The organism is Furfurilactobacillus milii, from assembly GCF_009864005.1.
In the GTDB taxonomy this organism is placed as follows: domain Bacteria; phylum Bacillota; class Bacilli; order Lactobacillales; family Lactobacillaceae; genus Furfurilactobacillus; species Furfurilactobacillus rossiae_B.
Genome location: NZ_WEZQ01000026.1, coordinates 1 through 115,343 on the forward strand (window position 1 = coordinate 1; position 115,343 = coordinate 115,343).

109 protein-coding genes and 1 riboswitch (1 of these 110 running past the window's edge) are annotated in these 115,343 nt (G+C 44.5%); of the genes, 66 read left to right on the forward strand and 43 right to left on the reverse strand.

The annotated features are described in order from the left end of the window. Window positions 1–506 precede the first annotated feature (506 nt). From GB993_RS11725 to GB993_RS11785, 13 genes are all read left to right on the forward strand, one after another. Window positions 507–932, forward strand: coding sequence for an Hsp20/alpha crystallin family protein (locus GB993_RS11725; RefSeq protein ID WP_161004422.1), 426 nt, complete (start codon window positions 507–509; stop codon window positions 930–932). 197 nt (window positions 933–1,129) lie between these two features. Beyond that, complete coding sequence (locus GB993_RS11730) at window positions 1,130–2,002, forward strand: aminoglycoside 6-adenylyltransferase (protein ID WP_161004423.1); 873 nt, start codon at window positions 1,130–1,132, stop codon at window positions 2,000–2,002. A 9-nt stretch (window positions 2,003–2,011) separates the two neighbouring features. After that, window positions 2,012–3,148: a low temperature requirement protein A gene (locus tag GB993_RS11735; protein WP_161004424.1), complete on the forward strand. Its 1,137-nt coding sequence runs from the start codon at window positions 2,012–2,014 to the stop codon at window positions 3,146–3,148. A gap of 227 nt (window positions 3,149–3,375) precedes the next feature. Continuing rightward, window positions 3,376–4,161, forward strand: a complete 786-nt coding sequence (recX, locus tag GB993_RS11740; RefSeq protein WP_162854136.1) for a recombination regulator RecX — start codon at window positions 3,376–3,378, stop codon at window positions 4,159–4,161. A gap of 150 nt (window positions 4,162–4,311) precedes the next feature. Continuing rightward, window positions 4,312–4,989, forward strand: a complete 678-nt coding sequence (locus tag GB993_RS11745; protein WP_161004426.1) for a DUF975 family protein — start codon at window positions 4,312–4,314, stop codon at window positions 4,987–4,989. A gap of 119 nt (window positions 4,990–5,108) precedes the next feature. Beyond that, window positions 5,109–5,816 carry a DUF975 family protein gene (locus GB993_RS11750; RefSeq protein ID WP_161004427.1) on the forward strand — a complete coding sequence of 236 codons (708 nt, stop codon included), beginning with the start codon at window positions 5,109–5,111 and terminating at the stop codon, window positions 5,814–5,816. Between the two features lie 101 nt (window positions 5,817–5,917). After that, window positions 5,918–6,442 (forward strand): DUF1836 domain-containing protein, encoded by a 525-nt coding sequence (locus tag GB993_RS11755; RefSeq protein WP_017261580.1) that lies wholly within the window; start codon window positions 5,918–5,920, stop codon window positions 6,440–6,442. Between the two features lie 111 nt (window positions 6,443–6,553). Further along, window positions 6,554–7,390 carry a DNA/RNA non-specific endonuclease gene (locus GB993_RS11760; RefSeq protein ID WP_161004428.1) on the forward strand — a complete coding sequence of 279 codons (837 nt, stop codon included), beginning with the start codon at window positions 6,554–6,556 and terminating at the stop codon, window positions 7,388–7,390. Between the two features lie 389 nt (window positions 7,391–7,779). Then, on the forward strand, window positions 7,780–10,416 hold the full coding sequence (gene adhE, locus GB993_RS11765; protein ID WP_161004429.1) for a bifunctional acetaldehyde-CoA/alcohol dehydrogenase: 2,637 nt from the start codon (window positions 7,780–7,782) through the stop codon (window positions 10,414–10,416). A 539-nt stretch (window positions 10,417–10,955) separates the two neighbouring features. Beyond that, on the forward strand, window positions 10,956–11,627 hold the full coding sequence (locus GB993_RS11770; RefSeq protein WP_161004430.1) for a CPBP family intramembrane glutamic endopeptidase: 672 nt from the start codon (window positions 10,956–10,958) through the stop codon (window positions 11,625–11,627). Window positions 11,628–11,675: 48 nt separating this feature from the next. Next, window positions 11,676–12,353 carry a coenzyme F420-0:L-glutamate ligase gene (locus GB993_RS11775; RefSeq protein WP_347877360.1) on the forward strand — a complete coding sequence of 226 codons (678 nt, stop codon included), beginning with the start codon at window positions 11,676–11,678 and terminating at the stop codon, window positions 12,351–12,353. A 129-nt stretch (window positions 12,354–12,482) separates the two neighbouring features. Beyond that, complete coding sequence (locus tag GB993_RS11780) at window positions 12,483–13,070, forward strand: hypothetical protein (RefSeq protein ID WP_161004432.1); 588 nt, start codon at window positions 12,483–12,485, stop codon at window positions 13,068–13,070. Window positions 13,071–13,482: 412 nt separating this feature from the next. Then, the gene (locus GB993_RS11785) at window positions 13,483–14,166 is read left to right on the forward strand and encodes a CPBP family intramembrane glutamic endopeptidase (RefSeq protein ID WP_161004433.1); all 684 of its coding nucleotides are present in this window, start codon (window positions 13,483–13,485) and stop codon (window positions 14,164–14,166) included. Here GB993_RS11785 and GB993_RS11790 read toward each other — a convergent pair. Both GB993_RS11790 and GB993_RS11795 read right to left on the reverse strand, forming a co-directional pair. Further along, window positions 14,158–14,976 carry a sugar phosphate isomerase/epimerase family protein gene (locus GB993_RS11790; RefSeq protein ID WP_161004434.1) on the reverse strand — a complete coding sequence of 273 codons (819 nt, stop codon included), beginning with the start codon at window positions 14,974–14,976 and terminating at the stop codon, window positions 14,158–14,160. The genes GB993_RS11785 and GB993_RS11790 overlap by 9 nt on opposite strands. 126 nt (window positions 14,977–15,102) lie before the next feature. Then, entirely contained in the window at window positions 15,103–15,903 is an 801-nt protein-coding gene (locus tag GB993_RS11795; RefSeq protein WP_161004435.1) for a Cof-type HAD-IIB family hydrolase, read from the reverse strand. A gap of 289 nt (window positions 15,904–16,192) precedes the next feature. On the opposite strand from GB993_RS11795, the gene GB993_RS11800 reads away from it, so the two are divergent. From GB993_RS11800 to GB993_RS11820, 5 genes are all read left to right on the forward strand, one after another. Beyond that, entirely contained in the window at window positions 16,193–17,080 is an 888-nt protein-coding gene (locus GB993_RS11800; RefSeq protein WP_161004436.1) for a polyphosphate kinase 2 family protein, read from the forward strand. A gap of 21 nt (window positions 17,081–17,101) precedes the next feature. Next, a complete protein-coding gene (locus GB993_RS11805; protein WP_017261568.1) occupies window positions 17,102–18,628 on the forward strand; it encodes a Ppx/GppA phosphatase family protein in 1,527 nt (508 codons plus the stop codon). 102 nt (window positions 18,629–18,730) lie between these two features. After that, on the forward strand, window positions 18,731–20,905 hold the full coding sequence (locus GB993_RS11810; protein ID WP_161004437.1) for an RNA degradosome polyphosphate kinase: 2,175 nt from the start codon (window positions 18,731–18,733) through the stop codon (window positions 20,903–20,905). Window positions 20,906–20,944: 39 nt separating this feature from the next. Next, complete coding sequence (locus tag GB993_RS11815; RefSeq protein WP_347877361.1) at window positions 20,945–21,964, forward strand: Ppx/GppA phosphatase family protein; 1,020 nt, start codon at window positions 20,945–20,947, stop codon at window positions 21,962–21,964. Then, window positions 21,961–22,350, forward strand: coding sequence for a VOC family protein (locus tag GB993_RS11820; protein WP_161004439.1), 390 nt, complete (start codon window positions 21,961–21,963; stop codon window positions 22,348–22,350). Before GB993_RS11815 ends, GB993_RS11820 begins: the two co-directional genes overlap by 4 nt. A gap of 122 nt (window positions 22,351–22,472) precedes the next feature. Here the strand turns inward: GB993_RS11820 and GB993_RS11825 are convergent, their stop codons facing one another. Continuing rightward, window positions 22,473–23,165, reverse strand: a complete 693-nt coding sequence (locus GB993_RS11825; RefSeq protein WP_161004440.1) for a DUF4811 domain-containing protein — start codon at window positions 23,163–23,165, stop codon at window positions 22,473–22,475. After that, a complete protein-coding gene (locus GB993_RS11830) occupies window positions 23,165–24,634 on the reverse strand; it encodes a DHA2 family efflux MFS transporter permease subunit (RefSeq protein ID WP_161004441.1) in 1,470 nt (489 codons plus the stop codon). Before GB993_RS11830 ends, GB993_RS11825 begins: the two co-directional genes overlap by 1 nt. Before the next feature lie 237 nt (window positions 24,635–24,871). On the opposite strand from GB993_RS11830, the gene GB993_RS11835 reads away from it, so the two are divergent. Next, complete coding sequence (locus GB993_RS11835; RefSeq protein WP_161004442.1) at window positions 24,872–25,579, forward strand: hypothetical protein; 708 nt, start codon at window positions 24,872–24,874, stop codon at window positions 25,577–25,579. A 60-nt stretch (window positions 25,580–25,639) separates the two neighbouring features. Further along, a complete protein-coding gene (locus GB993_RS11840; protein WP_186337686.1) occupies window positions 25,640–26,575 on the forward strand; it encodes an alpha/beta hydrolase in 936 nt (311 codons plus the stop codon). 448 nt (window positions 26,576–27,023) lie between these two features. Here GB993_RS11840 and GB993_RS11845 read toward each other — a convergent pair whose 3' ends face one another. Next, the gene (locus GB993_RS11845; RefSeq protein ID WP_161004444.1) at window positions 27,024–28,646 is read right to left on the reverse strand and encodes an ABC transporter permease; all 1,623 of its coding nucleotides are present in this window, start codon (window positions 28,644–28,646) and stop codon (window positions 27,024–27,026) included. Next, entirely contained in the window at window positions 28,639–29,577 is a 939-nt protein-coding gene (locus GB993_RS11850) for an ABC transporter ATP-binding protein (RefSeq protein WP_161004445.1), read from the reverse strand. The genes GB993_RS11845 and GB993_RS11850 overlap by 8 nt, the downstream gene beginning before the upstream one ends. A 727-nt stretch (window positions 29,578–30,304) precedes the next feature. Between GB993_RS11850 and GB993_RS11855 the strand changes: the two genes are divergently transcribed. Together GB993_RS11855 and GB993_RS11860 are read left to right on the forward strand one after the other, a co-directional pair. Beyond that, entirely contained in the window at window positions 30,305–31,051 is a 747-nt protein-coding gene (locus GB993_RS11855) for a LytR/AlgR family response regulator transcription factor (RefSeq protein ID WP_161004446.1), read from the forward strand. Between the two features lie 8 nt (window positions 31,052–31,059). Then, on the forward strand, window positions 31,060–31,731 hold the full coding sequence (locus tag GB993_RS11860; protein ID WP_161004447.1) for an HD domain-containing protein: 672 nt from the start codon (window positions 31,060–31,062) through the stop codon (window positions 31,729–31,731). 92 nt (window positions 31,732–31,823) lie between these two features. Here GB993_RS11860 and GB993_RS11865 read toward each other — a convergent pair whose 3' ends face one another. Beyond that, complete coding sequence (locus GB993_RS11865; protein ID WP_161004448.1) at window positions 31,824–32,618, reverse strand: hypothetical protein; 795 nt, start codon at window positions 32,616–32,618, stop codon at window positions 31,824–31,826. Window positions 32,619–32,628: 10 nt separating this feature from the next. Continuing rightward, entirely contained in the window at window positions 32,629–33,126 is a 498-nt protein-coding gene (locus GB993_RS11870) for an aminoacyl-tRNA deacylase (protein ID WP_161004449.1), read from the reverse strand. A 120-nt stretch (window positions 33,127–33,246) separates the two neighbouring features. On the opposite strand from GB993_RS11870, the gene GB993_RS11875 reads away from it, so the two are divergent. The 5 genes from GB993_RS11875 (at window position 33,247) to GB993_RS11895 (ending at window position 39,062) form a co-directional block, all read left to right on the forward strand. Then, a complete protein-coding gene (locus tag GB993_RS11875; protein ID WP_017261554.1) occupies window positions 33,247–33,975 on the forward strand; it encodes a GntR family transcriptional regulator in 729 nt (242 codons plus the stop codon). A gap of 323 nt (window positions 33,976–34,298) precedes the next feature. Then, the gene (locus GB993_RS11880) at window positions 34,299–36,683 is read left to right on the forward strand and encodes a phosphoketolase family protein (RefSeq protein ID WP_161004450.1); all 2,385 of its coding nucleotides are present in this window, start codon (window positions 34,299–34,301) and stop codon (window positions 36,681–36,683) included. Between the two features lie 466 nt (window positions 36,684–37,149). After that, on the forward strand, window positions 37,150–37,596 hold the full coding sequence (locus tag GB993_RS11885; RefSeq protein WP_161004451.1) for an 8-oxo-dGTP diphosphatase: 447 nt from the start codon (window positions 37,150–37,152) through the stop codon (window positions 37,594–37,596). After that, the gene (locus GB993_RS11890; protein WP_161004452.1) at window positions 37,593–38,072 is read left to right on the forward strand and encodes an NUDIX hydrolase; all 480 of its coding nucleotides are present in this window, start codon (window positions 37,593–37,595) and stop codon (window positions 38,070–38,072) included. The genes GB993_RS11885 and GB993_RS11890 overlap by 4 nt, the downstream gene beginning before the upstream one ends. Window positions 38,073–38,177: 105 nt before the next feature. Next, on the forward strand, window positions 38,178–39,062 hold the full coding sequence (locus GB993_RS11895) for a DegV family protein (protein WP_161004453.1): 885 nt from the start codon (window positions 38,178–38,180) through the stop codon (window positions 39,060–39,062). A gap of 231 nt (window positions 39,063–39,293) precedes the next feature. Here GB993_RS11895 and GB993_RS11900 read toward each other — a convergent pair whose 3' ends face one another. The 3 genes from GB993_RS11900 to GB993_RS11910 form a co-directional block, all read right to left on the reverse strand. Next, complete coding sequence (locus GB993_RS11900; protein ID WP_161004454.1) at window positions 39,294–40,295, reverse strand: glycosyltransferase family 2 protein; 1,002 nt, start codon at window positions 40,293–40,295, stop codon at window positions 39,294–39,296. A 14-nt stretch (window positions 40,296–40,309) separates the two neighbouring features. Beyond that, window positions 40,310–42,640, reverse strand: a complete 2,331-nt coding sequence (locus tag GB993_RS11905; RefSeq protein ID WP_161004455.1) for a glycosyltransferase family 39 protein — start codon at window positions 42,638–42,640, stop codon at window positions 40,310–40,312. A gap of 734 nt (window positions 42,641–43,374) precedes the next feature. Then, the gene (locus GB993_RS11910; RefSeq protein WP_161004456.1) at window positions 43,375–43,827 is read right to left on the reverse strand and encodes a universal stress protein; all 453 of its coding nucleotides are present in this window, start codon (window positions 43,825–43,827) and stop codon (window positions 43,375–43,377) included. 345 nt (window positions 43,828–44,172) lie between these two features. Between GB993_RS11910 and lplA the strand changes: the two genes are divergently transcribed. From lplA to GB993_RS11930, 4 genes are all read left to right on the forward strand, one after another. After that, entirely contained in the window at window positions 44,173–45,183 is a 1,011-nt protein-coding gene (gene lplA / locus GB993_RS11915; RefSeq protein WP_161002173.1) for a lipoate--protein ligase, read from the forward strand. Window positions 45,184–45,199: 16 nt separating this feature from the next. Next, the gene (locus GB993_RS11920) at window positions 45,200–45,634 is read left to right on the forward strand and encodes a hypothetical protein (RefSeq protein ID WP_017261544.1); all 435 of its coding nucleotides are present in this window, start codon (window positions 45,200–45,202) and stop codon (window positions 45,632–45,634) included. Window positions 45,635–45,636: 2 nt separating this feature from the next. Then, window positions 45,637–46,116 carry a hypothetical protein gene (locus GB993_RS11925; protein ID WP_161004457.1) on the forward strand — a complete coding sequence of 160 codons (480 nt, stop codon included), beginning with the start codon at window positions 45,637–45,639 and terminating at the stop codon, window positions 46,114–46,116. A 95-nt stretch (window positions 46,117–46,211) separates the two neighbouring features. Further along, the gene (locus tag GB993_RS11930; protein WP_161004458.1) at window positions 46,212–46,859 is read left to right on the forward strand and encodes a DNA alkylation repair protein; all 648 of its coding nucleotides are present in this window, start codon (window positions 46,212–46,214) and stop codon (window positions 46,857–46,859) included. Here the strand turns inward: GB993_RS11930 and GB993_RS11935 are convergent. From GB993_RS11935 to GB993_RS11945, 3 genes are all read right to left on the reverse strand, one after another. After that, window positions 46,852–47,553 (reverse strand): VTT domain-containing protein, encoded by a 702-nt coding sequence (locus GB993_RS11935; protein WP_161004459.1) that lies wholly within the window; start codon window positions 47,551–47,553, stop codon window positions 46,852–46,854. The genes GB993_RS11930 and GB993_RS11935 overlap by 8 nt on opposite strands. A 453-nt stretch (window positions 47,554–48,006) precedes the next feature. Then, window positions 48,007–48,114: a putative holin-like toxin gene (locus tag GB993_RS11940; RefSeq protein WP_161002178.1), complete on the reverse strand. Its 108-nt coding sequence runs from the start codon at window positions 48,112–48,114 to the stop codon at window positions 48,007–48,009. Window positions 48,115–48,541: 427 nt separating this feature from the next. Beyond that, complete coding sequence (locus tag GB993_RS11945) at window positions 48,542–48,649, reverse strand: putative holin-like toxin (protein ID WP_161004461.1); 108 nt, start codon at window positions 48,647–48,649, stop codon at window positions 48,542–48,544. A 967-nt stretch (window positions 48,650–49,616) separates the two neighbouring features. Between GB993_RS11945 and gloA2 the strand changes: the two genes are divergently transcribed. Beyond that, window positions 49,617–49,997, forward strand: coding sequence for an SMU1112c/YaeR family gloxylase I-like metalloprotein (gene gloA2, locus GB993_RS11950; RefSeq protein ID WP_017261540.1), 381 nt, complete (start codon window positions 49,617–49,619; stop codon window positions 49,995–49,997). On the opposite strand, the gene GB993_RS11955 is transcribed toward gloA2, so the two are convergent. Further along, complete coding sequence (locus GB993_RS11955) at window positions 49,954–50,433, reverse strand: GNAT family N-acetyltransferase (RefSeq protein WP_161004462.1); 480 nt, start codon at window positions 50,431–50,433, stop codon at window positions 49,954–49,956. The two genes, gloA2 and GB993_RS11955, sit on opposite strands and share 44 nt — an antisense overlap. Window positions 50,434–50,506: 73 nt before the next feature. On the opposite strand from GB993_RS11955, the gene GB993_RS11960 reads away from it, so the two are divergent. Then, entirely contained in the window at window positions 50,507–50,914 is a 408-nt protein-coding gene (locus GB993_RS11960; RefSeq protein WP_161004463.1) for a MarR family winged helix-turn-helix transcriptional regulator, read from the forward strand. Window positions 50,915–51,031: 117 nt separating this feature from the next. On the opposite strand, the gene GB993_RS11965 is transcribed toward GB993_RS11960, so the two are convergent. The 5 genes from GB993_RS11965 to GB993_RS11985 all read right to left on the reverse strand — a co-directional run bounded on the left by GB993_RS11965 (window position 51,032) and on the right by GB993_RS11985 (window position 55,812). Further along, complete coding sequence (locus tag GB993_RS11965; protein ID WP_161004464.1) at window positions 51,032–51,205, reverse strand: hypothetical protein; 174 nt, start codon at window positions 51,203–51,205, stop codon at window positions 51,032–51,034. 19 nt (window positions 51,206–51,224) lie between these two features. Next, window positions 51,225–52,118, reverse strand: a complete 894-nt coding sequence (locus GB993_RS11970) for an SAM-dependent methyltransferase (RefSeq protein ID WP_161004465.1) — start codon at window positions 52,116–52,118, stop codon at window positions 51,225–51,227. A 14-nt stretch (window positions 52,119–52,132) separates the two neighbouring features. Beyond that, the gene (locus tag GB993_RS11975; protein WP_017261531.1) at window positions 52,133–52,555 is read right to left on the reverse strand and encodes a helix-turn-helix domain-containing protein; all 423 of its coding nucleotides are present in this window, start codon (window positions 52,553–52,555) and stop codon (window positions 52,133–52,135) included. Between the two features lie 4 nt (window positions 52,556–52,559). After that, window positions 52,560–53,495 carry an alpha/beta fold hydrolase gene (locus GB993_RS11980; protein ID WP_161004466.1) on the reverse strand — a complete coding sequence of 312 codons (936 nt, stop codon included), beginning with the start codon at window positions 53,493–53,495 and terminating at the stop codon, window positions 52,560–52,562. Window positions 53,496–54,000: 505 nt separating this feature from the next. Beyond that, window positions 54,001–55,812, reverse strand: coding sequence for a M3 family oligoendopeptidase (locus GB993_RS11985; RefSeq protein WP_161004467.1), 1,812 nt, complete (start codon window positions 55,810–55,812; stop codon window positions 54,001–54,003). Window positions 55,813–55,931: 119 nt separating this feature from the next. Here GB993_RS11985 and GB993_RS11990 point away from each other — a divergent pair, with 119 nt between their 5' ends. Both GB993_RS11990 and GB993_RS11995 read left to right on the forward strand, forming a co-directional pair. After that, entirely contained in the window at window positions 55,932–56,912 is a 981-nt protein-coding gene (locus GB993_RS11990; protein WP_238331663.1) for an alpha/beta hydrolase, read from the forward strand. A 182-nt stretch (window positions 56,913–57,094) separates the two neighbouring features. Further along, the gene (locus tag GB993_RS11995) at window positions 57,095–59,308 is read left to right on the forward strand and encodes a glycoside hydrolase domain-containing protein (protein ID WP_161004468.1); all 2,214 of its coding nucleotides are present in this window, start codon (window positions 57,095–57,097) and stop codon (window positions 59,306–59,308) included. Between the two features lie 637 nt (window positions 59,309–59,945). On the opposite strand, the gene GB993_RS12000 is transcribed toward GB993_RS11995, so the two are convergent. The 8 genes from GB993_RS12000 to GB993_RS12035 form a co-directional block, all read right to left on the reverse strand. Next, complete coding sequence (locus GB993_RS12000) at window positions 59,946–61,043, reverse strand: Fic family protein (protein WP_161004469.1); 1,098 nt, start codon at window positions 61,041–61,043, stop codon at window positions 59,946–59,948. 98 nt (window positions 61,044–61,141) lie between these two features. Further along, a complete protein-coding gene (locus GB993_RS12005; RefSeq protein ID WP_161004470.1) occupies window positions 61,142–61,798 on the reverse strand; it encodes an energy-coupling factor transporter transmembrane component T family protein in 657 nt (218 codons plus the stop codon). Then, the gene (locus tag GB993_RS12010) at window positions 61,795–63,216 is read right to left on the reverse strand and encodes an ATP-binding cassette domain-containing protein (protein ID WP_161004471.1); all 1,422 of its coding nucleotides are present in this window, start codon (window positions 63,214–63,216) and stop codon (window positions 61,795–61,797) included. The genes GB993_RS12005 and GB993_RS12010 overlap by 4 nt, the downstream gene beginning before the upstream one ends. Before the next feature lie 38 nt (window positions 63,217–63,254). After that, a complete protein-coding gene (locus GB993_RS12015) occupies window positions 63,255–63,839 on the reverse strand; it encodes an ECF transporter S component (protein WP_161001819.1) in 585 nt (194 codons plus the stop codon). A 134-nt stretch (window positions 63,840–63,973) separates the two neighbouring features. Next, window positions 63,974–64,063: riboswitch (TPP riboswitch) on the reverse strand. Between the two features lie 120 nt (window positions 64,064–64,183). Then, the gene (locus tag GB993_RS12020) at window positions 64,184–64,792 is read right to left on the reverse strand and encodes an ECF transporter S component (protein ID WP_161004472.1); all 609 of its coding nucleotides are present in this window, start codon (window positions 64,790–64,792) and stop codon (window positions 64,184–64,186) included. Window positions 64,793–64,842: 50 nt separating this feature from the next. Then, complete coding sequence (locus GB993_RS12025; protein WP_017261522.1) at window positions 64,843–65,160, reverse strand: magnetosome magnetite crystal formation protein family; 318 nt, start codon at window positions 65,158–65,160, stop codon at window positions 64,843–64,845. 606 nt (window positions 65,161–65,766) lie between these two features. Next, window positions 65,767–66,738, reverse strand: a complete 972-nt coding sequence (locus GB993_RS12030; protein ID WP_161001821.1) for a nucleoside hydrolase — start codon at window positions 66,736–66,738, stop codon at window positions 65,767–65,769. Window positions 66,739–66,894: 156 nt separating this feature from the next. Then, window positions 66,895–67,794 (reverse strand): LysR family transcriptional regulator, encoded by a 900-nt coding sequence (locus tag GB993_RS12035; RefSeq protein WP_161004473.1) that lies wholly within the window; start codon window positions 67,792–67,794, stop codon window positions 66,895–66,897. Window positions 67,795–67,962: 168 nt separating this feature from the next. On the opposite strand from GB993_RS12035, the gene GB993_RS12040 reads away from it, so the two are divergent. From GB993_RS12040 to GB993_RS12050, 3 genes are all read left to right on the forward strand, one after another. Then, window positions 67,963–68,844, forward strand: coding sequence for an alpha/beta fold hydrolase (locus GB993_RS12040; protein WP_161004474.1), 882 nt, complete (start codon window positions 67,963–67,965; stop codon window positions 68,842–68,844). Window positions 68,845–68,956: 112 nt separating this feature from the next. Further along, window positions 68,957–69,529: a hypothetical protein gene (locus tag GB993_RS12045; RefSeq protein ID WP_161004475.1), complete on the forward strand. Its 573-nt coding sequence runs from the start codon at window positions 68,957–68,959 to the stop codon at window positions 69,527–69,529. 5 nt (window positions 69,530–69,534) lie between these two features. Beyond that, window positions 69,535–70,137, forward strand: coding sequence for a cadmium resistance transporter (locus GB993_RS12050; protein ID WP_161004476.1), 603 nt, complete (start codon window positions 69,535–69,537; stop codon window positions 70,135–70,137). 67 nt (window positions 70,138–70,204) lie between these two features. Here GB993_RS12050 and GB993_RS12055 read toward each other — a convergent pair whose 3' ends face one another. Next, a complete protein-coding gene (locus GB993_RS12055) occupies window positions 70,205–70,855 on the reverse strand; it encodes a metal-dependent transcriptional regulator (RefSeq protein WP_026017100.1) in 651 nt (216 codons plus the stop codon). A 474-nt stretch (window positions 70,856–71,329) separates the two neighbouring features. On the opposite strand from GB993_RS12055, the gene GB993_RS12060 reads away from it, so the two are divergent. Continuing rightward, window positions 71,330–73,168, forward strand: coding sequence for a heavy metal translocating P-type ATPase (locus GB993_RS12060; RefSeq protein WP_161004477.1), 1,839 nt, complete (start codon window positions 71,330–71,332; stop codon window positions 73,166–73,168). Between the two features lie 19 nt (window positions 73,169–73,187). Next, a complete protein-coding gene (locus GB993_RS12065; RefSeq protein ID WP_161004478.1) occupies window positions 73,188–73,526 on the forward strand; it encodes an iron chaperone in 339 nt (112 codons plus the stop codon). A gap of 643 nt (window positions 73,527–74,169) precedes the next feature. Here the strand turns inward: GB993_RS12065 and GB993_RS12070 are convergent. Continuing rightward, window positions 74,170–75,372, reverse strand: a complete 1,203-nt coding sequence (locus GB993_RS12070) for an aminotransferase-like domain-containing protein (RefSeq protein ID WP_161004479.1) — start codon at window positions 75,370–75,372, stop codon at window positions 74,170–74,172. Between the two features lie 213 nt (window positions 75,373–75,585). On the opposite strand from GB993_RS12070, the gene GB993_RS12075 reads away from it, so the two are divergent. The 4 genes from GB993_RS12075 (at window position 75,586) to GB993_RS12090 (ending at window position 81,192) form a co-directional block, all read left to right on the forward strand. Continuing rightward, on the forward strand, window positions 75,586–76,032 hold the full coding sequence (locus GB993_RS12075; protein WP_161004480.1) for a CopY/TcrY family copper transport repressor: 447 nt from the start codon (window positions 75,586–75,588) through the stop codon (window positions 76,030–76,032). A 168-nt stretch (window positions 76,033–76,200) separates the two neighbouring features. Beyond that, the gene (locus GB993_RS12080) at window positions 76,201–78,228 is read left to right on the forward strand and encodes a heavy metal translocating P-type ATPase (protein WP_161004525.1); all 2,028 of its coding nucleotides are present in this window, start codon (window positions 76,201–76,203) and stop codon (window positions 78,226–78,228) included. 153 nt (window positions 78,229–78,381) lie between these two features. Next, the gene (locus GB993_RS12085; RefSeq protein WP_284142847.1) at window positions 78,382–80,115 is read left to right on the forward strand and encodes an IS1182 family transposase; all 1,734 of its coding nucleotides are present in this window, start codon (window positions 78,382–78,384) and stop codon (window positions 80,113–80,115) included. Window positions 80,116–80,508: 393 nt separating this feature from the next. Then, window positions 80,509–81,192, forward strand: a complete 684-nt coding sequence (locus GB993_RS12090; RefSeq protein ID WP_161004481.1) for a hypothetical protein — start codon at window positions 80,509–80,511, stop codon at window positions 81,190–81,192. A 512-nt stretch (window positions 81,193–81,704) separates the two neighbouring features. Here GB993_RS12090 and GB993_RS12095 read toward each other — a convergent pair. Continuing rightward, window positions 81,705–82,361 carry a DUF805 domain-containing protein gene (locus GB993_RS12095; RefSeq protein ID WP_161004482.1) on the reverse strand — a complete coding sequence of 219 codons (657 nt, stop codon included), beginning with the start codon at window positions 82,359–82,361 and terminating at the stop codon, window positions 81,705–81,707. Window positions 82,362–82,489: 128 nt separating this feature from the next. Here GB993_RS12095 and GB993_RS12100 point away from each other — a divergent pair, with 128 nt between their 5' ends. From GB993_RS12100 to GB993_RS12125, 7 genes are all read left to right on the forward strand, one after another. Then, window positions 82,490–83,005, forward strand: coding sequence for a GNAT family N-acetyltransferase (locus GB993_RS12100; protein WP_161004483.1), 516 nt, complete (start codon window positions 82,490–82,492; stop codon window positions 83,003–83,005). Window positions 83,006–83,129: 124 nt separating this feature from the next. Beyond that, window positions 83,130–83,273, forward strand: coding sequence for a hypothetical protein (locus GB993_RS12935; protein ID WP_162854132.1), 144 nt, complete (start codon window positions 83,130–83,132; stop codon window positions 83,271–83,273). A gap of 509 nt (window positions 83,274–83,782) precedes the next feature. Continuing rightward, the gene (locus tag GB993_RS12105; RefSeq protein ID WP_161004484.1) at window positions 83,783–85,246 is read left to right on the forward strand and encodes an amidase; all 1,464 of its coding nucleotides are present in this window, start codon (window positions 83,783–83,785) and stop codon (window positions 85,244–85,246) included. Between the two features lie 12 nt (window positions 85,247–85,258). Next, entirely contained in the window at window positions 85,259–86,254 is a 996-nt protein-coding gene (locus GB993_RS12110) for an NAD(P)/FAD-dependent oxidoreductase (RefSeq protein WP_161004485.1), read from the forward strand. Window positions 86,255–86,394: 140 nt separating this feature from the next. Beyond that, entirely contained in the window at window positions 86,395–86,988 is a 594-nt protein-coding gene (gene lepB, locus GB993_RS12115) for a signal peptidase I (RefSeq protein ID WP_017261504.1), read from the forward strand. 242 nt (window positions 86,989–87,230) lie between these two features. Further along, window positions 87,231–87,692 (forward strand): MarR family winged helix-turn-helix transcriptional regulator, encoded by a 462-nt coding sequence (locus tag GB993_RS12120; RefSeq protein ID WP_161004486.1) that lies wholly within the window; start codon window positions 87,231–87,233, stop codon window positions 87,690–87,692. A 577-nt stretch (window positions 87,693–88,269) separates the two neighbouring features. After that, window positions 88,270–89,547 carry a CPBP family intramembrane glutamic endopeptidase gene (locus tag GB993_RS12125; protein ID WP_161004487.1) on the forward strand — a complete coding sequence of 426 codons (1,278 nt, stop codon included), beginning with the start codon at window positions 88,270–88,272 and terminating at the stop codon, window positions 89,545–89,547. 575 nt (window positions 89,548–90,122) lie between these two features. Here the strand turns inward: GB993_RS12125 and GB993_RS12130 are convergent. Then, window positions 90,123–92,210, reverse strand: coding sequence for an LTA synthase family protein (locus GB993_RS12130; RefSeq protein WP_161004488.1), 2,088 nt, complete (start codon window positions 92,208–92,210; stop codon window positions 90,123–90,125). Window positions 92,211–92,429: 219 nt separating this feature from the next. On the opposite strand from GB993_RS12130, the gene GB993_RS12135 reads away from it, so the two are divergent. From GB993_RS12135 to GB993_RS12155, 5 genes are all read left to right on the forward strand, one after another. Then, complete coding sequence (locus GB993_RS12135) at window positions 92,430–93,089, forward strand: histidine phosphatase family protein (RefSeq protein WP_161004489.1); 660 nt, start codon at window positions 92,430–92,432, stop codon at window positions 93,087–93,089. Between the two features lie 260 nt (window positions 93,090–93,349). Then, window positions 93,350–93,838 (forward strand): GNAT family N-acetyltransferase, encoded by a 489-nt coding sequence (locus tag GB993_RS12140; RefSeq protein WP_017261499.1) that lies wholly within the window; start codon window positions 93,350–93,352, stop codon window positions 93,836–93,838. A gap of 54 nt (window positions 93,839–93,892) precedes the next feature. Next, complete coding sequence (locus GB993_RS12145) at window positions 93,893–94,354, forward strand: MerR family transcriptional regulator (protein WP_161004490.1); 462 nt, start codon at window positions 93,893–93,895, stop codon at window positions 94,352–94,354. A gap of 3 nt (window positions 94,355–94,357) precedes the next feature. Continuing rightward, on the forward strand, window positions 94,358–94,987 hold the full coding sequence (locus GB993_RS12150; RefSeq protein ID WP_431188887.1) for a TMEM175 family protein: 630 nt from the start codon (window positions 94,358–94,360) through the stop codon (window positions 94,985–94,987). A 1-nt stretch (window position 94,988) separates the two neighbouring features. Continuing rightward, entirely contained in the window at window positions 94,989–95,966 is a 978-nt protein-coding gene (locus GB993_RS12155) for a linear amide C-N hydrolase (protein WP_161004491.1), read from the forward strand. A gap of 128 nt (window positions 95,967–96,094) precedes the next feature. On the opposite strand, the gene GB993_RS12160 is transcribed toward GB993_RS12155, so the two are convergent. The 4 genes from GB993_RS12160 to GB993_RS12175 form a co-directional block, all read right to left on the reverse strand. Continuing rightward, window positions 96,095–97,015, reverse strand: a complete 921-nt coding sequence (locus GB993_RS12160; RefSeq protein WP_161004492.1) for a magnesium transporter CorA family protein — start codon at window positions 97,013–97,015, stop codon at window positions 96,095–96,097. Window positions 97,016–97,057: 42 nt separating this feature from the next. Further along, on the reverse strand, window positions 97,058–98,104 hold the full coding sequence (locus GB993_RS12165; protein ID WP_161004493.1) for a YdcF family protein: 1,047 nt from the start codon (window positions 98,102–98,104) through the stop codon (window positions 97,058–97,060). Window positions 98,105–98,113: 9 nt separating this feature from the next. Beyond that, entirely contained in the window at window positions 98,114–99,322 is a 1,209-nt protein-coding gene (locus GB993_RS12170) for a VanZ family protein (protein WP_161004494.1), read from the reverse strand. Between the two features lie 148 nt (window positions 99,323–99,470). Beyond that, complete coding sequence (locus tag GB993_RS12175) at window positions 99,471–100,019, reverse strand: DUF805 domain-containing protein (RefSeq protein WP_161004495.1); 549 nt, start codon at window positions 100,017–100,019, stop codon at window positions 99,471–99,473. Between the two features lie 211 nt (window positions 100,020–100,230). On the opposite strand from GB993_RS12175, the gene GB993_RS12180 reads away from it, so the two are divergent. Genes GB993_RS12180 through GB993_RS12195 form a run of 4 tightly spaced genes read left to right on the forward strand, consistent with a single transcriptional unit; the run spans window position 100,231 to window position 102,889 of the window. Beyond that, the gene (locus tag GB993_RS12180; RefSeq protein WP_161004527.1) at window positions 100,231–101,121 is read left to right on the forward strand and encodes an ATP-binding cassette domain-containing protein; all 891 of its coding nucleotides are present in this window, start codon (window positions 100,231–100,233) and stop codon (window positions 101,119–101,121) included. Beyond that, the gene (locus GB993_RS12185; protein ID WP_161004496.1) at window positions 101,121–101,996 is read left to right on the forward strand and encodes an ABC transporter permease; all 876 of its coding nucleotides are present in this window, start codon (window positions 101,121–101,123) and stop codon (window positions 101,994–101,996) included. Before GB993_RS12180 ends, GB993_RS12185 begins: the two co-directional genes overlap by 1 nt. Before the next feature lie 27 nt (window positions 101,997–102,023). After that, complete coding sequence (locus GB993_RS12190) at window positions 102,024–102,488, forward strand: LytTR family DNA-binding domain-containing protein (protein ID WP_161004497.1); 465 nt, start codon at window positions 102,024–102,026, stop codon at window positions 102,486–102,488. 8 nt (window positions 102,489–102,496) lie between these two features. Further along, a complete protein-coding gene (locus GB993_RS12195; protein WP_161004498.1) occupies window positions 102,497–102,889 on the forward strand; it encodes a DUF3021 domain-containing protein in 393 nt (130 codons plus the stop codon). A 171-nt stretch (window positions 102,890–103,060) separates the two neighbouring features. On the opposite strand, the gene GB993_RS12200 is transcribed toward GB993_RS12195, so the two are convergent. From GB993_RS12200 to spxB, 3 genes are all read right to left on the reverse strand, one after another. Further along, a complete protein-coding gene (locus tag GB993_RS12200; RefSeq protein ID WP_017261458.1) occupies window positions 103,061–103,537 on the reverse strand; it encodes a MarR family winged helix-turn-helix transcriptional regulator in 477 nt (158 codons plus the stop codon). A gap of 29 nt (window positions 103,538–103,566) precedes the next feature. Next, entirely contained in the window at window positions 103,567–104,127 is a 561-nt protein-coding gene (locus tag GB993_RS12205) for a GNAT family N-acetyltransferase (RefSeq protein ID WP_161004499.1), read from the reverse strand. Window positions 104,128–104,346: 219 nt separating this feature from the next. Then, window positions 104,347–106,095, reverse strand: a complete 1,749-nt coding sequence (gene spxB, locus GB993_RS12210; RefSeq protein WP_161004500.1) for a pyruvate oxidase — start codon at window positions 106,093–106,095, stop codon at window positions 104,347–104,349. Window positions 106,096–106,821: 726 nt separating this feature from the next. On the opposite strand from spxB, the gene GB993_RS12215 reads away from it, so the two are divergent. The 5 genes from GB993_RS12215 to GB993_RS12235 all read left to right on the forward strand — a co-directional run bounded on the left by GB993_RS12215 (window position 106,822) and on the right by GB993_RS12235 (window position 111,863). After that, entirely contained in the window at window positions 106,822–107,733 is a 912-nt protein-coding gene (locus GB993_RS12215; RefSeq protein ID WP_162854134.1) for an RluA family pseudouridine synthase, read from the forward strand. Between the two features lie 39 nt (window positions 107,734–107,772). Next, entirely contained in the window at window positions 107,773–108,570 is a 798-nt protein-coding gene (locus GB993_RS12220; RefSeq protein WP_161001567.1) for a TerC family protein, read from the forward strand. 155 nt (window positions 108,571–108,725) lie between these two features. Then, complete coding sequence (locus GB993_RS12225) at window positions 108,726–109,835, forward strand: lactate oxidase (protein WP_161004501.1); 1,110 nt, start codon at window positions 108,726–108,728, stop codon at window positions 109,833–109,835. A 91-nt stretch (window positions 109,836–109,926) separates the two neighbouring features. After that, window positions 109,927–110,250 carry a thioredoxin gene (gene trxA / locus GB993_RS12230; protein WP_161004502.1) on the forward strand — a complete coding sequence of 108 codons (324 nt, stop codon included), beginning with the start codon at window positions 109,927–109,929 and terminating at the stop codon, window positions 110,248–110,250. A gap of 764 nt (window positions 110,251–111,014) precedes the next feature. Further along, on the forward strand, window positions 111,015–111,863 hold the full coding sequence (locus tag GB993_RS12235; RefSeq protein ID WP_161004503.1) for an alpha/beta hydrolase: 849 nt from the start codon (window positions 111,015–111,017) through the stop codon (window positions 111,861–111,863). 3 nt (window positions 111,864–111,866) lie between these two features. On the opposite strand, the gene GB993_RS12240 is transcribed toward GB993_RS12235, so the two are convergent. After that, on the reverse strand, window positions 111,867–112,232 hold the full coding sequence (locus GB993_RS12240; RefSeq protein WP_161004504.1) for a winged helix-turn-helix transcriptional regulator: 366 nt from the start codon (window positions 112,230–112,232) through the stop codon (window positions 111,867–111,869). 113 nt (window positions 112,233–112,345) lie between these two features. Between GB993_RS12240 and GB993_RS12245 the strand changes: the two genes are divergently transcribed. After that, window positions 112,346–113,074, forward strand: coding sequence for an SDR family oxidoreductase (locus GB993_RS12245; protein ID WP_161001572.1), 729 nt, complete (start codon window positions 112,346–112,348; stop codon window positions 113,072–113,074). Window positions 113,075–113,226: 152 nt separating this feature from the next. Here the strand turns inward: GB993_RS12245 and GB993_RS12250 are convergent, their stop codons facing one another. The 3 genes from GB993_RS12250 to GB993_RS12260 all read right to left on the reverse strand — a co-directional run. Beyond that, entirely contained in the window at window positions 113,227–113,664 is a 438-nt protein-coding gene (locus tag GB993_RS12250) for an ArsC/Spx/MgsR family protein (protein ID WP_161004505.1), read from the reverse strand. Between the two features lie 299 nt (window positions 113,665–113,963). Further along, complete coding sequence (locus GB993_RS12255; RefSeq protein ID WP_161004506.1) at window positions 113,964–114,386, reverse strand: MerR family transcriptional regulator; 423 nt, start codon at window positions 114,384–114,386, stop codon at window positions 113,964–113,966. A gap of 324 nt (window positions 114,387–114,710) precedes the next feature. Further along, window positions 114,711–115,343: the 3' portion of an MFS transporter gene (locus tag GB993_RS12260; protein ID WP_161004507.1), read on the reverse strand. 684 nt of this gene lie beyond the right edge of the window; only the last 633 of its 1,317 coding nucleotides appear in the window; the start codon falls outside the window, past its right edge; it ends in the stop codon at window positions 114,711–114,713.

The following is a 115,343-nucleotide window of genomic DNA, read 5'->3' on the forward strand; positions in this document are numbered from 1 at the left end:
CTGGAGCTGTATATTTAGTTCTGGGCATACAAAAAATCCCTCCGTAACTGTCAGATGAATTATATTATTTCATCTGACAACCACAGAGGGATTATCGCAATAAAAAGTTCGCGGTCTTTTATTGTTTCAAAATTTGTTAGCAAGACACAACAGTACAGTGAAAACCGCTGTGTAGCCGAGTGGAGCAGACTGGAAACAGAGTCCCATGTCGACACTACTTAATGGGCGTACTTTGGCCATTTAGTAGTGTGGAACGAGTTCTGAGACGGGCTGAGGCTCAGAATCGAGGTTGAAGACTCCGGTTCTCAGGAGGCTGAAACGGTTCCTCATGGGACGGCGTTTTCGGTCTGCGAGACGCGACCGCATCAAAAGAACTGGCCTGTACGCAGACGACAATAATTTGAAATAATAAGTCAAACCACTTGAAAGTTTGACCAATACTGACTATTATAATCTGTGTAGATGGGAGTAACCATTTAAGACTATTGAAAAGGAAGGCTTTTGATATGCGTTACGATTTAAGAAATGATGATTTTAACGACCCTCAGGACGACTTTTTCTTTGGTTTCCCACGCAACATGTTTGACATGACACGCCACGGTGGCTCAATGCGCGCCGATGTGGTTGAACATGACAAGGATTTCGAAGTGAGTGCCGAGTTGCCTGGCTTTAAAAAAGATGGCATTAAGTTGCAGTACAACAATGATACATTGACCATTCAAGCTGAACATGAAAACAACCGTGAGGACAAAGATGATGATGGGCGTGTTCTTCGCCATGAACGTAGTTACAGTAATGTAAATCGTTCATTCTATTTGCCAAACGTTGATCGTGATAACATTGAAGCGCATTACGATGGCGGTGTATTGACCATCAAGTTGCCTAAGACGGATGCCAGTGAAGAACGTAATCACGATATTGAAATTAACTAGTTTAAACAAACTTTCTAGGTAATGATTTATCAGATGGTTTTACCAGCACATTTCCTGCTGATAAAACCATCTTTTTTCGTTTCAAACGTACTTTTTTGCGTATGTTTAACTAAGGCTAATCAAAGACCTGCGTCAAAACCTGCGCTATAATTGCTCATAAGAGTAACCGTGAGTTTGGGGTTGTTAGGAGGAACATCATGACACAGCGTAGTGCACAAGAAATGATGACATTAATTCAGTCCGTTGCCGAGAAGGACGACAATATTCGGGCGATTGGCATGGAGGGTTCACGTAACAATCCGGTGGCCCACCAGGATCAGTTTGCAGATTTTGATATTACTTATTTTGTAAAGGACCCGACACCGTTTCGGCAAAATGATGACTGGTTAAATGTGTTTGGCGAGCGATTGATGATGCAAAAGCCAACGGGTGCACTGTTTAGTGGCACAATGCAACCATGGTATCCATATTTAATGCAGTTTACGGATGGAAATCGGCTGGATCTTAAGATCGCCTGCGTGGGTGATATGGATGCCTATTTAGCGGCGGAACACTTAAACACAGTGATTTTTGACAAGGATCATCCGGTTCAGGCGCAACCTGAGACTTCTGACTGGGATTTTCACATTACTCAGCCGACGGAAGAGGACTATCAAAATTGTGTAAATGAGTTTTTCTGGGTCAGTTTGTACGTCATGAAGGGACTCAAACGTGGTGAACTATTGTATGCCAACCAATATATGGAAACGCCAGTCCGTGCAGAACTCTTAAAGATGTTGGAGTGGTCAGTGGGCGTTAACACTAACTTTCAGATCAGTGTTGGTAAGAATGACAGTCGGCTGAAGGATAAATTACCGACAGAGGACTACGATAAGCTGATTGAAACGTATCGTTTGGATAGCACGGCGGCAACGTGGCAATCGTTGCAAACTGCCAGCCAACTGTTTATCGAAACGGCGCGGATTGTTGCAGATCAACTTGGCTTCGATTTTCCTGATTATCCCGCTCATGTTATAGCTTACGAAGAGAAAGTTATGGGCGAATCATCTGCTGTTCAGCCGCAAAAGTAGGTGTAGCTCATGAGAGAATTGCGTCAACATTCAGAAGTAAGTAACATCGAGCTGTTTTACGATTTGATTTTTGCCTATGCGATTAGTCGCATCACGACAGTTCTACATTTAGTGCACCATGACACCATTCCTGCATTGTATTTGGTCGAATTTGCTGTCATGGTGTTTATGTTTTGGACGGTGTGGACATATCAAACGGTGTTGGTTAACCGTTTTTTTCAAGAGAACATTCAACACAGCATCTTCATGTTGTTTGACATGTTTATCGTGATTGTGTTGTCACAGTCACTGACACCGAATTTTGCGTCCACACAGATTGCCTTTCCCGGGGCAACCTCGCTGCTACTGTTTAGCATTGCCGTTCAGTACTTATTACGCAGTCGTCATTTAACGGATCCACGACAACTGAAAGTGGCTTATGGGCTGGCGCGTATTTTAATTATTACCAGTGTCATCGGTGCCATTACGATCATTCCGTGGGCGCCATACAGTGTTCGTGAGGTTGTTTATATTTTGTCGATGATTTATGCCAACATTGCGCCAATTTTTATGAAAGACAGATTGACCGCCTTTCCAGCGATGTTTGAACATTTGACGGAACGGTATTCGTTGTTTACGTTGTTACTGTTTGGTGAAGCGATTATCGCGGTTACCGAAGTTGTGGATGTTCACCATTTTGACTGGTTGTCGATTCCGTTTTTTCTCATTATTGTGGCGCTCTTTTGGGTCTACTTTACGATTTATCAACAAGGTATTGACCGGCACAAACGGACGGCGGGCATCGCACTCATTAACATCCATTACTTTGTATTTGTCGGTTTAGACTTAGTCGCTGCGATTGTGACGTTATACTTAAAGCATGAGCTAATCGGCTGGCAATTTGCACTACTAATGACGATTGGACTGTGGTTTTTCTTAGGTGGTTCTGCGATGATGTTAGCCACTTATGGTTCTCATCGTGCAAACGAACATTGGCGTTTGTTGTTTGGCAACGCAACGTGCGTGGCTATGATTGCTGGCGCGGTTATTTGGGTTTGTCGTGATTGGCAAGATATCGTCATGGTTCTCATCGCTTTATTCTTACTGAGTATTGCGTGGTGGTGGAATCGGGAAGTGTCACGGTTAAGTACCAACACCGCGGATTGAATAATAGAAAAAATTGATCAAATTTGGTAAACAAGGAGGCCACAATGAGCGATCACGAAAATAAACCAATTTTAATTGGCGATGTGGGTGTACCAAAATCAAAACGTTCCAAACCACATACGAGTTCAACTAACGGCGCTGACATTGCGGCCGATCTCTTGGCTAAACACAAGAAAGCGCCGACTGTGCATAGTTCGCGAACCAGTCGGACTAAAAACGAAGTGACGATGATTGAAGCGCAGAAACGCGCCGGTCGTTACAACGTTTATTTAGATGGTAAGTATGCTTTTCCTATCAGTGAGTCAGTCATGATCAAATACCGAATTTTTAAGGGAATGGTCATCGATAAAGACTTACAAACGGAAATTATCGCGGCAGATGATGTCGCTAAAGCTTATAATCGAGCGCTAGACTATTTATCCGGTCAGTTGCGCTCTGAAAAAGAAGTTACGGACAAGCTTAAAACACTGGAGATTGATGATGACGTCATTGAATCCACATTGGAGCGGTTACGAGAGTTTAATCTTCTGGATGATCAAGCATACGCAAGTGCTTATGTTCGCACAATGCGCAATACATCGGACAAGGGGCCAATCGTTATTCGTCAACATTTGCGTCAAAAAGGGATCGGTGAGAATCTAATTGATAACGCATTGGTTGAATTTAAGGACGATGAATTGGTCGAAAATGGCGTGGCGGTGGCAGAAAAGCTAGCAAAACATTACGCTCGAAAGCCGTTTTCGACGCAAAAGCAAAAGGTTATTCAAGGACTGATGACTAAAGGTTTTCAACGCGAAACCATTGATCAAGTCATGAATCAAATTGAACTCACACGTGACGAAGATACAGAAACGGACTTATTGACGCATGAAGCTCAGAAAGTTTGGCGGCGCAATCGTCGCTATGATGATCGGGAACGATTGAATCGGACTAAACGAACTTTATATGGTAAGGGCTATCAGTTTGACGATATTAATCGGGTGTTGGATACGCTGATTGAGGGCAACGATTAATCGAGAAGTTAATTGATTGGTATAGGTGAAAAAATAAAAGCAAAACGTTGTTATTACACAAGACGTTTTGCTTTTATTTTGGATTGGTTCAGAATATATTATAGAAAAATAATGTATTGCTAAGTTGATTATCAGAACGGGGGAATCATCATGCTTACCAATTCTGAATTGAAGAAAAATGCACGTCAGACGTTGCGCGGTAACTGGCAACGTGCAATTAAACTGACGATTGTGCCAGTGATTTTGGGATTGATCTCATGGGGTTATCTTTATGGTAACTTTAAATGGCCAAGCAATAGTTTCTTTGTTGATCAGCCCAGTTTGTCATTTACCATTGTTTCGGTAGCGTTGTCGATTGGGGTCATGTATACACTATTAGATTGGGTCAGAGATAAGGATGTCATCAACCAGTCACTACCAGATCACGTATTTGGATTATCCATAAATACAATGTTAGCGTTATTAGTACAGGCTCTGTTTATGAGTTTTGTTATCTTGATCGGCAGTCTCTTAATCGTCCCTGGCGTTATCTTTTGGCTCATGTTTTCGCAGTCAGTTTATATTTATAAGGATCAACACGAAGCAGATTCGAACATGAACGTCTGGTCAGGAGTAATCAACAGCGTGTCTCTAAGTGAGTCGATGATGATTGGTCATAAATGGGAGCTATTCAAACTGAAGTTGAGTTTTCTTGGATGGCTTTTGTTGAGTATTGCTACTTTTGGAATTGGTTTCATTTGGTTAGCGCCGTATTATCAATTGACGGTGACGGGCTACTATGTTGCACTAGCCGCTGAAAATCGTGAACAGATTGCACAACATGCCTAAACTCATAAAGATAATAATAGCGACAAACAATTTGTGTTTAAGCAACTTTTCAAGTACCTTTATTTCAGGGACTTTGTTGGCGTCATGTCAACAGCGCCATTTGAAAGGGGTACTTTTTAATGAAAACAAGAGCTGAGTTAAAGCAAGATGCAAAGGATTTGTTGCGTGGACACTGGGGACGGGCAATTCTGCTGGTAATTATTCCACTGCTTTTGTCATGGTTCAGCGGCTCGTATCAGACGACGCATCAGGCCAATTTTTACGCTGATATGACACATATGAATGTTCATATGTCATTTTGGCCATTTATTTTGAGTGTGCTGGCGTGGGGCATTAATCTTGGTGTCACCTACACGTTCCTAGACTGGATTCGTAATCCCAAACGGACGGTAAATCCCGGGACTGATGCCTTTCGGGTTATCGGTTCAGCAGCTATCTTTGGCTTGCTTGCGATGGGGATAATTGCAAGTTTTATAATTGGAATCGGATTTGTGTTAGTAATCATTCCAGGATTTATTTTTGCTTTGATGTTTTCGCAGTCAGTTTATGTTTACAAAGATTTGCACGATAGTGATCCGCAAGCGTCCATCTGGTCGGGGGTATGGACGAGTTTGGCACTCAGCCGGCAGTTGATGATTGGACACAAATGGGAATACTTTGTGATGCAACTAAGCTTTATTGGTTGGTGGCTGCTGTGCGGGATTTCACTCGGGATTGCAACACTGTGGGTAACACCGTATTATGACGCGACGATGGCTGCTTATTACGATGAACTTGAAGCAACTAGCAATATCAACATTGCCTTTCGTGATGTGAATAGACCATAATATAGTTAAATAACAGTTTCATCTAGTTTACAAAACTAGATGAAGCTGTTATTCTATCCTTAGAGCATAACTAGTCAAAGTGTCTAAGGAGGACAATGAGCATGGCTGATTCTTTTAATGACTATCACAAGTGGGAACAACACCTTGCGGAGGTTAAACTACCTAAGTGGGATGAACTACCAAAGTTTGATCTTTATATGGATCAAGTTGTTGCTTATGTTAATGACACCCTGGGGCCACTGGATGTTGATTCGGTGACGCCGGCAATGATCAATAATTACGTTAAACACAACATTATTTTGGCACCAGTAAAGAAGAAGTATCAGGTGATGCAGGTGGCAGATATCTTGTTGATAGGTTTGCTGAAGCCAACGTATTCGATGGATACAATTCGCCAGGGGATGGATCAAGTTACTGCAAGCTTATTCCCTAAACGAGCTTATGATACGTTTATTGACCTTATGCTGGCCGGTCTGCAGGGCACGCTGAGCACGGACGCGGCGACCAATTTGAATGATCAAATGATGAAGATTGCTGTTAATGCAGTATTAGATAAGATGAAGTCAGAGAAGTTACTGGCACTCACGAAAGAGATCGTGAAGCCAAAGCCAGTTGAACAGAAGTAAATTCCGGTTCATGATCCAGTTTGGGTCATGAACTTTTTTTGCGCAATGTGCCCCGTCATTTCTGTTTATTAGGTAGAATAAAATACAAAGATAACTAGACGGGGAGAAAACATGCGAAATCGCCAGAATGTAATATACACTGTAGTAGCAGCGGTAGTTGTCGCAATTGTCTTTGGGGCGTTTACGTTGAGTCGTCAGGCCAGCGGGCCAGTCAATCAAAGTCAACAACAGACGACTCAATCCAGTCATGAACAAACATCTGGTCAAGGAAGTACTCAAGCTACGGATGCTGCTGCTTTAGCGAAGCTAACTTATGCGTCGGGTAAACCTGCGGTGGTTGCGGTCAACCATAATCGCAGTACGCTAAACAAGAATGATTGGCAACGTAATCATGTGATTTACAGTTCACTGGATAATGAAAACCGGACGTCAACGGCCAATACAGCCTATTTAGAGTCGCACAACGTGGCCAACGATTCGCTGAGGGTTCGACAATACGTCCAACCCACAGGCTGGCACCAAAAGATGGTCAACGGCCAAGCAATTATTAATCGCGGTCATTTGATTGCCTATTCACTATCAGGCGGGATTGATCAGGATGGCGAGTACAGTCCAAACAATGAATCGGGCGATCAGAACAATCCCAAGAACTTGTTCACCCAAACGGCTTTTAGCAATCAAACACTACAAACGATTTACGAAAGCAAGGTGCGCAATGCACTGCGTGATAATAAGAAAGTTATTTATCAGGCCCAGGCCATTTTTCAAGGAGATAACGAGATGGCTAATGGTGTCCATTTACAGGCGATTTCAACGGATGGTAGTTTGAATTTTAATGTGTATATCTTCAATGTACAGCCTGATTTTCAGTTTGATTACGCGACCGGTCGTTCTAAGGTAGATCGAGGAATGGATGTTCCGACACCGGATGAATCACCAGAATATTAGTTTTTAAATGTGGACCTTGTTTTGCTGGTCCTTTCAAAAACACGCTTATTCGTTATGACATAAATAATCGCCGTGAAGATCATCAAGATTTTTACGGCGATTATTTGTATCTTACGGTTGTTGCGTCATCATTTACGTAAGTTAGCGCAGTACTGCACATATATTTGATGACTAGTTTAAATATTCACAATGGGTTTTCAAATTTTAAAAAGTGCTGTTAGAAAAAATGTTACGGAACTAAACCCCTTGATAATAAAGATGTAAACGCTTACTAAAATTTTATTTGTTAATTTGTGAGCAAAAGGACTTGCAAAGTTTTTACATGGTGATATGATACTAATTGTGAAAGAGATAACAATAACCTTTAAATTGATGGAGGAAATCAAACAATGGTTGTTAAAACTGATAAGAAGGCTGAAAAAGACACAACTGATATCGCAGAAACGATTCAGAAGTTAGTCGACAAGGGCCATGAAGCATTAGCCAAAATGGACGACTTTGACCAAAAGCGCATTGACCACATCGTACACGAAATGGCCATGGCTGCCTTGGACCAACACATGGAACTAGCTAAGCTAGCTGTTGAAGAAACAGGCCGTGGTGTTGTTGAAGATAAAGCAATTAAAAACATTTTTGCCTCAGAAAATATTTGGCACAAGATCAAGGATGACAAGACTGTTGGTATCATTCGTGAAGATGATGTTGAAGAAATCACTGAAGTTGCTGAACCACTTGGTGTTATTGCTGGTATCACACCGGTTACTAACCCAACTTCAACGGTTGTCTTCAAAGCAGAAATTGCCGTTAAGACACGGAACCCAATCATCTTTGCTTTCCACCCACAAGCACAAAAATCTTGTGTGGCAGCTGGTAAAGTTGTTCGCGACGCTGCGATTGCAGCCGGTGCTCCTGAAGGCATGATCCAATGGATCGAAACACCTTCTATTGAAGCAACGAACCTGTTGATCAATAACGATGGTATTGCCTCAACGTTAGCTACTGGGGGTCCTGGCATGGTTAAGGCTGCTTACTCAACTGGTAAGCCTGCCTTAGGTGTTGGACCTGGTAACGGTCCTGTCTACGTTGAAAAGTCTGCTAACATCAAACGTGCCGTTAACGACATTACTTTATCTAAGACGTTTGATAACGGGATGGTTTGTGCTTCTGAAAACTCAGCTGTTATCGATGCCGACATTTACGATGACGTAATGGCTGAATTCAAACGTTTGGGCTCAGTTGTTATCAAGAAGGCTGACCAGAAGAAGTTGGCCGATGCAATGTTTAACCCAGTTACACACGGTGTCAAAGGATCTATCGCTGGTAAGTCAGCATTCGAAATTGCTAAATTAGCTGGCATCAAAGTCCCAGAAGACACTAAAGTGCTGTTAGCTGAAATCGATGGCGTTGGTCCTGATTACCCATTGTCAGCTGAAAAATTATCACCAGTTTTGTCCGTTTACAAGGCAGCAACACGTGAAGCAGCTTTGAAGACTTGTGAAGAATTACTAGACTTTGGTGGCCTTGGTCATACAGCCGGTCTCCAAAGTGAAGATCAAGATTTGATGAACGAATTCGGTATTCGCATGAAGGCTAGCCGTGTCTTGATTAACACACCTTCCGCCGTTGGTGGGATTGGTAACATCTACAACAACATGATTCCTTCCTTAACATTAGGAACTGGTTCATGGGGTAAGAACGCCGTTTCGCACAACGTTTCATCATTTGATTTAATCAACGTTAAAACGATTGCCAAACGGAGAAATAACATGCAATGGATTAAGATTCCAAGTAAAGTTTACTTTGAAAAGAACTCTGTTCGTTACTTAACTGATATGGAAGGCGTCGAAAAAGTCTTCGTCGTTGCTTCACCTTCAATGGTTAAGAACGGTTACGTTGACATCGTCCGCGATCGTCTTCGCAAACGTCCAAACGCTACCAGCATTCAAATCGAAGTCTTTGACCAGGTTGAACCAGACCCATCAACTGACACGGTTGACCGCGGTGTTCGTTTGATGAACGAATTCAAGCCTGACACGATTATCGCCATCGGTGGTGGTTCGCCACTTGATGCCGCTAAGAACATGTGGATGTTCTACGAGCACCCAGATGCAGACTTCTTCGGTGCTAAGCAGAAGTACTTGGATATCCGTAAGCGGACATACACGTTTGAAAAGCCTAACAAGGCTAAGTTCGTTGCTATCCCAACTACTTCAGGTACTGGTTCAGAAGTAACACCATTCGCTGTTATCACTGACTCCAAGACTCACGTTAAGTACCCATTGGCTGACTATGCTTTGACACCAGACGTTGCCATCGTGGACCCTCAGTTCATCATGACAGTTCCTAAGCGGACAATCGCTTACTCTGGCTTGGATGTCTTCTGTCACGCCATTGAATCATACGTTTCAAGCTTGGCCTCAGACTACACGAAGCCATGGTCATTACAAGCCTTGAAGTTGGTTTACAACAACTTGACTGCTTCATACAATGGTGACGCCCATGCCAAGGAAGAAATGCACAACGCTTCAACCTTAGCTGGTATGGCCTTTGCTAACGCATTCTTGGGTGTTAACCACTCTGTTGCCCACAAACTTGGTGGGGAATTCGGCTTAGCCCATGGTCTATGTATCGCCATCACTTTGCCACACACGATTCGTTACAACGCCCAGATGCCTACTAAGTTGGCTATGTGGCCTAAGTACGAATACTACCGTGCTGACGAAGACTACGCTGAAGCTGCTCGTTACCTTGGTTTGAAGGGTGACACGACTGAAGAATTAGTTGAAGCATTGGTTCAAGCATTTATCGACTTGGCACACAGTGTCGGTGTTGAATTGAGCTTGAAGGCTAACGGCGTGGACAAGAAGCATTTCGATGCAACTGTCGACAAATTAGCAGAATTGGCCTACGAAGATCAATGTACAACTGCCAACCCTAAGGAACCTCTGATTTCTGAATTGAAGGAAATCTTGGAAGAGGATTACGACGGTAAGGGTGTTGAAACTAAGACTCGCGGTGCCTACTAAGATTAAGTATTCTTTGAAGTAAATGAAGTTTGAAAAAGTCGTTACCGATGAAAAATTGGTAGCGACTTTTTGCTGTACTCATTTTGTTAATGCAGAGGTCAGTTAATGGTTAAGCTGACGCTTGCGGTTGTCAAACATGCACGCCGCCGTGGGACCGGTTCAAGCCGGAAGTTCACCGTCTTTCACCTCGCCGTAAAGCCGAAGTTCACGTCTTCACGACCGTCCTGTGGTGTAAATCAGGCATAAAAGCCGCCTGATTTACACCACGTTCACGACTTGCATTCATGTTTGACGCCCTTCAGCTCAGATTGTGCTCTGCATTTTGACAGAATCACCGAAGTTGAGCAAACAGAGTTCCGCTAGTCTGTTGGTAATGATCGATATTTCAACATCATTAAAACCCGATTTAGGACTTTTACTTTTACCATTAAAAATAATTCAGTGTAAACGTTGTTAAAAGCCATTTCGTGTGTAAACACTGCATTCGTTGTAGAATAATTAAAAAGATTATAAATGATGATATAAGGCAGGTGTTATTTATGAAAGCAAAAATTAGTCGTTATGTCCTTGGTATTATCACCATTTGGGTGATGCTATTTTTGTATCAAACGTCACAACTTCCAGTACACATGCCTGAAATGATTGGCATACCGGAAACTAGAAATTATCAATGGCTCTTTATTATTTTGGTGACAATTACTTCAATTCTATTTATCTGGCTAGAATTGTATACGATCGATGATGCCCGACGCTATTATGGTAATGCGTATATTGAGCATCAGCCTACTCGTAATCATAAATGGCTGATGTTTGGCGTCATGTTTCTCGCATTAATCATTTTTTTAATCGTTGAACCACTTGTTAAAACGCCAATGCCAGAAAACGAGAAAATGATTGAACAGTCTATGAAAGGGATGCCAATTCTTACCGCATATGTCGAAATTGTTCTAGCACCAATAATTGAGGAGTTGCTTTTTCGACGACTGTTTTTTGTTTTCTTTTTCAAGGGAATGGCTAACCCGTGGAAACGAGTCTTAGGAATTGTTGTCAACGGATTATTTTTTGCCAGTTTGCACACATCGCTACTCTCACCAGGTATGTGGGTCTACGCAGTGATGGGCATGATTTTTGCGACAACGTATGTGACAACCAAGGATATTAAGTACAGCATTGCACTTCATTTTCTTAATAATCTGATCTCTGTGATTTAAAACTTCGTTAATATTAAATGATATGAGGAAGATGAGCTCTTGATAGAAGTGATTGGTTTAAAAGGCATCAGCCAAATTGAGGCAAAAGATGATATTGGAAAACTGATTGTCACAGCGTTCCATGATAATGATGTTGTAATCAAACCGTATGACATATTATGCGTGGCATCGAAAGTTGTTTCAGTTGCTGAGGAACGGCAAGTTTTGTTGTCTAGCGTTCAACCGTCAGCTGAAGCAATGAAGATTCATCAACAGGTTCCTCGCAAAGATGCTCGTTTAATTCAGTTAATGTTGAATGAAATTGATGATGCTAGTGCACAGCTAACGATTAGTGAGAAATTTATAGGTGCACGGCTACCGAACGGCCTGTTTTTAACGAGCGCTGGCGTAGATAAACTCGATTCACAATCAGCTATTCTGTTACCAAGGGATCCAGACCGATCAGCCAAACGTATTGCGGAGACAATAACAAGATTAACTAGTGTGCCCGTGTCTGTTGTCATTACAGATAGTGATGGACGGCCTGACAAAAAGGGTGCAACACAAGTAGCAATTGGTGTGTATGGATTAACGCCAATGCGGTCTGCGGAGACATTGTGTGATATGGTCGCTGCTGCGGCTGGGTTGGAGATGGGACAGCGTGATGCAGGTATTCCAGTCGCAATCGTAAGTGGTCTAAAATATCAGTTTGATACCAATGCGAAGATTACTGACGCACTCAATTGACCGCGTTTTATGAGTTTGGCAGAATTGCGCGCAAACTGTGCAAATTTGACACCGTTTCCGTTTGAGGCGATAATTATGCATTAAAGTTATTGTTCTGTTCTTAAGCAGCAACCCCCTGAGGAGGTTTTTATGCGGCCCCGCAATTATATTTATATTTTAATCGTTGCTTTGGCGGCAATCGGTGTCGGCGCGCTGACCGTTAAACCGGTGGCAGAGTCGAAGCCAGCCACTAGCCAAACGCAGTCAAGATCAACAAAGGCAACATCGAAGAAGGATTCATCAAAATCGGCTTCACAGAGTTCAACTAAAAAAACGACGCCTAAAAAGGCACCTGCCAAAAAAATCAGTACAGAAACAGTTAGCAACTACACGCTGACAAAAACGGCGACTGACTTGCCATCAGGCCTAGCAAGTGGACAGGCACCGTCAGGATGGTCAGCTCCGATCACCTTAAGATTGTCTAGTGCAGCATTGTCTGGTACATCAGAGCAAAACATGGTTCGTTTTGATGGCTTGCGCGCAGGAAGTCATTATCGTATTTGGGTCGCTCCCGTAACGTCCTCAGGAACTACCAAGGCTTATCAAATTGATTATGAGCCAACGACATCATCGTCATACGTTCCGACGCGTTTGTTGAGAACGGCACTGACAGAGGCACAGAAGTCCGGCGATAGTGTGAGTCAGTTAGCGTTATACAACATAAGAGAAAACGGCTAATTTGATAGATTAGTTCTTAACTAACATCCCTAATGTTTTCATGCGTAGCCGAAGGGCGTCAATATTGCAACCAAGTCGTGAAGGTGCTGTTGATTCGGTGTTTTTCCGAATTTACAGCACGGACGGTCATGAAGACGTGGATTTCGGCTTCATGGCGAGATGAGAGACTGTGGTTTAACAGGCTCGAATCGGTCCCACGACAGTGTTTCAATATTGACAACCGCAGGCGGTAGTAAAGTTTGTACAACTTCAAACAGTATGATAAAAAACACGCTGACTTCTCAGCTTTTTTGAGAGGCCAGCGTGTTTACGTTTGCTAATATAAAAATTAGTCAAGACAGTTTTCCTTGCACTCGTCGCAACATACTGCCTATGATATGCCTAATAAATGGATTAAAAGTGGTGACGATAAATGACAGCAGACCGTATCAGAAGGTATCTAATGGGAGCCGGCGCAATGTTTGGCCTGTTCCTGCTTGAACAAGTGGCAGCAACGCCTTCACAACTGCCCAGCATGCTCCGATTGACGAGTGTACCTGCCCAAATCACGTTTGGCGTAATTACCACAATAGTAAGTATTTTAGTATTCTGGGCGTTATGGCGAGCGTATCAAAATGGATTAGCTAACCGTGAACCGCTTTACTTTGATCAACAGCCTACCCGACGTCACAAATGGCTCGTTCTTGGACTGATGGTGCTGGCACTGATTGTGTTGATCGTGGCAGAAGGCTTGATTCACAGCAAGTCGTCGGAAAATCAAAAGGCCATTGAACAGATGTTTAAGACAACGCCGTGGTTAACCTTGTACTTTGGCGTGTTTGGCGCACCAATCCTGGAAGAACTCATTTTCCGTGGGCTGTTCTTTAATTACTTCTTCATGAAGTTGAACAAACGGTGGGTGAAAATCCTGGGAATCATCGTGAACGGCCTGCTGTTTGCCCAACTGCACACAAATTTGTGGACACCAGATGCGTGGGTGTACTTTGTCATGGGTGCTATCTTAGCGACAACTTATGTTCAAACAAAAGATATCCGCTTTGACATTGGTCTCCACTTTGCAAATAATGCGTTTGCAATGTTCGCAATGCTAATCTAAATTTGCTGCGATTTGTTTTAGGTAGTCGTATGAGTTGAGCATTTCGGTGGCTTTGGTAGAATCTGCCAGATTAATTTCGAAAATGCTGGATGCTTTAGGATTCAGCAACGGCAGCACGCGAGCCCAGTCAATCCGGCCAAGCCCAAGCGTTAGGCTATCGTGCGTTAGGCCCATTGAATCGACGAGGTGGTAGTGAACGACATGTTCACCCAGTTTGGCTAGGGATGCTGCTAACACGTCATTGCTGCCGTGATTCTTGATGAAACAATGGCTGGTATCAAACGCCAACCGGTAGTTACGATCGAAAATAACCTGATCCATGTGAGGATCACCATAGAAAAATAGTGGCGAGATAGAATTTTCGAACATGATGTGGTCACCGCCTTGTTTGGCGTATTCATCCAAGCGTTCGAAGACAACATGTTGAGCTGTTTCAAAATTGGGATACAGGTCGATGAAATGCTGCGTTTGCCGCGAGTAAGAACCATGTAGTAATAACTGAATGTCGTTTTTAACGGCTAAATTTAGCAACGTGTCGGAACTGTACCGTAAAAAATGGTACAAGTCCGGCATTTCTTTTTCCGGCGTGACCATTTCGTTGAACCACTTGCCATACCGCATCGGTTGGTGCATCACAATTCTTGGCGTGACAGCCTTCGCTTCGTCAATGGCATCCTGCAAATGAGCGAGGCCTTCAGGGGTTAAATCGTGTTGATCTAAATAAAATTCGAAGACATCGGGATGATACTGGAGTCGGTTACGGTATTGTGCTGGATCCGTACTGCCCTTTAGCCCAAGTAATACTTTCATATAAACCTCCTATATTTTAGGTAAAAATATGTGACAGTCTATTAAAAATTGGTTATGTTCAATTCAAACGAACATAGCCAATTTTTTTACGTATGTTAAGTGTATGAGAAGATGGTTCCGTCAATTTTAGAAGGCAAACTTTTCTAAAAATTGAGCGACACCGTCGTCATCGTTGTTACCCGTAACGTCGGTTCCCGCCGCTTTGATTTCGGGTTTGCCATTATCCATAACTACGCCAACTTTGGCTGCTTTCAACATACCTAGATCGTTTTCAGCATCACCGAATGACATCAGGTTATCAAACGTCATGTTGTAGTGTTTCAACAAGGCGCTAAGGCCAACATGTTTGTCCATGTCTTTATCCAAAAATTCAAGAATCTTTGGTTGTGAGCGAACTGCGTGATATTTGGCTGTCATTGCCGGTGTGAGGTTAGCAACGGCTTCGTCCAGTACGTCTGCATCGTAGGACATGACAGCCTTGCTGTAGTCACCCTCGGGTAAGTCTTTGAAATCGCGATGAGTAAAGGTTAATCCCGCGTTGAGCATTTTTTCGTAATAGGAGTCAGGCAAGTCAGCCAATGGCCAAACCTGTTCAAAGTCCAAGACGTCGAGTGGATAGTGGTGTTCACTGCAGTATTCGTGAAGTAAGGATAAATCTTCCTTTCTGATCCCTTGTTGAAATAGCTTTTGGTGGCCGACATTTTGAATAACTAATGCGCCATTAAATGTGATGGTGTAATCGTCTTCGTTGGTAAGGCCAAGCTGTTCAATATATTTCCAAATGGCGTTGATTGGTCGACCAGTACAGAGCACCACTTTGATGCCTTTCTGATGGAGTTGTTTTAAAATCTTTTCATTACGTAGACTGATTTTTTTGTCACTCGTCAATAGAGTGCCATCTAAGTCCAAAGCAACCATTTTAATCATGAGAATCCTCCGTATTTGTGGCCGATGCCACCGTGTTTTCAGTCTAATTCGTAAGGACAACGAACACTGGCGAATCAAACAAACTTACATCATAACGGTAGCATAGTTTGTTCACTCAAGAACAAGTTTTTCGACAATTTCCAAAAAGGGGCGTGTTTTTGCTTAATTTGATTTAACTTTGTTAGGGAAGCCAGTAAAATAAAGTTAGCAAGAGAATTGCTAAGAAAATTGGCAGGAAGTTAACATGAAATGGCCAAGGATTTTAGCAAGAAAGTTGGGAGTGGGTAGGATGAATTATGAAAGTGAATATCGTTTTGATGGTAGTGAACGGCTTCATTTAAAGAATCAGGCAACCAGTTTGCCAAGCCCCGTGCCAGACAAGGATAAAATCAAGGCTCAGCTGGCTGATAATATTACTAAGCTGGCAGATCTCCAGTCGCGTTTATATGCACAATCTAGCTACGGTGTGGTTGTGTTGTTACAAGGAATGGATGCGGCCGGTAAGGACAGCATGATTCGTCACGTGATGAGCGGTCTAGACCCAGAAGGCACATCAGTGGTGAGTTTCAAGCAACCAACAAGTAATGAGTTGGCTCACGATTATTTATGGCGAATTTCTTCTGCACTCCCACGTCGCGGTAGTATTCAAATTTTCAACCGTTCCCAGTATGAGGACGTGTTGATTAGCCGGGTTCATCCAGAGATTCTGTTGGGCCAGCATTTACCTGGTATTAACCAGCTTAGCGACGTCACGGATGACTTTTTTAATCAACGTTTTCGTGACATCACTCACTATGAAGAATATTTAAAGCACAACGGTTTTATCATGGTGAAGTTCTTCCTCCACTATTCGCGCGATGAACAGAAGCGTCGGTTTGAAAAGCGAATTGAAGTGCCTGATAAAAACTGGAAGTTTTCCGCAGCTGACATCAAAGAACGTGCCTTTTGGGATGATTACCAGAAAGCTTATGAAGATATGCTGAATCACACGGCCACAAAGGAAAATCCGTGGTACATCATTCCGTCAGATTCTAAATGGAATTCACGGATGGTTGTGTCAGACATTTTAACGACCAGATTGGCAGCCTTGAAGCCAGAATATCCAACGGTTACCGATGAACAAAAACAACAGTTACATGAAATTTTGAATCATTTGCAAACGGACAAAAAAGCGTGAAATAAGTAAGAGGGGGATGTCATGGCCAAAGGAAGTTTATATGGCGCAATGGTGATTAGCGCGCAGGACATGCAGCTAATTATCGTTGATGTTAAGAGACAAGCAGTCATTGAGCGGGTCAGTGCACCCATTCATCTAGGCAACGATTTGTTTGCGGGGAAACGAATTGACCCGGAACGGTCTGACGAAGTTGTCACGATTCTTCAGCGTTTCTTACAATTGCTGAAGGATTATAACGTGACGGATTATCGCCTGGTGGCCTCACATACAATTACCAGAGCAGAGAATATTGATTATATTCGGGATCACATCTACATCATGACGGGTGTGACCTTGCATTTTATGACGGTCAATGAGGAATCGCTATTTTCTTATGAAGCAGCGCAATTGTTACCCAACTTCAATGAGCTTATTAGTGGTCGAACAGTGCTGATGCAGGTTGGCGCCAGCATGGTGCATTTTATGATGTTTGTTGATGGGCACTTAACGTTAACCCGGGAGTTGTTCCTAGGTCCGCTTCAAGTTGCGACCCAGTTGCAGAATTTAGAGCATAAAGTGGAGTCCTATCAGGAAGTCCTTAGCGATTATTTGCATTCAAAGCTAGTGAGTTTATATCAATACTTACCCGATGAGCCGTTTGACAAGGTTATTTTGATGGGTTCCAAGCTGAATTTGTTGGAGAACCTCATTCCCAAGGGTAAACGGTACGTTCAGTTAAGTCGCAAAGACTTCGATAAACAATTCCAGTCAGTTGTACAAATGACGCCGCAGGACATGTTGAACCAAAATAATCTACCGGCTGACCAAGTTAATGAGGTGTTACCACTCTTCCTATTGCTGGATGAGGTCTTCAATCATTTGCACACAAAGTCAATTCACTTAACTGACTTTAAAGTGATTGATGGGTGTGTCGTGGATGAAGAAATGAGTCGGAAGAAGCACCCACGGAATACCGATGCGGTTAGTCAGGTTATGCTGGGGGCAGCTTACGAGTTGGCACGTAGATTTCACGTCGACGAACGGCACCAACAGTCTGTCGTGTTGTTTGCAACCCAGTTATTTGACCGTTTGAAGAAGATTCATGGATTGGGTTCTCGTGAGCGTCTGCTACTCCAATTGGCCGCTATTTTGCAGGACAGTGGTTTGTTCATTGATAGTACGCAACATGCTTTTCACTCCGAGTACATTATTAATCACTCCGAAATGTTGGGCTTGCGCGCTGATGAACAAGTCGAAGTGGCTGCCATTGCCCGGTACCACAGTTCGGAAACGGTATCGGCTGATTTGAGCCGTTTTAACATCACAATGGATAATCGGTTAGTGATGGTAAAGCTGGCGGCTATTTTACGTTTGGCAGATGCGCTAGATGACAGTCGACTGCATAAGATTTCTAAAATCAGTGTTTCTATCAAGAAGCCAGAAATCATCATCCATGCCACCGCTAATGATGACATTGAGTTGGAGACTTGGACTTTCAATGGCAAACGTAAATTCTTCGAAGAGGTTTACGGTATGACGCCGATTTTGAGGAGAACTGGTCGATTTTAGTGGTGTATCGATTTTTAAAGAACTGCTAAGCGGCAGTGGCGAAATGACACGTATTCGGTTTGAATCAATAATAGGAGAGTTGAACCGACAGGAGGGATAAGGATGGATTTTTCAGATCCAAGTTTATATGTCAACCGGGAGCTAAGCTGGGTTGACTTCGACGACCGAGTATTGGAAGAAGCGCGTGACAAAAATAATCCTTTGCTGGAACGAGCACGGTTTATTGGGATAACGCAAAGTAACTTAGATGAATTTTTCATGGTCCGTGTGGCCTCACTGCGTAAGATGGAAGATGTTAATTACACCAAGCCAGATGTGTCGGGGATGCAACCTAGTGAGCAGCTGGAAGCAATCAGCGAAAAGGTTCACCAGTTGGTTGAAAAACAATACAGTACGTTAAATCGTTCAATCGTGCCCCAGATGGAAACAATTGGCATTCATTTGCGTCAGTATGACGAATTGAATTCTGCCCAGGTCAGTTTCCTAACGCAGTATTTCCGTGAAGTGTTGTACCCGGTGCTGACACCAATGGCAGTGGATGTTTCCCGACCATTTCCGTTTATCAGTAACAATACATTAAACATCGCTTTGCGGTTGGTTAAGAATACCAAGGATGAAGAAAGTGGCAAAAAAGAACACCGCTTTGCAACGATTCAGGTACCAGATACATTTAACCGAGTGGTTAGTTTGCCTGGCATGAACGAGTTTATCTTGTTAGAAGAAGTCATTAAGCACTTTTTAGGTGAACTATTTTCTGGCTTTAAAGTGAAAGAGGCGCGTGCGTACCGTGTAATTCGTGACATGGATTTTGACGTGACAGAAGAAGATGCCAGCGACTTACTAAAGGAAGTTGAACATGAACTAGCTGTTCGTGATCATACACAAGTTATGCGTTTGGAAATCGAAGCTGATATGTCCAAACAGTTGAGAAAACAACTGATTCACGATTTGCAGGCACGAGAAAAGGACGTTTATGACATTAAGGGTCCCATCGATTTGCGCTTCTTGAGCAAGCTAGTTAAGCAGGTGAAAGGACACAGCGAATTGATGTATCCGTCGTTCACCGGTTATATTCAACCAGCGTTGCGTCAGGATAATCTGTTTGACGAAATTAAAAAGCGCGATATTTTTGTTCAACATCCGTATGATAGTTTCGATCCAGTCGTGAAGTTTGTGCATGAAGCGGCGACAGATCCTGACACGTTAGCCATTAAAATGACGCTGTACCGGGTTTCTTCACAATCACCAATCATTAAGTACTTAGCACAGGCTGCACGTAATGGGAAACAAGTTACCGTGCTTGTGGAATTAAAAGCACGTTTCGATGAAGAAAATAACGTGAAGTGGGCACAAATGCTTGAACGTGAGGGCTGTCATGTTATTTATGGACTGGTCGGTTTAAAGACGCACTGTAAGTTACTGTTAGTCGTTCGTCAAGAACCCGACGGCATCAAACGATACATGCATATGGCAACGGGAAACTATAATGATGTGACGGCGCACTTGTATACTGACATGGGCCTGTTTACGGCAGATCCATTGATGGGCATTGACGCTTCAAACATTTTTAACATGCTGTCTGGGTTTAGCGAGCCTGATCACTTTGAACGGGTGGCTATTGCACCGACAACGTTACGTGGCTTTTTGTACGATCGCATTGATGATGAGATCGCCAATGCTAAGGCTGGTTTACCGGCGGCCATCAAGATGAAGATGAATTCATTGTCCGATAAGGGCATGATTGAAAAATTATATGAAGCATCAGCCGCCGGCGTTAAAATAAGCCTGATTGTCCGCGGTATCGTATGTTTAAAGGTCGGTGTGCCTGGTGTATCTGATAACATTACCGTTCATTCTATCGTTGGCCGCTTGCTGGAACACAGCCGTATTTATGACTTTTATGCGAATGGCGAGCATCAATTGTACTTATCATCAGCTGACCTGATGACACGTAATATTAGCCGGCGGGTAGAATTACTCTTTCCTATCCTCCAAGATGATATCAAAGAACGGGTAGGCCACATTTATGATCAAATGTGGCATGATAATGTCAAAACGCGCGTGTTACATGCAGATGGTACGTGGCAAAAGGTGGACCGTCGTGGCTTAGCACCACTAGATGTTCAAGATAGCTTGATCAAAGAAGCAGCTCACAAATCACAAGCAGATGCCAAGTTAGCAACTAGTCAACCGCAGACGCCATTCGTACCGCTGATGCGGCCTTTGGATGAAACGGCTACTGATGGCGCCAATGACGACGATTCTGATGACGAGTGACTTGAGATTAAACGTTGAGCGAGTTTGATAAGGAGGGCAATTGTGGAAAATTTTGCGGTCATTGATTTAGGCTCCAATTCGTGTCGGATGACGGTTACGGAAATCAACGACGATGGTAGCTTTAAACGTAGCCAAATGAGCAAACAGTTTGTTCGTTTGTCAGAAGACATGGGACAGTCTGGCGCATTACAACAGGCCCCCATGGATCGAACCATTGAAGCACTGAAGGGCTTTTATGAAGAATATTCACAACTCCCCAATCTAACACTAAAGGCTGTGGCAACGGCGGCAGTCCGCAATGCGTCCAATCAAAAGGCGTTTTTGGATCGGGTACGTTCAGAGGTTCATGGTTTAAACATTGAAGTGATCTCCGGCACGGAAGAAGCGCATTACGACTACCTAGGAGTGATCAATACGTTACCCGTGACTAACTGCGTCATTATGGATACCGGTGGTGCTTCTTGTGAATTGGTCTTGGTTCAAAACGGACGGGAACAAAATTTAGTGAGTTTGCCGTTTGGTTCGGTCAACTTGTCGGAAACCTTTTTAAAGCACGGCTTGGATCAGCTCGCTGCAGTTGACTTATTTAGGCTGTCGACAGCTGTTCAACGATTGTTCAATGGACTGTGGTGGCTACAACGGGGGCAGAATTTACCGCTCGTCGCATTAGGCGGTTCAAACCGAACCTTGGCAAAGATTCGGCGAAAACAAAAAAATGTGGCCGACTTTGAGGATATTCACGGTTTTCGCATGAGTGTTTCTGAAGTTGACAATGTTTACGCGGAAATTATTGAACATAACTTGGCGGAGCGAAAGGCTATTCCTGGTCTCTCAAAGGATCGCGCAGATATTATTGCGGCAGGGATTACGCCGATTGTCACAATTATGCGATTCTTGGATGCCGGCCGTGTTATTTTTTCAGAGAATGGTGTTCGTGAAGGTATTCTGTATGAACATCTTGATCAGTTACGGGCTAAAGGGAAAATTGGCAACAAAAAAGATAATATTTCCAACACTAAAAAGGATGCCGGTAGCCGCAAGAAAGCTGACAAAAAATGAGTGCGTTTGAAATTGATCATTTTGTCCTTACGGTTGCCGATGTTGAGCGGAGCGTGAAATTTTATCGAGATCGGTTAGGATTGCCCATTGAACAATTCGAGGATGGTCGGACAGCGATTCGACTGTCTACGCATCAGAAAATTAATCTCCAGATAAAAGCACATCCTCATTTACCGATAGCCGCACATCCAACGTTTGGTAGCAGTGACTTTTGTCTCATGACGGATAAGACACCGAACGCTTTAGTTACATGGGCAGAGCAGCAACATTTAATTATTGAAACTGGCCCTGTGGTTCGCCACGGTGCAAAGGGGACGATGACGTCGTTGTATGTTCGTGACCCGGATCAAAACTTGGTGGAACTGGCGGCTGTGGGAACGTTGTAGTCGTTTCCAGCTGGACTTATCGCAGAGACTCCAGCAAGAATAAGAAAAGAGTGGCAACTTAACGTAACTAACGGTTTATTAATTCGTTAGTTAGGCTAAGTCGCCACTCTTTTTAAATTTTTTTATTTTAGTTGCGCTTTAATTACGGCGATTGTTGTCTTCTGGATCAACGCAGAACGTTGTGAAGCAGACATTTTAGGATCTTGTTTAACGGCCTGGGCTACCTGTTCACTAACCTTTGCCTTAATCGCTTGTTGTTGGGCAGGTGATTTCATAATCTTGGCAAGTTGCTTGGCCTCGGTGGTGCTGAGACTTAACCACGTTTGTGGCAAACGGAATGTGTAATCACGATGGGAAACACGGTTTTGCTCGCCAGAAAAGGCAAACAGCGCATGTTGCCAATCGTTACGATATTGCCAACGAGTGGTGGTTACGGTTAAAGTTGCCTGATCGCTCGTCGTTGTTTTTAGTTTAGAGCTGACATGCTTAGTTGGTACTGCTTGCGGTTTGGTTTGCGACGTGTTGGTCCGGTACAGATAGACCTTTTCTGTTCCATTGCCTAATGGTTGATAGAGAAGGACATTAGGCGCACTAGCTGGTTGATTTGGAATACTTGAGACCAACGTTGATGTCGTTTGTTGATGCGTCTTTACCATGCCGTACTGAAAATTGTCGTTTGCAATCAGTAAACCAATCATGCCCAAGAATAAAATTAGGAAAACGCCAATTAGCCAGCGGCGTAATTGATGACCATTGAGAAGAACGACGGCCCAAAATAATCCAAGCGTTGCAATGATTAATGCGATAATGACCATTATCCACGCCTCCTTAAGTTACCTGGCTTAATGCGGAAGGCTAGTACGAGGCCGATTAATGCAAAGATCGTTGCAGTAAGGAAGGCCGCATGATAACCCGCTAGTGTTGCGGATAAAGCATGTGTTCCGTAAGTAAGGGGTGTGCTGTGCAGCAACGACTTAGCCGGCATGTTTGAGTTGGTCACGTTTGTTAACACGGAAATGAGGATGGCCGTTCCCATTGAAGAGAAAACCTGACGTCCAGTGTTATTAACAGATGTTCCGTGACTCATGAGGCTTAATGGTAAAGCGTTCATCCCAGTTGTTGTCACTGGCATCATGACCATTGAGATTCCAAACATCCGGATGGTGTACAGGATGGTAACGAAGATAATCGGCGTTGTTTCCGTCAATGTGACGAAGAACGCTGTTCCAATCGTCAGTAAGAACATCCCGGTGATTGCTAAACGGCGTGCGCCAATGCGGTCGAAGATGCGACCGGTAATGGGACTCATGATTCCCATCATTAAAGCTCCGGGCAACAGAATCAATCCAGAGTGAAAGGCTGATTCACCGCGGACCGTTTGAATATAGAGCGGTACCACCATTTCGGCGCCCATCATAGCCATGTTAACAACGGCCACTTCAATGACGGAAAGAGTATAAATTGGTGATTTGAACACCCGCAATTGCAGTAGCGGATTTTCAATTGTCAGTGACCGCCAAATGAATAAGCCAACGAAAATAATCCCGACAATCAGTGTGATGTACACTTTTGGCGCTGTCCATGAGCTAGCCCCCACGCTACTGAATGCGTAAAGCATGCTCCCAAAACCGATTGTGGACAGTGCGACTGAAATCCAATCTGCACTGGTTTTCTTGGTTGGGAAAATTTTGCGCATGGTGAAAATAGCAAGGGTGAAGACAATGACTGGAAATGGCAAAATGACGACGAACAATGCTCGCCAAGAATAGTTCAGCAATAACCACCCAGACAAGGTAGGTCCGATAGCAGGCGCTAATCCGATAACAATTCCGGCTAGACCCATAGCTGAGCCACGACGTTCCGGTGGAAATATTGTCAGCATCGTTGTTTGAAATGTTGGCGCTGTGATTCCGACAGCAACAGCTTCAATCAAACGACCAGCTAGGAGCACGCCAAACGTTGGCGCAATCATACAAATAAAGGTACCAACAAAGAAAATGGCCATCGCGGTTAAGTAGAGTGCTTTGGAACTATAGCGTTGCAGAAGAAATGCCGAAATAGGAATGGTAATGCCCATCGCTAACATGAATCCGGTAGTCAACCACTGAACGGAGTCTGCGTTGATATTAAACGTCCGCATAAGAGTTGGAAACGCGGTGGTAAGGGTCGTTTGCACGATAAATGTGCTAAACGTTCCGATGAGCATTGTGATGATGAGGAGCAAACGGTTATAGGGTTTGCCATTGGCATCAACCACTTTAAATTCGGATGATGAATTGGACACGAAAAAGCCTCCTTGTGAACAACATTTATGTAAACAATTATAAAAATCGTTTTGACAATAAAATAGATAAGTGACACTAACGAGGGCAGTGATTTCCTCAGTCAATTGTGAAGTTGGCACAGTCAGACACGTTAGCGCTAAAATAGATTGAACCACACATCCAAAATGATGAAAGTTCAACAAAAAATTATACGCCATTTACTGAAAAAATGTTAGTAAGAGGGCCGGAGGCAGATCGTGACAGCAATGATCACTATGATGAAACAATTAAAACGCAATCGTTTATTTTGGCTACTATGCGCTTGTGCCATCGTATTGCCGCTTGGTCTCACGAGCTGGCTAGCGTCATTACGTGGTGTTGAGTTCGCAATGTTTGTGCCAATATTAGCGCAAACACGCGTTTTTGTGTTCTTTTTATCATGGGTTGTGCCTGGCATTTTACTTAGCCTGGCAAAAAAGGAAAATGGCCATGTGACGGGCAAACACACCTGGCAAAACGTCTTTTTAATGATGCTTTGTATTGATATAGCATTGATAGTCGTTAATCAAGTGACATTACTAATTACTGGAACGCTATTTTTGGGACACACCGTTGCCTTTCCTTGGCTACAATATTGGCGAATGCAGTTGAGCCTGTTTCCGCTAATAGTGAGCGGCCAAGTAATCTATGAGGTTATTGGTAGTCATAAAGTTAGTCGTACGGCGACAATGTGGTGGTCACTAGCCGCGACCTTTGGGCTAACTTTTTTTATTGCCTTTGGGCGGTTAATGTTTGACTGGTCGCAACAATTGCGATTAATATCAGTATTTAGTTTAGTGAGCGCGGGCTATTGGAACACTTGGAATCAGGTATTGGCGAGCTGGCTGAGTAGCGTGATTACCTGTGTGGTAGCTGTATTAATCAGCTGCTGTTGGATCGGCAGGCACGAGCATTCGTCAAAGTAGTGTTCAAACGACAATGGCACCGCACTCAGGGATTGGAGATTGACAGTGAAAAAAAGAACAATGGTCAGTTTGGCAGCACCGTTTGTGATTGCAACAGGTGTTGCCGGCATTTCAGAACAACTGTATCGTTATGCCTTCAACCGCGTAAATAAGGTTCCTGAAACTTCGAAAGAAAAGCAGAAGTATGCAGATGCCTACTACGGCTATGTTGACTGGCTACGTAATCAGCCAACGCAGGCTTGGCATTTACACGAAGATGATGCAACGCGTAAATTAGCAGCTACTTATCTAGCAGCCGATGTGCAAACGACGGACACGGTGATCATTTCACACGGTTATAAAGGCAACGGCGAGACGATGGCCAACTACGCGAAAATGTTTCACGAGTTAGGGTATAACGTATTGTTGCCAGATGATCGGGCGCATGGCCGGTCAGCAGGTCGCTATATTACATTTGGCTGGCTGGACCGCTTGGATTATTTGGATTGGATTCAGCGCATTATCAAAGAAACTGGTCAGGATGCGCGGATCGTCTTGTTTGGTGTGTCGATGGGCGGTGCTACAGTTGAGATGATGAGCGGAGAAGCCCTCCCAGAGCAGGTACGTTGTATCATTGCGGATTGCGGTTATTCCAGCATTGACGACGAGTTGGTGTACTTGCTCAAACGGAATTTCCATTTACCCAAATACCCGTTTTTGCCAGCGGTGAATGCGATTAATCGGCGTAAACAAGGGTTTAGCTTGACCCAAGTTTCATCAGCTGAGCAACTCAAACATAATCGCCGGCCAATTTTCTTCATTCATGGTGAAAAAGATATTTTCGTTCCTGCGGAAATGCTGGCAGCCAATTATGATGCGACTCAAGGGCCAAAGGAAAAGTGGGTCGTGAAAGATGCGACACATGCTGAAAGTTTCTGGATTGATCCGGAGGCCTATCAACAACACGTCAAACAATTTCTCGATCAGTATTTGACCTATCGATTGCCCAAAGGATAATTGTTGACTAGGTATTGATTAACGGTCGATATATGGACATTGTTCTAATTTAAAACGCTTCATCCCGTCATTTTGTTGCAAAGACGGGATGAAGCATTTTTGTGCTCAACTTAGAGTTGAAGCTTTAGTACCAACATAAACGCCACTTACAGTTGCCAATTTTTTGAGAGTGTCATTGAATGTTCAATGATGCCGTGTAAATGGTTAGCGGTTAACTTGTCTGTAATAGGGAGTGGAGCTGATTGGAAACAGAGGTCCGTGTCGACAACACTTGGCGGCGTGATTTCGGCCGCTTAGTGTTGTGGGACGAGTTCTGAGACGAACTTTGGCTCAGAATCGAGGGGAAAACCGTGGTTTGTGCGGGTTGAGCCCGATCCCCACGGAACGGCGTTTCCAATCGGCGTAACGGGAGACGGTTAGACAGGTTACAGTTTTTAACTTTTTATAGTTAGTTGGCACTATTCAGATCACGCAGCTGATATCCGATCAATCCAACAATAAATAAAACTGCAGCTATCCCAGTTTGCCACCAGAATACAGACCAGTTCAGCGACGAAGCGGGCACATGACCAATGAATCCAAACGGAGACAATTTGGTTGCCCATTCAGGTAGATCAAATAAGCGACCGAAGTAGTTCATCACAAAGGTTGCACCAAGGTAGAGCCAAACAAGACTACGTAATCTGGGCAGCCAACCAACGAGGAGCGCACCAGCACCTAGGAATATCAGGAGTGGCGAGACGTTCGCAATTAGACCATGAATAAATAGTTTGTTAGCCAATGGATGATCTAATACCATGTTGGCTGCGGCAGCCACGCCACCGACAGCTGCCACAAGCGCTAGTAAACTGGTGACGATGCCCCAAAGACTGAGGACTACATTAAGTCGAAAACGTGAAACGGGACGGGCATGTAACATTTCAAGCATTCCCCGTTGCTCATCAGTGGCGATTCGATAAATAATTTGTAAACCGGGAATGATTGCACAAACCGTGAAAATGATCATTAACAGGGCAATAAATGATTTTAAAACTTGAGTAGTGGCTAATGCGGCAGTATGAGGATCAGCTAATAATTTTACCGTAATTGGATTCGACTTGAGAATGTCGGCGACGGTATTAAAAACGGAACCGTACATTGCACCAAAGATAAAGAGACCGATTACCCAGGCTAAGATAGTATTGCGCTCCAACCGACCCACTAGTGAAATTGGCCCGCGAAGAAAGGGGCTGGCATAACGTCGACCAGGTCGGGTGGCCAAAATGCCAGCGTTAAGATCACGGCGTGCGCGAAGCATGATTGCGAGGATCATTAAAACGGCAATAGTGATCAGCATTAACATGGCCGGAAGCCAATTGTTGCTGCGGTACGTTTGTAACTTCTCTACCCAACCGAGCGGAGAAAGCCATGTGTAGCGGGGATGGGAAACGTCGGTTAACATGCGTCCCAGATAGACAATACCAAAAAGCAGGTAGGCAAGACTTGTTGCAGCACGGCTACTGGCAGCTAGCTGAGCACAAACGACAGCAAGTAAGCCAAACATCAATCCGTTAAGCCCCAGGCTAACACCAAGGACAAGATTGCCGCCTGTGTTTGTACCATTTAAACCAGCAACTTGCAGACCACCTGAGTAAAGGCACGCTAACAGGATGTTTGCAACCACTAGTTCACTGATTGCGGCCATCATACTGGCATAAGGACCGACGTAGCGCGCTGATACCAGTTCCGTTACACCGCTATCTTCGTCACCACGTGTCAGTGCAATAGCTAATGAAAAGTTCATGATGACTCCGAAAATAGCCATAAAGACGGTCATTTCGCCAGCAAAGACATCCGCAGAACTATACGGGCCATGAGGTAATCGACCGAAAAGCGAAATCATTGCGGGCGTATTTAATGTAGCGGTAATCTTTTCAATGGCGGTTTTGCTACCGTATAGGTTATTGAACTTGGCTGCAATACTTGCGAATAATCCTCCCAGTGCAATTAGCCAAATCAACAACTTAAGCCAATCACGTCGAAGATTGATACGCAAGATTTGGCCTGCTTGAAAGAACGGTTGCTTAGGCATCAGGACCATCTCCCGTCTTTAAGTCCACAGCCTGAGCATTTTCACGACCATAATAGCGTAAAAATAAGTCCTCTAAGGTTGGCGGGGTGCTTCGTAATGTTAGAATTTGATGACCGGCTAAGTATTCAGTGATTATAGTCATGGCGTCTGAATCGACCGCAAAAATTGCCGTAGTTGGATTAGATTGTTTAAGTTGATGAACACCAGGCTGATTGCCTAAGTCGGTCAACGGTGTTTTTGTAGTCACTGAGATCTGCGTGCGGGTCAAGTGTTGCATTTCTGTGAGCGTACCGGTTTCAATGATTTTACCTTCGCGGATGATACCAATCCGATCACACATTTGTTCTACTTCCGACAAAATATGGCTAGACAGTAAAATTGCTTTGCCAGCAGCTTTTAGGGCTTTTACTTCGTCCTGAAAGACTTGCTCGTTGAGCGGGTCGAGACCAGAGGTTGGTTCGTCAAAGATATATAAATCGGCCTTTTGTGATAAGGCGGCAATTAGAGCAACCTTCTGACGATTCCCTTTGGAATAGGTGCGTGCTTTCTTACCAGTGTCGAGTCCAAATGCCTTAATTAACTCATCCGTTCGTTTTGAATGTTGCTGACGACTGAGCCGGAGAAAAAGGTCGATAATTTCGCCACCTGTAAGATTCGGCCACAGATAAACGTCGCCAGGAACATAGGCGATGTTTTTATGAATACTGACCGCGTCATGAAAAACGTCTTTGCCAAAAATTGTGGCTGTACCACTTGTTGCCCTTAATAAACCAAGTAACGTGCGAATCGTTGTCGATTTTCCGGCTCCATTTGGACCAATAAATCCAAAGACTTCACCAGGTTGTACGTCAAACGAGACATCGTGTAGTGCTTGAAATTTACCAAATCGTTTTTGGAGATGTGATACGTGAATTACTGGGGATAATTGCATGGTTCAACGCCCCCTTTAGGCGGATGAAATTGCAGTTCAAAGACTTACCAATTTGCAGGTTAAATATCCTGTCGCTGTCAGTGTAGAGTGCTATTCTAGGGGTGTCAATTTTAAAATTTTGCAGATGATAAAATAGTTGAACTATCAACTATCTCAGCTCAAATAAAAGACGTTTAATTCAAATTTGTTAATTAAATTGACGAACTACTAACAGGCTGTTGATAATTTGGGACTGAAATTGATTAAAATGGGTTTGCCGTGCGCATTTGAGTGGGTGGGTGCATTACAATCAATTGCGAGACAAGCATTTAGCATGGCTAATTAGAAAATTGATCTGCGTTGTCACGACCGTGTGAAAGTAGTCTTTAAGAATTTACTTTCGAGTGCCGGTTCGGCGGCGACGTTTTTTCGTTAGAATCGCGGTAACAAAGTTTACTTGATGACGGATCAAGGGAGCGATGAGATTCGAGCCTTAAAAGTCGTTGATCCGCGTTAGGTCGTTGATCGTATCGACAGTTGACGTGAACAACGATGGTTTAACATTTTAGCCTTAATGCCCTTATCTTTTAGCGTAACGAACAGTTTTCAGCTAGTAATATGAAGACACTCGGTGGGATATGACGCATATTGATTGCGGCGTTTATTGGCAATATAAAAATAACGAAGCTCGGTAAACGTTAACCACGATTGTTGAGATGTAACCAAGGTAAACAAAGGAGAGATCGTCATGATTCTTTACGTTTGTGAAGATAATTTAAAGGAACGACTATGGCTGACAACTTGCCTTGAAAACGAACTTAAAGAATTGAATATGAATATTCCAATTGAAAGTGAAGGACGACCGGAAAAAGTGTTGGCAACGTTGCCTGATCATCCGGGTCCAAACATTTACTTTCTAGACATTCAACTTAATGCTGCGGTTGACGGTATTGAGCTAGCTCGACGAATTCGCGAAGTCGACCCTTTAGGCTATATTGTCTATGTCTCTATTCGTGAGGATCGTGCGTTTGAAACAATCACGTCGATGACCATGCCAACAGGATTTCTTTCCAAAGAATTTATGTTTGACGCTGAGAAGTTTACGCCTCAACTTCGCCAAATTTTGGTGACGATTCAGGATCACTTAAATCAGGTTCATCCGAATCAGCCGGCTTATTTAGAAATCAAAAACGGTGGTTTTCTAATTCGGTTGCGTCAAGATGATCTGTTATACATTGAAAAGGTGCGCCGGTTGAAAAAAGTTACGGTAGTCACGACAAATAACCGCTACGAAGTGAATGGGAGCATTCATGAACTAGCCAGTCATCTGACGGCAGACAATTTTTTTAATGGTTTTCAAAGTTATATTCTGAATACAGAACATATTCAGACCGTCAACTTTACGCTGGGACATGTTACGATGAGTAACGGTGACGAGTTGAATTTCTCGCGTGGCACCATCAAAAAATTACGCGATTTTATTCGCGAAAAGTAGGCGACAGTATGGCAGAAGGACTGACCTCAGCAGAGCAAACACAACTGGATAAAATTGAGTCTTACGCACGTCAGCAACTCGGTAGCGATCGTTCGGGACATGATTTTTTCCATTTGGAGCGGGTCGCGAAGTTAGCGGATCGAATTGAATTAATCGAACAGACAGGGCAACGTTTTGTTGTTTTAGCAGCGGCCTATTTGCATGATGTTATTGACGATAAGCTTGTTGAAGATCCTGAGGCCGCCCACGCGGCGTTGAAAGAAAAACTTTCAAGCTGGGATGTGAATGAGGACGATGTAACGGCTATCTTTGCAATTATTGATCACATGTCATTCAGCAAAAATCTTGGGCAGCATCAGACGCTGAGCCCGGCTGGTCAAATTGTTCAAGATGCCGATCGCATGGATGCCATTGGTGCGATTGGTATCGCTCGGACATTGACCTATGGTGGTCATCATGACCGGGTGCTGTATGATCCGGAGATTGAACCTCGTCACGATATGACAAAGGCAGAGTACCGCAAAGCGGATGGCACCACGATTAATCACTTCTATGAAAAGTTGTTGCTTATTAAAGACCAGATGAATACCGTTACTGCACGAAAGATGGCAGAACAACGCCAACGCGTGATGCTTGATTTTCTATATGAATTCAAACAAGAGTGGAATGGTGAAGCCTAACCTTTTGGACTATAAATGAACAGAGACTTAAAACACGCTGATCTCCAGAGAATGGAAGTCAGCGTGTTTCTTGTTTTGATAGAAGAATCATTTTATTTATCTTTGGTTAACCAACGGGTGACTACATTTACGACTGCAGAAAGCACAACGACGAGACTAAGTGCAAAGAAGACCGGCACTAGGTGTGCACGAGACCACTCCGTAAACGAACTTGTTAAAACGCCAGCACTTAAGCCGATTAGACCAAGCAGAACAATGTATGATGAGACACCGGCACCGGAATTGCGCAGGTCGGCACTACTTAGGTCGAATCCACCAACACTGAGGTTAGTCACTAATATTGCCCAAATGATCCAACGAACTGTGTTGACCAGTAAGTTACCATCAGAAGTTGCCGGTTGAAACAGGTTACTAAGGGTTGGATGCATGGCAAACATTACCCAGTTATGAAACATTGTTGGCCATAACCAGGCGGTGATACCGAAAATGACTGCACTGACGCCGATAATTGGCGCAAAACCAATAAAAAAGTTACCCATTGTTTGGTAACTATTGCCACTGTTCCATCGATGATTTACGTAGCCGAGGGTTAACGCTTCTGGATCAGTGGCTTGTCTGTCTGGGTGGGCAAATTTAATCAGCCGCAAACCAGTAATTTTATGACCAAATAATAATGCCATGATCAAATGGCTGGACTCGTGAACGATGATACCAAGAAATCCTAAGTAAACTTGAGAGTTCATACCATAATACGTAGCGAGCCGTTGTTTGGTATTTCGATTTATCAGTGTTAGCACCCAACTAAACAAAAGTGGCAGTGCTAACCCGTAAAAGAAGACGGTCAGCAGACTGATTAAAATCTGCTGACCTAACGTGCTAAATGACATTAAGTTATTCCTATTCTTCCTCTAAATCGGTAAATGTACCGTGAACTAATTCTGCGATAGCTGTAGCATCGACCTGAACTGAGCGGCCAATTTTGCCTGATGAAACGACGATTTCGCCCTGCTCTTGAGCAGCTGTATCGAAATAAATGGGATACTGGTACTTCTCCCAAATACCGATTGGCGTATTGGCACCATGTTCGTATCCAGTAGTGTTAAGCAGGTCTTTTAACGGCACCATGCCAACTTTTTTGTTACCGGAAGCTGCCGCCAACTTTTTATAACTTAGGTGAGTGTCAAGCGGAACAACACCTACGAGTGGGCCAGTTACGTTGCCGGTTAGAACCAGTGTCTTATAGATATTATGTTCATCATAATCTTCGTGATCAACATCCAGTTGGGCAACGTCCCCAGCTTGGTGGGTGGCAAACTCAATTTGTTTGTATGGAATCTTCGCCTTATCTAAAATTTTTTCGACGAGGGTTTTCTGAATTCTTTTTTTCTTAGCCATTAAATTGGACCTCCAAGAGATTAAAAATTGGTACGAACCTAAAACACAATTGGCCGGACCAATATTTTTCTGGTATACTCTCAGTGAGTAGTATACAAGAGAAAGGAACCTTGCGTCGAGATGGCAGACTTAGTTTATAAAAATGTAATGCAAGATTTAAAGCGTCGCATTAATGACAATCAGTTTCCAGATAAACGGCTGCCTGACGAGCGGAGCTTAAGCGAATCATACGAGGTGAGCCGGTCATCTGTTAAGCGAGCACTTAACGTACTGGCACAACAGGGAATCATTTTTAAAAAGCGTGGTTCTGGTACGTTTGTGAACCCATTGTACATTAAAAATCAGGCTGTTTTCAGTTACGAAGGGCGTAATCTTGGGGTTACGGATTCGATGAGGGTGGATGGCAAGAAGCCGAGCATTAAGTTGCTCGACTTTCAAGTGATTCCGGCCACACCAGAATTACAACAAGATCTATTCTTGAATGCCGATGATTTTGTGTATCAAATCAAACGTCTGCGGTCGCTTGATCAACAGCCGGTGATGATTGAGACAGGGTTTATTCCCATTAAAATTATGCCAGAACTGTCAACAACGGTTGTATCAGGTTCGATTTTTAATTATTTGGAAGATAACAAACACGTCTCAGTAACCAAATCTTTCATGACCGTTGAAGCCGAGCCTTCGGACGACAAGGATCAGGAATTGCTGTCACTGAAGCCAACTGAACCAGTTGGCGTGATGAGTGGAATTTTTTTTCTGGATGATGGGACGCCGTTTGAAGTGTCAAACATGCGAATTCACTATAAGTATATGAAATACAACAACTTTGTGGATTTAGATGCGGACTAAATTGAATAGAGGTTATTAGAAAACACTAAGAATATTTATTTCTCAGTGTTTTTTAGGTTCAATTTAAGGCTTAATTTGTTAGCATTGGGGCGGATTAGCGAGGAACTGATTCCTATAATGTCGCTTTTTGATAAGCAAATAAAGGTGAACTAACCAATGGAAACATTCGATCTCGGTAATTGGGTCGTACCAATTTTCTAAAAGGTTGACTTTTATTTAAAAGCGTCTATTATAGTAACTGTAAATTGACCGGTAAAAAAGTCGGTGGATTTCACAGCAAATTTCGTGTTATTAAAAATTATCTCGAAGGAGTGTAAATATTCATGGCAGTTGATTACGACTCACAAGAATACTTAGACAAAGTTGACGCTTACTGGCGTGCGGCTAACTACCTTTCAGTTGGTCAGTTGTTCTTAAAGGACAACCCATTATTGAAGGGCGACTTGACGGCAGAAGACGTTAAAGTTAAGCCAATCGGTCACTGGGGCACAATCGTTCCACAAAACTTCATTTACGCACATTTAAACCGTGCCATCTTGAAGTATGACTTGAACATGTTCTATATCGAAGGTTCAGGTCACGGTGGTCAAGTTATGGTTTCAAACGCTTACCTTGACGGTTCATACACTGAACGTTACCCACGTATCACACGTGACGAACAAGGTATGCAACGCTTGTTCAAGCAATTCTCATTCCCAGGTGGGGTTGCTTCACATGCTGCTCCTGAAACACCAGGTTCTATCCACGAAGGTGGGGAACTTGGTTACTCTCTTTCACACGGTGTTGGTGCTATCTTAGATAACCCTGACGTTATTGCTGCTGTTGAAATTGGTGACGGGGAATCAGAAACTGGCCCATTGGCTGCTTCATGGTTCTCAAGCAAGTTCATCAACCCAATCCACGACGGTGCTGTATTACCAATTATTCAAGTTAACGGGTTTAAGATTTCTAACCCAACCATCCTTTCACGGATGAGCGATGCTGACTTGACTAAGTACTATCAAGGTATGGGCTGGAACCCTCGTTTCGTTGAAACTGATGGTTCAGACCACAAGAAGGCTCATCAAGACATGGCTAAAGCCATTGATGCATCTATCGAAGAAATCAAGGCCATTCAAAAGAATGCCCGTGACAACAACGATGATTCATTACCTGTATGGCCATTGATCGTGCTTCGTGCACCTAAAGGCTGGACTGGTCCTAAGAAGGACTTAAACGGCGACCCAATTGAAAACTCATTCCGTGCTCACCAGGTTCCAATTCCGGTGGACGCAAACCACATGGAACACAAAGACATGTTGGTTGACTGGATGAAGTCATACAAGCCTGAAGAATTATTCAACGAAGATGGTAGTCCTAAAGAAGTATTGTCAGAAGTTGAACCTAAGGGTGACAAACGGATGGCTATGAACCCTATCACTAACGGTGGGATTCACCCAGAACCATTGAAGATGGACGATGTTCGTAAGTTTGCCGTTCCTGAAAGTGACTTGAAGGATAACTCCAAGCAACGGATGGACATGGAAGTTATGTCACACTTTGCTGGTGACATCATGAAGGAAAACCCAACGAGCTTCCGGATCACTGGTCCTGATGAAACTCAATCAAACCGTTTGTGGGGCCTATGGGATGCTTCCAAGCGTCAATGGATGGAAGACATTCACGAACCAAACGATGAAAACGTCGCACATTCTGGTCAAGTTATTGACTCACAATTGTCAGAACACCAAGCTGAAGGTTGGCTTGAAGGTTACGTTCTGACTGGTCGTCACGGTTTCTTCGCTTCATACGAATCATTCACACGTGTTATTGACTCAATGTTGACTCAACACTACAAGTGGTTACGTAAGGCGCAAGAACAAAACTGGCGTCACGACTACCCATCATTGAACATCATCAACACTTCCACTGTGTTCCAACAAGACCACAATGGTTACACTCACCAAGATCCTGGTATGATTGGTCATATGGCTGAAAAGGGTCACGAACTGGTTAACGAATACTTGCCAGCTGATGCTAACTCATTATTAGCTGTTATGAACAAAGCTTTGCAAAGTCGCGAAGTTATCAACTTGATTGTTGCTTCCAAGCACCCACGGACTCAATGGTTCTCCATTGACGAAGCTACGGAACTTGTTAACAACGGTTTGGGAATCATTCCTTGGGCTTCTAACGATGAAGGTGCAGAACCAGATGTTGTCTTTGCAGCAGCCGGTACTGAACCAACGATGGAAAGTTTAGCTGCAATCACCTTATTGCATGACAGCTTCCCTGACTTGAAGATTCGCTTCATCAACGTTGTTGACCTATTGAAGTTACGTAAGAAGGGTGACGACCAAGATGACCGTGGTTTGACTGACGAAGAATTCGACAGTTACTTCACGACTGACAAGCCTGTTATCTTTGCTTTCCATGGCTTCGAAAACACATTGCGTGGTTTGGTTTACGACCGTCATAACCACAACATCCACTTCCACGGCTACCGTGAAAATGGGGACATCACTACACCATTTGACATGCGTGTCTTGAACGAATTGGACCGCTTCCACTTGGCTAAGGATGCCATCAACGCAACTAGCTTTGCTGAAAAAGCCGGCGAATTCAGTCAACACATGGACGACATGGTTGCTAAACACAACCAGTACATCCGTGATGAAGGTACTGATTTACCAGAAGTTAATGCATGGCAATGGAAAGACATTAAGTAGTCTCACTGCTTAATCTCTTCTCTGAAAATTAATAGGGTTCACACAGTCCGTTTGGATTGTGTGAACCCTATTTTTGTTTTTTAAAATCCAAAATAGTGGATGAATGACGTCTTCGGTTGCCAAAACTGAACTCTAGCCGTGGGACCGGTTCGACCCCCTGAAGTGCGGGTTTCTCACCTCGCCTTTAAGCCGAAGGGCACGTCTTCAAGACAGTCCTGTGCAGTAAATTCGACTTAAACCGTCTCATTAACAGCACTTTCACGGCCTTCGTTCAGTTTTGGCTCCCTTCGGCTCCATCGTATTTTGTTTTTGAACCTTAAAAATCTGATCAAGTTCTAGCACTTATAATCAAAGCACTAAATAAAAAGAACGCTTATTCGCAAAATTTCATGATTGCAAAACCGCTGTATTAGCAAGATAATATAGCCACGCTGTCAAAAACGCACAGGCAAACGAGGAGGGTAACATGGCGAAGACCGAAGAAGTTGAATTGACTAACATGGTACTGGTATCAGATAACGAAACCAACCAGATTTTGGTTGAGGATCGCAAAAATCCTGATTGGCCTGGTTACACATTTCCGGGTGGTCATGTGAAAGCCGGCGAAAGTTTTGTAGATTCTGCGATTCGAGAAGTGAAGGAAGAAACAGGCCTAGACATTCATAATCCCATCTTTTGTGGGATTAAAGAATTTATGACCGAACATGGGCGTTATGTTGTCGCACTGTTTAGAACCGATTCCTATTCGGGGGAATTGCGATCGTCTGATGAAGGCAAAGTTTGCTGGATGCGACGCGATGAAATGTTCGAACATGAAATTGCGGACGGCATGGATAAATTACTCAATGTCTTTGAAAAACGCAGTGTGTCTGAACTGACATACTTAGAAAATCCGGATGGCGAATTTAAATGACCGAAGAGGCTGATGATCTGCTGTTTAAACGTGATAACCGAACGTTTAACGTGCGCACGAGTGGACTACTAGTTCGAGACGAAAAAGCGTTGTTTCATCACAGTATCGATGACAATGGGCAATCGTATTTTGCATTAGTTGGTGGCAAGGTTAAGTTTGGCGAATCCTCTGTTTCTGCGATTAAGCGGGAGTATCAAGAAGAACTTCATCTCGATGTGCTGCCCAAACGCTTACTGTGGGTGATGGAACATCAATTTGGGACACCAGAAGATATGTGGCAACAAGTTAATTTCGTTCATTTACTCGACAGTCCACAATTAGCCAACTTACCAAACGAACGGTTTAGCATTGGCCGTCACACATTTGAATGGATTAACTTAAAAGACTTTCCGGTCATGCCAATTTATCCAGCAGTCATTGGACAATCGACAACGTTGCCTACTGCTGTTCAATATGTCAACGATATTGACGACTAAAGTGATTGCTCGCTCGAAAAATTGTCGCAAATCGGGTATGATGAATGTACACAATGGTTGTGAACAAATTCTCTTCAACCAATAAAGATGAAGCGAGGCAGCGGGATGAAAACAGCTGTGATCACGGATAGCGCCAGTTACTTAGATCCTGAAGTAGCGAAGGCTGCTGGTATCCGAGTGGTGCCAATTACTGTAATTTTTGGCACCCAGACCTACTTAGAAAATGTTGATATTACCAGTGAACAGTTTTACAAACGGATGCGTGAAGAAAAGGCAATGCCATCAACTGCACAAGTAACGATGATGCAGATGCAGGAGCAGTTTGATGAACTGATCAAAGAAGGCTATGACGAAGTGATTTGTATTCACTTGTCGAGCGGTATTACGACGTTCCTGCAAAACCTTGAAGCGTATGCACCAACCGTAAAAGGAATCAAAGTTTATCCGTTTGATTCGCGAATGGCTAGTGAAGGTGAAGCTTGGTTGGCCTTACTGGCTGCTAAGATGGCTAAGGCTGGCAAGAATGCTGCTGAAATCTTGCCAGTGCTTGAACATTTACGTGAGACAACGCATGTGTATTTTGTGGTGGATGATTTAAGCCACTTGTTACGGACGGGTCGGATTACGAACAGCTCTGCTTTTGTGGGTAACTTATTGCGGATCAAACCGATTCTGACGTTTGAAGATGCTAAAATCGTTGCCTTAACGAAAGAACGGACAGCCAAACGTGCCTTCCAGAAAGTTAAGCGTGATTTTGAGGCGTCATTGGGCGATGAAGATTATCCGGTGCGTGTTGGCGTGATTGACGGGAACAACCCCGATGCCAGTGCCACTTGGATGAGTGATTTAACCAGTGAAAACCTGAAAACGGACGGTGGCAAAGATCCTCAGTTTGAGGTTGCTCACATTGGGCCTTCTATCGGTGTGCATACCGGCGAAAAGGTCATGGGTCTCGTCTGGGCCGAGGACTGGCAAACGCTGGGAGAGTGATGCCGAAGCCCGGGAGAAACCGAGCAATAACGGGTAAGACAAAGTATTCGGTGGGCTTCCGAATGCATTGACTTACGTGTTATGCGCAGGATTCTGGGCGACAGGTGCACGTTTTAGAAAGAGTGATGCCGAAGCCCTGCACATTTGTAACTTAAAATTCAATCTCAAAAGGGTTCCAAACACCATTAACGCTTGCTAATGATGTTTGGAACCCTTATTTGTATCATTTAGTTAGGATTGTTTTCTGATCTTTTGGACCTGACTAACTGGGATTGTCCGGGCTACACTATGTTGATTGTTAGCACCGCTGGGAAAGCCCATCGTTTCAGCCACAACGTACAAAGGCCGTTCGCGCGACTGATTGAACACGCGACCGAGATATTGCCCCAGAATGCCGATACTGAGTAGCAGTAGGCCACCTATCAGCAGGTCGACCACCAACAGGAGTGTCGTTCCGGTAAAACCTGTCCAGATAGCTGCAATTAAGGTGAGGACAGCAGCCGCACATAGAACTCCGCCTGTCCAATTTGCAAACTTCAATGGTAGGTTTGAAAACGATGTGATGCCATCCATTGCCAGACGGACCATCTTGCGCAGGGGATATTTGGAGACGCCTTCGGTGCGTGGTTGGCGTTCGTATTCCACTGCGGTTTGTTTGAAACCGACCCAGCTGACCATGCCGCGAACGAAGGGTTCATCCTCATTCATTCGTTCGAGGACGTTGACCACTTTGCGATCCATCAAACGGAAGTCACCGGTGTCAACTGGAATGTCAACGTTGGTGATGCTGTGTAGAATGCGATAGAAGGCTTTAGCAGAGACTTTCTTGAACCAGGATTCACCATCGCGTTGTTGCCGCTTGCCATACACTACGTCGGCGCCTTGGTGCCAGGCCGACACCATGTCAGCAATAACGGCTGGTGGGTCCTGCAAATCCGCGTCCATGACCACGACGGCCTGACCGGTAGCGTAGCGAATACCTGCTGTAATCGCTAGCTGATGGCCAAAGTTACGGGAGAAACGGACAAGCCGCATCTCTGGATGGAAGGCGATTGCCTTGCGAATTTTATCCGTTGTTGTGTCATTTGAACCGTCATCAACGAAGATAATTTCGTAGCGCTCAGGTTGTTGGCTGACAAACCCTTGAACGGTTCGAATCGTTTTCATAATGAGCGCTTCTTCGTTGAAAACGGGCATCACAATAGAAATAAGTTGATTTGAAGTATTCGTCATGGTTGTCATCCTCCTTAGTTCAGTTTGTACAACGTACCGCCGTTGCCACCCATGCCACCAGCACCTGGCTGGCCCTGTTTGTTTGAACCGGTTTTGCTGGACGGCTTCTGCGACGGTTTGGTCATTTTCTTGGATGTGCTAGACGTTTTTTTGGTGGCTGATGGTTTTTGAACACCACTAGGTTTCTTTGTTCCCGATGGCTTCTTCATGCCAGACGGTTTCGACCCAGAAGGCATTTGACCACCAGGTTGGCCACCTTGTGTACTGCCCGTTGGTTTAGTCGCCTTCTTGCTGGCGCTACTGATTGTTTTGCTTTCTGATGTGCTTGTGGCATCCATCATGGAACTGGCACTTGTACCGCCGTAAGTCTTGGCGCTTATCTTGGTACCGTGTTTCTTAACCCAGTTCACGATGCTGCCACTAGTGCTCTTACCGGCGACGTAGAAGTATTTGACCTGACCGGCCTTGACCAGTTGTTTAAACTTGGCAAGTGAGATTGCATTATCGGTACCGTTGAAACCACCAATCGTCATCACTGATTTACCAGTTTTGATAATATATGGCGCGGCTGTGCCTGAATCCATTGTGGCAAACAGATATTTGGCGTTGCCATTGTGCTTTTCGAGATACTTGATCAGTTTAGTGTTTGCGGATTCGTTACCCATACCACCGCTGTTACCACCACTTGTTAATAAGTCGGGGCCAGCTGTTGGGATGGCCGCTGATTCACCTGCAATGGTTGGTGTCAAAGACCAGAATCCTGGCGCCAGTGACAGCAAGGTAATCGCAAACGTACTGGTAACGGCGACTTTACGCCAGCTCGTAAATACGAAAGCAATCAACGCCGCTGTAATGGCAGACCCGCCAGCGATAAGCCAGCTCAACCACGGATAGTAACTATAAACGTACCATGCTTGCAGTGCCGCTGTGGCGAGTAATCCGATAGCAAAGATATATCGCTGCCAAGGTTGACGACCTTCTTTAACGGATTTTACAAACGTGGCAATACCGATTCCATCCAGAACAGCAAGTGGGGGTGCGAGCATAATCATGTAGTAGGGATGGAAGAAACTAGCGATACTGAAGAATCCGGCAACTGGCACGAGCCAACCAGCCCAGTACCAGAGCTGTTGTTGATTGCGTGTTGTTTGCCACCACCGTTTCTTTCGGTCGGCTTCATACAAGTAGGCGCCAACTAAGCCAGTCAATGCCAGTGGGAAGAACCAACTGACCTGACCGCCAAGTGCTTGCTGGAACAAACGGAATGGGCCTGCAGTACCGATGTTGAAGGCACCGCCACCGCCACCGGCACCAGCACCGGCTCCTTGTTTGCCACCAGTCATGCCAGTTGGTGCGCCACCTTTGGAACCACCGGGCATCTTGGTTCCGGCCATCATTTTGCCGCTGGCTTTTTTACCAGTTGGCTTGGTGCCCTTAGCACCGGTCTTTGATCCTGACGGCGGGGTGCCCGTTTTGCCCTTAGTTCCCGTTGGCGCCTGACCAGATTTGCCTTTACTGCTACTGCCCATGCCTGGGAAGCGACTACCGGTTCCAGTCGATTGACCGAGCAAACGTTGTGAACCATTGTAACCAAAGGCTAAGTTTAAAACGGAGTTCGTTGATGAACTTCCGATGTAGGGGCGGCTACTCTTGTTGGTTGAGTCAACAGCGACTGGCCAAGCTAACGTGAAGACTGCTAAAGCAATCGTTGCCATTGCCAGATGGACTATTTTTTTCTTCCAACCTACCGTGCTGGCAATCCAGTAGAAGAAATACATCGCAGGTAACAGCATAAATGCCTGCAACATTTTGACGTTGAAGGCAACGCCAATAAGTGCAAACGAAACGATTACGAGCCACGTTTTCCGTTTGGCAACGGCACGTTGTAGAAGAAAACCTGCGAGTAACAGGAAGAAAACTAACGTTGCATCCATGTTGTTGGTCCGTGAATCGGCCACCACAATGGGTGTAATCGTCATGAACAGGGCAGCTAAGTTACCTGCCAAGCGACCAAAATAAGGTTTAACCATGGCGTAGATCAGACCGACCGAGCCAATTCCAAACAGGACGGATGGTAACACGACACTCCAGCCGTGAACGCCGAATATTTTGGCACTGATTGCCATGAACCAGAGGGCAACCGGTGGCTTATCCACTGTAATGAAACTAGCTGGATCAAAGCTGGCATACCAAAAGGCTTTCCAACTCTTCGTCATACTGACAATTGCGGCCGTGTAAAAATCGTTGGCCTGGCCGGCTTCCCAGATATTCCACCCGTAGAGTCCGGCAGCGAGGACAAGAATGGCGACTAACCACCAGTCCCATAGTTTAACAAACTTACGCATAAGGTCACTTCCTATCGTTTAGTTTCAAACAAGAACGCGTGATTAATAATTGCTTGAACATTGTTGATTACGATAGACCTGCTTGCATAAAGGGGACTTAAGAGAAACTAAAAGGGAGCTTAAAACGATTACATAAATATAGTAGCTGACTGACACTTGCGGTTGTCGACATTGAAACTCCGACATGGGACCGGTTCAAGCCAGCAGTTCACGGTCTTTCACCTCGCCGTCAAGCCTCGTAAAGAGTCTTTCCGACCGTCCGTGACCTAAATTCGGAAGACCATCGAATTTAGGTCACTTTCATGTCTTGGTTTCAATGTCGACGCCCTTCAGCTCACATTGAGGTTAAATGGGTAATTGATGTTTTCACCCAAAAATGTAGGTAAAAAAGTTTATTACCCATGATGCTGATTATTATTCACTTTTGAAAAGTGGTATTGAAATTGTAGGGTGGTTAGATGCACCTGTTTTAAAGCCAGAGTATCTCACTTTGTTTAAGGCGAAGGCACAGTTGTAAATTTAAAGTTAGATCGATTTGGCCGGAATCTGCGTAAGTCAAAAGAACTTGTAATCCAAGCATTACAAAACCTAATTCAATAACAAATTGCCAACGCACAACTTACCTTTTATGAATACAATCCGCTACTTGAATGCGAATATAAGGACTTAAAAAAGCGGTAGATACCCTCAATCGAGAGTACCTACCGCTTTCTTAAAATCATGATTTAATTATCTTACTTCTGGTTAACCTTAACAATCAGTACATCAACGTCTGCGTTGCGGCTGACGTAATTAGTTACGGAACCAACCATCAAACGTTCAACGGCGTTTAAACCAGTTGTACCCATGACGATCAGTTCGTTACCGTGGTCGTGAGGAAATTCACGCGAGATAACTGGTTTTGGATTACCAAAACGAACGTGAATGTCGACATCTTTAACACCGGCCTTTTCAGCCTGTTGTTTCAAAGATTCCAAACGGTTTTGAACGTCTTCAACCAAACGGTAGATGACATCGCCACTTACAGCGCCACCATAACTGTCCGAGAATTGGTTAACCTCCAAAACGTTCAGGATGTCTAGGTGCGTATCGTTGCGTTTGGCAACCTCAATTGCCTTTTCCAGAACTGGTTCAGTGGCTTTCGAACCATCAACTGGGGCAAGAATATTTTTGTATTGCTGTAACATCGCTGTGTGCCACCTTTCTATCAATCAGGAACTCTACTGCTTTTGCCTTATCTTTATTATACCTTTTATCAGTCATAATGTAAGCGATTTACTAATTTATGGGCGCTAAATGTAAACTTATTTGGTTGCCAATAATTAATGGCCTGGTCAAATGAAAGGTAATATTCAATATTTAGAAAGTTTGTGAAATCACAAAACGAAACACTGTCAAATTAGCGATTGTGTCCGCTTTCAGAAAGTGCTAACATCATTGGTGAAAGCGTGATTCATCTATTTATAAGTTGTTACAAACCGCTGTACTGGGTGAATCATCAATAAAAAAGATGCTTAGGGGGATTTAACGTTATGTACTATGTTTCGATGAAATCGCACAACATTGGCGAGAACTTAGCCACCGAGCAATATTTGATGAACAACAAGAAGTTTGATGAACCGTTATTACTATTCTACTATGAGGAACCATGTATCATCGTTGGTCGTAATCAAAACACTCAGGAAGAAATTAACCAGAAGTATGTTCAAGAGCACAACATTCGGGTAACCCGTCGTCTGTCCGGTGGTGGTGCCGTTTATCAGGATTTAGGTAATTTATGTTTCAGCTTCGTGGTGGACTCAAACAGTGAAGAATTTGGCGATTTCAAATCTTTCACAAAGCCAATCGTAGATGCCTTACACAAAATGGGGGCCACAACCGCCGAAGTTTCTGGTCGTAACGATATTCTCGTTGATGGCAAGAAGTTCTCTGGAAACGCGATGTACACCCGTAATGGGAAGACATTCTCACATGGCACGTTAATGCTTAACGTGGATCTTGATGTTGTGACACATGCACTTAATGTACCAGAAGATAAGATTGCTTCAAAGGGAATCAAGTCCGTTCGTTCACGGGTTACCAACCTGCGTCCTTACTTGGATAAAGAATATCAAGACATTGATGTCCCAACGTTCCGTGACATTTTATTGAAAGAATTGTTTAACGTTGACGACCTCGCTGACATCAAGGACCGTGAAGTCCAAGTTACTGACGATGATCAGAAAGAAATCGACAAGTTGTACGAACAATATTACAATAATTGGGACTGGGTTTACGGTAAGTCACCAGAATTTACGGTGAAGAAGCGTCAGCACTTTGATTATGGGACGATTGATGCACGTTTGAACGTTGATGATGGTAAGATCAACAACATCAAGTTCTACGGGGATTTCTTCGGACCAGAAGATGTTTCTGCACTGGCTGACAAACTGACGGGCGTGAAGTATGACCGTGACGATTTAGCATCTGCTTTGGCAGACGTGGACCTGGCAAAATACTTCGTCGGCATTTCGAAAGAACAATTGGTCGATTTGTTGGCATAGAAAGGTTTTTGTCTAGATGAGAGATGTACGTGTCGTCAGCTTGACGATTGCTTCCTGGATTTTCTACACGATCGTGAATGCGGGGGTGTACTTTGGCTTTGGCAAAAGTGCGAGCCAGCAGTGGCCGCATTTTCTGGCAAACGAAGGCATTATGTTAGTCTTCGTCGCTATCCCTGTCATTATGTTTGCACTTAACTGGCGGTTTTCAGTATATCCGCAGTCTTTCGTTCTAATTATTTTGACAGCTGTGCTACTCTTAGCGGTGGTACAGACGTTTACGGGCCACGGTGTGGTTTTCATAAACGTAATGATTGATCTGTTTGCGGTAATTGGTTTAATTACCAACTTTGAAGCCTTTGTGGCGGGAGCACGATTCCGTCGCAACTACGAGGAAAACAACCGCATTTGGGTCGAACGCAAAGCAAATAAACAAGCGAACGGGAGAAAATAACCATGGAAGAAAAAGTTGCCGATTTTCTACAGGCATTGCAAGATGAAACGTATGTGGCAACCTCATCCACAACCACGTTTGACAAACTGAATGATGATCCGGAAGGCGTTATGGCTGACAGCATTGCCTTTGCACAGAAACAACTCGCAGCTGGTAAGTTAATTCAAACACGGGTTGATATCACCGGCTTTCACGATGTTGAAATGAATGTTCGTTTAGAAAGCTCATTGATCAATTTGCCGTTTGCCTATGCGAATGAGATTGATAAGATGCTTGATCCTGACGACGAACGCGAAGTAAATCTGTACATGATTTTCGACTCGCCAGCCATCAATGTGTCCAAGATGCGAATTGATATGGCCAGTTCTGTTCAAGCATTTTTAGACGATCCAGATTCTGTGAGTGCTAAAATTACTGACTGGCTTCGTGAACAGGTTGAAAAGCTGGAAACGGCCGACGCTGAAAAAGAGGCCGAGGATTAGTTTTCACAATTAAATAAAGGTTTCAATTGCGGCGAGTATTAGTGAAAAGTGGTCTTTCACTGATACCCGCCGTTTACATAAGGTGGGTTTGAACAATGATAACAGCTTTTTTAAAGGGTGATCCCAAGACGGCTGAGGGAATGGCCGCATACATGAAGAATAAGTTTCCGTTTGCTGGTGTTAAGTCACCAGAACGTAGGCAACAGGAACATACACTGCTGGTTGACAGTAAGCAGTTAACGTTGTCGGCATTGAAACGGCAGTTTGCGACACTATACGCGCTGCCAGAGCGTGAGTATCAATACGTTGCCATTGATATGATGCAGCATAATGTCACTCGGCTGACACAGGATGAGTTAGCGTGGCTGAGTGACTATATTACAGTTAAACCTTGGTGGGATAGTGTCGACGCTATTCGTGGGGTGATTGGTCGCGTTGTCAAACGTCATCCAGACTGGTTAGCAGAAGTCGGCACGTGGTATAAAGAAAAGCCCGACTTCTGGCAACGCCGGGTGGGCATTACCTTGCAGTTAGGCTTTAAAACGTTAACGGATGAAGCGTATTTAAGTGAGATGATGATGGCCGATTTAACGACCGACGAATTTTTTATCCAAAAGGCGATTGGCTGGGCACTACGCGATTACAGTAAGACTAATCCGGATTGGGTACGTCAATTTATCGCTGATCATCAATCCAAGATGAGTTCATTGGCCGTCCGTGAAGGGAGTAAATATCTCAATTAAGGTCACGAATCGCATCAACCCATTCACGCACAAACCGGACAACTTCGTGAAGGATAATCGGTAGCAACGCAATACCAATGCAGATAAACGTAAAGTAGTTTTTGACAAACTGTGTTTTGCCGAAGAAAAAACCTGCTAGTGTGGCGATCAAGATCCAAGCCACGACGCCAATCGTGTTAAATAGATGAAATTGGCGTTGATCCATCTTGGTTTCGCCGGCAATGAGCGGCATGAAAAGGCCGACAATAGGAACAAACCGCGCGATAATTAGAAAACTACCCCCGTACTTCTCAAAGTAGACTTCAGATTGAGACAGTCGCTTCATGGTTTTACTTTGCGACTTACCCTCATCGCGTTTTTGCTGAATATGTGCATCAGCGCGCGCCTTCATGCGGATGCCAGTGCGGTATTTGATGGTCGATCCGACCAGTGTCATCACCACAAAACCAATCAATAAGAGGTAGATGTTGAGCACTGAAGACCGGTTCGCAGAAATTGCTCCGGCGACAAACAGCAGCGACTGCGCTGGTAAGAATGAGAATAACAGGTAGGCGCTTTCTAAAAAGAGGACAGTAAATAGCACCACATAGCCCCAGTAGTTAAATTGGTTGGTCCACGGCACTAAAAAGGATAGTGGATGGAAAATAAATTCAATCACCCACGCCAGGCGGGTGGAAGTCAGGAAGTTTGTCATAGTAGTCTTACTATACTTGCAAACGACTAGAATGCCAAGCAAAGAGGGTATGTCGTGGGCAAACTTTGTTGGACATCTTGCTAAACGAAGGTGTTATAATAACAACGTAAAAGGGATGCCACTAGAGATGGCATCCTACCGATCCGCAAAAGCGGTGGCGCTAGATGATCAACGAGCAATCGTCAACTGTCCAAAGTTGAGACGACTGCCCGTTTTTTACGTTAACAGCAGGCCATAATGGCCACTATTAACTGAACGACCAAGTGAATGAGTTATTGTCACATGAATCATCCAATTGTACTGACTTTTTTTAGGATGAACATGTTATAATGACAACGTAAAAAGGATGCCACTAGTGATGGCATCCTACCGATCCGCAAAAGCGGTGGCGCTAGATGATCAACGAGCAATCGTCAACTGTCCAAAGTTTACGACGACTGCTCGTTTTTTTCGTTAACAGCAAGCCATAATGACTGCTATTAACTGAACGACCAGTGCGAGGAGGGCCACAACGAACATGGCAAACTCCAGCACTAGCTGCAGTGCATCCTTTACGGACACGAGGTAACTCCTTTCCATCAGATTCTGCGGCAATACGGTAAAAAATTCTTACCCCATTAGCACCATCTTCTTTCAGACGTATAAATACGCCAGAGTCACCACCGTCTTCACTTCTCGGCAACAAAAATTATAGCAAACCAAGCGACACGGTTTCCTCGATTTAGATGAAGCTTTCATGCTGTTTTCATGAGAAAATCAGTAAGATGATAGCATCTATAAATGTTGTTATATCAGTCGATTGAACGATTTGTTTTTACATGAATCATCCAATTGTACTGACTCTTTTTAGGATGAACATGTTATAATGACAACGTAAAAAGGATGCCACTGGAGATGACATCCTACCGATCCGCAAAAGCGGTGGTGTGAACGATAAACGAGCACTCGTCAACTTCCCAAAGTTTACGACGACTGCTCGTTTTTTACGTTAACAGCAGGCCATAATGGCCACTATTAACTGAACGACCAGTGCAAGGAGGGCCACAACGAACATGGCAAACTCCAGCACTAGCTGCAGTGCATCCTTTACGGACACGAGGTAATCTCCTTTCAGCAGATTCTACGGCAATACGGTAAAAAATCTTTACCCCATTGGCACCATCTTCTTTCGGACAAAAAGATCACCACCGTCTTCACTTCTCGGTAACCAAAATTATAGCAAACCGAACGACACGGTTCCCTCGATTTAGATGAGGTTTCCATGCCGTTTTCATGAGAAAATCAGTAAGATGATAGCATCTATAAATGCTGTTATATCAGTCAATTGAACGATTTGTTCTCACGTTAATAATTCAGTCGTACTGACTCTTTTTAGGGTGAACATGTAATGACAACGTAAAAAGGATGCCACTGGTGATGGCATCCTACCGATCCGCAAAAGCGGTGGTGTGAACGATAAACGAGCACTCGTCAACTGTCCAAAGTTTACGACGACTGCTCGTTTTTACGTTAACAGCAGGCCATAATTGACTGCCGATTGGCGTAACGGACATGCGACTAGCTCAATGAGCCAGCCTCAATCCACACAGATATTAAATATGCACTTTCAGCCATAAAATTCTGTCTTCTGCGCCCCTCACATTTGCATTCATCTCAATAAGATGTTAGTGTATTTACATGCGATGAGTCGAGATCAGCCAGACGGCAGTAATGTCGTTCCTCTGCGGAGGCTAGTGGCTATCGAAGCCGGGGGCACGTTTTTCCTTCGTATAAGGAGTGCTTGATCGTTCGTGTTGTGGAACACGGCGGCCCACCCACCGACTACTAATTGGGTGCCGGTACTCAGTTCTTCGTGATTGAAGAACCCCTCAAGTCTGGGAGGTATACCAGACACGCCAAACTAACTTCTATCATTTATGATAGAAGCTTTTTTTTGCTCATTTTGTTGGTGCTTGAGTTAAGCATTCAAAATGGGTGAAGTTGGCGAGTATGCTACACTAATAGGTAAGGAGTACGGCCTGAGCACTAAGCAATCGCTAGGCTGCACAAAGAGGAGGGCACACATGGAATTAAGCACATTGCATCACATCGCAATCGTCGTTTCAAACTACACGAAGGCCAAGGATTTTTATATAACGAAGCTTGGTTTTCAGATGGTCAGTGAATATGACCGTCCAATTAAACATGATACCGTGATCATGCTTTGTGCTGGCAACGTTCAGTTGGAACTCTTTGTGCGTCCAAACAGTCCGGCACGGTTAACGTATCCAGAGGCGCTGGGATTACGCCACATTGCCTTTATGGTAAAAGATGTGTCGCAAACGGTGATTGAGTTAGCTGAACTGGGTGTAAAGTCTGAACCAATTCGCCACGACGAGTTCACTGGGAAGGCGATGACGTTTATTCACGACCCTGATGGGCAGCCAATTGAGTTGCATGAGTAGTTGCCAATGGCTCGTGAACCATCTTGATGTGTGGTGTGTGGTTGAATAAGAACACATCGCCCACAGCGTGAAAACCAAATTTTGTATATAAACCCTGAACCTGTTCTTGGGCTTCGATTTCGACGGGTAAATCACTGAAGTGATCATTCAATACTTGCATGATCTGTTCGAGTAGCAACCGTCCGTAACCTTGTCCACGAACTTCGGGAATCGACAGCACGCGGCCAAACGTCACGTGCTTTTCTTCTGTGAAAATTCGTGCGTATGCAACAAGACGACCATTTTCGTAATCCATTAAGTGCAGGGCTGCCTTGTCCTGTTCATCGACTTCTTGATAAATCCGGTTTTGATCAACCACAAAGGTCTGGATTCGTGCATAGAAGATGTCGTATAATTCATTTGGAGTTAACTTAGAGAACCGTTTTAATTGCCACATAGTGTTACTTCTTTCGTTATTAATGGCATTTAGTATAGTTTTAATTTATTGCAAATGCAACAAGGAGTTTAAAATGATTGATGAATTAAGACAAATCGGTACCTTTTCACGGCGCGCTACGGCGAGCGCCAATCACGAATTTGCGTCTCAAGGACTGAACAATAATCGTTTTCAATATCTACTGCGGATTTGTGAACGGCCGGGACTCTTTTTTGATGCCTTGGCTGCGGACATGGCTGTTGACCGCACGACAAGTTTTCGGGCCGTTCAAAAGTTAATTGCGGAAGGTTACGTCGAGAAACGACCGGACGCAGTTAACAAAAAAGTTCGTCGTTTATTTCCAACAGAGAAGGCCACGGCACTGTATCCAACCATTCATCAATTTGAAGCAGGGGTGGCTGACCGGACAATCGGCTCGTTAACACCCGGGGAGCAGCAACTATTAGCGGAGTTGCTAGCCAAAATTAATCAAAATCTGTAAACAGTCTTAAAGTGATTTGTAAACAAAAATGACAATTCTGAAAATTTCAGAATTGTCATTTTTTAAACGCTTTGTTGAAAAGCAATAATCTTACCAGACTGAGTGTTGGTTTAAGAATTATTTATCTTTATTCTGTCTTTCATGCCAGTAGCTGTACAGATTATACAGACCAATCAGCAATAACACGAATCCAAACGCACCACTGGCTAATTGCTTGTCCCAGATGCCAAAGGCTAACAGAAAAATACCACCAGCCAAAAAGGACAATGCGTCACGTAATGTTTTACTCATAAATACCTCGTTTAATGGCTTATTTGACGATGTATACCCGATCGTGAATGAGGTCGAACCGGCTAAAATTACGATTCAACGGTTCACTTTCCGTCAGCTCAGCGTTTTGCCAAAACGTCTTGGAGTCGGTGGCACCATTTTGTTCGCCAATGACAATGAATTCTGGCGGCGTCGGCAACTTTCGAATGGCTTGAAGGACTTGCCAGTCGATATCTTGACCATCTGGCGACCAGGACATGACAATAGCACCGACTTGGTCACCGTACTTTTCGATGGCACTGAGCGCATCGAGTTGTTCAATATTGGTCACGGGGTGCTTGCCGGTTTCGTTTTCTTTTGTCCAGTCCTTGGAGTCGGTAGTGAAAATCTGTTGTGAAGGTTGCTTGTCCCGCAGTCCTTTTGAAATATAGCCATTACCGGCCATGAGTTCGAGCGTTGGGCGACCGTTCAGATATTGACTCAGGTCGTTAACAAACGGTGCGGAGATGTAAGCCCACATGCCATACGTATCCTCGAGGTAGTCGCGGAAGTTCCGAAGGGCAGTGTCCAAACGTGGCAGGGCGTTGGAAAATGCATTCCACACCTTGTCGCCACGTTTGTCACCAATCGGATATTGCTTCAGAACATGCTGATAAACGGTGTCCTGGAAGTTGTCCGGCAACAATAGTTCCGGTAGCGGTTGCGGTAACAGTCCGCGCGACAACAACCGGTCAGCTTCCAATACCTGATTGATCAGGAAGACAGCTTCACCCAAACCGTTAAATTGGTCCCGAAATTGGTTCATTTCGGCAATATAATCGTTGTGCGCACCAGCGTCGGGTCGTAAGCCATTTGCATCCGTTGAAGGGGCTGTCTTGCGTTTGGGTTGCTGCTGAACCTGGCGCTTAAGTTTGCGAAGTTGTTTTGGATTCATACACGGTTGCCTTTCTATTCTTTTTCGTCGTCATAACCAAGATCAAGTTCTTCTTGGTGATCAATTGGGACATCTGGACGGCGTGTTTGCCGACCGTGAAGATAGCCTTCAATCAATTGGTACACTTCATAACGGTCTTGGCTGCTCAGTGTTTCGCCGTTAAACGTCAGCCGTTTGCCTGAGAGAAATAAGCGGCCTAGATCATATTCATCCAGTTCCGTTTTTCCAGTCAGGTAATCCAGCGAGACATCAAAGAATTCGGAAAGTTTGCGCACTTCAATGTAGGAAGGGGTCCGAATGCCACGCTCCCAGTTACCAATTTGTGAAGCAGTGTTCGGCTTTTCGTTTGGTGAGAGGTTCTGACTTAGTGCGTCCGCCAACTGATCCAATGTAATGTGACGACCACGGCGGATAGCACGTAAACGTTCAGGGAACATATTCTCACTTCCTTTCTACAGAGATTGTATGATCTTCGATCCACTTCAATAGTACCGCATAGACCTGCTCGTGGTCGCGTTCGTTAAGAATTTCGTGACGCATGTGCGGCCATAATTTGAGTGTCACGTCAGTAAAGCCAGCTCGTTTTAGCGAACGGACATGACGGCGTGGTCCCAAACTAAAGCCGCCAACGGGATCTTCTTTACCACTGGTGAATAGAATCGGCAGTTGTTTGGGGATGCCCTGATGCCATTGTCGTTTGGTTGACAAAGTTGTCATCCGAAACAGCACGGAGAAGCCGTTATTGGTGAAGGTGAAACCGGACAACGGATCATTGTTGTAACGATGAACGTTGACGGGATTTTCCGACAGCCACTGAAAGGGTGAATCCTCAGGAAACCGTTTGGCATAAGCACCGAAGGCCAGTCTATCCAGCGTGTGATTAGGTCGGCGGGGCGCAAAGTTGTTGAGGACGGCCACTATGGGTCTGATCACAGCTAGGATCGGATGAGCAACGGCCGAGCCAATCACAACGGCTGCGTCTACCCAACTTCCATACTGAGTTAAGAATAATTGAACCATCATGGCACCCATGGAATGACCGATGATGACGTGCGGGAGACCAGGATAGTCATGGCGCAGTCGTTTAGTCAGGGTAAACTCATCATTAATGAGATGTTCAATCGGCTGTTGTTTGCCAAAGTATCCGAGTGGTGAATGGCCGACCGAATGACCATGACCCAGATGGTTATCGCCAGCCACGACCCAACCGTGAGCATTGAGAAATTCCGCAAACGGTTGGTAGCGGTCGATGTGCTCTGCCATGCCGTGCACAATCTGAATGGTGCCGACGGGTTGCTGATCATCTGGCGTCCAGATGCGGGCTTCCAGTTCGTGCCGGCGGTCAGTGGATGGAAACGAAAACGCAGTGACTGACATGATAACCTCCTTGAGTCATGTGGATTTTGGGTTGCGCGTTTGGCTGTCGCTTACGGTTGTCAACAGTGACACGCTCGCCGTGGGACCGGTTCAAGCCGGAAGTGCACCGTCTTTCACTTCGCCGCCAAGCCTCGTGAGAATCCGAGTCTTGGCAGTCGTCCGTAACCTAAATTCGGACAAACCGCCGAATTAACGTTACCTTCACGGCTCGGTATCACTGTTGATGTCCTCCATCTAAGATTGCAACTACAACCTTGATTCAATTGAATTCGAAATGGTTGCATCTGTCGATGATCCAGTTAACTGTTATTTGAGTGAAGATGGGCGGAGACAGAGTTCCGTGTAAACAGTACTTAATGGCGAGATTTTGGCCATTTAGTACTGTGGGACGAGTTCTGAGACGGTTTGTGGCTCAGAATCTAGGTCGAAAACCCAGCGGGGTTGAGACCGGTCCTCATGGAACGGCGTCTCAGCACATCGTAACGGCATATAAAACTGTTTGAATTTAGTGAACCAAATCGTCGGACAGTTTGAGGAACTCGTCAATGTCTTTCTTAACCAGATCCGCTCCCGACTGCCAGAAGTCCGGTTTGGTGAGATCAACGCCGAGATGCTTCTTAGCGAGATCTTCCGTCGACATGTTTGCCGTGTCCCGTAACAGGGCGATGTACTGGTCCTCAAAGTTCCCACCGCTTGCCTGAGCCTTCGCGTAAATACCAAGGCTGAAGAGGTAACCGAACGTGTAAGGGAAGTTGTAGAATGGTATTTCGTTGATGTAGAAGTGCAACTTGCTAGCCCAGAAGTGTGGGTGATACGTGCCAAGGTGGTCAGAGAAGGCCCACTTTTGAGCGGCTAACATCAAAGCATCCATCCGTTCAGGGGTCACTTGTCCGTTTAATCGTTCTTTGTAGAAGTTCGTTTCAAACAGGTAGCGGGCGCGGATGTTCATGAACATAGCGACAGGGTTATTCATCTTGGTGTCTAACAGGTTGATCTTTTCACCAACGCTGGTGGCAGATTTAACGTTAGCGTCAGCCACAACCAGTTCAGCAAAAGTCGAGGCTGTTTCGGCGACGTTCATCGCGTAACTGCGACGCATTTCTGGCAGGTCTTTGACGACACTGTAATGGAAGGCGTGGCCAATTTCGTGGGCGACCGATGAGGCATCATCTGGTGTGCCAGTGTAGGTTAAGAAAATCCGCGATTCTTGGCGTTCTGGAATTTCTTCCATGTAGCCACCCGGTTGTTTGCCAAGGCGGTCTTCAACTTCAATCCATTGGTTGTCAAACGCGGTTTGGGCAAGGTCTGCCATCTTAGGACTGAACTTACGGAAGTTGGCGACGATGAAGTCAGCCGCGTGGTCATAGTCAATCGCTTTGCTTTCATAACCGTCGACCATAATTGGTGCGGTTTGATCCTGCCAGTCATACGTTTGTTTGCCCAGCAAGGCTGCCTTACGATCCATGTAGGGGATGAACATGCCCTTGTTAGCTTCAACAACATTCCACATTGCCTTCAATGTTTGGCGGCTCATGCGGTTCAATTCCAATGGGTGCTTCAAGAAATCGTCGGTACCGTGCAGCTTATAGTTCTGCAAACGGAAGCCAGCTAAATGATTCAACGTGTCGCCAACAACGGCCTCTTGGCTGCCCCACGCCTTTTCATAGGCAGACATGATGTTCTTACGCGTGTCATTGTCCGGCGCACCAGTCAGTTGGTTTAGCGCTTGACCTGCTGAAAGTGTCTGCGTTTTACCATTTTCATCGGTGTACGGTACGCTGATTTGTGAGGCGATGGTGTCGTAATGCGTGCTCCAACCAGTAAAGCCATCGATTGCCAGTTTATTAATGATACTTTCGGATTTTTCGTCCAGTTGTTCAGCTGCTAATTTGCGGTCCTCGGTGAGGTTAAAGGCAATTTCCTTGAAGTCTGGCAGAACAATCAGTGCCTTAAAGTCATCGTCATTAATCTCGGCCAATTTTTTGCCAAACGAAATTTCCAGATCTTTAAACGTACTGAATGCTTCGCTGACTTGTGCCAATTTGGGTCCAATTGCGGTATTGTTGAAATCCGCGGACTGGTGGGCGGTCCAGAAAACGTTGAGTTCCATTAAACCGTTGATATCTGTTTCCCGGTGCTTCAAGTAATCGGACAGACCGTGGTATGCTGGTGCATCCTTCGCAAGGTCAAGGGCGGCCAATTCAGTTGCCAGCGTGCCAAGATCTTGGTTTAATTCCTTTAAACGTGCGTTTGCCTGCGGTGAATCGTAACCACCAGGGAAAATGTTTTCCAAATTCCAGTTCTGTTTGTACTTCATGAAATCCCTCCGTTTACCAACAATGTTACCGCTATTATACCAGTCCTGGTGCACAAACGCCCGTTGTGTCAGGTGAGGAATCGTGTTAAAGTTAGACAATTAGGGCAGGGGGTTAACTAATGGCTAAACATCAGATGCGTCATAGCGGTCAGCTAGTTAAAAAACATCACCGAGCGTTGTGGATCACACTAATCGTGGTCGTTTTATTGCTTGTTGGTGGGTTACTTGGCGCTGGCTCATACTTCTTTCAAGTCGCCGAAGTGCGCAGTCACAAGGCCTTTATCAATAATGCAGCAATGAAAAAAACTGATCCTTTATATCAAAAGGATCAGTGGTTCCGTCAACAGAAGAAACAGCGGTGGACTATTACTGGTCAACCAGGCAACCTTAAATTAGTCGCTAACTACTTACCGGCAGCTCAGAAAACCAACAAAACGGTGGTTATTGCCCACGGATTCGGTGGCAACAAAGAAAAGATGTCCGCCTATGGGACGATGTTTCACGATCTCGGCTTCAACGTTTTAATTCCAGATGATCGGGCCGCTGGTCAGTCGCAGGGGAAATACATTGGCTACGGTTGGTTGGATCGAAAAGATTATTTGAAATGGATTAATTTAGTTATTGAAAAGAACGGACAAGACAGCCAGATTTTGATGGACGGTGTTTCTATGGGCGGTGCGACAACCATGATGGTCAGTGGCGAACGCGACGTGCCTAAGCAGGTAAAAGCCTACATTGAAGACTGTGGTTACACTTCCGTGAAGGATGAAATTAACTATCAGGCGAAGTCGATGTACGGCATCCCATCATGGCCGCTGGTACCTATCGTGAGTGCAATCAGTCAGGTGCGCGCCGGATATAATTACACGGAGGCCAGCTCAGTGAACGCTGTCAAACGCAATCAGCGACCGATGCTATTCATTCATGGTAGCAAGGATACATTTGTGCCGACAAAGATGGTCTACCAAAACTACAAGGCTGCCGCCGGTCCAAAGGAATTGTGGGTCGTTAAGGGTGCTAAACACGCGGCCTCGTTTAGACATGATCCTGCGGTCTATCAACAGCATGTAGAGGCGTTTTTAAATCAATATTTTAAGTGAAGATGAATCCAGAAAGCCCCTGATTGATGGAAATCAGGGGCATTTTATTGCAAGAAAATAGAACTTAGGTTCACATTTTTATTGATAAATGCGAACATAAGTTCTACCATGATGATGAAAACAAATTCCACTCTGGCCAGAAAAGAACTGTTTTCAATCAAACACAAAGGAAGTATAACACAATGGCAGTAGATGAAATGGTTTTAGAAACACAAAAGTGGTTAAACACAACGTATGGAGATGTTGCAGGGTTTGGTAATGTGCCTGAAAGTGGGCATACTGGGTGGCCAACGGTATATGGATTGATTCGTGGTCTACAACATGAATTGGGCATTGGTGGTCTTGTAAACAATTTTGGACCAGGTACTATTTCTCGTTGGGATGCGCAGTTTGCTGACAAAACAGTGGTAGGTTTTAAACACAATGTTGTTCGCATTATTCAAGGCGGCTTTTGGTGTAAAGGCATTAGTCCAGAGGCGTTTGATGGTAAGTTCTCAAGTGCTACTGCCGCAGCCGTTGAAAAACTAAAAAAGAATGCCGGTATTAAAGATACGAGTGCACGAGTAGATTCTGATATTCTTGGTGCCTTGTTGACAATGGATGCATTTACTTTAGTTAGTGGTGGCGATGCCAAAATTCGCACGATGCAGCAAACACTTAATCATGATTATCAAGATTACACAGGTATATTGCCTTGTGATGGTATCTATCAGCGTGAAACCAACACGGCATTAATTTATGCTATGCAGGCGTCTGCCGGCATTCAACCAGGATATGCTGGTGTTTATGGTCAAAAAACGATAGATAATACGCCGACATTGACAGTTGGCTCAACTAGCAAGTTTGTACGTGTTCTTCGTTGGGGACTTTACGTCAATAATTTTAAGTCTGCGCTTAGTAGCTCTGGCACGGCTTCAACAAGTTTTGATAGTGCTTTAGGGACGACGGTTGATCAATTCCGCGCCTTCATGGCCTTACCGGAATTTCCGAAGGCTACAGCAGATTTAGACGTGTTTATGGGCGTATTGATTAGTGCGGGAAATACTGACAGAGCCGCATCTGCATGCGACACATCTTTCCAGTTAACCGCTACTCGTGTACAGACTTTAGTTGATGCAGGATACGATACTGTCGGCCGCTATTTGACTGGGAGTGTTGGATCTGGAAGCAATGAACGTGATAAGTCTCTTAGTAGCTCAGAAATTAAAACCATTACAGACGGTAAAATGAGTATTTGGCCAATTTACCAAGATGGTGCCTCAAATGAAGTAGCTTATTTCACCAATGCAAAAGGCCTAAGTGATGCTAAGACCGCATTAAGCGCGGCACGAAACTTAGGCTTCCCTGCAGGAACCGTGATTTACTTTGCGGTTGATGCCGATATTCAGACAGGAGATATCGCTGGCACTGCCGGTGCATATTTTGCAGGAGTACAGGATATTATTGAAGGATCAGAGTTTATTGCGGGTGTGTACGGTACGCGTAATGTTGCCAGCACAGTAATTGAAGACGGCACAGCTAGTCGAGCGTTTGTCAGCGATATGTCGACTGGCTATTCTGGAAACTTAGGCTTTGCAATGCCTAAGAGCTGGGCTTTTGATCAATTTGACGAAGAAGAAATCGGTGATTTTGCAATCGACAAAGTTGGTACGACGGCTTTTCGTTCCACTGCTGTTAAAAACTTTAGTCAAACACAAGATAGTTCCGATATTTATTCAGCAACGGTCAAAGCGGCAAATAAGTTTATTCAAGGTTGTGCGACAGATTTACCTGGATTTTCACCATTACAAGACGTATCATTTAACGAAACTGCGATGTCTGTGCACGTTTCAGGTGGTGCTGCTGACATTGACGCAAAGTTGAATATTGGTGGTTCTGTCAGTGTGCCAGGTGTTGGCGTACAATTTATGTACAATGTTAACAAGAATAAAGTAACTACTAATATGGATCCTTATTATCAACTGCTTCAAAACAAGACATTACCTGCCAGTGCAGCTCAAGGTGCCGTGGACGCAATTTCTAAGCACGTTGGCAACGGACGGGTATGGGTCAGTCCAAATTTGACAGGCAACGGGTTCACCTTGCATATGTATAATGACGCAAAGCAGGATACAGATGGTCACGAAGTTACGGTGAACTTTGAAGTATTGGTATCAATTAGCTTTCATCCAATTGATGTCGCTGTTCCAACGCCGGAGGTTGTGACGTATAATAACACGGTTAAAGAAAGAACAGAAAATGCCGATTATAATTCAACAGAAAATGCAATCGCATTTCAAGCTTTTAGTGCATTCCAAAATGCAAGCCAGTTCTTCTTGCCAGCAGCAAGAGCTGTTTCAGTGGTAACTTTTTTATTAATAGTGCTAGTTGTTGTTTTGGCACCCGCTGGAGCTTAATTCAATTGTTAGGAGGGGTATTGTCGAATATTTTAATTTTCTCGTGATTAATGCTCTAGTGGTGGCACTCTATCTGTTTCTTTGGGTAGCCATCGACCAACATTTGATCAGTAAGCACAATCGTAAACACAAAGCTCAAAAACAAACTGTGCGAGAATACTACAAGAAAATAAAGACGCTTGCTCCTCGACCAGTGTTTTCAATGTTTAGTAGACTGGCAAAGGTTTTAAGGATTCTGCTTGTTTTGTCAGTGGCAGTTGGCTTCCTTTTGCTTGACGCGCCGATGTCTGTACTTGTGGTGTGGGGATTATCAATTAATCTATTACTAATCGCGTATTTTGTAATCAGTTGGATAAACAGAACAAGGTTACGTAAAGCTGCAAGTACTATAACCACCGAGAGTATCTTTATTGAACCAGAAGCGTTGATTACAGCAGAATTCTTGGGAGAGATTGTGATTATCGTCTGTTTTTCGATTCTTATTCTGGCCTATTGATACGGTCAAAAATTTATTGTTAGTTTGAACGACAGTGAGTTTTCACGAAAATTGAGCACCATGAACATCAGCGAGAGTTGGCGTTCATGGCGCTCTTTTTACATAGAAAAAGGCCACTTTGTTTTCAAAGTAGTAAGGCATCTAAGCTAACTGATACTTAGTCCCACGGGATCGACCAGACATTTTAACCGAGTGAGCATCAACGAGTTGCCTCAGTGTACGTTCAATCGTTTTCTGACTGTATTGAGGGACTGCATTCATAATTTGCTGCTTGTTAATGGGGATGAGTGCTTCTTGAAGAGCATTCATCACTAGTAATTGTGGCGTGAGGCGTTTGGGCTTAGTGGTTGAACGTGAATCGCGTTTAGGTGTGATTTTTTCGAAGTCAGTTGGTAAGGGCGTTAGCCGATCGTGAAAATCTCGATATGTCTGGAGAACAACACTCAGGAAAAAATTGATAAAGGGACCATAATTATTGCTGTTCTCCGACCAACCAACGGTGCTCTCTTGCAAGATAGCGTAGTAAGCGTCTTTTTGTTCTTCAATTAATTTTTCCAAACTGATGAATTGGCCGACTGTAAAACCAGCTCGCGATAACGTTAATAGCATCAGTAGGCGAGACATTCGACCATTACCGTCTCGAAATGGATGAATGGTCACGAAATCAAATGTAAATGCGGCGCAAAGTAATAGGACGGGCAATTTGCTTCGGTCGACCGCCTCTGAAAATTGTTGACATAATTCATCAACTAAATTTGGGGTCAAATGCGCGGCTGGTGGATTGAAACGGACAGTGGTCTCGCCATTTTCAGTGGTTTCAAGAACTTGATTATTAATATCTTTGAAATGACCGCCCCATGAATCTTCAGTGAGGCGAAAAAGGTGTTTATGAAGTGTAAGGATATTTGAAGTAGTGAGATTGATTTCTCGAAAATTGGTGTGAATGAGATTTAAAACATCTCGATAGCCAGAAATCTCAGCTTCAGATCGATTTTGTAGCGTCGTTGTTTGGGATACTAGTTTTTTAAGACGTGTTTGACTGGTGTAAATGCCTTCAATTCGATTGGAAGCATCCGTACTTTCAATCTTCGCAACCTTGGTCATTCTTGTCAGGACAGCCGGATTCTTTAAACGAAGGTTGGCCATTTGACCACGAAGCTCATAAATTTGGTTCATTTTATTGACCATTTCAGGGGTTAAAACGAGGTTATTGAGTGTGTCGTAATCAAATTTTTTCATAATCGCCCTTTCTTTATCTATGTCATTTTATGCTAATTGACATCGAAAGTACGAGAAAAGACCACTGATTTTAGTGGTCTTTTCTCGTAGCGATTATGCTATTTAAGCGGACTGAATAAAATTGCCTGTAACCCAACAATACTAATCACCGTTACGACATAATTCCACCAGGGAATCCGAATAACGGTCCGGTGTGTGCGTGGGGCATTCTCGGTAAAACCGTGTGACGTCATGGCTTCAGCGAGATTCTCCGACCAGTTAAGAGCGGCGACGATTGACTTGAAAAGCAACCGTGGTGACCAGAAGTGAAGATCGATGCCACGCATTTGTGCGCTGGCACGGATGATTTTAACTTCACTGCGAATCTTTGGCACAAAGTTAAAGGCACCAAGCATGCCATAGACAAACGTTGTGGGAATGTGTGCGTTTTGCTCAAGTGAGGCTAGCGTCTTTTCTGTTGTTGTGGAGAAGGTGAATAATCCGCCGAGAAATGCGTAAGCATAAATCCGCGTAGCCATAACCCACGCAAAGTGCACGCTTTGCGCAGTCGAAAAGTAGCGGATAGAAAACCAGATACCGACGGCGGGGATAAGCGGCACGAGCAGTAATCGCACGTACGATAAGATCGGTGCACGATGACGTAACATGACTAAAACGGAGATGGCGATAATAATGACGTTTGCCCAGATCACAGACGTAAACGAGATTTCAACACCTACGAATAGGACTAAAATCAATAAAATTGTTGGATTCATAGGCTAGCCTCATAACTCAATTGATGATGATTTAGATGCAAGTGGTAATCCGCGTATTGGCTGACGTCGGTTAGTTGGTGCGTAATCATTAATACGGTGTGATGCTCTTCTAAAACGGCATGACGCAGCAACTTAAGCACCGTGTGAGCTGAAACGAGGTCGAGTCCGGTCAACGGCTCATCTAACAGCAATGTCGGCACATCCATAATCAGCATCAATAGTACTTGCAGTTTCTTTTTTTGACCTTCACTCAGCGAGTACACGACCTGATCATCGCGACCGGCTAAATCTAGTGAAGCCAAAGTCGCGTCAATGCGACTTTGCGTCCAAGCAGTGGTTTGCTGGTATTTAAGGCTGAGCGCAATTTCTTCCGCTACAGTAATGGTCAGAAACTGACTTGCGGCTTGTTGAAAGACGAGGGCAACGTGTTGCGCGTATTTTCGAGCGCGCAATTTGCTGATTTCCTGTCCTTGCCATTGGAGAGAACCGGTGTAAGTTTGCAATTTTACCAGTGCATCAAACAGTGTTGACTTGCCCGTGCCGTTTGCGCCAGTGAGCACAACGAATTTGCCTTGGGGGATGTTCAGGCTGGCATCGTTAATGAGTGGTGTTTGGTGGCCCACTGTGAAGCCATCTAGTGTGAACTCAGGCGATAGTTCAGCGGCTGGTAGGGCAATGGGCGCAGGCTGATGTTGGCGTTGTTCAAAAGCGGCGAATCTTGTCTGTGCCTCACCAGCATCAGCTTGATGGACTTGGTGACGTTCACCGTCAAAAATATACAGTTGATCAATGAGTGGTTCATAATCGGACAAATCGTGGTCTGCGACAATGATTGTTTTGTGGTATTTTTTCACTAATGTGGTCAGTTGCGTTAACAGAAATAAACGGGCATCTGGGTCAATGTTAGCAAACGGCTCATCTAGTAGGATGACCTCAGCGTTCAGCGCAACAATTACGGCTAGGGAAACCTTTTGTTGCTCGCCACAGGATAATGTGGTGAATCTTCTGTCAGCAAAATCCGTGACGCCCGCAAAAGCCAGCGCGTCATTAACCCGAGCGTCCATTTTATCAGCGGGGACTTGCAAATTTTCGAGTGTAAAAATTAACTCATTGCGTGGCGTTTCCATCGCAAATTGTTGACTGGGATTTTGAAACATCATCGCTACGAGTTGAGCGCGTTTGGAAGCTGGCAAATCTACTACCGGCTGATCATTAACTGTGATAGTTCCGGTTGCTTCGCCCATAAAAGCGGGATACAATCCGGCAATCAGTTTGAGCAGCGTGGATTTTCCAGTGCCAGACGGGCCCGTCAGCAGGTTAAAGGTACCGCCGTCAAACGCTAAGTTTTGGTGCTCGATGACAGGCGGTAATGTGGTTTCATAGTGAAATGTAACATCGTTCAAATTAATCTTTGACATGCAGACAAGCTCTTTTTCTTAAGAATTAGCGGTGCTTATTAGGCGTGACGACGGTCTAATAAATGTGACCGGTCAAGCAGCTTCGTGACTGCAGAAACCAGCAGGGCGCCGAAGACCCACATGGAAATGAAGCGGGTGATAAACAAGGCGACAATCATCCACGGATGATAAGCGGCGTAACCGGAACGAACCAGGTCCCAAGCAAACGTCACGATCGCGGTCGTCAGGGCAGATAGCGATAAACTCGCCATGTCATAACGGCGGTACAGAGTGAACGTAAATCCAAGTTCCGACCCGAAACCTTGAACAAAACCAGAAATCAGTGTGCTTGGACCCCATTGACCTCCGATAATGGCCTCAACGGCTGAGGCGAGAAGCTCGCCAATCGTCGCTGCACCAACTTTTTGCAACATGAATGCTGCCAGCGGGCCTGCCATTGTCCACAGGCCCAACAGAATGTCGTTTGCAAACGGCGCCATGCCAAGTGGCGTTAGGGCTAGTGTCAGTCCGTTGTATAGAAAGCCTGTGACAAAGAAAATAATCCCCATAAAAATGGATGTAATGGTGATCAAAATGACATCGCGTAAATGCCACCGGTTAGAATGTGCTGCTTTTTGTTGCATTGTCTTTCCCTCCGTGTTGAGGATGCTGCTTGCCCGCAAAATAACCCGATGATTGCAAAAAAAGACCTTTCACAATCGTCGAGCCTGATGTGAGAGGTCGTATTTCCGTATTGTAAATAACCCGTTTTTACACGGATTCCGGTTACGTATCTCCCTTCGCCGGTATTAACCGGATCAGGTTCAATGGGTTTTATCTCAGCCAAATGGCACCCCAGATATAATGTTATTACGCAATTATCTTAGCTGAAACCGGTTCATATTTCAAATGAAACCTTAGTGAGAAATCGGCGACCGACGTTTGAAAACAAGCTTATGTTTAGTCAGCAAACAAACGTAACGTTTAATTAGCGTGAGCGGCGAACAGCTAAAATGGCTCCGCCAATGATTGGCACAATAATGACGCCGGCAATCATTTCTGCAATTCCATTGACGCCAACCAGTGATAATAAAATCCACGTGAAGGTGCCACTGTGCGGAATGCCAGGAAAGTAGATGTGGAACATTACGATGGTAATCCATGAGAAAATAACAACTAATGCCGTGTTGGTAAATGAAGCCATGAAGCCTGACAAAGTTAATGCCCAACCACGATGTTGTCGTTTGACCGCCAATTCTTGAAAAATGTACCCAACGACGATTCCAATCATCACTCGTGGCAAAATCGCGGTGACAGGATTACGAAATAGAAAGGCACCGAGATTGTAGACTGTCGTCCAAGCCTGAATGAGTGACGCTAGGCCCCAGACGCCACCGATAAGACCGCCCCACCATGGTCCCATGACAATTGCGGCAATCGCGACGGTAAACTGAATGATTGAAATTTGAATGCCCAGTGCAGTGAGTCCCAAGGGAATGTAACCTAAAAAGGGTACCAAAACCTGAACAATGATAATCGCAATAAACAACGCAGCCAACACGAGGTTGCGGGTATTTGTGCTTGAACTTGATTTCATATGGTTAGCCTCTCGGATAAAAGTTTAGTCCTCAATCGTTGATGAACAGTCTAGTCGAGCAGGACACGAATGCCCATGACGATGTTATAAAACCACAACACTAATGATGCAAGACCAAATGCTCCGATAAAAAGGAGTGTTAACCAACCCATCCCAGCGTTTGGTCCGATGGTTAGGCCGTAAACAGCCACAAAGAAGAAAATTCCGAAAGCCATCAATGTTGGCAATAACTGTGTCCAGAAGGCACGTGCGGCATGTGTTGTTACATCGCGTTGACCAGCGGCTGCAATCCAAACGACTAGGGGAAATAAAACGGGCAGAAATAGAATGCTTAGGTAACTGAGGGCACTTAAAATTTTATGTGTCATGATACCTCTCCTGTATTGATAAAATTAATACTTTTATTTTACGCTATCACCTTTGATCACGCCAAAAGTTTTGTTCAGAATTGACCGTCTACGAGATAGTGCAGCGCTGGCGACTACGGTTGTCAATATTGATACGCTCCGCCGTGGGAGCGTCCGCAACCTAAATTCGGCCACACCACCGAATTAAAGTTACCTTTACGGCTCGGTATCAATATTGACGCCTACGTCTAACGTGGTCGAAATTTCCGCATGGACGTCATTTAATTCCCGGCGCCGTTTTTCTTGTTGGTATTTTAGCGCTTCACTAGCGAAGTGAAGCTGATTGAAAACAGAGTTCCGTGTCGACAACAATTGGCGGCATGAACTGGGCCGCTTAGTGTTGTGGGACGACTTCTGAGACGAACTGTGGCTCAGAATCGAAGGTGAAAACTGCCGGTTTTGCAGGTTGAACCTGGTCCCATGGAACGGCGTTTTCAATCGGCGTAACGGCAGTGAGGTGTTTAAAGCTACAGTCTCATAGGAAGATGTGCGAGAAAAAACGACTCCGCCAATTGAGGAGGAGTCGTTTCGGATATTTAATATCGTACAAGGCAATGTTAGTTAATTTTAGTGTTTGGCAAACAAGTTTGTTAACAAGTCCATGAAGTGGGCGAGGTAACGTTCCTTGTCGACATCCACAGCAACCTTCATGTTGGTTGTTGGGTCGTTCAAACGTGCAGTGTCACCGATTGTACGGCCAACATCGGCAGGGTTAGCTGGGTCATCATGAGTAACTTTCATGTTCAAATCGATCAACTTAGCATAGCTAGGATCGATGGCAACACCAACGGCCAATGGGTCATGAATGGCACAACCGTTTTTGTCGATGTCCAAGTTGTAGTAAGCGTCGATGTAGTAGTCGGTAATGTCGGCATACTTTTCACCGGCAACCGTACCTAAGTCACGCCATTGTTGTGTTTCTTTCTTCGTTAACAATGTCCGCAGGGTAACATCCAAGCCAACCATTGTGGACTTCAATGGTGAACGGAAGACACGGTCGGCAGCGGCTGGATCTTGGTTAATGTTAGCTTCTGTGAAGGCTGTAACGTTACCAGGAACCGTCAAAGCACCACCCATAAAGGTCATGTTACCAATTAACTTGGCGATTTCAGGGTCTTTAGTGATGGCTGCATCCAAGTTGGTTTGTGGACCAGTTGGAACCAGAATCAAGTTATCACCATATTTGTGAGCAGCGTCGATGATAAAATCAACTGCTCCCTCTGATTCAACGGCACGCTTTGCCTTTGGTACCTTAACCTCACCAATTCCGTTGACACCATGAATCTTTTGACTGATTTCCATCACGTCAAAGTGATCCGTGGTGCTTGAGTGTGATTCACCCAAGAAGACAGGCACATCAGTCGCACCCAGTAATTCCAATAGATCCAGTGAGTTTTCAGCTGATTTATCAACCAGTACGTTTCCGTATGATGAAACGATCCCAATCAGATCAACTTCTGGTGAAGCAACCGCATAAGCAATAGCCAGGGCATCGTCAACACCAGTGTCCAAATCAAGAATCATTTTCTTTGTAGCCATCTTGTAACCCCCGAAAAATAAGATTTAACACTGTGAAAGTGTCTATTTACACTCTCAATAATAGACGAATGAAAGCCCTTACTCAAGTCCTACCGTTCATTTCTCATTTTCTTATTAAGTTATTCCAGGCTAAATGCGGATAGACCAGTGACAAGATTAATCAATATCAGTAGCAGGGATAGCGGTTGGTAGCTGGCTTTTGATGGTCTGAACCATTTGCTCAACAGCGGCCGGGTGCCAATTTTTGCGGAACAATAGTTGAATGTGCAGTTTTGTGGGAATGTTCGGGGTTAAACGTTTTAGCAACCCATTTGCTAATTCGTCTTGGATTACGAAATCCGGTAGAAAACTGAAGCCCAGACCAGCGCTTACGGTTTGCTTGATGGCTGCCAAACTCCAGACTTCCATCGTTTGCATATGCGTCCCGGGATATTGTTGATGGCGATACTGTTCAAACGCCTGTCGGTAGCCACACTGTTTTTCATTGATAACGAAGTGGGCTTGCGGTTGTGCCAAGATAGCTGACAGTGTGGTCGGCGCATTTCTGGCCGCAACGAGCGAACAGCGTTGTGTGCCTAAGTCAATGACTGATAATTGTGGATCTGGCTTAAATAATGGCCACAGCATTAGGGCAACATCGGCCTGGTCGGATAGTAACAGTTTGCGGTTTTGAACACAGGTTGCATTGTTAATGGTGAGATTAACGAGGGGGTTGTGTGCGGCAAAACTTTGCAGAACCGGATTCAAACCGTACAGCATTAATGATTCTGGGACCGACAAACGCAGTGAGCCACTCAGTTGATGAGGTGTTGCCAGGTCAGTGACTTGTTGATAGTTCGCTAAAATGGCGTCGGCAAGAGGAACCAGTCGTTTGCCAGCTGGGGACAAACGTAGTGTCTTACCACGAAAAAGAAAGGGCGGTTCGCCAATGACACTCGCTAGTCGTTTCATTTGCGCAGTAATTGTTGATTGTGTGTAATTAAGCTCGGTAGCGGCAGCCGAATAGCTACCGGTCGCCAAAATGATTTTGAATGTTCGAAAGTACTGAATATCCATAAGTATTGCCTCCAGCGGTGACGTGAAAGAGAACTATCACTTTTTTGTCCTTTTAGTGTGATTCAATATTTTCAATAGTTTAGTTTAAAAAGTTCAATTTTTATGAATGCTACTTTGTTCTTATACTAAATAAAAAGAGAACGTTGCACAAGCTGGAGGCAATTTAGAATGGAAAAAATAATTGATACACAGAATCTGCACATGGCCGTTAACATCAGTGGTCCTAGTGATGGTCAGCCATTGATATTACTCCACGGCTGGCCGGATAGTTGGCACACTTGGGATGCAATGCTACCGATATTACACCAAGCAGGATACCAGACGTTTGTTCCGTCACTGCGGGGATTTGGACACACTCGCTTCCGACATGAACAAACGCGCCGGACCGGTAGCTTTTTCGCATTGGCTCAAGATATTAAGGATTTGATCGATGTCCTGCAATTGGGGCAAGTACGCGTGATTGGTCAAGACTGGGGCGCGTTTACTGCTTTAATGATGAGTAACCTATGGGGGACGGGCATTGTTGGCAGTAGTGTAGTCCTCGCAGAGGGTTGGCAAACATTTGGAAACCTATCCCTAGAGCAAATTCAAAATTTCTGGTATCAATGGTTCATGACAACGGAACAGGGTGAACGCTACGTGCGCGATCATCCATTAACATTTGCCGAACATATGTGGCAAGTGTGGAGTCCGCACTATGTACTAACTGAGACTGACCGAGCCGACTTTAAAGAAACGTTTGCCAATCCAGATTGGGCGGCCGTGACGCTCGATATGTATCGGTCTCGCTGGGGATATGCACCGACGGATGGACATTACGCACCGTTAGCTGAACGGTTACAACGAAATGATCGAATTTCAGTGCCAACGCTAAACATAATCGGTCAGGCCGATGGTTGCACTGATTATCACCAAGCTAGTTCAATGGCACCGTTTATGGCTGGCCCATTCAAACAGGAATTGTGGCCGCAAGCGGGACACTTTCTTCAACGTGAACAACCAACGCGAGTCGCCAATGCTGCCATTCAGTGGTTTGAACACACTAAATAACGTAACTAGAAAATCGCGTCGTGACAAAATAATCATAGCTAATAAAAAAGATGGACGCGCTTGTCGAAAACCATAATAATGGAGAGGCAATTGACAAGGTGGGACATTTATCATGATGACAGTGATTTTGAGTTTACTATTATTAATCTATTTTATCCGTGGTCAGTTTGGGTTCGAACGCCCTAAACGCTGGCGATATTGGTTAATTCCGATTTTTTCATTAATTATGTTTGGCGTGACGTTTAAATATAGCGGTATCAACGTTATCATCGCGTTGGGGATGTTGATACTTGGTACCGTAATAGGTGTATACCAAGGCCAATTTGCCACGATTCGTCCAATAAAAAAGGCAAATTTAGAAGATCGTGTGGAAGTACGCGGTGAGCTTCACTACCTCATCGGGTGGGCGTTTATTTTAGCGATTCAAGTGATCGCTGAAGCGATTTTAAAACACGAAGAACTTGCCATTGTGGCAGTGTCTAAGGAAGCTTTTCAGGGCGTCATCGAGGAACTATTTCCACTTCGACGAATTCACGGCGGTGGTTGGTGGCTTCTATGGGCCTTGTCTGCTAGTTCCAGCCTGAGTTACACCTTAACTTTGGGACGTCGTTCACCGGCCTTCTGGGCAACGATTAAACGACATGCGCGACGTGACGAACGCCGTGCTGACCGGAAACGGATGTGATGAGCATGGCGTTGATATGGTCAGCAGTTGTGGCTTTTTTGGTCACGAATACAGATGATTTAATTCTGTTAATGTTGTTTTGGGGCATTGTGCGCACGGCCCGTGACCGGATGATCGTTATTGTTGGTCAGTATGCCGGGATTCTTTCACTGGTTGCGGCCAGTTGGCTACTTAGTTTAGGTTTCATGACAGTTCCAACAAAGTGGGTCGGTTTACTGGGACTGTTACCGTTGATTGTGGGGGTTGTCAATCTTTGGAAATGGTTCAAACGGCCACAAGCCGTAACCGAAGCCACGGCGGAGGAGGCAAGCACTGTTTCCGCGATATCTGGCAAACTCTCCGTGGCATTGGTTTGGAGTGTGACCGTCGGTGATGGTGGGGACAATCTAAGTGTCTACATCCCGTTTTTTGTACATCAACCGTTGTGGCGAATGGTCACAATTGTTTTCGTATTTATCGTGATGACGGCCTTTTGGCTATGGTTGAGTCACCGTTTGGTTCAAACGAAGGCTATCGCTCGTGGCATTGAACGGTTTGGTACGTGGTTGATTCCATGTCTGTTCATCATCATTGGTCTATTTATTATTTTAAGTAGCGGTTTATTTTAAACAAAACTCAAAAGGCGATTTCACCACGTTTTTGCGTGCTGAAATCGCCTTTTGGAAAACTATTCAATTATAATTTATCAACGAAAATATTGTTGGCGGCCTTAAAACTGACATCAACAGTAGAACCATCGGCTTTTGCCAACGTCAACGGACCTTCAAACGGTGCATGACTTTTGATCGTGTACGTTTGTTCGATAGAGAAGTTGAGGCTTTCCAAGTAGTCCAGCAAATCGTGGTTATCCACGAATCGTGCCAAACGAATCTTTGTGCCATCGGCTACTTCGTCCAGTGTTGTTCTGCTGCCGACTTCGTAGTTACCGGCCTGATCAGGAATGGCACCGCCATGTGGGCAGTGACCAGGGTGATCTAGAAAGGCATCAAGTGCGTCAATCATATGATCACTTGAGCTGTGTTCCAGCTTTTCCGCCTCTTGATGCACTGTTGCCAAAGTGTATCCTAATTTTTGAAATAGGAAACACTCCCATAAACGGTGTTTACGAACCAGTTCCTCAGCTGCCTTACGACCAGACTTAGTTAGTGAAATCCCAGCGTAAGGTGTGTGCGATACCAACCGTTCTTCCACTAATTTATTGATCATTTCAGTAACTGACGCTGCTGCAATGTCGAGACTCAACGATAATTGTTTATTTGAAACTTTTCCAGAAACGCCACCTAATTCAAAAATCATTTTTAGGTAGTCTTCCTTCATAGGAGTCATTTTATTCCACCCGTTAATTTAATTTTGTGCGTTACAACATTTATAGCCCATTTACGCATAAATAACAAGTAAATGACGGCGAAGATAGAGAAAAAGTAAGTGGCGTCACAATTGGTTTTAAGCGATTTTTATATTGTTGAGTGATTGTCACAGTATAAGCATTTAAATTGTCTCTTATTAATGATTGCTTGATAATTATTATGTTGCAGATGGTTATCACTTCATAAGACAAGCGGCGTGCCTTTGTCTTGCAGCATAGGTGCTCATAAGTTTAATTTGACTCACTCTTGAACTGTCATTTTTTGAAAACAACAGTGTCGAATTAAACGTATCCTTAATAGTTATTGAGACCAATTTAAAGGAAAAGTATTTTTATTGAATAAATAGGGCGGAAAAATAAACTATTCATTGATTGTTTAGAATGATTCTAATATAATGAATTTAACAAACAACACAACGAAGGAGAGGGTACCCATGAAAAACCGGCAAAAACTGAGTTTGATCATTACGGTCGCCGTCATTGCATTAGTGTTGCAATTTATCGCGCATCAAGCGCTTGCTGCTCAGTGGTTGATTACAATCGTTGGGGCGGTGATGGCGTTTGAAATGTTGATGGGGATGATTCGAACGTTACGCAGTGGTAAATATGGCGTCGACCTCCTTGCAATTACTGCGGTGGTTGCCACACTTGCCGTTGGTGAGTACTGGGCCGCGTTGGTTGTTTTAGTTATGCTAACTGGCGGTGATGCGTTGGAAGATTTTGCATCACGGCGTGCGAACAGTGAGTTGCAAGCATTACTGGATAAAACACCCGAAGTTGCGCACCGCGTGACAGATGACACCATCACTGATGTTGACGTTGATTCATTAAAGGTTGGCGATCGCTTGCTAATCAAGCCCGGCGAAATGGTTGGGGCTGACGCACATGTCGTTATTGGGACGTCCACGTTTGACGAATCTTCCCTGACCGGTGAAGCACGGCCAGTTGAAAAGGGCGTTGGGGATGACGTAATGTCTGGTGCGGTGAATGGTGATCAAACCGTCACGGTTCAGGTTGATAAACTAGCGGCTGATAGCCAGTACCAAAAGATTATTCAATTAGTTCGTGAGGCAGAAGCACGACCGGCACATTTCGTGCGCATGGCGGATCGCTATGCTGTGCCCTTTACATTGATTGCTTATGTGATTGCAGGAGTTGCTTGGTTCATTTCTAAAGACCCGGTTCGTTTTGCACAAGTGTTAGTGGTTGCGTCGCCATGTCCATTGATCTTGGCGGCGCCGACTGCGCTAATTTCTGGGATGTCACGGGCATCACGCAACGGGATCATCGTTAAAACTGGGACAACTCTTGAAAAACTAGCTGATGCGCGTAGCATTTCGTTTGATAAAACTGGCACGATCACGAATGGTGTTCTAAGCGTTGATCAAGTGGTACCGGAAGGCTCAACTACAAATGATCAGTTGTTGCAGTTAGCGGCTAGTGTAGAACAGGGCTCGAGCCACATTCTGGCACGATCATTGGTTGAACATGTTGGTGCACAACATTTGGTGCCCGTTAGCGATGTGGCGGAATCCACTGCAAACGGCGTGAGCGCACAGGTTGATGGTCATCTTATCAAGGTTGGCAAACTTAGCTTCGTGACTGAAGAAAAGTTATCGCCACAGCAGCAAACCGCCGTGTATGTCTCACGCGATGGTAAATATTTGGGCGCCATTACGTTTATGGACACCATGCGAGACGAAGCGCCGGCAACCATGAATTGCTTGCGTCGCTTGGGTGTGGACCATATTATGATGTTGACGGGTGATCAACGACAAGGCGCCATGGCCGTTGCAAAGCAGGCTGGCGTTGATGACGTTCACGCTGAGTTATTGCCAGCGGATAAGATTGCTGCACTCAAACAAGTGCCGAAAAACTTACGACCAGTCATTATGGTCGGGGATGGCGTGAACGACGCACCGTCGTTGGCAACCGCTGATGTCGGCATTGCGATGGGAGCTCATGGGTCGACTGCGGCTAGCGAGTCTGCTGATGCGGTTATCGTGAAGGATGATTTGAGTCGTGTAGTGAGTGCCCGCATCATTGCCGCTGACACCATGAGAATTGCCAAAGAATCTGTGTTGATCGGGATTTTTGTTTGTGTCGGCCTGATGTTGATTGCAGCTACCGGAGTTGTACCCGCATTAGTCGGTGCCTTGTTACAGGAAGTCGTGGACACTGTGTCAATCCTTTCTGCGTTGCGGGCTCGTCGTGGTAAGAAACGACCAGCAAGTCAGTTGGCCGGTTTAAAGGCGGACATCGTAAATGCCTAGGCGTAGAATCGAGGAAAAGATGACAGTAATCGAACGATATATCGCGGATCAGCCAGCAGAACGGCAGGCGCGATTGAACGAATTATATGCATTGTTGAAAGCAGAACTGCCTAATGCACAAGAAAAAATCTCTTATGGCATGCCAACGTTTTACGGTCAACATAACATTATTTACTTTGCAAATATGAAGCACCATACCGGTTTGTATCCTGGCGCGGAACCGATTGCGTTGATGCAAACGGAGTTAAGTGATTTTCATACTAGCAAAGGTGCTATTCAATTGCCACTAGACAAGCCACTGCCGGTTGACCTGATCAAAAAGATTGTTCAGTTGGCTTTGGCGCGTGAGCAACGGTAGATTGTTGGGGGGTTACAATTGTCGCTGCCGGTTGGCAACATTGACACACCGCCGTGGGACCGGTTCAAGCCTTCTAAAACCGAAGTCTTTCACCTCGCCGTCGAGCCTCGTGAAGCCCGCGAGTCTCGACGACCGTCCGTGATGTAAATCTGAGCAAATTCACTCAGATTAACATCACCTGCACGGCTTGGCGTCACTGTTGCCGCCCTTTCGCTCACATAGCAGTGATCACCACTAAAACAGACAACACCACGTTCAAACAGCAGTATTTGGCAATGTGGCTTGAGTATGGCAAGTGCCACGATTTTTTCATAGTAATGACGTTATCACTGTAGTCGTGAAGATTGAAAATCTTAAGTAGTTACGATTATGTAGTGGAGCAGACCGGCGACAGAGTTTCGGTGTCGACAATACTTAATGGCAGGGGTCTAGCCATTTAGTATTGTGGGACGACTTCTGAGACGAACTATGGCTCAGAATCGAGGTTGAAAACCGCGGTTTTTGCGGGTTGAGACCGGTCTTCACGGAAACGGCGTCGCCGGTCAGCGCAACGAAAGCACATCATGTAAAACAAACAGCGTTCAGACTATCAAAATAATCTGGACGCTGTTTTTGAATGAATCGAAGAGGGGGGGCGGAAAACTTACTGCACTTTGACAGTATTTTCAGTCAGTGCAGTTGCCAGTCGTTGAATGCCAGCAGTGATTTGTTGTTCATCAACACCGGAAAAGTTCAAACGCAGGCCATTGTGTACGTTTTGGTGAGCGAAGAAGACTTGACCAGGAACGTAACTGATATGTGCTTGCGGCATCACAACGTCCTGTAACAATGCTTGTGTGTCGACATTTTCTGGCAACGTCAACCAAACGAAGAAACCACCATCAGGGCGTGTAAATTTAACTGTGTCTGGCATGAATTCGGTCAGTGCGTTTAGCATGGCGTCTAGGCGATTGCGATAAGTAGTCAGCATGTTAGCCACATGTTGGTTTAAATCGTTGTTGTCCAAAAAGGCTGACACAGCATGCAACATAATGGCAGGCGATTCAAGATCACTGGTTTCTTTTAGTTGACGAAGTTTATTGATGACCATTTCATCTGCGACCACCCAACCGGTGCGCAAACCTGGCATTAAAATCTTTGAGAAGCTGCTGATGAAAATAACGCGACCATGGCGGTCAAAAGATTTAATAGCTGGCAATGAGTGACCGTGGTACCGCAAATCACGGTATGGCGTATCCTCAAGAATATAGAAGTGATACTCTTCAGCTAGTTCAACCAACCGCTTCCGTTTGGCAACGGACATCGTAACACCGGTGGGATTATGAAAATCCGGCACTGTGTAAACCAGTTTGATATTGGGATGGGTTTTTAACAATGCGGCGAGTGCGTCAACGTTCATGCCGTCGTCTTCCATCGGCACGTCTAAGTAGGTAGGACCATATTGATCAAACGAAGCAAGGGCACCAACATAAGTAGGTGTTTCGACAGCAACTTCATCACCGGTATCGAGTAGCAACTTGGCTACTAAATCAATGGCTTGTTGGCCGCCTTGGGTGACCAATACATTATCAGCCGTGGCATTGATGCCAGCCGTTTGGTGAACGCGATTGGCCAATTGTTGACGAAGATGAACGGGGCCAGCGACCTCCTGATACTCAAACAAGTGGTTACCCGCAGTATCGATGGCGGTGTTAAAGGCGTTTTGCATCTGTGCGGTTGGAAACAGGTCAGGGTTGGGATTGCCAGCGGAAAACTTAATCCCGTCTGGACCTAACTGCCCACCAAATAACTGTGCCAAACGACTTTCTGTGCCAATGGCGGCACGATCTGCAAATAATTCACTCATAACTGTCGCTTCCTCTCTTTTACTTGTTGCCAAGTATAAATGATGTTATTAAATAAATAAAACTCAACTTTTTCAATTTAAAGTGAATTATTTTCATCTTAAAAATAAAACCATGCTTTTACAGAGCAGTGCAACATCGTTGAAAAAACGCGATTACAAGTGTAAACTTTAGTCATTGAAACTAGTTAACGATGACGAAAGGTGGTTCTCAACATGGAAGCCACAGTAAAACTTGAAATTAGTGATGCTGAATGGGAAGTAATGCGGATTGTATGGACGTTAGGTGAATCAAACAGCCGCCAGATTACCGAAATTTTAGCCGACAAGATGGGTTGGAAATCAGCCACAGTTAAGACGCTATTGGGTCGTTTGGTTAAGAAGCAGGCGCTCACAACGAGAAAAGAAGGCAACGCGTTCATTTATACACCGTTGGTTGCTGAACAAGACGCCATGGATAGTGCAACTCGGGCTTTGTTTGGACATCTGTGTCAAATGAAGGTCGGTCAAACGTTAGCTGACCTGATTGATAATTTGACGCTCAGCAAGGAAAACATTGCTGATCTGCAGGCTCAATTGGCCGACAAGGCGAAGACGGCACCGGAGACGGTGGCATGTGACTGTTTGCCAGATGGCTGCGATGCCATGAAGCAGGAAGCCTAATTAAATATTTGTCTTGACGAAAGGGAACTGTTTGGCGTAATAGCCAGCCAGTTCTTTTTTCATGAAATCACGAAACTTATGACTTGACGATTTTCGTTTACGATTGTAAACTGTACCTATCGATTACAAATGTAAACGTAAAATTAAAAGTGTCAAGGGAGGCACATGATGAACAACATGTCGATGGATCATGAGATGAAGCACGATGAGATGCAGATGGCCGGGCACGGCATGATGCACATGGGTAATCTCAAACGGAAGTTTTGGGTGTCCTTAGTCTTAACGATTCCGATTATTTTATTAACGCCAATGATGGGCGCACGGTTGCCGTTCCAGTTGTCGTTTCCTGGTTCAGACTGGGTGGTGGCGTTAATCGGCACCATTTTGTTCTTCTACGGTGGGGCACCATTCTTTTCCGGCGCCGTTGATGAGTTGAAGACACGCAAACCAGCGATGATGGCACTGATTGCCATGGGTATTTCCGTTGCGTACATTTACAGTATTTATGCCACAATCGCGAACAATGTGTTCGACGTGAAGCCAATGGTGATGAATTTCTTTTGGGAATTGGCAACGTTGATCGACATCATGCTGCTAGGTCACTGGATTGAAATGAACGCAGTGATGAATGCCGGCTCAGCGGTTGACTCACTGGCCAAACTGTTACCAAACACGGCACACAAGATCGTCAATGGACAGACACAGGATGTTCAAGTCAACGAATTGGCCGTGGGGGATCATGTGTCGGTAAGAGCTGGTGAGCAGATTCCAGCTGACGGTGCGTTGGTGAGTGGAACCACTAGTGTTAACGAAGCCATGGTGACGGGTGAAGCCAAACGGATTGAGAAGAAAATCGATGATAAAGTTATTGGCGGCTCAGTCAACGGTGATGGCACGTTTGAAATGACGATTACCGGAACTGGCGATTCAGGTTATTTAGCCCAAGTTATGGATTTGGTGGCCAATGCGCAACAGTCGAAGTCTGAACAGGAGAACATGGCTGATAAAGTTGCCGGGACGCTGTTTTACGCGGCATTGCTGGTCGCCATCGTAGCCTTTGTGACATGGCTATTCATCGGTAATTTGGCGCTGGCGCTATCCGTGGCAGTGACAGTGCTGGTGATTGCCTGCCCGCATGCGCTTGGTTTAGCAATTCCACTAGTTGTTGCCCGAAGCACTTCTATTGCTGCCCGTAATGGTTTGTTGATCCGTAATCGTGATGCAATGGAACGTGTCAAGACATTGAAGTACGCCTTGATGGATAAAACGGGGACTTTAACTGAAGGAAACTTTGAGGTGCATGCTGTTGGCAGTTTAATTGATGGCGTGAGCGATGATGCGGTATTGGCCCAGCTGGCTGGTCTGGAAAATGGGTCTAGCCATCCATTAGCAGTTGGTATTTTGAACGCGGCCAAACACCGCCAAATTACAGCGGCAAAAGTGACTGACATTGCTCAGATTACTGGTGTTGGCGTGCAGGGCCACGCAGATGGTCATAAGGTAGCCATTGTCTCGGCCACATATTTGAACCAGCAGGGGATAGCCTATGACCACCAGCAGTTTGATCAACTTGCCAGTTCGGGCAATTCAGTTAGTTATTTACTTGTCGATGATCGATTAACAGGTTTTGTGGCGCAGGGGGATGAAATAAAGCCGGCTGCCAAACGCATGATCAGTTTGTTGAAGAAACAACACATTGTGCCGGTTATGTTAACAGGTGACAATGAACAAACGGCCCAGGTTGTTGCCAAACAATTAGGCATCGACGAAGTGCGAGCGCAACTCATGCCAGAGGATAAGGAGAAAATTGTCCGTCAGTATCAGGAAGATGGTTCCGTCATGATGATTGGTGATGGGGTTAACGACGCGCCAAGTTTGGCACGGGCAGATATTGGTGTGGCGATTGGCTCGGGCACAGATGTGGCAATTGATTCGGCCGACGTTGTGCTGGTTCGTAGCGACCCTAACGATGTTGTTGAATTTTTGAATTTAGCCCGTAAGACAACAGGTAAGATGACAGAGAATCTCTGGTGGGGAGCTGGTTATAACATTTTAGCCATCCCATTAGCAGCAGGGGCCTTGGCACCGTTGGGATTTATCCTTAGCCCAATGCTCGGGGCAGTGTTAATGTCTCTAAGTACAGTGATCGTAGCGATTAACGCGATGACACTGCGGGTAAATAAACAAGCTGAATAGTTTTAAGAGTTTGGGACAAAACTCTTGAATAAAAAATAAGGTTCGAAATCGTTTTTTGATTTCGAACCTTATTTTCGTACTATTATGTAGGCACAGAGACAATTCTCTGCTCATCCAACAGCGACTAAACAATTAGAAAGCGAGGTTATCTCCATGTACAAGAATTATAACAATAATCAAACCAGTTTGGCAGTGAATTTAGATTTTACGCCTAGTGAAAATCATGTGGTCACGGTGTTAAGCCGATTCGTAGACTCTATTCCTTTAAAAGACGTCATGAACGCAACTGCCGCCACTGGGCGGCCAGCCTATGATCCACGGTTAATGATGAAGATTCTATTGTTTGCGTATACGCGTAAAACGTTCCACGGTCGTGAAATTGAGTTAATGTGTGCTGAAAATCTGTATATGAAATGGTTGATTGGCGACTATGATTTAGTCCCCAGCTATCGGACAATTAATCGATTTCGTGTTTCCGCAACCATGGCAGTTTTTATTAAGCAAGCCTTCATTCAGTTTCGCGACTTAGTTCGCCAAGCCGGACTCGTTAATGATGATGCTTTATTTATCGACGGCACCAAATTATTGGCCGATGCGAACAAGTACACGTTTGTCTGGAAGAAAAGTATTACTAAGTACAATAGCAAGCTAACAGAGAAAACGCGGGCACTTTATGATGAACTGATTCAAAATGAAGTTGATCTTGCGATTGATCAAGAACGTGATACAGCAACCGACGTTGACCAGATGAAAATCGTCGCCAGTCAATTGGACGACAAGATCGCTCAATTGGATCAGACGATTGAAACAGAAAAGCCACAGCCTGGCGGCTCTCCGGCCAAGCAACAACGTCGTCATTTAAAGAAATTTCAACGCCAGTTGGAAAAAGACTTTATTCCTCGTAAAATGAACTATGATGATGCCTTGGCAACTTTTGGTGATCGTAATAGCTATTCCAAAACAGACCACGATGCGACGTTTATGCGAATGAAGGAAGATCCGATGCGGAATGGTCAATTAAAACCTGGCTACAATTTACAGACTGCGACTCAGCATCAATTTACCCTCTACTATGACTTATATCAACGGCCAACAGATACGCGCACGCTAGTGCCGTTTTTAAAAACCTTCGATTTTGACTCAACACCGGCTAAATACATTGTCGCAGACGCAGGTTACGGTAGTGAATCTAACTATGAATACATTACTGATGAGTTGGATAAACAATATCTCATTCCTTACGGGATGTATGAGAAAGAAAAGAAAAAGCGCTATCGTAACGACCCCACCAAGATCCAAAACTGGCAATACGACGAAAAAAATGATGTTTTCACTGACTACCAAGGGATTGAATTTCACTTTAAAAATTACAGCATACGTCACGATCAATACGGTCAAGAGCGTAAATTCAAAGTTTACCAAGCAGTAGACTACTTCGAAGATCCAGTACGTCAAGCGTTAGCACAGACGCCAAGTGGTCGACAACGCCAGGTCAGCATCAACAATAACTGGTTGTACTTTAAAAATTATGCCAGAGTTCAACTCCAAAGTGACGAAGGTAAGAAGATTTATGGTCAACGAAAAATCGAGGTCGAACCAGTCTTCGCAGATGTGAAGGCTCATTTGAGGTTTACTCGATTTTCGGTTAGGGGGTTAGATAAAGTAAACAACGAAGTTGGATTGGTCCTAATGGCCATGAATATGATTAAATGGGCCCGAGAAAAGGCCCATATAAACATAGAAATTCGAAAAAAGCAGGGCAATGAAAAAATCGACCAGAGAAAAGCAAAAATCACTTTTCTCTGGTCGATTTATTTTGAGTTATGTCCCAAACTCTTTTTTATGCGACTAAAGCCTTCTTTTTCTGTCATCCTCATGGAATTATGACTTTCTCCTTGTGTAACCAATTTCTCTAAATCTTGGACTCGTATAATTTGTTCAAATAGGTGAATGTTGAGTACATTTCTTTGCCAAAAAATGTTAGCGGTTTTAATATTAATCGGGTTCACTAATATATTTATATCACTTGGGAGGGATGCAATGGGTCTTAATGAGCCCCTAGGTTGTAAACGCCTCATCAATTTGGTGATTGCGTTTATAGGACTTAGCCGCTGCGAATACTCATATGTACTCAAGGAGGGGATTAAATAATTGGTAATTAAATATTCCTAATTTTCGAAAAAAGATAATCTGGTTGGAAGATAGAGAATACTATTGTATTTCTATCAGTAGCTTTGAAAGTATTTAAATATAATTAGTAGGCAAGGAGATATTTTTATCATGAAAAACAAGATTGCAACGGGACTAATTTTAGCAGTGCTACCAATGACTTTAGCAACTGTCGGTGCTACAAATGTCAAGGCTGATGCGACACATGCCACGACGTTTGAAATGAAAAGAAACGATATGAGTAAGACGTCTGGTGCCATCGTTGGAAGCTATAATAGTAAAGACAAGAAGGTTGTTGGAGCAACCTTGCCTGGTAAATCTGTATCATTCAAGGTCTCTATGTTGAAAGGAGATTCAACATACTTGCATTTTGCCTTTATGCACGCCGCATCTGGATCAAAGGGTTGGTATTTTGCCCCAATGTCAGCAGATGGAATCAAATTAAGTAAGGCGGACTTTAAAGATGGTAAGAGTATAAATATTACGAATAAAATCGGATTGTTTGCGGCTCCGGACGCAAGTACTGTGAAGTCAGTCAAAGCAAATGAGGGTAAGCTGAAATACGAAAAGACTTCAAAGTTCCTAAAGGCGACTGTCAAAGAAATCGATGGCAAATATACGGTTACTATCAAAAACATGTCTAAGGGCAATTACAAAACGCCATTCTCATCTGGTGTTTGGGGTACGGAAATGAATGGCTCAAAGGCTTTTGACCACACGCCATCAGCAGCATTAAGTAAGCTCGCTACGATGGGACACCGTGACGATTTGCTAAAGACAGCCGAAATGAAATAAGGTAGATATATCGGTAGATAAGGCATCACACTGGGCTTGAAGTTAGGGATATTTAAATTCTCACGAAGATGTAGTTATCTGAGTACCTAGTCTATAAAAAATGAATCTCATAATGTGGCAATAATCCCCTCACGGATGATAGATGATAGTTCCTCTGTCACTCGTGAGGGGATTTTTTATTCACTGTGAAGCCGTTTTGTTGATTATTACCAGCACAACGGGCAGCGGTGACCATCATATTTAAGTGTTGTTATTTCTCTGTGTGGTTACTTCTAAAACATACCGGTATTTTTTGATCTTCGCCTTAGAAAATTTGCAGCAAATTGAAACGTTTAGCAAGCTTGCCAGTGCTGATGTACTTTAAGTACAGTGATCGTAGCGATTAACGCGATGACACTGCGGGTAAATAAACAAGCTGAATAATTTAAAGAGCACAATTCCGATTTGTTTCAGAATTGTGCTCTTTTTCTACCGTTAATTTAAGTGGACGTGCCAAACAGCGGACTAAAGGCTTATTTGCCTGTTGTTTCGTTTGTCATAGTTGTACTTTCAGTTTCACTGTTAACCGCCTTTGAGTCGCCACTATCCTCGTTGGGATTAGTCGTAGGTGTTGGGTCAGCTAAGTAACGGTTAGGTCGTTTGGACTTCTTAGCTAGCAATCCCCATTCAATGAGTTCGAGGATGAAGAATATCAGTAATGCCAGAAATCCCCACTCAAAATTGGCCATGGCAGCGTTCACGTGACCATTCTGGTAGTTCACGACCAACAAGATCAATTCGTACATGGTAGTTAAGAAGAGTAGCAAACGAACTATCCACAGGCCAATCAACCAATGTGCTGACCAATTGAAGTCGTGGGAGCGACGAACTGCAATGGTGAATTTTGGGATGAGCGTTGCCAACATGAAAATAATGGCAAGAATGACAAACGTATTGGCGAATACACTGTTCTCACCACCGGCAAACAGCCAGTGGGTAAGGTGAGGATTTCCAGTCCCCACACGGGCTGACGGATGATCATTGAAATCAAAGGCTCGTAAATATTGCATGGCCTGAAATAGAATTTCAAAAAAGAAGTTAACTAAAAAGGCCCACCAAAATTCCGCCCGGGTCGCAACGCCCTTGATGTGAAATGAGCGTTGCCAAAATTTTTTGTACGCGACTAACATGTTGCTTCCCCTCACATTTCTTAGCAGAATTATACCATGCGATTCCGCAATAAAAAGTAAAGCAACCCTTAATTCTGACTTTGCTAACGTAAATTTGTATAATAGCGTCATGAGAAAGAAGGCGAACCATGATTTTTGAAAAGTACCATCCGATCATGACTAAACACTATGAATTAGACTGGCTGACCACATTCAAAGTGAAAGAAATCTTTGCATTACGTCACGATGCCAGTGTAGCAAAGCTAACTAATCGGGACGTTGATGCAACCATCATGGACACGGCTGCCCACGTAAATCGTGTCATGAGTAAGATCATGCATAACGACGCGTTGGTTTGGGGAATTGGTGACAAACGGACGGGTGAATTTTTAGGGACGTTTGGGTTCGATTCTTTTGTGGCGGATCGAACAACTGCAGCAATTACGTTTGAACTATTACCGTCTGCTCAGCGTCGGGGTGTCATGAGTGAAGTGCTGAGTCATATGCTGTCATTTGCTTTTGATGAGCTCGATCTTCAAAAGGTTATCGCAACCGTGCAATCAGCCAATGTTCAGACTGTCATGCTCTTGAAGGGGCAGGGCTTCACGTTGGATCGCGAGACGACGGGAGAGCTACAGTTTAAACTAAGACAAGACGAACGCTAATTTTGAATAAAACAAAGTTTACCAAAATCTGATAAAAGCGCTACAATGAAACCAACGAGCCGTCCCCACAAAGCGTGGGACTTAATGGCGCCCGTTTCTTTTCCATTTAAAAGAGGCGAATATCATGGCTAAATTGAGTAAGGAAGAACGTAAGGCTTTGATCGAAAAGGCCGAAGAAGATCGTGCTAAGAACCCAAAGCCAGAATCAAAAGAATCTGGTTTTGCCACGATTGATGCAGATGCAAAGAAGTTGGAAGACGAAAACTAGTTTTTCAACGTGGTTGCTTACATAGGTAAGCGTGCCGAGTGATAACAATTGTTGTCGCTATTAATAAAAATAAGGTTAAATGATGCATCTTCAATGTGTCATTTGGCCTTATTTTTATTTATGTCATGACTGTGCAGGCTAGTATTAGCTGTTGTTAACTGGTGTGTGTTTGTTTTTTGTTAGGATATGAGCTGGAGGACGGTAACAATGATATCGAGCCATGATGGCGATGTTAATTCGGTGGTTTTGCCGAATTTACATCACGGACGGTCGCAGAGACCCGGTTTTTCACGGGGCTATGCGGCGAGGTGAGAGACCGTGAATTTCGGGCTCGATCCGGTCCCACGGCGAGCGTGTCATTGTTGCCAACCGTAAGCGCAGGCCACACACGATAAAGCACCTCATCACATATTAAGACATCCTCAATGTGTCACTCAAAAATCGCATGCAAAACACGTAATGCGGTATAATTTAGCTAGCAATCAACAAACGTTTGGAGGCGAATTGTCATGGCAGATGCATTGGAATTAGCACGTCGAGTCCGCGATGGTGAAGTGACCAGTGAGGCCTTGGTCGAAGCAGCTTTTGCGCGGATCGAAGCGACCAACGATGACTTGAACGCGGTCGTTCACACGCGCCGTGAAAAAGCTCTGTCGGAGGCCCGCCAGTTGCAGGATCTTGGTCAGCCATTTTTAGGTGTGCCACTGCTATTGAAGGATCTCGGCCAAAATTTAAAGGGTGAACCGGCCACGCTGAGTGCACGCTTATTCAAAGATGAAATTGCGGGTCAAACAGATAATTTTGTTGCAGCACTGCAAGATGCTGGTTTTATCATAATTGGTCAAACGAATGCACCAGAGTTTGGCTTCAAAAACATTACTGATCCAGTGCTCTATGGTAAAACACGAAATGCGTGGGATCGTGACTATTATCCGGGTGGATCATCTGGCGGCGCAGCGACAAGTGTTGCGGCCGGTTATGTACCATTGGCTGCTGGTAATGATGGTGGCGGATCGATCCGCATACCAGCCTCATTCTCCGGCTTGATTGGATTAAAGCCTACACGTGGTCGAGTGCCTGTCGGTCCTGATGGCTGGCGCGGTTGGGCTGGTGCGTCCATTAATTTTGCGTTGACGCATTCAATTCGCGATACGGCAGCCTTATTAGACTGGTTGCAAACGTACCAACCGGAGGCGCCATTTAGTACGCCCGTTAATCTACAAGGGTTTGCCGCGCAACTCTGGGATCAGCCAGCTCATCTGAGAATTGCTTACAGTACAAAATCACCCGTTGGCACGCCTGTTTCTATGGCGGCTGTGCAGGCGGTCGAGGATGCCGTGGCATTTTTACGGGAACAGGGCTACGAAGTGGTCGAAAAGAGCAATCCATTGGATGGTGTGGCACTCATGCGGTCTTACTACATGATGAATGGTGCTGAAACCGCTGCAATGTTTGATTCTGTTAATCAGGCCTTAGGACGTTCGGTTGGGCCAGACGATATGGAACGGTTGACGTGGCTGATCTATCAGGCAGGACTAGGTGTCACTGGTGCACAGTATAGTCAGGCAATGGGTCTATGGGATCAAGCCAGTGCACAGATGAATGACTTTTTGGACACGTATGATCTGTACCTCACCCCAACGACTGCTTACCCGGCACCACGTTTGGACAATCCTTTGGTGGATCCAGATATAGATGCCCAGATCGATCATGTGACGCGGATGAAATCGCCTGAGCGTTTGCAACTGTTGTGGGATTATTTTGAACAGGCGCTGACATTGTCGCCATTTACACAACAGGCTAATTTAACAGGACAACCGGCCATCAGTTTGCCAACATTTGTGACTGACGCAGGATTACCAATCGGCATTCAGTTCACCGCCCGTAAAGGTGATGAATTGGCATTGTTGCGCATTGGCCGTTTGTTTGAACAACAACATCAGCTAAAATTACCCACCTTTGAAGAGGAATGACAGGATTTAATAATGGATGAAGTAATGTATGATTTAACAATTATTGGCGGTGGTCCCGTGGGCTTGTTTGCCGCTTTTTACGCAGGTTTGCAGGAGTTAAAAACACAAGTGGTTGAGAGTTTGCCCCAGGTCGGTGGTCAATTAACCACGCTGTATCCGGAAAAACGCATTTTGGATGTGGCCGGTTTTAGCCACGTAACCGCCCAAGAATTAGTCGACAAGTTAGTGGCACAAACGAGTGAATTCCCAGTTTCGATAAAGACGGAAACAACGGTGACGAACGTGAGTGGTCAACTGGGTGATTTCACGATCACGACCAACAAGGATGTAACCCATTCTAAGGCCGTTTTGGTGACCACGGGTAATGGCGCTTTCACGCCGCGCAAGCTAGCTGTGGATAACGCAGAGGCGTTCGAGGGACGCAATCTTTGGTACTTTGTGCCGAAGGTCGCTCAATTTAAGGATCATGACGTGATGATTGCTGGTGGGGGAGATGCCGCCATTGATATTGCGTTGATGTTAGAACCGGTGGCCCATCATGTATATTTAATACACCGCAGGGATTCGTTCCGAGCGTTGCCACACAGCGTGACTAAGCTGAATGAATCCAGTGTTGAAACGGTTACGCCTTATCTTGTGAGTGGGCTGACAGCAAACGGCAATCAGGTGACAGTCGACTTAAAAGAAATGAAGACTGACAATCATCGAGCGGTTACCGTAGATGATTTGGTTGTTAATTATGGCTTCATCTCAGATCACAGCGTGTTTGAAAACTGGGACCTGCAGTTTGACCAAAACCGGCAACAGGTGGCTGTCGATGGTAGTATGAAAACTAGTATCGACGGCATTTATGCCGCTGGCGATACAGCCAGCTATGATGGCAAGGTGGCCTTAATTGCGACAGGATTTGGCGAAGCAGCTACGGCTGTTCACGCAGCTGCGTTTGCTATTGATCCGCATCACCGTGGACCAGTGCACAGTACGTCGGTTCACTTACCCAACGAATAATCAGAGAAAACGATAACTTCTGACAATTATTGTTTTTATCGCTTTATGTCGGTTGAAAAACGGCTATAATGATATCTACTAATGTCTTTTTAATTTATGTAAAAGCCCTGTGAAAGGATGTGCTTCACATTAAAAAAGTTATGAGCTGGGTGTGGCCAATTTTAATTGGTTTTGCCATTGCAATGTTAGTTAAATGGCTTCTGATTGCGCATGTACGTGTTGACGGTCCCTCAATGTTGCCTAACCTTCAGAATGACGAGCGGGTGTGGGCCTTTAAGCAGGCGCCATTAAAGCATGATCGTGTCATCGTGTTTAAGGCTTATGGTGTGGACCCACAGGCGACGGATACTAAAGTTATGTATGTTAAGCGGATTATTGGAATGCCGGGAGACACGATTGATTATCACGCTGATGGAAAGTTATACGTGAACGGTAAGTTTGTTTCTCAGAGTTATATCACCAAAAAGCAGCAACAGGCTGGTACTCTCACAGCTTTGCCGCATAACGGTAACGACTACAAAGGGTTTAATTTAAAAACACTTAGCTATGATGAAAACTGGACGCGTAACGCTGGTGTTACTAAGGTTCCAAAAGATAGCTATTTCGTTCTCGGGGATAATCGTGCTGTATCAAACGACAGTCGGTACTATGGCTTCGTACCGAAAAGCAAAGTTGTCGGCGTCGTTAAAGCTTATCCGTGGTCAGAGCATCATGAGCAAATTAACGTAAAATGAATTTAATTTAGTAATAAAGTGACAATAGTGCCGACGATAGGCGTTATTGTTACTTTTTTTATGCAATAAATTTGGTTAAATGGGTATAATATTAATAAGTTTATGGTATTTTTTAGGTTTCTCAACTACAATTAAGTACAATTCATTTCATAAGTTTAACTTTAATCACTTGGGCAAAGCTATAAGTGGATCAAAGACAACTGGGTTTATTACAGTAATTTTTGAGAAAAGGGGTTCTCGTAATGTCCGAACCAATGAATGATCAGGAAAATGTTGATGCAATGGTTGCAGTATTATGTGATCACTACGTTAACGAAGTTTATGTTGCTAACCGTGCAGCGATCAATTTTGTTAATCACTTCGGTCTGAATTTACAAACGGCCGTTTTGTTGAGACGAATCGCTGCAAACAAAGGCATCACCGTGTCACAGCTTACCAAGGAAACGCCGTTTTCAATGAGTGTTGTCTCGACACAAATTGGTAAGCTATTAAAGGACGATCAGGTTGAAATGAAAACAACCGCTGATGATCGTCGGACCAAATTGGTTTTCTTAACCAATAAGGGTGTTCGTTTGCATCATAAGATTGAAAAGTCGATTCGTGAATCAGTTGAAAGTTTAGGTGACACCATTTCAACTGAAAAAATCGATGATGCAATCAAGTTAATTGAACAACTTGGTGCATCCTTACCGACCTTCGAATAAAAAAGACATCAATGCGGATATTTATAGCGTGTTGGTGTTTTTTTTGTGCGCTGAAAAATGGGGATTGTCTGACCGCTTACGGTTGCCAACATTGACACGCTCTCCGTGGGACCGGTTCAAGCCCGAAGCTCACGGTCTTTCACCTCGCCGTAAAGCCTCGTGAAGACCGCGAGTCTTTCCGACCGTCCGTAACCTAAATTCGGGCAAATCACCGAATTAACGTTACCTTCACGGCTCGGTATCAATGTTGGCGCCCTCCAGCTCACATAGTTACAAGCTTGCACATCGTTTAACCAGCAATTTCTGACATAACAAGATTGCCAGATGGCCTGTTGTTTTCAACTGTCGGCGTAAATAATGCATTCCACAAAAAATCAGATTGCTTCTTTCTCAGCATCACGGTTTTAATCTCTTGTTATGATTGCCTCGCATCAGCACGTTGATATGTTTTTAGTGATATGATTATAAAATCATAAGATAATTCCAGCGAAATTAAAGTGACCGATAAAACTTTAATAAATGATTGGAAATTCCGTTATCGAATAACACGAAATTACTAAAACGAAGGTGAGCGGATATGGCAAGACAGGGATTAACGACAAACATAGGATTGCGACGCTGGTTTTTCGTGCAGGTAATCATTCAAGAGCTTATTTTGATTGCAGGGCGTGTTGTACTCCATCAAAGTCGAACTACGCTGGTGGTGCTACTGGATGTGATGCTGGTATTGAATTTATTAGGGTTGATTTTGTTGGCCCCGAATGAGGAAACATTAGCAAATCGTCATTGGTTTAAACGTTTTCTGTATCGTTTTAATCACTATGGCCAAGTATTTGTTCAGACGGTGACGGTTTCATTGGTACTTATGGTATTGGCGGCCATCTGTGTGAAGCGGTTGCACGTTAATGCTAATGGTGCTGCAATCGTAGTCTTTATCATGTCATTGCTGGTTTATATTCCTATCGGCGTGTTTGCTTACGGCCGCATTGAATCATTGGTTGGCCGGATTGTGGTCCTCTTCTCAGTTTGCTTTGAGGTCATCGTGATTGCGCCAGAAATTGCGGTCACGTCGTTTGAAAAGTCATTGGCGCCAGTAGTAAAAGACTTGGCAACCAGTGGTTTTATCGGTGCCGTTAGTTTCGTGATTATTACGGGCTTTGCAATGAAAGTTTGGGGGTTCCGTTTGCCACGATTTGGGTTTTCCAGAACGGCACAGTGGTGGGTCATCGTTTTGCTAGCGTTGTTTTGTGTTGGCTACGTCATTTTTAATAGTTTTGAAGCAGGAACATCGTTTGGCACCCTGTGGGAATTCGACTTTCACATGAAGTCACCGACTTTCAAGATGATGTTAAACGGTGTGGAACCTGGAATTGTGGAAGAATGGATGCTTCGCTTTGCCACGCTTAGTCTCATGATGCGTGCGTTTGAGTTTTCACGTCATCAGTTTGGCTGGTCTGTGGCTGTCACGAGTATTTTGTTTGGCCTGTTTCATTTGCCGAACGGGCTTCAGGGGCAAAGTTGGTCAGCTACATTTGAACAGGCGCTGTCGGCAGCCAGTATCGGTTGTTTGCTAGCCGCTTTGTATTTGTACACACGAGCTTTGTGGTGGCCGATGTTGTTCCATTTCAGCATTGATAGCTTTGTGTTTATGAGCAATGGCACGATGACGATGGGTAAACCAGGGATGTTTGACTGGTGGATGACCGTTATCCTAGCCGTTATCTTTATCGCCATCACCATTTTCTTACTGACAGGTGAGCGGGGTCGCAATGCCAAACGGAATTTCCCAGAGTTTACTGGGAATGGGTTTTTTTTCGGCGGTTCAGTTGCCCTTCAAACGTTTCCAACCCGTTAGTTATGTTGCTTGCGGTTGCCACCATTGACACGCTCGCCGTGGGACCGGTTCAAGCCCGAAGTTCGCGGTTTTTCACCTCGCCGTAAAACCTCGTGAAGACCGCGAGTTTTTACGACCGTCCGTAACCTAAATTCGGGAAACCACCGAATTTAGGTTACCTTCACGGCTCGGTGTCAATGTTGGCGCCCTCCAGCTGATATAACTGGAAATTTTGTACGTAGCATTTTTAGCACTAAATTGGCAGGCAACCAACAATCTACTACATGAGTGGAGCTGACCGAAGACAGAGTTCCGTGTCGGCAACGCTTGGCGGCGGAACTTTGGCCGCTTAGTGTTGCGGGATGACTTATGAGACGTGGGTTTCGGCTCATAATCAAGGTTAAAGACTCCGAGTTTAAGGAGGCTGAGACCGGTTCCCACGGAACGGCGTTTTCGGTCAGTGTAACGGGCTTAAAACTTTTGAAATAAAGTTTACGAGCATTGTTACGGCGCCGATAATTTAGAAGTAAGCAAAAATACCCATCGCAATGGTTAATTTCCGTTTGCGATGGGTATTTTTGTGGTATTGAAATGGATCAACGACCCTTGTCATCAACCTCAGGGGCATCCGTGTGGTATAACCCTTCGATTGATTTATTGCCGTTTTGACTGTACAGCGAGGTGCTACCGACGCCGCGATCGCGTTCGATCTGCTCGGCTTTCTGTAACCCCTTTGTGTACTTATATTTACTAGGATCAACAGGGGTAAAACCATCTGGTTTGTAGAATCGCAATAGGTTCTTTTGATTCAATGAATCAGACAGGCTTAGTTCCTTGGTCACCTTGGCCTGCTCGGCGTCTGTGTGTTTCTTCTGTGCAGCTGTTAGGTTAGCAGGTTGACCAGTTTTGTTGTTGTAAATGGTGCCGGAAAGAGACGTGTAAGTCGGCGTCACAAAGTCTTGGTTACGGAAAGCCACGACTTGATCATGGTGTTTGGAGAAGAGGTCGGTACCAAACTGAACATACTTTTTGGAGTTGATGCCCAATAAGTGGAGCAGCGTTGGTTCAACGTCAATTTCACCACCATATTGATGCTCGATCTTACCATGACCATTGCCCGGAATATGAACCATAAATGGCACACGTTGTAGTTGGGCGTTGTCAAAATTGGTCCAGTTGTCTGGATCCTTCCCAAGGACACTGGCGAGACTCTTGTTTTCTGAATTGGAAATCCCGTAATGATCCCCATAGATGACGATCATTGACTTGTTATACAGTCCCGAGGACTTCAAGAAGTTGAACAGTTCCTCAACGGATTGGTCCAAGTAGTGGTTTGTGACAAAGTAGTTATTAACCGCGGAGTCATCGGTATCAGTCGTTTTGAAGTTGGGATCTTGGTCTTCCTTGCTTAGTTCAAACGGGAAGTGGTTTGTAACGGTCAGATATTTAACATAAAACGGCTGTTGCAGGTGTTGAAGGTACTTTACGGAGTCGTCAAACAACAGCTTGTCCTTCAAGCCATAACCCATGGAACGATCACCACTGTGATTGTAATACGGTTGTGAGAAGAAGTATTGATAACCCAAATTTGGATATACGTTATTTCGGTTCCAGAATGTTGGCACATTACCATGGAAAACGGCAGTGGTGTACTTTTCAGGTGACTGTTCGAGAATCGCCGGTGCGGCTTGGAAAGTTTCGTCGCTGCCCAGTTGGGCAAACAACGACCCCTGGGGCAGGCCGTACGTACCTGCTTCTAGCATGTTTTCCGCGTCAGACGTTTTCCCTTGGCTCACCTGATGGAAGAAATTATCAAACGCATAGGTATCCTTAGAATGATAAATGCTGTTTAAAAATGGCGTGACTTCTTTACCATTAACTTTTTGGTCAATCGAAAATTGTTGGAAACTTTCAAGGTGAATCACAATCACGTTGCGGCCTTTAGCGGCACCAAACATCGTTTTATTTGGTGCGGCATAATGTTTCTGCGTAAAGTCAGTGACATCCTTTAGTTCAGACTTGGTGGCCGCGGCCCGCATTGAGGATGTGTGCCATTCACTAGCACCATCGTAAGCGGTGAAAAAGTCTAGTCCGAGGTACTTAACCACATATGTCCGGTCAAACGTCCGCGTCATTAATTGAGAACGGTCCATTTCAGCAACAGCTAAGTTGAATGTAATAAACATAAGAGCAAACGACGTCACGGCGAAGCCGGTCTTTTTCGGCAGTGCTAGTTTGTCAAACTTCAACCAACGAAAGGCAAACAGCAGAATTAAAATGACTAAGTCCAACCAATAAAGGGCATCATGGGGCATGGTCAGGGCGAGAGAACTGCCTGATAAGCCCTGATTGACTTTGTCGTAGCCAGTCATTGTCGAAACTGTCATGTAATCGGTGAATTCACGGAAGTAAATCACGTTCAGATAAAGTAAGACAGTATTTAAGATGTAGGTTAACGTCAAGATTGGATAGAAGAACCGCGCCCGCCGTGCATAGAAAGCGAGGCCGAATAATAGAAGGCTAGTTCCAATCGGATTGATGGCGACAGTGAAGGCTTGAACGGGATCACTAATGGAAATGTGAAAATCGATCGCGTATGCCAACATTGTTTTGGCCCAAAAGACAAAGACCAGAAGCCAGAACAAACCGATTCGGGTGTTAAGTTTTGCTTGCAGCTTACGCATGAATCAAGGTCCTCTTTTTAAATTTACTCGTCAAAAAGCATATGACATAGTTTACCACGTCGGCCAGTGGCTGTTCACTATTGGCAAAATGACCTTACGCAAACTTTAACCGGCTAAAGAATGTTTACGTTCCGCAAAGAAGCCCGTCAATTTTACTTAACAACGGTACCGTCGTGTATAATAGAGTCTAGAAAACATTAAAATTTGGGGGTTATTAACATGGCATCAGTGACACTGTATTTGGTCCGTCATGGACAAACTTATTTTAATATTTATAACAAACTGCAAGGTTGGAGTAATTCACCGTTGACCGACAAGGGCCTAGCAGATGCTAAGTCGGCTGGTGAACGGCTAGCTAATGTGTCGTTTGCAGCGGCCTATTGTTCTGACACAACGCGAGCGCAACAAACAGCGGCAACGATTTTGACTGAAAACAATGTTTCAAATGTCAAACAACCGATTAGCAGTCCATTTTTCCGCGAACAATTCTATGGTTCGTTTGAAGGCGAAAACATGAATTATGTGTGGGACCAAGTCGGCCGTCCACATGGATTAAATGGGTTTAAAGAAATCGAAGAAAAATATTCAATTGCCAAGGCGAAGGACTTCATGAAAGAGGCCGATCCGTTTCATGATGCCGAAAGTAACGACGAATACTGGCAACGAATCGATCGTGGTTTTGATTTGATTCGTGAAAACGATGATCTTTCTGACGGCGATAATGTATTAGTTATCAGTCACGGCAATACGTTGCTCAGTCTGATGGAGCGCTACGGAGGCGGCAAGTATGATCTCAGCGTCCGTCCAGAAAACGGCAGTGTGACCCGCCTTTCCCTCGATGATCAGAAGATTACGGTGTTGGGGTATAACGAAAAGTGAGCGTGACCAGCCCGGGTTTAGGGCTGGGAGCGCGTTATGGCTATGTAGCAGTCGAGAATCGAGCGGTCTTTGCTTGGTTTTCATCAGCTTCGGGTTATGCACAGTCTTCTGGGCGGCAGTGACACGTTTTGGCTATGTAGTAGTTTTGCCTGTGCAATGGTCAGTTTCAGTTGTGCACAGGCTTTAGGGCTGGGAGCGCGTTATGGCTATGTAGCATCAGCGACATCAATTTAAATAAAAGAATAACTAAGGAGCAATAAATGAGTTTATTTCACTGGGGTAAGAAGAAAGAAGAAAAACCAGAACTTGATATTGAACAGCTTAAGGGAACAGACGGTAAGGTTTACGAAGATGCTGTATCTGTCCGCTTAGCTGTTTTTGTCGACGAACAAGGTATTGATAAGGAATTAGAGTTGGATGGTCATGACGAAGACGCAACGCACTATGTTGGTTACGATCATGGCACACCGGTCGTGACGGCGCGAGTCAAAGCCTTAGATGATGATCTACTTCAGATTCAACGGGTTGCAACCATTGATTGGGCACGGCACCGTGGTTATGCCGTCGCGCTGATCAATCAGATTACGGCTGATGCCAAGGAAAATGGTTTCAAGACGTTATATCTAGAAGCGCAAGAAACAGCTATCAGTTTTTATGCCAAACAAAGTTTCGAAGCTTATGGTCAACCGTTTTTGGAAGCTAACATTTGGCACCGTAAGATGACTAAGGAACTATATCCAGAAGAATAGCACATGGACGTCATAATGAATTTCAGTAACATGCATTAACCTGGAGGTGGGTGGATGGCGCGAACAAGTTTGCGCGACACCAGTAATGGTAAAATTTTTAGCACGGCGAATTTAATTTTCGGTATTAGTCAGATCAGTAAAATGACGGATGTTTCAACTCGTCAACTTCGTTACTGGGAATCAAAGGGATACATTAAGCCTAAAGAGCGTGAAGACGGTAATACGTCGCGTTTGTACGGCTATGACACGTTTTTAAAAGTGTCTGGTATCAAACTGATGTTGGATGAGGGTTACACCCTAGCTGCCTCTGTTGAACGCACAGATGCCTTGATGGCGGAAGCGTTCAATATTCGTGGCTTTTTGCTGGATGCGTATCATGGCGAGGCTACGATTGACGGGCAAACAATGCTAGACCTTGGTTATTTTGATGAAGATCATACGCAACGTTTGTACGCTCACAGAACGGAAGATAACCGCGTCCATTATGTTGTTAAACCAGAAAATGGAGCAAATTGATCGATGATGTCTAAATCACGTTTGGAAGCATTTAGTGATGGCGTTTTTGCCATTTTGATTACGATTCTTGTGTTGGAATTTCACGTTCCCGAATATCACCAGGGTCATTTAGCAGCGGCAATTGCGCAACAGTGGCCGGAATTTCTAGCTTATGCAGTCTCTTATTTCTATGTTGGGACGTTATGGCTTTTTCACCACGATTATTTTGCAAGTTTGAAGGCAATTGACCGAAATATGAATCTGATTAATTTGTTGTCTATGTTTAGTGTGACGTTGCTAGATTATCCCATGAGTTTGGTGGCAACGGCGATTGCAGAACGTAATTCAGCGGATATCCGCGTGTCTTTCATGATTTATTCTGCCGTAGCATTCTTTATTTCCGCTGTTTATTATTTGTTGTATCACTATCTTTATCTGCATCAACAGTTGATGGATAAGAATCATTTTATGTTTGACCGTAATATAAAAATGGATCCATTGCGGTCAATGACTTTGTATGGATTAGCAATTATTATGTCAACCTGGTCCAATTGGATTGGCGGTATTTTATTGCTGTCTGGCATTGCATTTCACTTTATTGCGTATTTGCATTTAAGTCGTAATCGCCGTCAGAATAGCAAACTGGAGGTTTAGTATGTGCACCAGTATTTTCCAAATTGCTTGTGACGGTACGCACGTCCTATCACGGACGATGGATTGGCCGACACTTGATGTCAGACCGACGTTTGTGCCACGAGATTACGAGTGGCAAAGCGATTTTGACCATCGTGTGCATAAAAATCAGTACGCGATTGTCGGCAGTGCCTTTCAATTGCCACATCGTATTGACATGTCGGATGGTGTTAATGAATGGGGGCTGACGGCGCAGAAATTAACGTTTGCCAATGGTTCCAAACGTGCCGTTGAGCGGCGTGATGACAAAGTACAATTGGCGCCCTATGAGTTTGCGTTCTGGCTGTTGGGTAACTTTCGGTCTGTGGCAGAAATTGAAGCGCATATCGATGAAGTCGAGCTCATGGCTGACACATACAGTGACCGCAAGTATGGGCAGTCAGAACTGCATTTTGCAGTGGCTGACCGCACTGGGCGGATGGTGGCTATTGAACCGACGATTATGCCAATGCGTGTGGTCGATGACCCACTGGGAATTTTGACAAACGTACCCAATTTTGAAAAGCAGATTGACCGATTAACTGACTATATGGAATTTACCCCTGAATTTCTGGCGGGGCAGGTCCCGTTAAATACCGCCAAGGTCACTACCGGTAACTTATCGGGTAAGTCGATTCCACCTGGTTCATACAGCCCTTCGTCACGATTTATTCGGGCGGCTTACTTCAAAGAGCGGGCCAACCAACCGTTTAATGAGGACGACGCCATTATTAGTAGCTGGCACTTATTAGATGGTGTTGCGGTACCAAGAAATACAGACCATCAGCAAACATATTCTGTTTACCGTGCAGCAGCGGTTTGTGAAAGTCGCACGTATTACTTTGAACCGTATAATCGTGAAAGCATTGTGAAGTTGCAGCTAACGGATGACATGTTGGCGTGGCAGAAACCAGTTTTTTACGATGTGGCTGATGAACTGCAAGTGGCATCGGTACGATAATGTGACGGCAAGTAGATTGTCGTTCAGAAATAATTAATTTAATAATATAAAGAAGACTTCATGTTGGTAATCCTATCAACATGAAGTCTTCTTTATTGTGGTGACGAAAAGGATCATCCATCTACCGATCAAAAAAAACGGTAATGTCGCAAAATGAGATAAACAACGGCGCCAAGCGCGATCATGATCAGAATGGTAATTTGCCAGCCATAGGGATTGTGCTCAAATGGCAGCGCAACATTTTCACCAAAGAAACCAGAAACGATGGTTGGCACAGTCATGATAATTGAGTAAGCTGTCAAGAATTTCATCGTGTTGTTCAGACTGTTATCAATAAGGTTTGAATAAGCATTTGACACACGCTCAACCACGTCAGAAGCCATCTGGGCCATTTCTAAACCCTGTTGCGATTCAACTAGTATATCCGTAATATGTTCATTTTGATCTGCATTGACCGGTACGACTGGTGTCCGTTGCAGATCCTTAAGCATGTCTGTGTTGGTTTTTAACGCAGTCAGATAGTAAACCAAACTTGTCTCAAGGTCCATGAGTTCGTTAATGGCACTGTGTTCAGGATTAGTTTTTAAACTCCGTTGAATTTCTGCCCGCCGCCGGTCAATCCGATTGATTTTGTCCAAATAAGTCGTTGTCAGTTTGTACATCAATCCTAAAATGGCATCGATTGGTTGCTGTTGCTCAATTGGCGGCAATATCAATGCTGAATTGGAATTGATAACCAGATTATGCACATAGTTCGTGGTACCGCTGGTGAACGTATATACTCGTTTGCCTTTGAACAGAAAACCAATTGGCGCCGTAGCTGCTTCAGGGGAATCATCCGGTAAATCAGTGATGACATTAAAAATCATCAGTGAAATGCCTGCTTCCTTGTCAAATTCGATGCGGGCACGTTCACTAGGGTCGGTTGCGTACCCGTACATTTCTTCAGTTAGTTTGTAACTCTGAATGAGGCGGCGATGCTCAGCAGCTGTCTCATCCTGCACATCGACCCACTCAAAGTTATTATTGATTTCAATTGGTGTCAGCATAATTTGCCTCAAAAATTCAGAATAAAATCGTTTACAGTCCCATTATCCATAGAACCATGGAATCGCAATTGTTAGAACAATAATCAGAATCAGCGCTAATAGATGGCGTGTTTTGTGTAACCAGGTCAGGGCTGCATATTCACGAATGAGACCCCGATGATAGTAGTGCGACCGTGTTGGCGCAGCGATGCCACGACTGTTTAACTTGAGCATCGCAGCGAATACTGAGGCACGAAAGACGTGAAAGTTATTGGTCACAAATTCGATTGTTGGGTGTGGCTCATGAATAACATCGAGTGAATATTGAAAGTTTTCAAACGTACTCGTTGATTTTTCTTCCAAACGGATAGCCGCGGCAGGATAACCGTTATCCTTCGCGTAGGCTGCCATGGCAGAGGATTCACTGACGGTTTCATCAGCGCCCTGACCGCCGGACATGATCAAAATCGGCCAGTCACCAGTCTCATCTTTGGCAATACTGGCAACGCGCATTGCAGTGTCCACACGTGATTTCAACAGTTTAGACAGTTGATTGCCATGATGTAAGCCACTGCCAAGCACGATCACGTAATGTTCACCGTGCAGTTTTGTCTGACGTGGGTAAGTCCAAGTGGCCACGAGGAAGTCAGCAATCGTGATACACATGTAAGCACCCAACAGGGTGAGCGCCGTGTTGACATACTTCATCGGTGTCAATAAGTCAGTAGGCCAGACGTGAGCAGGAATAAAAGGTAGGACGGCCAGCGCAAGTCCAAGGATAATTGCAAAAATGGTTAGCGCGCGAAAATGACGCCGTAATGGTCGAAAATGCCAGTTGATCAACATGACCCAATCAAATAAACCAAGTGTGAGGGCCAAGTACGCGAGTCCACTGAGAATCCGCCAGCCAATATGATGAGTGTCTGATAGTGATGCCAACAAAATAATTGGCATACCCAGTAAAATAACTGCTCCAACGACGAGATACCAAGAATTTAGGAGGCGTCGGGGATCACGACGATATCCAAAGATAGCCAAGGTTACGGCCACAATAAAAATAATAGCGGGAAAGAAAATTAGAAAATTAGTCACTTGCGATAATGAAAACATGGAAACTCCTTAACGTGATTGATGGCGTTCAGAACGAGTTGTGTATTTCTTCTTAGGTGAACTAGGTGTCGATTGTTTGCGAACGGGAGCAGTTGCTTGGTCATCATCAGTAACAAACGACGAAATGGTTGTCGTGTGACTCAGCCGCTCGAATAATAGTGGATACGTTGGCATCATTGCGGCAAGAACGATATCCACCGTGAAGATGAGGATCATCAATACTGTAAACGTACCAATTAGTCCAAACGACGTTAATTGACCGTGAATATTAAAAATATGCTGTAGACCAAGGCCAATTAAGATAAGTGGCATATAAATAACCAAATTTCGAATGATCACCTGTAACCATGAAGCGGTACGCCAGTTGGTTGCCTTAACTTGCAGGTAGACAGCACGCAGGCCAATTGTAGTACCCTTGAAAAGCCCCTGTGGAATGAACACGAAGAGCAACAACCCTAATATCAGCAACAACCACATGTTAGGTTCGTGATCAAAGGCGATACCACCAATCATGAAAATACCGGTGAATGTGCCGACGAACAGCATGTCGATGATGAAAGCTGTGAACCGTCGTAATAGGCCGACCTGATGTGCGCGTTTGGCATTTGCTGTTTCAATTCGTTCCTTACTAGGTAACAACCATGAAAACAATGGGGCACCCAGCCAGCCAATGAAACCACCGGTCGTATTAAGGAGTAAATCATCAACGTCAAACAGACGGTAGGGACGAACGTACAAGCCGTATAAACCAGTTAGTTGAGTGACTTCAAAGAACAGGCTTAAACAAAATGACAAGATAATGGTTGTGAAGAAACCGCGTTTGAAATAGTAATGGAGATAAAAGCCAAACGGAATGGTCAGCATGACATTGAAAAAAGGCTGTTGAAATCCTGCAGTGTGTAACGTTGGAATCCAAGTTGCGGCGTTATGAAGGCTGAACCCGGTGGCTTTAAAAGTATAGTACACCAGCAAGGGATGAAAGTTGTGTGTTGGTGTCGTTAATGCGGCCACAGAAGCCCGCGATGGTAACGGCAAAATAATGAGAAAGTAGGCACAGAGTAAATAAAAATAGAAACTATAATTTACAAAGACCTGCCAACGTGAAATCGCGCCATAGCGATGATAGTGGTAAGCAAATAGCGGTACGGCCATGGCAATCGCTAAAAGCGGGAACAAAATGACTGCCACGTGAATTGGTTCAAGATATTGGCGCCACATTATCGCCACCTCCAGAAAATTCAAGATAAACTCTGCTCTAAATTGTACCACGGGTGAGCGGGTCGTATGATAGTCCAAACACGAACGTGATGAACCTTAACAAAATTAATGAATGAATTACATTACGTTTTTGGGGAGCCAGTTCAAGTCATAACGATAGTGTCGTTGTAGATGGTGCGGTATCGGCTGGAAAAAAGCGGTTGTGGTCAATAACACTAGGCAATAGAAGCAAATAGATGAAACCAATACTGAACAAAACAAAAATCGTCGCCGTAGTGCTTGCAAAGATAAGTGCCGCATCAGTGTTTAGTTGGCGCGTCAATACATAAATTATTAATAGCAATAAGTCGACAGTTACGTTTAAGCCCAACCAACCCGCGGAGCGATTAGCATCGTGTAGGCGACGTACGAACAATGTCAACGACGGTAGTAATGCAATGATGGTGTAACCAATTAATAGAATCAGTAAAGGAAGGGCAGAAGTAGCCGCAGTAACTAGTAATCCAAACGAAAGCCCACTTTTTCCAGCATCGATTGAGGTTAAGAAATCACGGATAGAGTAGGTTGTGGGGATTAAAAAGATCAGAATAAAAATAGTTTGCCAGAACTGCCAGCCCCAGAATTCTAGTCGGTTAGCTCGCCCACGAAAGTTTGTGTAATTGCGCCAAAATGATAAAAACGTCTGTATTAACCCCATTGGTAGGCCCCTCGAATCCAATTAAATATTATCTAATCAAATTCTTATTTTATCATCTTTTTTTAATAAAGTCTGTGATGCCTGTTCGATTTTGAAAACTTTAGTATCTGATAGCAACCACTTGTAAGCTTTTTTTGACTACATAGCGGGGTAAGACGGATTTTTAAGAGTGGTTCATTCTATCATGTCTGCATAGAGGTGAGGGATAATGATTATTCTTAAAACGGACCATTTAACGAAACGTTACGGCGATAAGACGGTGGTTTCAGATTTAAATTTAACAGTTCAGTCTGGCCAGTTAATTGCATTTTTAGGGCCCAATGGCGCAGGGAAATCGACAACGATTAAGATGTTAACGTCGTTGTTACCAGTTAGTGAAGGTTCAGTGGAAATTAATCAAACGACTAACATTCAATCTATTCGTCAAGATATCGGAATAGTATTTCAAGAAAGTGTTCTCGATAATGAGCTTACTGTCAGAGAAAACTTAACGATTCGTGCACGTCTATATGGATCAGGCGTAGTTAAGAATGTTGAGCCAATTATTGCAAAGGTTGGTGCATCGGCATTTGCAGACCAACTGTATGCATCTTTATCAGGCGGACAGCGTCGTCGAGTTGATATCGCCAGAGCTTTATTGCATAAACCGAAGCTATTATTTTTAGATGAACCAACAACGGGGCTGGATATTCAGACGCGTTTCAGTATTTGGTCGATGCTAAAACGAATGCAACGTGAAGATGGACTGACAATTTTTCTAACAACACATTACTTAGAGGAGGCAGAGCAGGCCAACGATGTTTATATTATTGACTACGGTAAATTGATCGCTCACGGTACAGCACACGAATTAAAACGTCAGTTTGCGAGCGGTGTACTGATTGTGTGGTCAGAAAATTATGCCACCCTTTGTGACCAAATGCCGAAAACGTGGACCACACAGTTGGATGATCAGGAACATGTCATTCGTGCACATGTTCCAATTGACGCGAATGTTATCGCTTTTTTGCACGATCATCAAAATGACTTTACTGATTTTGAATTTCATAAGGGCAGTATGGACGATGTGTTTTTGGCATTGACAGGCAGGGAGGTAAGATAATGACAGCAATTATTGATCGTAATCTAAAACTGTTTTTTCGTAATCGGGTTGGTGTATTTTTTTCGATTTTGAGTTCTTTGATTGTTTTATTACTGTATATTGTTTTTTTAAAACATAATATGATTGTCAGCTGGCATCAAATCAGTCGGCCAACGCGCTTGTTAGATCCGTGGCTAATTGGTGGCATGTTGTCCGTTACAGCTGTTACCACAACTTTAGATGGTGTGCGCCAGTACGTTACCGATCAGGAACGAGTGGCCGTTGATTTTGAAATTGCACCAGTTAGCGAGTTTAAATACCAATTAGCGTACGGCATAAGCGCATTTATCATTGGTGTCATGATGCAGATAGTGGTATTTATTGTTAACGCAGCCTATTTTGGATTAGCAGATGGGGTATACTTTGGTTTTTCGACGGACGTTAAACTTTTTCTGGTATGCGTTGAGAATACCCTCGTTACGTCATTAATAAGCATGGCGTTAGCAACATGGGTCAAGTCAATTGATACATGGTCTACCATGGAAAGTATCGTCGCAACAGCAAGCGGCTTTTTGTCAGGGATCTACATTCCAATCGGTTCATTGCCGCGTTTTGCACAAACACTAATCAAATTTTATCCTGGTGCGTATAGTGCGTCATTGTATCGTCGAATTTTAATGAACGAACCGATGAAGCATGTCTTTTTAAATAATGAAGCTAGTGTTCAACGTGCGTTTCAGTCTCAACTTGGTATTGGTTATATGATTCATGGCGTTGTTACAACGTTTGGTAGCGAATTTATGGTTACAATGCTGTTTGGTGGGCTGGCTGTAGCATTCATTGTAATCAAAATTGCGGTAGAGCACATGCAGGAACGTCGATTGCGGTACAATTAATTCAAATTTGAACGAGCGTGATTAAATATGAAAATAAGGTTTGAAAGCGATGATCGGTTGTCACCCGAAGCGCTTGAAGTGACTGTAACGGCTGCATCATATAATCAGGAAGCACATAGATTAATGGATTATCTGGGGCATTTTAGTGAACAACGTGAGGATTTTCAGACCGTTTTGACTGCTAATGAAGATGATCGAATCAGCATTATTCAAGAACAAAACGTTATCGCTCTGGAAGTGTATGGCGATACCTTGTCAATTTTGACTGTTAATCATACGTATAAGACCCACCAACGATTGTATCGGGTGCTGGATCAACTAAAAAGTCAGGATTTTGTTCAAATTTCTCGTGGAGTAGCGATTAACTTGAATTATTTAAAAGCGTTGGAAGCTGGTTTTTCTGGAAACATGACCGCAATCATGACGACTGGACAGAAAGAAAACGTAAGCCGTAAATATTTGGTTGATGTTAAACGTCATTTGGGATTGTAGGTGTAGATATGAAAATAGTTTTTCGGCATTTATCATATGGTTTAGGTGTTGGCTCCACTGTTTACTTGATTTATGGTCTATTGCCGCACGCGGATGATCCCAGATATACGCCGTTTGAAATCGCTAGCGTGTTGATTGTCAGCATGTTGATTGGCCTATTATCATTGATTTTTCAAACGGACCGAATTAGTTGGCCACTTCAGTTATTAATTCATGCAGTAGTGACGTTTGGTTTAATTGCGACAATGGGGATTATTAATCGGTGGTTTACGTTACAAACGATGTTCCGGAGTGCTTTTTGGTCATTTTTGATTGTATATGTTTTAGTTTGGGCATTCTTAGCATTGGATCAACTAGTCACGTTACGACAAATCAATCGTCGTCTCAAGGAGCGTCGGTAAGCAGGGCTAGCCGAAAGCAAAATTTATACGAACCTTTGGTAAATAACAAAATGTAAACGGCCCAACTTGGGGTTAAACAATTGCAATCAATAAAAAATCGACCACTTAAACGAAAAGAGTCTAAGTAGTCGATTTTTTAGTTGGCATATAAGCAGGAAATAGTGAGTGGCTTTAGAAAGGTTGCCCCTGGTTTAAACTACCTTCAACAGTTTCGAGAAATTTGAGAATTGTTTTGCGATCGCCCTTGCTGAACTTTTGCGCAATGCCAAGGTATGTTTCGTTAATTTCACGGTCAATTTCCTGATATTCACGAGCTAGGGTAACGCCATCACCTGTGAGCGCCAATGTCGTTACCCGACGATCTGTTTCACTGACTTTAGTATCAACTAACAATTCTTTGTTGAGCTTACGAAGTGCTTTTGTAACAGCGGGTTTTGAGATGGCAAAGTGGTCGGCCAAAATGCTGTTAGTGACTGCTTCATCACTTTGAAGTAGAAATTGCAGAATTTGTAGCTGAGTTAGGCTTAGCTGGTAAGCGCCAATGTGGGCAGCTGCTCGTGTCCGCAATAATGTGTTCTCATTGGTGGCGACATGGCCCATGGTCTGTCTTAAATGGTCTGCTACTTCTTCAACTGTCACTTTTGCCATGTTCAAAACTCCCTACTTTATTAATCTTTTTATTCAACAGTATTGATGTTTTTGTTATCAATGGTTTTATGGTTGAGAGCCGGAGAGTACATTAGTAGACCGGCTGTATGCCGAAGTGCCCCAGGCCGCAGTTCACGAAGACTCAGCTTTCTTACCGGCGTTTGAGCGTCATGAATGGCGAAGTGGTCGGCTAAATCGTAGCCAAAAAGGGCAAAGTAGTCTGGGCAGTCTGTAGTCAAGACTGCTTGATAACCTCGGACAAATGCGCGATGTTCAAGCTCATCAACCAGTTGCCGACCAACACCTTGTTTCTGAAAGTCAGGTAGGACACCCAACGGATTCAGAATGGCTAGTTTTGCAGTTGGTTGGCCCTGAATATAGGCGTCGGAAATCGTGCCGTACCCGACAATGTTGTCATGTGCATCTTTGCTGACAAGCTCAAAGGTAGGCAGGTAGGTTCGTTCCAAACGGAGCGTGGCTAACTGGTCATCAAAGTTTATCGTCTTTTTGGACGATGCAAAAGCCGCCTTTAAAAGTTCAGCGGCGGCCTGATAATCGGCAGATTCGATTGTGTGAATCGTGTAACTCATGCACTCACCTCAAAAAGATATCCAGTTAATTATAACATTTTGTGTTTGTCGGTGGGGATAAAACCGCGAATTTATGGGCTGAATTTCTGATTTTCATTGATAAAAGGGGCTTCTAGAACAAATGAGCGAAAATTAGTAATGATACTTAAAAACGTCACGATGTCCGCTAGTTTCACTGGACGTCGTGACGATTATTGTCATTGAAATTTTAAATTAGGTTTATTCACCGCGCAGTAACTCACCGAGAGAAGGTTGTGCCTTCGTGTCGATGCCGTAGTGCTTAGCGAATTCATCAACTGTGTCTTGACCGAATTGCTTTGGATCAAGGGGCATAAATGCAGCCGCTACAGGATCTTCTGGATCGATTACAGCATTGAGGACGATTGGTTTCTTGTTGCCAGCGGCCTTCAATTGTTTGATTTGATCAAACGCAGCATCTAGTTCCTTAAGATTAGTGGCCGTCATGCCAACAGCTCCCAGTCCTTCAGCAACTTTAGCCCAGTCTGCGTCGGTTAAGTCGACACCGTAGAAGTGTTGCTTAGTTTCTTGTTGTTCATACCAGATGAATCCGAAACGCTGGTTCGAGAAGACAATGTTGATGACTGGCAATTCATAACGGGCTTCGGTGATCAGGTCTTGAACGACCATTGAGAAGCCACCGTCACCTGAGAAACTCCATGCTTGTCCATCCGGAACACTTAAGGCACCGGCCAAACCGGCAGGAATGCCATAGCCCATTGTGGCAAACAGTCCAGAAATAGCAAACTTCTGATTTTCTGTCATCTTGACACCACGAACGGCAAATTCAGAAACATTCCCAGTGTCAACACCATACGTGTCGTTTGGCCCAGCAAGTTCGCGTGTCTTACGCATAACGGCTTCGGGTTCAAGCCCCTTGCTGTCATCATTGGCGCGATCGTCCAACCACTTCAACCAGTTTTGACGGTTGATGCGGTTTTCCTTGATCCAGTCTGTTTCAGGCAGTGACTCGCCAGTGTCGAGCAACGCTTGCAGATAGGTCTTGCCATCCGCAATCACAGCGTAGTCGATTGGCACAACTTTCCCAATATCAAACGAATTATCGTTGACTTGGACAATCTTGACGTCCTTCGGCCAGAAGCGTGCAAACGGATATTCAGAACCAATGAACAAAACTAAGTCAGCGTGTTGCATGGCTTCAAATCCAGGTTTGCCACCCAAACGACCGTTAGTACCCAGATAGTTCTTGTGATCTGTTTCCATTACACCAGTGGCCGGTACAGTGGAAATGACAGGAATATTGAAGCGTTCAGAAACGGCATCCAATTCTTTACGAGCGCCTTTTAAACCTGTCCCAATGTACAGCAGAGGGTGTTTAGCATCTTTGATCATCGCCAAAGTGTCGCTTACGGCCTTTGGATCAATCACTTGTTTATACGTGTTAGATACCGTTACTGGTGTCTTAACGGCTTCGTAGTCGATTTCCTTGGCAGATAGGTCCTCAGGAATCGTTACAACCGCAACACCCTTGTTCCGATAAGCTTCACGAATCGCTTGGTTTACAACATAAGGCAGTTGTTCTGCTGTAGTAACTGTGCGGTTGAAGACAGCAACATCCGCAAACATTGGGTCTTCATCCATTTCTTGGAAGTAGTTGGTGTTCATGACTGGTTGACCAACTTGCCCAACGAGGGCCAAAACAGGTACGTGATCCATTTTGGCGTCGTATAGGCCGTTGAAGAGGTGGGTTGCACCAGGGCCTGCAGAACCAAAGGCGACCCCAATCTTGCCAGTAAATTTGGCATCTGCGGCCGCAGCCATGGCGCCGACTTCTTCATGGCGAACCTGAATGTACTGTACTTTATCTTTTTCAAGGTACAGGCCTTCAACTGTATGGTTGATAGAACCACCAGGAATTCCGTAAACGTGGTCAACGCCCCAGTCTTCCAATACCTTTACTAATGCTTGCCCAGCAATCATTTTTGCCATAACGTGCATCTCCAATTCATTAAATATCTTGTACTCAATTAGAATGTTAAGACTACTATTTTGAAAATGCACAGATTTATACTCGAAAACTTACAAAAAGTAAGCGAAATTATAAGTTCAGTTTGTTTCCAACTGGGTTAGACTAAAAGAACAGTTTATTAACATCGGATATTACTAAAATTAGTCGGATGTCGCCTACGGTTGTCGACATTGACACGCTCGCCGTGGGACCGGTTCAAGCCTCCTGAAAACCGGAGTCTTTCACCTCGCCGCCAAGCCTCGTGAGAACCGCGAGTCTTGGCGACCGTCCGTGGTGTAAATTCGGTAACACCATCCCGAATTAACACCACTTTCACGGTTCGGTATCACTGTCGACGCCCTCCAGCTAATATAGTAGCAAGTTTCATAGACTGTCAGCAGTTTCTAGCATAGGTAATCCTTTGAACTGAGCTGCAAATTTGTAAAATACTGTTTCTTATTTGTGACAGTAGTGAAGCTGACCAGAGACAGAGTTCCGTGTCGGCAACATTTAGCGGCATGAATTTGGCCGCTTAGTGTTGCAGGATGACTTATGAGACGTGGTTTTCGGCTCATAATCAAGGTTAAAGACTCCGGGCCTCAGGAGGCTGAGACCGGTCCCAATGGAACGGCGTTTCTGGTCAGCGCAACGGCAATAGGGCAATGAAAACGTCAGAAAGTTAATGTTGAAGAAGGAGGGTGCTTCGGTTGGCAACGGTGAATCAAAATGAATGGACAACGCGATTGGTTGTGACCGATCAAGAGGCAGGGTTGAATATTCGTGAGCTGCTCCGTTTGTGGTTAATTCCTAAACGGCTGCAACATTATCTGCGAGTCCGCGAAGATGTGCGCATTAATAACAGCTATCGTCCTTACAATACACTCGTGGTCACTGGCGATGTGGTCACACTCACGGTCCGTGCCGATGAGCTGCAAACACCGGTCCAAACGTACCTTCCCGATGATCACCTGACGTTGCCAATTCTGTTTGAAAATGAGCAATTATTGGTCATCAATAAGCCAAGCGGCGTGAAAAGTCACCCCAATCGTACGGACGAAGCAGGGACTGTGATGAATTTTTTGACCACACAGTTAGCGCCTCAACAGGTGCAACCCTGGATGGTTCACCGTTTGGACATGGCGACGAGTGGTGCGATGATAGTGGCTAAGACGCCACTAGTTGTCCCGATTTTAGACCGGCAGATCAGTGATAAACACATTCAGCGGACTTATCAGGCGTGGGTGAGTGGTCACTTCAACCAAGCGACTGGGGAGTTTACCGATGCGATTGGTCGTGATCCTGAAGACCGGCGCAAACGGATGATTAATGGGGAAAATGCCCAGAGTGCACTAACGCAATACGAAGTGCTCGATACCACGTCAACGGCAAGTCTAGTGTCGTTAACGCTTAAAACAGGACGGACGCATCAGTTGCGGGTCCACTTAGCTGGCAACGGGCATCCAATTATTGGTGATCCGTTGTACCAACCGAATGCCGAAAGTTTTTCACACCAACGGATGCTTTTGCACGCGGTTAAATTAAGTTTGATATTGCCTTTTAGTGATAAACGCGTCACAATTAATGCACCGTTGCCAGAGGCTTTTTCTAGATTTGGATGACGGCAATGCTCCTATGAGCAAGAAAGAAGGACTTTATCGTTGTTACACCTATTAAGCCAACTGTACGGACCGTTTTTCGACGGCCATAACTGGGCGGCGGTATTGACCAGTAGTAATGACTGGTTAATCATTGGTTCATTAGTTTTGATTGAGTGTTTACTGTCAGTTGATAATGCGGTTGTTCTGGCAGCTCAAACGACCTCGTTGAGTAACCTAAAAGATCGTGAAAAATCGTTATTTTATGGCCTCTGGGGCGCTTATCTGTTTCGATTTTTGATTATTGGTGTTGGGACGTATCTAATCAAGTTTTGGATCATCAAGGTGGCGGGAGCGTTATACCTTTGTTATCTGGTCTATCGCTATTTCCATCACTTGATTACCAAACGGAAACGACATCCAGTTGGCCAATCTGAAAACGCTGACGCAACGTCCGCTAAACCGCGACGCATCGGGCATATTTCCGTGTTTTGGTCAGTTGTCATCCAGATCGAGATCATGGACATTGTGTTCTCAATTGATTCAGTGCTTGCGTCGCTCGCAGTTTCAAACAATCCTGTTATCGTTTTAATTGGTGGCTTGATTGGAATCCTGTGTATGCGGGGCATTGCTGAAGTGATTATGAACTTGATGCGCAAGATTCCAGAGCTAGAAACGATGGCTTATGTGCTGATCGCATTGATTGCGATTAAGCTGTTCATCTCCATTCCAGCCATCAACATCGAAATTTCTTCAACACTGTTTGGTCTCGTTATCTTGGTTGCCGTTGTAATCACTTTAATTATTCATTACGTGCGACGATCACGTCGTTTGTCTCGGCAAACGCGACGCGACAGCTAATGTTTTGGATAGGATATTAACCGAACAAACAATGAACGGAAAACTGAATAATAAATTTGATTTTGAAATGGCTGTTCACCTATGTGAATGGCCTTTTGTTTTACCATTACTATGTTGAAAATTGTGATAAGCAGCATGGTCAGGAGGATAAAACGATGGCTGAATATCAGGCAAGCACAGACGAAAAGGAACTTAAAATCAATGATTTAGCGAGTTTGGAACCACTGGTAAAGGCACGCATGGAACCCGGTGCGTTTGGTTACATTCAGGGTGGAGCAGAAACAGAGTGGACGATGCGTGAAAATACCGCGGCGTTTGATCACGCCCAGATTGTCCCTCGAGTACTGCGCAATCTTGAAAACCCAGACTTGCATACCAAGCTGTGGGACATGGAACTTAATACGCCAATGATTGATGCGCCGGCCGCTGCACATGGATTACTGCACGTTAACGGTGAGTCAGAAACCGCTGAGGCGATGGCCGATGAAGGTAGCATCATGTCGATTTCGACGTACGCAAATGAGCGGGTGGCAGATATTGCTAAGGCTGGTCACGGTGGTCCACAATTCTTCCAGTTATACATGAGCAATGATAATGGCTTCAACCACTGGATCTTGGATCAGGCAGTCGCATCAGGTGCGAAAGCCATCATCTTAACTGCTGATGCGTCGCTTGGCGGTTATCGTGAAGCCGACGTGAAGACAGGTTTCTCATTTCCGTTACCGATGGTGAATTTGGCGGATTATTCTGCTAGTGACAACAGTGGTGAAGGGTTAAACATCATGGAAATTTATGCCAAGGCCAAACGGACACTGAGTTTAGCCGATATTGATGCCATTGCCAGCTACACAAAATTACCAGTCATTGTTAAAGGCATTCAGTCGCCGGATGATGCCATGCTGGCCATCGGCGCCGGTGCTAAAGGAATCTGGGTTTCCAATCACGGTGGTCGTCAATTGGACGGTGGCCCAGCTTCGTTCGACGTGTTGCCGGCAATTGCTAAAGCTGTTAACCATGAGGTACCGATTATTTTTGACTCTGGTATTCGTCGCGGCGAGCACGCTTTTAAAGCGCTGGCAAGTGGGGCTGACCTCGTGGCGTTTGCCCGACCATTATTCTATGGTTTAAATCTTGGTGGTGTCGCTGGGGTTCGTTCCGTCATGCAGCACTTCAACCGCGAATTGCAGATCACGATGCAGTTGGCCGGAACCAAAACAATTGATGAAGTCAAACACAATCAGTTGATGTGGCGTCAGGTTTATTAAAAAGTAACGTTGGTGCAATCAACCAGGGACAGTTGCAAACGGATGGTCCGATTGCGTATACTAGCCTCATGAATTTTTACGGAGGCAAGTGATGGCACAAAATGTAACAACGCAAACAGAAATTGATACGGCAACGACTAGCGGGCTGTCCGTGTTAGACGTTTGGGCACCCTGGTGTGGTCCATGCAAAATGTTAGAGCCAGTATTGAGTCAGTTAGAAGACGATTATGATGGCAAGGTTAACTTTTTGCGGTTAGACGTCGATGACCACCAAGCGATTGCGGAAAAGTACAAAGTCATGAGTGTGCCAAGCTTAGTGATTTTCAAGAACGGCAAGGCTATCGAAAAGGTGTCCGGATATTATCCTAAAGAAAAGTTGAGCCGGTACCTCGATTCAAAAATTGCCGAAATGTAGTACTTTCGCGTTATGATCTCATTTCAGAGTGAAAAAATTGACCTATTCCTTAATCTAAGGAGTAGGTCAATCTTTTGTTCAGTCGTCAGTTTCGATGACATTTTAATTCGATAAACCGACTGTATGCCGTTGCGCTGGCGCAAAACGCCGTTCCATGGGACCGGTCTCAGCCTCCTGAAGCCCGGAGTCTTCTACCTCGATTCAGAGCCGAAAAAACCACTCGTCTCTGAACTCGTCCTGTAATACTAGGCAGCCTAAACCCTGGCCGCCAAGTATTACCGACACGGAACTCTGTTTTGCGCCAGCTTCACTACTATAGGTGATAGTGATCATTTTAGTGTCGGGCAGCTCATTAAAATCGTCAATTTGTTAGAACCGAAGTGGTTACACTATTTGGCTACTATATGAGCTGGAGGGCGTCGACCGTGATACAAGGCCGTGAAGGTAACGTTAATTCGGTGGGTTATCCGAATTTAGGTTACGGACGGTCGGACAGACTCGGTTTTTACGAGGCTGTCCGACGAGGTGAAAGATCGTGAACTGCGGGCTTGAACCGGTCCCACGGCGGCGTGTCACGGTCGACAACCGCAAGTGGCATTCAGTACAAACCTAAACGGATGCCTTTCAGTCAATGTCACGAAAATAATCTGACTAACAATCAAAATGTTAATTTTCACCAATGATTCACAGCACACCTCCGCCAGTTCACAGTTTCGTTTAGTTGGTGCGGTATAATAACGCCATCAAATGGGGGAATGTTTCCGATGGGTGAACAAAAACATGCAGTGCCGCAGCGGCCAGCCAAGCAGGATCGGTTTATTCGCTGGCTGATCGGCGTTTTGTGCGGAGTGCTAGTACTAGCTGGTATTGTCATGGGCTGGGAAGCGAGTGAGCAAAAACAACTGGGTCACGTTCAGGTTTCTTACAGTAAGACACCGACGCTTTTTGTCTCTGGTGACTACAGTAACTGGCTGACGTTTGGACCAATGAATGCACGCCTTGAACGTTATGATATTGGTCAGGCAGTGTGGACGATTCACGTCGCTAAGAGCGGTAAAGCGACCATTGATAAACGCGGACCGCTGGGTAAACGGAATCCACTGATTCTTGTACTCTTTGCGGACAACCACCATGCGTCACGTGAGGCACGGCAGCTAACTGGTGTGATGAAAATGCTGAAGCAACGTGAACATATAAGTACTGTCAACATGGTCGGCCATTCATCTGGGGCAAACATTGTTTATCAATATTTGACCGGCAAAGCGGCAGACAAACGTGAAGATTATCCTGATACCGCTAAGTTCGTCAATATTGCGACGACCTTTAGTAAAGCAGAACAAAAAGCCGCGGATCGTTTTCCGCGGCACATCCAAGTGTTAAATATTGCCGGTGATTTGTTTGGCACCGGTGGTGATTTGGGCGTTTCCGTTAAGGGCGACCATAAACTAGGCGAAATGTTGGCCGGCCGGGTGGATGGTTATCAGAGTGAAACTCTGGTTGGCGGGATTAGTGTCATCCATTACCTGCTTCATCAAAATCCTCATGTTGATCGTGCGGTCACGGACTTCTTGTGGCAAGCACGATTTACGCCGCAAACGAATTATCCGCGTTAGCGATTATTCGTCACACAGTGAGCGTTCGATCTGGGCGTGATCGATGTGAGTGTCGCCCCAGTCGCAAATGGCATCCAGTAATGGAATGATTGATTGGCCCTTGGCGGTTAATGTATATTCCACATGTGGTTGGGCCGTTTGGAAATCGTGACGTTCAATAAGACCATCATCGGCGAGTTCTTTTAACTGATTCGTGAGGGTCTTGTGGGACACTTGGCGAATGTGATGCTGTAAGTCGGCGAACCGGCTGGTGCCCGTTTCCGCAATTTCGTACATGATCATAATCTTCCATTTTCCCTGAATCAATTGCATCGTGGCGTCGAATTCGTTTCTGTAACGGGGATGAGTCGTGGTAGGGCGTGATTGCATAATTAGTTGATCCTTCCAATTCGTAGTTACGTTAAGGTGCGTACTTCCTTTTTGTCAATGTGCCCATTATACTTGCAAACGTTGATAAAAGGAATTTTGGAGGACTATTAAAAATGAAATCATTAGTTGTTATTACCGGTGCAAGTTCTGGCTTTGGTGAGGAGATTGCTAAACAGTTTGCTGCGGATGGGTACCCAATGTTATTGCTAGGCCGTCGTGAAGAAAAATTGGCCGAAGTTGCTAAGGGCATGGATAATGTCATGATCGACACGGTTGACGTGACTGACTACGATCAGTTTGAAAAAGCTATTCGTAAGGCCGAAGACAAGTACGGTAAGACCGACCTGTTGGTCAACAATGCCGGATTGATGTTGCTTGGCAATGTTCAAAATCAGGATCGTAAAGAATGGCAAACGATGTTGGATACCAATGTGATGGGTGTGCTGAACGGTACGCAGATTGTCTTAAACGATATGCGTGAACGTCACCATGGAACCATTTTGAACATGTCGTCACTGGCCGGCAAGAAGACATTTGTGAACCATGCGGCTTATGTTGCCAGCAAGTTTGGTGTTCACGGTTTGTCAGAAACCATTCGTGAAGAGAGTGCGGCCGAAAACGTGCGGGTCATGATGGTTGCGCCTGGTGCTGCAGAAACGGAACTACTGACGCATGTGACCAGCAAGTCTGCGTTGTCAGATTATGAAAGCTGGAAGGAAACGATGGGCGGTATCACCCTCGATCCCGTCCATGTCGCTGAAACTGTGAAGTTTATGTACGACATGCCACAGGAAGTTAATATTCGTGAAGTTGACATTGCGGCTACACGCCAAGATGCATAAGGCATAACTTAATTCAAACTAAAGTGAACACCCCAGAAATGAGTCTTGATAACTCACTTCTGGGGTGTTCGTTTTGCAGTCAATGGAGATATTATTGTGCTTATTCGCAAATAAAAAAGGAAAGTCACAATTAATGCGACTTTCCTTTCCTTCTACCCGTTCAAGCGGGAGAGGATGTTATTAAGTTCCATCTTTCTAAGTTTACGTGGGATAAATGTGCCAAACTCGTCGTCGTTGAAGCCGACTTGTAAGATTTGACGGTGGTCGTCAAACGCAATCGGCCAGCGGAGCATCTTTGGATGTTTGGCGATGACGTTGATCATTTCTGTTAGTCCTAGGCTAGTCAGATCCATCACTTTGGATAATTCCTGCATGGTTAATGAGCGAGGGGCTAATAGTTCATCGCAACCATTTTCACTAGCGGTCAAGAATTGTTTAACCGTGTTCGTCGAAAGTTTTTCACGGGTCTTGACGGATAAGTTATCTGTTGTGTCGATAGGATGTTCTTGGAAAGGAACCTTTTTATCCTTGAGCCACTTAACGGCCCGGCGGCATGAAGTTGATGAACCAATCGTGTAAATGTGTAGCATGTGCAGTCCTCCTCGTGTGGAAATTGTGAGTGGGTTTTGCAAACAGCAGTGTGTTCTATATGTCTCACAATTTTGCTTAATCAGTAATGGAATTGTGTAATGTTATTCGTTTCTCTAATGATTACTATAAGCAAAACTATTATAACTGTCAAATGGTTTTTATCACTTTTTTATTATGTGAACATTGAAAATAAGGATGAAAGCAAGTGTGACAGGGGCTGAACTATAACAGAAAAATTATCAGAAATAATAAAAAAGATTAAGTACGGCACGTAAAAGTGCGGCACTTAATCTTTAAATTAGCTCACAGAAACCTGATCATCATCAGGTTGCATTTGATTAGGAACGTAATCATCGGGCGCATCGTTATTCATTAGTTTGGCGTAATGGGAAACCTTGGTGTTGATTTTCGCAAGCTGACGCTGCTTGTCGGCTAACTGTTCTTGGGCACGGGTCTGCTGCGTCAACATCATTTGATAGCGCTCAGGAATTGTCTCATCACCAGCCAACATCAGGTCGATGTAATGGCGTACTTCGGCAATTGGCATGCCTGTGGAGCGGAAGCAACGGACTAAGTTGACCCATTCAACGGCATCCTCGTCAAATAGCCGATTGTTGTTTTCGTCACGTTTAACAAAAGGCAACAAGCCATGATCATCATAGTAACGAATTGAATAGGTCGTCATGCCGAGCTTCTTGGCGACTTCTTGAACTGTGTACATGCAGCCACTCCTTTTCTAATGTTATTCATTAAGTTAATTATTTTATTGAATTAGCATTCACTATAGAAGCGCTACGGTTAAAGGTCAAGTGTTTCAGGTTTGAAAGTTTGATGGTTGTTGTACTTGCGGTCGTCCGTAACCTAAATTCGGGTAAACCACCGAATTAACGTTACCTTCACGGTTCAGTATCAATGTTGACTCCCTTTGTCTGGCATATGCGCAAGCTTCACACGAAGATGTTTGAGTATAGCCGCGAAGTTCGCGAAAGTCGTTTGAAGTCAGATTCAAAATTTCTGTTGTACCGTGGTTGCCTGGTATGAAAAATTAAACATGAGCTTCATTGTACCGAGCAGTTGTTGGATCGTTTTTAGTTAGGCGACCAGCACCACGAACTAAGATCAGAATGGTAACAACCAGTGAGCTAATGCCATAAATAGTGAGGGATACAGGAATGCTGATAACGTTTGCTAATGTCAGGAAGACAAACTGACCAACAGGGGCACCAATCATCATGACTGTGCTTATGACGCCGCCGGTAGCTGCCAAGTGATCATCTGGCACAGTGTTAATAATGACTGCGTTGAAGCGTGGATTGATTTTGCCTAGTAAGTAAGCGGTGGCGAAGAAAAGAACCAGCAGAATCCATAGGTTGTGGAGGGTCAACATGTCGACCGCAACTAGTACTAACAGTCCCATTGAAGCGGCTAGGAGAGTGACCATCGACGTGTTTTTAAGCATGTCATTAACGAACACTGCCCCCGCAATAGAACCAACGGAAAAGACGATATCGAGCAGTGCAATGGTGTAGCCGTAGTTGATAAACCAAAAACTGCTCATGTGGAGAAAAATCAAGTTTGATAATGGATCGATGGCGGTACCTAGTAGGTTGACGGCCAACCCTGCAACAATCATAAATAATAAGAAGGGGTTTTGCGTAAATTCTTGCATTGCTAGTTT

What these genes read in the sequence shown, in the direction of transcription:
- GB993_RS11725 (WP_161004422.1), top strand. Translation starts at nt 507, where the DNA reads ATGCGTTACGATTTAAGAAATGATGATTTTAACGACCCTCAGGACGAC.
- GB993_RS11730 (WP_161004423.1), top strand. Translation starts at nt 1,130, where the DNA reads ATGACACAGCGTAGTGCACAAGAAATGATGACATTAATTCAGTCCGTT.
- GB993_RS11735 (WP_161004424.1), top strand. Translation starts at nt 2,012, where the DNA reads ATGAGAGAATTGCGTCAACATTCAGAAGTAAGTAACATCGAGCTGTTT.
- recX (WP_162854136.1), top strand. Translation starts at nt 3,376, where the DNA reads ATGATTGAAGCGCAGAAACGCGCCGGTCGTTACAACGTTTATTTAGAT.
- GB993_RS11745 (WP_161004426.1), top strand. Translation starts at nt 4,312, where the DNA reads ATGCTTACCAATTCTGAATTGAAGAAAAATGCACGTCAGACGTTGCGC.
- GB993_RS11750 (WP_161004427.1), top strand. Translation starts at nt 5,109, where the DNA reads ATGAAAACAAGAGCTGAGTTAAAGCAAGATGCAAAGGATTTGTTGCGT.
- GB993_RS11755 (WP_017261580.1), top strand. Translation starts at nt 5,918, where the DNA reads ATGGCTGATTCTTTTAATGACTATCACAAGTGGGAACAACACCTTGCG.
- GB993_RS11760 (WP_161004428.1), top strand. Translation starts at nt 6,554, where the DNA reads ATGCGAAATCGCCAGAATGTAATATACACTGTAGTAGCAGCGGTAGTT.
- adhE (WP_161004429.1), top strand. Translation starts at nt 7,780, where the DNA reads ATGGTTGTTAAAACTGATAAGAAGGCTGAAAAAGACACAACTGATATC.
- GB993_RS11770 (WP_161004430.1), top strand. Translation starts at nt 10,956, where the DNA reads ATGAAAGCAAAAATTAGTCGTTATGTCCTTGGTATTATCACCATTTGG.
- GB993_RS11780 (WP_161004432.1), top strand. Translation starts at nt 12,483, where the DNA reads ATGCGGCCCCGCAATTATATTTATATTTTAATCGTTGCTTTGGCGGCA.
- GB993_RS11785 (WP_161004433.1), top strand. Translation starts at nt 13,483, where the DNA reads ATGACAGCAGACCGTATCAGAAGGTATCTAATGGGAGCCGGCGCAATG.
- GB993_RS11790 (WP_161004434.1), bottom strand. Translation starts at nt 14,976, where the DNA reads ATGAAAGTATTACTTGGGCTAAAGGGCAGTACGGATCCAGCACAATAC.
- GB993_RS11795 (WP_161004435.1), bottom strand. Translation starts at nt 15,903, where the DNA reads ATGATTAAAATGGTTGCTTTGGACTTAGATGGCACTCTATTGACGAGT.
- GB993_RS11800 (WP_161004436.1), top strand. Translation starts at nt 16,193, where the DNA reads ATGAATTATGAAAGTGAATATCGTTTTGATGGTAGTGAACGGCTTCAT.
- GB993_RS11805 (WP_017261568.1), top strand. Translation starts at nt 17,102, where the DNA reads ATGGCCAAAGGAAGTTTATATGGCGCAATGGTGATTAGCGCGCAGGAC.
- GB993_RS11810 (WP_161004437.1), top strand. Translation starts at nt 18,731, where the DNA reads ATGGATTTTTCAGATCCAAGTTTATATGTCAACCGGGAGCTAAGCTGG.
- GB993_RS11820 (WP_161004439.1), top strand. Translation starts at nt 21,961, where the DNA reads ATGAGTGCGTTTGAAATTGATCATTTTGTCCTTACGGTTGCCGATGTT.
- GB993_RS11825 (WP_161004440.1), bottom strand. Translation starts at nt 23,165, where the DNA reads ATGGTCATTATCGCATTAATCATTGCAACGCTTGGATTATTTTGGGCC.
- GB993_RS11840 (WP_186337686.1), top strand. Translation starts at nt 25,640, where the DNA reads ATGGTCAGTTTGGCAGCACCGTTTGTGATTGCAACAGGTGTTGCCGGC.
- GB993_RS11845 (WP_161004444.1), bottom strand. Translation starts at nt 28,646, where the DNA reads ATGCCTAAGCAACCGTTCTTTCAAGCAGGCCAAATCTTGCGTATCAAT.
- GB993_RS11850 (WP_161004445.1), bottom strand. Translation starts at nt 29,577, where the DNA reads ATGCAATTATCCCCAGTAATTCACGTATCACATCTCCAAAAACGATTT.
- GB993_RS11855 (WP_161004446.1), top strand. Translation starts at nt 30,305, where the DNA reads ATGATTCTTTACGTTTGTGAAGATAATTTAAAGGAACGACTATGGCTG.
- GB993_RS11860 (WP_161004447.1), top strand. Translation starts at nt 31,060, where the DNA reads ATGGCAGAAGGACTGACCTCAGCAGAGCAAACACAACTGGATAAAATT.
- GB993_RS11865 (WP_161004448.1), bottom strand. Translation starts at nt 32,618, where the DNA reads ATGTCATTTAGCACGTTAGGTCAGCAGATTTTAATCAGTCTGCTGACC.
- GB993_RS11870 (WP_161004449.1), bottom strand. Translation starts at nt 33,126, where the DNA reads ATGGCTAAGAAAAAAAGAATTCAGAAAACCCTCGTCGAAAAAATTTTA.
- GB993_RS11875 (WP_017261554.1), top strand. Translation starts at nt 33,247, where the DNA reads ATGGCAGACTTAGTTTATAAAAATGTAATGCAAGATTTAAAGCGTCGC.
- GB993_RS11880 (WP_161004450.1), top strand. Translation starts at nt 34,299, where the DNA reads ATGGCAGTTGATTACGACTCACAAGAATACTTAGACAAAGTTGACGCT.
- GB993_RS11885 (WP_161004451.1), top strand. Translation starts at nt 37,150, where the DNA reads ATGGCGAAGACCGAAGAAGTTGAATTGACTAACATGGTACTGGTATCA.
- GB993_RS11890 (WP_161004452.1), top strand. Translation starts at nt 37,593, where the DNA reads ATGACCGAAGAGGCTGATGATCTGCTGTTTAAACGTGATAACCGAACG.
- GB993_RS11895 (WP_161004453.1), top strand. Translation starts at nt 38,178, where the DNA reads ATGAAAACAGCTGTGATCACGGATAGCGCCAGTTACTTAGATCCTGAA.
- GB993_RS11900 (WP_161004454.1), bottom strand. Translation starts at nt 40,295, where the DNA reads ATGACGAATACTTCAAATCAACTTATTTCTATTGTGATGCCCGTTTTC.
- GB993_RS11905 (WP_161004455.1), bottom strand. Translation starts at nt 42,640, where the DNA reads ATGCGTAAGTTTGTTAAACTATGGGACTGGTGGTTAGTCGCCATTCTT.
- GB993_RS11910 (WP_161004456.1), bottom strand. Translation starts at nt 43,827, where the DNA reads ATGTTACAGCAATACAAAAATATTCTTGCCCCAGTTGATGGTTCGAAA.
- lplA (WP_161002173.1), top strand. Translation starts at nt 44,173, where the DNA reads ATGTACTATGTTTCGATGAAATCGCACAACATTGGCGAGAACTTAGCC.
- GB993_RS11920 (WP_017261544.1), top strand. Translation starts at nt 45,200, where the DNA reads ATGAGAGATGTACGTGTCGTCAGCTTGACGATTGCTTCCTGGATTTTC.
- GB993_RS11925 (WP_161004457.1), top strand. Translation starts at nt 45,637, where the DNA reads ATGGAAGAAAAAGTTGCCGATTTTCTACAGGCATTGCAAGATGAAACG.
- GB993_RS11930 (WP_161004458.1), top strand. Translation starts at nt 46,212, where the DNA reads ATGATAACAGCTTTTTTAAAGGGTGATCCCAAGACGGCTGAGGGAATG.
- GB993_RS11935 (WP_161004459.1), bottom strand. Translation starts at nt 47,553, where the DNA reads ATGACAAACTTCCTGACTTCCACCCGCCTGGCGTGGGTGATTGAATTT.
- gloA2 (WP_017261540.1), top strand. Translation starts at nt 49,617, where the DNA reads ATGGAATTAAGCACATTGCATCACATCGCAATCGTCGTTTCAAACTAC.
- GB993_RS11955 (WP_161004462.1), bottom strand. Translation starts at nt 50,433, where the DNA reads ATGTGGCAATTAAAACGGTTCTCTAAGTTAACTCCAAATGAATTATAC.
- GB993_RS11960 (WP_161004463.1), top strand. Translation starts at nt 50,507, where the DNA reads ATGATTGATGAATTAAGACAAATCGGTACCTTTTCACGGCGCGCTACG.
- GB993_RS11965 (WP_161004464.1), bottom strand. Translation starts at nt 51,205, where the DNA reads ATGAGTAAAACATTACGTGACGCATTGTCCTTTTTGGCTGGTGGTATT.
- GB993_RS11970 (WP_161004465.1), bottom strand. Translation starts at nt 52,118, where the DNA reads ATGAATCCAAAACAACTTCGCAAACTTAAGCGCCAGGTTCAGCAGCAA.
- GB993_RS11975 (WP_017261531.1), bottom strand. Translation starts at nt 52,555, where the DNA reads ATGTTCCCTGAACGTTTACGTGCTATCCGCCGTGGTCGTCACATTACA.
- GB993_RS11980 (WP_161004466.1), bottom strand. Translation starts at nt 53,495, where the DNA reads ATGTCAGTCACTGCGTTTTCGTTTCCATCCACTGACCGCCGGCACGAA.
- GB993_RS11985 (WP_161004467.1), bottom strand. Translation starts at nt 55,812, where the DNA reads ATGAAGTACAAACAGAACTGGAATTTGGAAAACATTTTCCCTGGTGGT.
- GB993_RS11990 (WP_238331663.1), top strand. Translation starts at nt 55,932, where the DNA reads ATGGCTAAACATCAGATGCGTCATAGCGGTCAGCTAGTTAAAAAACAT.
- GB993_RS11995 (WP_161004468.1), top strand. Translation starts at nt 57,095, where the DNA reads ATGGCAGTAGATGAAATGGTTTTAGAAACACAAAAGTGGTTAAACACA.
- GB993_RS12000 (WP_161004469.1), bottom strand. Translation starts at nt 61,043, where the DNA reads ATGAAAAAATTTGATTACGACACACTCAATAACCTCGTTTTAACCCCT.
- GB993_RS12005 (WP_161004470.1), bottom strand. Translation starts at nt 61,798, where the DNA reads ATGAATCCAACAATTTTATTGATTTTAGTCCTATTCGTAGGTGTTGAA.
- GB993_RS12010 (WP_161004471.1), bottom strand. Translation starts at nt 63,216, where the DNA reads ATGTCAAAGATTAATTTGAACGATGTTACATTTCACTATGAAACCACA.
- GB993_RS12015 (WP_161001819.1), bottom strand. Translation starts at nt 63,839, where the DNA reads ATGCAACAAAAAGCAGCACATTCTAACCGGTGGCATTTACGCGATGTC.
- GB993_RS12020 (WP_161004472.1), bottom strand. Translation starts at nt 64,792, where the DNA reads ATGAAATCAAGTTCAAGCACAAATACCCGCAACCTCGTGTTGGCTGCG.
- GB993_RS12025 (WP_017261522.1), bottom strand. Translation starts at nt 65,160, where the DNA reads ATGACACATAAAATTTTAAGTGCCCTCAGTTACCTAAGCATTCTATTT.
- GB993_RS12030 (WP_161001821.1), bottom strand. Translation starts at nt 66,738, where the DNA reads ATGGCTACAAAGAAAATGATTCTTGATTTGGACACTGGTGTTGACGAT.
- GB993_RS12035 (WP_161004473.1), bottom strand. Translation starts at nt 67,794, where the DNA reads ATGGATATTCAGTACTTTCGAACATTCAAAATCATTTTGGCGACCGGT.
- GB993_RS12040 (WP_161004474.1), top strand. Translation starts at nt 67,963, where the DNA reads ATGGAAAAAATAATTGATACACAGAATCTGCACATGGCCGTTAACATC.
- GB993_RS12045 (WP_161004475.1), top strand. Translation starts at nt 68,957, where the DNA reads ATGATGACAGTGATTTTGAGTTTACTATTATTAATCTATTTTATCCGT.
- GB993_RS12050 (WP_161004476.1), top strand. Translation starts at nt 69,535, where the DNA reads ATGGCGTTGATATGGTCAGCAGTTGTGGCTTTTTTGGTCACGAATACA.
- GB993_RS12055 (WP_026017100.1), bottom strand. Translation starts at nt 70,855, where the DNA reads ATGACTCCTATGAAGGAAGACTACCTAAAAATGATTTTTGAATTAGGT.
- GB993_RS12060 (WP_161004477.1), top strand. Translation starts at nt 71,330, where the DNA reads ATGAAAAACCGGCAAAAACTGAGTTTGATCATTACGGTCGCCGTCATT.
- GB993_RS12065 (WP_161004478.1), top strand. Translation starts at nt 73,188, where the DNA reads ATGACAGTAATCGAACGATATATCGCGGATCAGCCAGCAGAACGGCAG.
- GB993_RS12070 (WP_161004479.1), bottom strand. Translation starts at nt 75,372, where the DNA reads ATGAGTGAATTATTTGCAGATCGTGCCGCCATTGGCACAGAAAGTCGT.
- GB993_RS12075 (WP_161004480.1), top strand. Translation starts at nt 75,586, where the DNA reads ATGGAAGCCACAGTAAAACTTGAAATTAGTGATGCTGAATGGGAAGTA.
- GB993_RS12080 (WP_161004525.1), top strand. Translation starts at nt 76,201, where the DNA reads ATGAACAACATGTCGATGGATCATGAGATGAAGCACGATGAGATGCAG.
- GB993_RS12085 (WP_284142847.1), top strand. Translation starts at nt 78,382, where the DNA reads ATGTACAAGAATTATAACAATAATCAAACCAGTTTGGCAGTGAATTTA.
- GB993_RS12090 (WP_161004481.1), top strand. Translation starts at nt 80,509, where the DNA reads ATGAAAAACAAGATTGCAACGGGACTAATTTTAGCAGTGCTACCAATG.
- GB993_RS12095 (WP_161004482.1), bottom strand. Translation starts at nt 82,361, where the DNA reads ATGTTAGTCGCGTACAAAAAATTTTGGCAACGCTCATTTCACATCAAG.
- GB993_RS12100 (WP_161004483.1), top strand. Translation starts at nt 82,490, where the DNA reads ATGATTTTTGAAAAGTACCATCCGATCATGACTAAACACTATGAATTA.
- GB993_RS12935 (WP_162854132.1), top strand. Translation starts at nt 83,130, where the DNA reads ATGGCTAAATTGAGTAAGGAAGAACGTAAGGCTTTGATCGAAAAGGCC.
- GB993_RS12105 (WP_161004484.1), top strand. Translation starts at nt 83,783, where the DNA reads ATGGCAGATGCATTGGAATTAGCACGTCGAGTCCGCGATGGTGAAGTG.
- GB993_RS12110 (WP_161004485.1), top strand. Translation starts at nt 85,259, where the DNA reads ATGGATGAAGTAATGTATGATTTAACAATTATTGGCGGTGGTCCCGTG.
- lepB (WP_017261504.1), top strand. Translation starts at nt 86,395, where the DNA reads ATGAGCTGGGTGTGGCCAATTTTAATTGGTTTTGCCATTGCAATGTTA.
- GB993_RS12120 (WP_161004486.1), top strand. Translation starts at nt 87,231, where the DNA reads ATGTCCGAACCAATGAATGATCAGGAAAATGTTGATGCAATGGTTGCA.
- GB993_RS12125 (WP_161004487.1), top strand. Translation starts at nt 88,270, where the DNA reads ATGGCAAGACAGGGATTAACGACAAACATAGGATTGCGACGCTGGTTT.
- GB993_RS12130 (WP_161004488.1), bottom strand. Translation starts at nt 92,210, where the DNA reads ATGCGTAAGCTGCAAGCAAAACTTAACACCCGAATCGGTTTGTTCTGG.
- GB993_RS12135 (WP_161004489.1), top strand. Translation starts at nt 92,430, where the DNA reads ATGGCATCAGTGACACTGTATTTGGTCCGTCATGGACAAACTTATTTT.
- GB993_RS12140 (WP_017261499.1), top strand. Translation starts at nt 93,350, where the DNA reads ATGAGTTTATTTCACTGGGGTAAGAAGAAAGAAGAAAAACCAGAACTT.
- GB993_RS12145 (WP_161004490.1), top strand. Translation starts at nt 93,893, where the DNA reads ATGGCGCGAACAAGTTTGCGCGACACCAGTAATGGTAAAATTTTTAGC.
- GB993_RS12150 (WP_431188887.1), top strand. Translation starts at nt 94,358, where the DNA reads ATGATGTCTAAATCACGTTTGGAAGCATTTAGTGATGGCGTTTTTGCC.
- GB993_RS12155 (WP_161004491.1), top strand. Translation starts at nt 94,989, where the DNA reads ATGTGCACCAGTATTTTCCAAATTGCTTGTGACGGTACGCACGTCCTA.
- GB993_RS12160 (WP_161004492.1), bottom strand. Translation starts at nt 97,015, where the DNA reads ATGCTGACACCAATTGAAATCAATAATAACTTTGAGTGGGTCGATGTG.
- GB993_RS12165 (WP_161004493.1), bottom strand. Translation starts at nt 98,104, where the DNA reads ATGTTTTCATTATCGCAAGTGACTAATTTTCTAATTTTCTTTCCCGCT.
- GB993_RS12170 (WP_161004494.1), bottom strand. Translation starts at nt 99,322, where the DNA reads ATGTGGCGCCAATATCTTGAACCAATTCACGTGGCAGTCATTTTGTTC.
- GB993_RS12175 (WP_161004495.1), bottom strand. Translation starts at nt 100,019, where the DNA reads ATGGGGTTAATACAGACGTTTTTATCATTTTGGCGCAATTACACAAAC.
- GB993_RS12185 (WP_161004496.1), top strand. Translation starts at nt 101,121, where the DNA reads ATGACAGCAATTATTGATCGTAATCTAAAACTGTTTTTTCGTAATCGG.
- GB993_RS12190 (WP_161004497.1), top strand. Translation starts at nt 102,024, where the DNA reads ATGAAAATAAGGTTTGAAAGCGATGATCGGTTGTCACCCGAAGCGCTT.
- GB993_RS12195 (WP_161004498.1), top strand. Translation starts at nt 102,497, where the DNA reads ATGAAAATAGTTTTTCGGCATTTATCATATGGTTTAGGTGTTGGCTCC.
- GB993_RS12200 (WP_017261458.1), bottom strand. Translation starts at nt 103,537, where the DNA reads ATGGCAAAAGTGACAGTTGAAGAAGTAGCAGACCATTTAAGACAGACC.
- GB993_RS12205 (WP_161004499.1), bottom strand. Translation starts at nt 104,127, where the DNA reads ATGAGTTACACGATTCACACAATCGAATCTGCCGATTATCAGGCCGCC.
- spxB (WP_161004500.1), bottom strand. Translation starts at nt 106,095, where the DNA reads ATGGCAAAAATGATTGCTGGGCAAGCATTAGTAAAGGTATTGGAAGAC.
- GB993_RS12225 (WP_161004501.1), top strand. Translation starts at nt 108,726, where the DNA reads ATGGCTGAATATCAGGCAAGCACAGACGAAAAGGAACTTAAAATCAAT.
- trxA (WP_161004502.1), top strand. Translation starts at nt 109,927, where the DNA reads ATGGCACAAAATGTAACAACGCAAACAGAAATTGATACGGCAACGACT.
- GB993_RS12235 (WP_161004503.1), top strand. Translation starts at nt 111,015, where the DNA reads ATGGGTGAACAAAAACATGCAGTGCCGCAGCGGCCAGCCAAGCAGGAT.
- GB993_RS12240 (WP_161004504.1), bottom strand. Translation starts at nt 112,232, where the DNA reads ATGCAATCACGCCCTACCACGACTCATCCCCGTTACAGAAACGAATTC.
- GB993_RS12245 (WP_161001572.1), top strand. Translation starts at nt 112,346, where the DNA reads ATGAAATCATTAGTTGTTATTACCGGTGCAAGTTCTGGCTTTGGTGAG.
- GB993_RS12250 (WP_161004505.1), bottom strand. Translation starts at nt 113,664, where the DNA reads ATGCTACACATTTACACGATTGGTTCATCAACTTCATGCCGCCGGGCC.
- GB993_RS12255 (WP_161004506.1), bottom strand. Translation starts at nt 114,386, where the DNA reads ATGTACACAGTTCAAGAAGTCGCCAAGAAGCTCGGCATGACGACCTAT.